The organism is Paenibacillus etheri, from assembly GCF_001012825.1.
In the GTDB taxonomy this organism is placed as follows: domain Bacteria; phylum Bacillota; class Bacilli; order Paenibacillales; family Paenibacillaceae; genus Paenibacillus_AQ; species Paenibacillus_AQ etheri.
The window spans coordinates 57,672-173,014 of record NZ_LCZJ02000018.1; the positions used below are offsets into that span (position 1 = coordinate 57,672).

107 protein-coding genes, 2 pseudogenes and 1 other annotated feature (1 of these 110 only partly in view) are annotated in these 115,343 nt (G+C 44.6%); of the genes and pseudogenes, 88 read left to right on the top strand and 21 right to left on the bottom strand.

Going from position 1 to position 115,343, the window contains the following annotated elements; genetic code table 11:
* Window positions 1–210 precede the first annotated feature (210 nt).
* The 11 genes from adhE (at window position 211) to UQ64_RS05795 (ending at window position 16,754) form a co-directional block, all read left to right on the top strand.
* Window positions 211–2,832, top strand: a complete 2,622-nt coding sequence (adhE, locus tag UQ64_RS05745; protein ID WP_060622544.1) for a bifunctional acetaldehyde-CoA/alcohol dehydrogenase — start codon at window positions 211–213, stop codon at window positions 2,830–2,832.
* A gap of 252 nt (window positions 2,833–3,084) precedes the next feature.
* On the top strand, window positions 3,085–5,346 hold the full coding sequence (pflB, locus tag UQ64_RS05750) for a formate C-acetyltransferase (RefSeq protein WP_060622545.1): 2,262 nt from the start codon (window positions 3,085–3,087) through the stop codon (window positions 5,344–5,346).
* A gap of 217 nt (window positions 5,347–5,563) precedes the next feature.
* The gene (gene pflA, locus UQ64_RS05755; RefSeq protein ID WP_060622546.1) at window positions 5,564–6,301 is read left to right on the top strand and encodes a pyruvate formate-lyase-activating protein; all 738 of its coding nucleotides are present in this window, start codon (window positions 5,564–5,566) and stop codon (window positions 6,299–6,301) included.
* Between the two features lie 426 nt (window positions 6,302–6,727).
* A complete protein-coding gene (locus UQ64_RS05760) occupies window positions 6,728–8,137 on the top strand; it encodes an extracellular solute-binding protein (RefSeq protein WP_060622547.1) in 1,410 nt (469 codons plus the stop codon).
* Window positions 8,138–8,264: 127 nt separating this feature from the next.
* Window positions 8,265–9,149: a carbohydrate ABC transporter permease gene (locus tag UQ64_RS05765; protein ID WP_060622548.1), complete on the top strand. Its 885-nt coding sequence runs from the start codon at window positions 8,265–8,267 to the stop codon at window positions 9,147–9,149.
* On the top strand, window positions 9,149–9,979 hold the full coding sequence (locus UQ64_RS05770) for a carbohydrate ABC transporter permease (protein WP_042129876.1): 831 nt from the start codon (window positions 9,149–9,151) through the stop codon (window positions 9,977–9,979). Before UQ64_RS05765 ends, UQ64_RS05770 begins: the two co-directional genes overlap by 1 nt.
* 28 nt (window positions 9,980–10,007) lie before the next feature.
* Complete coding sequence (locus UQ64_RS05775; RefSeq protein WP_060622549.1) at window positions 10,008–11,864, top strand: cache domain-containing sensor histidine kinase; 1,857 nt, start codon at window positions 10,008–10,010, stop codon at window positions 11,862–11,864.
* A complete protein-coding gene (locus UQ64_RS05780; protein WP_060622550.1) occupies window positions 11,839–12,630 on the top strand; it encodes a response regulator transcription factor in 792 nt (263 codons plus the stop codon). The genes UQ64_RS05775 and UQ64_RS05780 overlap by 26 nt, the downstream gene beginning before the upstream one ends.
* Window positions 12,631–13,106: 476 nt before the next feature.
* Window positions 13,107–14,084: an ABC transporter permease gene (locus tag UQ64_RS05785; RefSeq protein ID WP_245237866.1), complete on the top strand. Its 978-nt coding sequence runs from the start codon at window positions 13,107–13,109 to the stop codon at window positions 14,082–14,084.
* 15 nt (window positions 14,085–14,099) lie between these two features.
* Window positions 14,100–15,062, top strand: a complete 963-nt coding sequence (locus UQ64_RS05790; RefSeq protein ID WP_245237867.1) for a carbohydrate ABC transporter permease — start codon at window positions 14,100–14,102, stop codon at window positions 15,060–15,062.
* 93 nt (window positions 15,063–15,155) lie between these two features.
* A complete protein-coding gene (locus UQ64_RS05795; protein WP_060622551.1) occupies window positions 15,156–16,754 on the top strand; it encodes an ABC transporter substrate-binding protein in 1,599 nt (532 codons plus the stop codon).
* A gap of 79 nt (window positions 16,755–16,833) precedes the next feature.
* Here the strand turns inward: UQ64_RS05795 and UQ64_RS05800 are convergent, their stop codons facing one another.
* The 3 genes from UQ64_RS05800 to UQ64_RS05810 are packed head-to-tail and all read right to left on the bottom strand — an operon-like array spanning window position 16,834 to window position 21,193.
* Window positions 16,834–18,111 (bottom strand): ABC transporter substrate-binding protein, encoded by a 1,278-nt coding sequence (locus UQ64_RS05800; protein WP_156417462.1) that lies wholly within the window; start codon window positions 18,109–18,111, stop codon window positions 16,834–16,836.
* Between the two features lie 23 nt (window positions 18,112–18,134).
* Entirely contained in the window at window positions 18,135–19,379 is a 1,245-nt protein-coding gene (locus UQ64_RS05805; RefSeq protein WP_060622553.1) for a response regulator, read from the bottom strand.
* A gap of 11 nt (window positions 19,380–19,390) precedes the next feature.
* On the bottom strand, window positions 19,391–21,193 hold the full coding sequence (locus tag UQ64_RS05810; protein WP_209445723.1) for a sensor histidine kinase: 1,803 nt from the start codon (window positions 21,191–21,193) through the stop codon (window positions 19,391–19,393).
* Window positions 21,194–21,511: 318 nt separating this feature from the next.
* Between UQ64_RS05810 and UQ64_RS05815 the strand changes: the two genes are divergently transcribed.
* The 8 genes from UQ64_RS05815 (at window position 21,512) to UQ64_RS05850 (ending at window position 30,736) form a co-directional block, all read left to right on the top strand.
* Window positions 21,512–23,758 (top strand): copper amine oxidase N-terminal domain-containing protein, encoded by a 2,247-nt coding sequence (locus UQ64_RS05815; protein ID WP_060622555.1) that lies wholly within the window; start codon window positions 21,512–21,514, stop codon window positions 23,756–23,758.
* Between the two features lie 229 nt (window positions 23,759–23,987).
* Window positions 23,988–24,449 (top strand): Fur family transcriptional regulator, encoded by a 462-nt coding sequence (locus UQ64_RS05820; RefSeq protein ID WP_042190503.1) that lies wholly within the window; start codon window positions 23,988–23,990, stop codon window positions 24,447–24,449.
* 2 nt (window positions 24,450–24,451) lie between these two features.
* Window positions 24,452–24,715 carry a membrane protein insertion efficiency factor YidD gene (gene yidD, locus UQ64_RS05825; RefSeq protein WP_042190501.1) on the top strand — a complete coding sequence of 88 codons (264 nt, stop codon included), beginning with the start codon at window positions 24,452–24,454 and terminating at the stop codon, window positions 24,713–24,715.
* A 40-nt stretch (window positions 24,716–24,755) separates the two neighbouring features.
* Window positions 24,756–25,016 (top strand) — a binding site (T-box leader).
* Between the two features lie 49 nt (window positions 25,017–25,065).
* On the top strand, window positions 25,066–27,078 hold the full coding sequence (gene metG / locus UQ64_RS05830; RefSeq protein WP_060622556.1) for a methionine--tRNA ligase: 2,013 nt from the start codon (window positions 25,066–25,068) through the stop codon (window positions 27,076–27,078).
* 211 nt (window positions 27,079–27,289) lie between these two features.
* Window positions 27,290–28,285, top strand: coding sequence for a metal ABC transporter solute-binding protein, Zn/Mn family (locus UQ64_RS05835; RefSeq protein ID WP_060622557.1), 996 nt, complete (start codon window positions 27,290–27,292; stop codon window positions 28,283–28,285).
* A 34-nt stretch (window positions 28,286–28,319) separates the two neighbouring features.
* Entirely contained in the window at window positions 28,320–29,069 is a 750-nt protein-coding gene (locus UQ64_RS05840) for a metal ABC transporter ATP-binding protein (RefSeq protein ID WP_042129853.1), read from the top strand.
* 86 nt (window positions 29,070–29,155) lie between these two features.
* Window positions 29,156–29,959: a metal ABC transporter permease gene (locus UQ64_RS05845; RefSeq protein ID WP_060623240.1), complete on the top strand. Its 804-nt coding sequence runs from the start codon at window positions 29,156–29,158 to the stop codon at window positions 29,957–29,959.
* A gap of 63 nt (window positions 29,960–30,022) precedes the next feature.
* Window positions 30,023–30,736, top strand: a complete 714-nt coding sequence (locus UQ64_RS05850) for a cytochrome c biogenesis CcdA family protein (RefSeq protein ID WP_042129852.1) — start codon at window positions 30,023–30,025, stop codon at window positions 30,734–30,736.
* Here UQ64_RS05850 and splB read toward each other — a convergent pair.
* Window positions 30,733–31,803, bottom strand: a complete 1,071-nt coding sequence (splB, locus tag UQ64_RS05855; protein WP_209445740.1) for a spore photoproduct lyase — start codon at window positions 31,801–31,803, stop codon at window positions 30,733–30,735. The genes UQ64_RS05850 and splB overlap by 4 nt on opposite strands.
* Window positions 31,804–32,002: 199 nt before the next feature.
* On the opposite strand from splB, the gene mntR reads away from it, so the two are divergent.
* The 3 genes from mntR (at window position 32,003) to UQ64_RS05870 (ending at window position 35,393) form a co-directional block, all read left to right on the top strand.
* The gene (mntR, locus tag UQ64_RS05860) at window positions 32,003–32,428 is read left to right on the top strand and encodes a transcriptional regulator MntR (protein ID WP_042129847.1); all 426 of its coding nucleotides are present in this window, start codon (window positions 32,003–32,005) and stop codon (window positions 32,426–32,428) included.
* A 302-nt stretch (window positions 32,429–32,730) separates the two neighbouring features.
* Window positions 32,731–34,371, top strand: coding sequence for a family 10 glycosylhydrolase (locus tag UQ64_RS05865; protein ID WP_060622559.1), 1,641 nt, complete (start codon window positions 32,731–32,733; stop codon window positions 34,369–34,371).
* A gap of 92 nt (window positions 34,372–34,463) precedes the next feature.
* Entirely contained in the window at window positions 34,464–35,393 is a 930-nt protein-coding gene (locus tag UQ64_RS05870) for a patatin-like phospholipase family protein (RefSeq protein WP_060622560.1), read from the top strand.
* An 83-nt stretch (window positions 35,394–35,476) separates the two neighbouring features.
* Here the strand turns inward: UQ64_RS05870 and UQ64_RS05875 are convergent, their stop codons facing one another.
* The gene (locus UQ64_RS05875; RefSeq protein WP_060622561.1) at window positions 35,477–35,818 is read right to left on the bottom strand and encodes a hypothetical protein; all 342 of its coding nucleotides are present in this window, start codon (window positions 35,816–35,818) and stop codon (window positions 35,477–35,479) included.
* Window positions 35,819–35,825: 7 nt separating this feature from the next.
* The gene (locus tag UQ64_RS05880; protein WP_156417502.1) at window positions 35,826–36,773 is read right to left on the bottom strand and encodes a DUF1385 domain-containing protein; all 948 of its coding nucleotides are present in this window, start codon (window positions 36,771–36,773) and stop codon (window positions 35,826–35,828) included.
* 207 nt (window positions 36,774–36,980) lie between these two features.
* On the opposite strand from UQ64_RS05880, the gene UQ64_RS05885 reads away from it, so the two are divergent.
* The 4 genes from UQ64_RS05885 (at window position 36,981) to UQ64_RS05900 (ending at window position 40,778) form a co-directional block, all read left to right on the top strand.
* The gene (locus tag UQ64_RS05885) at window positions 36,981–37,472 is read left to right on the top strand and encodes a YqhR family membrane protein (protein WP_060622563.1); all 492 of its coding nucleotides are present in this window, start codon (window positions 36,981–36,983) and stop codon (window positions 37,470–37,472) included.
* A 74-nt stretch (window positions 37,473–37,546) separates the two neighbouring features.
* Window positions 37,547–38,617 (top strand): M24 family metallopeptidase, encoded by a 1,071-nt coding sequence (locus tag UQ64_RS05890; protein ID WP_060622564.1) that lies wholly within the window; start codon window positions 37,547–37,549, stop codon window positions 38,615–38,617.
* A 47-nt stretch (window positions 38,618–38,664) separates the two neighbouring features.
* Window positions 38,665–39,222 carry an elongation factor P gene (gene efp / locus UQ64_RS05895; protein ID WP_042129835.1) on the top strand — a complete coding sequence of 186 codons (558 nt, stop codon included), beginning with the start codon at window positions 38,665–38,667 and terminating at the stop codon, window positions 39,220–39,222.
* 302 nt (window positions 39,223–39,524) lie between these two features.
* Window positions 39,525–40,778, top strand: a complete 1,254-nt coding sequence (locus UQ64_RS05900) for an aspartate kinase (protein WP_060622565.1) — start codon at window positions 39,525–39,527, stop codon at window positions 40,776–40,778.
* 95 nt (window positions 40,779–40,873) lie between these two features.
* Here the strand turns inward: UQ64_RS05900 and UQ64_RS05905 are convergent, their stop codons facing one another.
* On the bottom strand, window positions 40,874–41,740 hold the full coding sequence (locus UQ64_RS05905) for a YitT family protein (RefSeq protein ID WP_082651001.1): 867 nt from the start codon (window positions 41,738–41,740) through the stop codon (window positions 40,874–40,876).
* Between the two features lie 301 nt (window positions 41,741–42,041).
* Between UQ64_RS05905 and UQ64_RS05910 the strand changes: the two genes are divergently transcribed.
* The 28 genes and pseudogenes from UQ64_RS05910 to UQ64_RS29895 all read left to right on the top strand — a co-directional run.
* The gene (locus UQ64_RS05910) at window positions 42,042–42,305 is read left to right on the top strand and encodes a YqhV family protein (protein ID WP_371915730.1); all 264 of its coding nucleotides are present in this window, start codon (window positions 42,042–42,044) and stop codon (window positions 42,303–42,305) included.
* Between the two features lie 82 nt (window positions 42,306–42,387).
* The gene (gene spoIIIAA / locus UQ64_RS05915; protein ID WP_060622566.1) at window positions 42,388–43,389 is read left to right on the top strand and encodes a stage III sporulation protein AA; all 1,002 of its coding nucleotides are present in this window, start codon (window positions 42,388–42,390) and stop codon (window positions 43,387–43,389) included.
* The gene (gene spoIIIAB, locus UQ64_RS05920; RefSeq protein WP_060622567.1) at window positions 43,382–43,900 is read left to right on the top strand and encodes a stage III sporulation protein SpoIIIAB; all 519 of its coding nucleotides are present in this window, start codon (window positions 43,382–43,384) and stop codon (window positions 43,898–43,900) included. The genes spoIIIAA and spoIIIAB overlap by 8 nt, the downstream gene beginning before the upstream one ends.
* Before the next feature lie 13 nt (window positions 43,901–43,913).
* Complete coding sequence (spoIIIAC, locus tag UQ64_RS05925; protein WP_036682849.1) at window positions 43,914–44,117, top strand: stage III sporulation protein AC; 204 nt, start codon at window positions 43,914–43,916, stop codon at window positions 44,115–44,117.
* A 7-nt stretch (window positions 44,118–44,124) separates the two neighbouring features.
* Window positions 44,125–44,514: a stage III sporulation protein AD gene (gene spoIIIAD, locus UQ64_RS05930; RefSeq protein WP_042129828.1), complete on the top strand. Its 390-nt coding sequence runs from the start codon at window positions 44,125–44,127 to the stop codon at window positions 44,512–44,514.
* Window positions 44,515–44,556: 42 nt separating this feature from the next.
* Window positions 44,557–45,798 carry a stage III sporulation protein AE gene (gene spoIIIAE, locus UQ64_RS05935; protein ID WP_060622568.1) on the top strand — a complete coding sequence of 414 codons (1,242 nt, stop codon included), beginning with the start codon at window positions 44,557–44,559 and terminating at the stop codon, window positions 45,796–45,798.
* Between the two features lie 103 nt (window positions 45,799–45,901).
* On the top strand, window positions 45,902–46,663 hold the full coding sequence (gene spoIIIAF, locus UQ64_RS05940) for a stage III sporulation protein AF (protein WP_060622569.1): 762 nt from the start codon (window positions 45,902–45,904) through the stop codon (window positions 46,661–46,663).
* A gap of 40 nt (window positions 46,664–46,703) precedes the next feature.
* The gene (gene spoIIIAG, locus UQ64_RS05945) at window positions 46,704–47,345 is read left to right on the top strand and encodes a stage III sporulation protein AG (protein WP_209445724.1); all 642 of its coding nucleotides are present in this window, start codon (window positions 46,704–46,706) and stop codon (window positions 47,343–47,345) included.
* A 67-nt stretch (window positions 47,346–47,412) separates the two neighbouring features.
* Window positions 47,413–48,357, top strand: coding sequence for a SpoIIIAH-like family protein (locus UQ64_RS05950; protein WP_060622571.1), 945 nt, complete (start codon window positions 47,413–47,415; stop codon window positions 48,355–48,357).
* 147 nt (window positions 48,358–48,504) lie between these two features.
* Window positions 48,505–49,014 (top strand): acetyl-CoA carboxylase biotin carboxyl carrier protein, encoded by a 510-nt coding sequence (accB, locus tag UQ64_RS05955; RefSeq protein ID WP_060622572.1) that lies wholly within the window; start codon window positions 48,505–48,507, stop codon window positions 49,012–49,014.
* Window positions 49,015–49,068: 54 nt separating this feature from the next.
* Entirely contained in the window at window positions 49,069–50,412 is a 1,344-nt protein-coding gene (accC, locus tag UQ64_RS05960; protein ID WP_060622573.1) for an acetyl-CoA carboxylase biotin carboxylase subunit, read from the top strand.
* Window positions 50,413–50,526: 114 nt separating this feature from the next.
* Window positions 50,527–50,943, top strand: a complete 417-nt coding sequence (locus tag UQ64_RS05965) for an Asp23/Gls24 family envelope stress response protein (protein WP_042132343.1) — start codon at window positions 50,527–50,529, stop codon at window positions 50,941–50,943.
* Between the two features lie 74 nt (window positions 50,944–51,017).
* On the top strand, window positions 51,018–51,557 hold the full coding sequence (gene amaP / locus UQ64_RS05970) for an alkaline shock response membrane anchor protein AmaP (RefSeq protein ID WP_060622574.1): 540 nt from the start codon (window positions 51,018–51,020) through the stop codon (window positions 51,555–51,557).
* A 15-nt stretch (window positions 51,558–51,572) separates the two neighbouring features.
* Window positions 51,573–51,806 carry a DUF2273 domain-containing protein gene (locus UQ64_RS05975; RefSeq protein WP_060622575.1) on the top strand — a complete coding sequence of 78 codons (234 nt, stop codon included), beginning with the start codon at window positions 51,573–51,575 and terminating at the stop codon, window positions 51,804–51,806.
* Between the two features lie 401 nt (window positions 51,807–52,207).
* Entirely contained in the window at window positions 52,208–52,660 is a 453-nt protein-coding gene (gene nusB, locus UQ64_RS05980) for a transcription antitermination factor NusB (RefSeq protein WP_042190451.1), read from the top strand.
* 144 nt (window positions 52,661–52,804) lie between these two features.
* On the top strand, window positions 52,805–53,662 hold the full coding sequence (gene folD, locus UQ64_RS05985; protein ID WP_042129810.1) for a bifunctional methylenetetrahydrofolate dehydrogenase/methenyltetrahydrofolate cyclohydrolase FolD: 858 nt from the start codon (window positions 52,805–52,807) through the stop codon (window positions 53,660–53,662).
* Between the two features lie 11 nt (window positions 53,663–53,673).
* A complete protein-coding gene (gene xseA / locus UQ64_RS05990) occupies window positions 53,674–55,053 on the top strand; it encodes an exodeoxyribonuclease VII large subunit (protein WP_060622576.1) in 1,380 nt (459 codons plus the stop codon).
* Entirely contained in the window at window positions 55,031–55,288 is a 258-nt protein-coding gene (gene xseB, locus UQ64_RS05995; RefSeq protein WP_042129807.1) for an exodeoxyribonuclease VII small subunit, read from the top strand. Before xseA ends, xseB begins: the two co-directional genes overlap by 23 nt.
* A complete protein-coding gene (locus UQ64_RS06000; protein ID WP_060622577.1) occupies window positions 55,275–56,222 on the top strand; it encodes a polyprenyl synthetase family protein in 948 nt (315 codons plus the stop codon). Before xseB ends, UQ64_RS06000 begins: the two co-directional genes overlap by 14 nt.
* A 99-nt stretch (window positions 56,223–56,321) precedes the next feature.
* Window positions 56,322–58,226, top strand: a complete 1,905-nt coding sequence (gene dxs, locus UQ64_RS06005) for a 1-deoxy-D-xylulose-5-phosphate synthase (protein ID WP_060622578.1) — start codon at window positions 56,322–56,324, stop codon at window positions 58,224–58,226.
* 46 nt (window positions 58,227–58,272) lie between these two features.
* A complete protein-coding gene (locus UQ64_RS06010) occupies window positions 58,273–59,175 on the top strand; it encodes a TlyA family RNA methyltransferase (protein ID WP_060622579.1) in 903 nt (300 codons plus the stop codon).
* A 219-nt stretch (window positions 59,176–59,394) separates the two neighbouring features.
* Entirely contained in the window at window positions 59,395–59,760 is a 366-nt protein-coding gene (locus UQ64_RS06015; protein WP_231573852.1) for a hypothetical protein, read from the top strand.
* Window positions 59,761–59,848: 88 nt separating this feature from the next.
* Window positions 59,849–60,298 (top strand): transcriptional regulator AhrC/ArgR, encoded by a 450-nt coding sequence (ahrC, locus tag UQ64_RS06020; RefSeq protein ID WP_060622580.1) that lies wholly within the window; start codon window positions 59,849–59,851, stop codon window positions 60,296–60,298.
* Window positions 60,299–60,364: 66 nt separating this feature from the next.
* On the top strand, window positions 60,365–62,092 hold the full coding sequence (gene recN / locus UQ64_RS06025) for a DNA repair protein RecN (protein WP_060622581.1): 1,728 nt from the start codon (window positions 60,365–60,367) through the stop codon (window positions 62,090–62,092).
* A 138-nt stretch (window positions 62,093–62,230) separates the two neighbouring features.
* Entirely contained in the window at window positions 62,231–63,343 is a 1,113-nt protein-coding gene (gene spoIVB, locus UQ64_RS06030) for a SpoIVB peptidase (RefSeq protein ID WP_082651002.1), read from the top strand.
* A 199-nt stretch (window positions 63,344–63,542) separates the two neighbouring features.
* A complete protein-coding gene (gene spo0A, locus UQ64_RS06035; protein ID WP_060622583.1) occupies window positions 63,543–64,358 on the top strand; it encodes a sporulation transcription factor Spo0A in 816 nt (271 codons plus the stop codon).
* Between the two features lie 217 nt (window positions 64,359–64,575).
* A complete protein-coding gene (locus tag UQ64_RS29890; protein ID WP_245237903.1) occupies window positions 64,576–64,857 on the top strand; it encodes a site-specific integrase in 282 nt (93 codons plus the stop codon).
* A 403-nt stretch (window positions 64,858–65,260) separates the two neighbouring features.
* Window positions 65,261–65,449, top strand: a pseudogene (locus tag UQ64_RS29895) (GMP synthase (glutamine-hydrolyzing)); the annotation flags it as partial.
* A gap of 74 nt (window positions 65,450–65,523) precedes the next feature.
* Here UQ64_RS29895 and UQ64_RS06040 read toward each other — a convergent pair.
* Entirely contained in the window at window positions 65,524–66,798 is a 1,275-nt protein-coding gene (locus UQ64_RS06040; RefSeq protein WP_060622584.1) for a stalk domain-containing protein, read from the bottom strand.
* A 445-nt stretch (window positions 66,799–67,243) separates the two neighbouring features.
* Between UQ64_RS06040 and UQ64_RS32780 the strand changes: the two are divergent.
* Window positions 67,244–67,393 (top strand): annotated as a pseudogene (locus UQ64_RS32780) (IS3 family transposase); the annotation flags it as partial.
* Window positions 67,394–67,534: 141 nt separating this feature from the next.
* Here UQ64_RS32780 and UQ64_RS06045 read toward each other — a convergent pair.
* Window positions 67,535–69,277 carry an ABC-F family ATP-binding cassette domain-containing protein gene (locus tag UQ64_RS06045; RefSeq protein WP_060622585.1) on the bottom strand — a complete coding sequence of 581 codons (1,743 nt, stop codon included), beginning with the start codon at window positions 69,275–69,277 and terminating at the stop codon, window positions 67,535–67,537.
* A gap of 499 nt (window positions 69,278–69,776) precedes the next feature.
* Between UQ64_RS06045 and UQ64_RS06050 the strand changes: the two genes are divergently transcribed.
* From UQ64_RS06050 to UQ64_RS06060, 3 genes are all read left to right on the top strand, one after another.
* Window positions 69,777–70,553: an RNA ligase family protein gene (locus UQ64_RS06050; RefSeq protein ID WP_060622586.1), complete on the top strand. Its 777-nt coding sequence runs from the start codon at window positions 69,777–69,779 to the stop codon at window positions 70,551–70,553.
* Between the two features lie 39 nt (window positions 70,554–70,592).
* Complete coding sequence (locus tag UQ64_RS06055) at window positions 70,593–70,904, top strand: cyclic-phosphate processing receiver domain-containing protein (protein ID WP_060622587.1); 312 nt, start codon at window positions 70,593–70,595, stop codon at window positions 70,902–70,904.
* A 180-nt stretch (window positions 70,905–71,084) separates the two neighbouring features.
* Window positions 71,085–71,480 carry a DUF488 domain-containing protein gene (locus UQ64_RS06060; RefSeq protein WP_060622588.1) on the top strand — a complete coding sequence of 132 codons (396 nt, stop codon included), beginning with the start codon at window positions 71,085–71,087 and terminating at the stop codon, window positions 71,478–71,480.
* Window positions 71,481–71,756: 276 nt separating this feature from the next.
* On the opposite strand, the gene UQ64_RS06065 is transcribed toward UQ64_RS06060, so the two are convergent.
* Window positions 71,757–72,176 (bottom strand): hemerythrin domain-containing protein, encoded by a 420-nt coding sequence (locus UQ64_RS06065; protein WP_060622589.1) that lies wholly within the window; start codon window positions 72,174–72,176, stop codon window positions 71,757–71,759.
* A 389-nt stretch (window positions 72,177–72,565) separates the two neighbouring features.
* On the opposite strand from UQ64_RS06065, the gene UQ64_RS06070 reads away from it, so the two are divergent.
* The 11 genes from UQ64_RS06070 to moaA all read left to right on the top strand — a co-directional run bounded on the left by UQ64_RS06070 (window position 72,566) and on the right by moaA (window position 85,916).
* Complete coding sequence (locus tag UQ64_RS06070) at window positions 72,566–76,240, top strand: nitrate reductase subunit alpha (RefSeq protein ID WP_060622590.1); 3,675 nt, start codon at window positions 72,566–72,568, stop codon at window positions 76,238–76,240.
* Window positions 76,230–77,801 carry a nitrate reductase subunit beta gene (gene narH, locus UQ64_RS06075; protein WP_060622591.1) on the top strand — a complete coding sequence of 524 codons (1,572 nt, stop codon included), beginning with the start codon at window positions 76,230–76,232 and terminating at the stop codon, window positions 77,799–77,801. The genes UQ64_RS06070 and narH overlap by 11 nt, the downstream gene beginning before the upstream one ends.
* Window positions 77,794–78,360, top strand: a complete 567-nt coding sequence (gene narJ, locus UQ64_RS06080; protein ID WP_060622592.1) for a nitrate reductase molybdenum cofactor assembly chaperone — start codon at window positions 77,794–77,796, stop codon at window positions 78,358–78,360. Before narH ends, narJ begins: the two co-directional genes overlap by 8 nt.
* The gene (gene narI / locus UQ64_RS06085; protein WP_060622593.1) at window positions 78,357–79,043 is read left to right on the top strand and encodes a respiratory nitrate reductase subunit gamma; all 687 of its coding nucleotides are present in this window, start codon (window positions 78,357–78,359) and stop codon (window positions 79,041–79,043) included. Before narJ ends, narI begins: the two co-directional genes overlap by 4 nt.
* Window positions 79,044–79,094: 51 nt before the next feature.
* On the top strand, window positions 79,095–79,553 hold the full coding sequence (locus UQ64_RS06090; RefSeq protein ID WP_060622594.1) for a GAF domain-containing protein: 459 nt from the start codon (window positions 79,095–79,097) through the stop codon (window positions 79,551–79,553).
* Entirely contained in the window at window positions 79,553–80,617 is a 1,065-nt protein-coding gene (locus tag UQ64_RS06095; protein WP_060622595.1) for a sensor histidine kinase, read from the top strand. The genes UQ64_RS06090 and UQ64_RS06095 overlap by 1 nt, the downstream gene beginning before the upstream one ends.
* Window positions 80,618–80,624: 7 nt before the next feature.
* Window positions 80,625–81,272 (top strand): response regulator transcription factor, encoded by a 648-nt coding sequence (locus UQ64_RS06100; RefSeq protein WP_060622596.1) that lies wholly within the window; start codon window positions 80,625–80,627, stop codon window positions 81,270–81,272.
* A gap of 23 nt (window positions 81,273–81,295) precedes the next feature.
* The gene (locus UQ64_RS06105) at window positions 81,296–81,829 is read left to right on the top strand and encodes a hemerythrin domain-containing protein (RefSeq protein ID WP_060622597.1); all 534 of its coding nucleotides are present in this window, start codon (window positions 81,296–81,298) and stop codon (window positions 81,827–81,829) included.
* A gap of 261 nt (window positions 81,830–82,090) precedes the next feature.
* A complete protein-coding gene (locus UQ64_RS06110) occupies window positions 82,091–83,581 on the top strand; it encodes an MFS transporter (protein WP_060622598.1) in 1,491 nt (496 codons plus the stop codon).
* Window positions 83,582–83,623: 42 nt separating this feature from the next.
* Entirely contained in the window at window positions 83,624–84,874 is a 1,251-nt protein-coding gene (locus UQ64_RS06115; RefSeq protein WP_060622599.1) for a molybdopterin molybdotransferase MoeA, read from the top strand.
* A gap of 25 nt (window positions 84,875–84,899) precedes the next feature.
* Complete coding sequence (moaA, locus tag UQ64_RS06120; protein WP_060622600.1) at window positions 84,900–85,916, top strand: GTP 3',8-cyclase MoaA; 1,017 nt, start codon at window positions 84,900–84,902, stop codon at window positions 85,914–85,916.
* A 190-nt stretch (window positions 85,917–86,106) separates the two neighbouring features.
* Here the strand turns inward: moaA and UQ64_RS06125 are convergent, their stop codons facing one another.
* Window positions 86,107–86,820: a YwiC-like family protein gene (locus UQ64_RS06125; protein ID WP_245237868.1), complete on the bottom strand. Its 714-nt coding sequence runs from the start codon at window positions 86,818–86,820 to the stop codon at window positions 86,107–86,109.
* Window positions 86,821–86,955: 135 nt separating this feature from the next.
* Here UQ64_RS06125 and mobB point away from each other — a divergent pair, with 135 nt between their 5' ends.
* The 3 genes from mobB (at window position 86,956) to UQ64_RS06140 (ending at window position 88,645) form a co-directional block, all read left to right on the top strand.
* Entirely contained in the window at window positions 86,956–87,627 is a 672-nt protein-coding gene (gene mobB, locus UQ64_RS06130) for a molybdopterin-guanine dinucleotide biosynthesis protein B (RefSeq protein WP_245237904.1), read from the top strand.
* Complete coding sequence (mobA, locus tag UQ64_RS06135; protein ID WP_156417465.1) at window positions 87,569–88,183, top strand: molybdenum cofactor guanylyltransferase; 615 nt, start codon at window positions 87,569–87,571, stop codon at window positions 88,181–88,183. Before mobB ends, mobA begins: the two co-directional genes overlap by 59 nt.
* Before the next feature lie 171 nt (window positions 88,184–88,354).
* Complete coding sequence (locus tag UQ64_RS06140) at window positions 88,355–88,645, top strand: MazG nucleotide pyrophosphohydrolase domain-containing protein (protein ID WP_060622604.1); 291 nt, start codon at window positions 88,355–88,357, stop codon at window positions 88,643–88,645.
* A 60-nt stretch (window positions 88,646–88,705) separates the two neighbouring features.
* Here UQ64_RS06140 and UQ64_RS06145 read toward each other — a convergent pair whose 3' ends face one another.
* Window positions 88,706–89,455, bottom strand: coding sequence for an SDR family NAD(P)-dependent oxidoreductase (locus UQ64_RS06145; RefSeq protein WP_060622605.1), 750 nt, complete (start codon window positions 89,453–89,455; stop codon window positions 88,706–88,708).
* Between the two features lie 163 nt (window positions 89,456–89,618).
* On the opposite strand from UQ64_RS06145, the gene UQ64_RS06150 reads away from it, so the two are divergent.
* The 4 genes from UQ64_RS06150 to UQ64_RS06165 all read left to right on the top strand — a co-directional run bounded on the left by UQ64_RS06150 (window position 89,619) and on the right by UQ64_RS06165 (window position 98,602).
* Window positions 89,619–90,530 (top strand): LysR family transcriptional regulator, encoded by a 912-nt coding sequence (locus tag UQ64_RS06150; protein ID WP_060622606.1) that lies wholly within the window; start codon window positions 89,619–89,621, stop codon window positions 90,528–90,530.
* A 117-nt stretch (window positions 90,531–90,647) separates the two neighbouring features.
* Window positions 90,648–97,067, top strand: a complete 6,420-nt coding sequence (locus tag UQ64_RS06155) for a phosphodiester glycosidase family protein (protein WP_060622607.1) — start codon at window positions 90,648–90,650, stop codon at window positions 97,065–97,067.
* 447 nt (window positions 97,068–97,514) lie between these two features.
* On the top strand, window positions 97,515–98,174 hold the full coding sequence (locus UQ64_RS06160; protein ID WP_042190416.1) for a helix-turn-helix domain-containing protein: 660 nt from the start codon (window positions 97,515–97,517) through the stop codon (window positions 98,172–98,174).
* Window positions 98,175–98,293: 119 nt separating this feature from the next.
* Window positions 98,294–98,602 carry a hypothetical protein gene (locus UQ64_RS06165; RefSeq protein WP_060622608.1) on the top strand — a complete coding sequence of 103 codons (309 nt, stop codon included), beginning with the start codon at window positions 98,294–98,296 and terminating at the stop codon, window positions 98,600–98,602.
* 186 nt (window positions 98,603–98,788) lie between these two features.
* On the opposite strand, the gene UQ64_RS29905 is transcribed toward UQ64_RS06165, so the two are convergent.
* The 5 genes from UQ64_RS29905 to UQ64_RS06180 all read right to left on the bottom strand — a co-directional run bounded on the left by UQ64_RS29905 (window position 98,789) and on the right by UQ64_RS06180 (window position 100,820).
* Window positions 98,789–98,959 (bottom strand): sporulation inhibitor A family protein, encoded by a 171-nt coding sequence (locus UQ64_RS29905; protein WP_082651005.1) that lies wholly within the window; start codon window positions 98,957–98,959, stop codon window positions 98,789–98,791.
* Between the two features lie 217 nt (window positions 98,960–99,176).
* Complete coding sequence (locus UQ64_RS06170; protein WP_060622609.1) at window positions 99,177–99,509, bottom strand: LytTR family DNA-binding domain-containing protein; 333 nt, start codon at window positions 99,507–99,509, stop codon at window positions 99,177–99,179.
* A gap of 21 nt (window positions 99,510–99,530) precedes the next feature.
* Window positions 99,531–99,650, bottom strand: coding sequence for a cyclic lactone autoinducer peptide (locus tag UQ64_RS30685; protein WP_156417466.1), 120 nt, complete (start codon window positions 99,648–99,650; stop codon window positions 99,531–99,533).
* Complete coding sequence (locus UQ64_RS06175; RefSeq protein WP_060622610.1) at window positions 99,647–100,174, bottom strand: accessory gene regulator ArgB-like protein; 528 nt, start codon at window positions 100,172–100,174, stop codon at window positions 99,647–99,649. The genes UQ64_RS30685 and UQ64_RS06175 overlap by 4 nt, the downstream gene beginning before the upstream one ends.
* Complete coding sequence (locus tag UQ64_RS06180; RefSeq protein WP_060622611.1) at window positions 100,155–100,820, bottom strand: hypothetical protein; 666 nt, start codon at window positions 100,818–100,820, stop codon at window positions 100,155–100,157. The genes UQ64_RS06175 and UQ64_RS06180 overlap by 20 nt, the downstream gene beginning before the upstream one ends.
* A gap of 137 nt (window positions 100,821–100,957) precedes the next feature.
* Between UQ64_RS06180 and UQ64_RS06185 the strand changes: the two genes are divergently transcribed.
* The gene (locus UQ64_RS06185) at window positions 100,958–101,476 is read left to right on the top strand and encodes a DinB family protein (RefSeq protein WP_060622612.1); all 519 of its coding nucleotides are present in this window, start codon (window positions 100,958–100,960) and stop codon (window positions 101,474–101,476) included.
* 138 nt (window positions 101,477–101,614) lie between these two features.
* Here the strand turns inward: UQ64_RS06185 and UQ64_RS06190 are convergent, their stop codons facing one another.
* Complete coding sequence (locus tag UQ64_RS06190) at window positions 101,615–102,184, bottom strand: thymidine kinase (RefSeq protein WP_060622613.1); 570 nt, start codon at window positions 102,182–102,184, stop codon at window positions 101,615–101,617.
* A 159-nt stretch (window positions 102,185–102,343) separates the two neighbouring features.
* On the opposite strand from UQ64_RS06190, the gene UQ64_RS06195 reads away from it, so the two are divergent.
* The 3 genes from UQ64_RS06195 to UQ64_RS06205 are packed head-to-tail and all read left to right on the top strand — an operon-like array spanning window position 102,344 to window position 106,144.
* On the top strand, window positions 102,344–102,553 hold the full coding sequence (locus UQ64_RS06195) for a hypothetical protein (protein WP_060622614.1): 210 nt from the start codon (window positions 102,344–102,346) through the stop codon (window positions 102,551–102,553).
* A gap of 17 nt (window positions 102,554–102,570) precedes the next feature.
* A complete protein-coding gene (locus UQ64_RS06200) occupies window positions 102,571–104,304 on the top strand; it encodes an ABC transporter ATP-binding protein (protein WP_060622615.1) in 1,734 nt (577 codons plus the stop codon).
* On the top strand, window positions 104,285–106,144 hold the full coding sequence (locus UQ64_RS06205) for an ABC transporter ATP-binding protein (RefSeq protein ID WP_060622616.1): 1,860 nt from the start codon (window positions 104,285–104,287) through the stop codon (window positions 106,142–106,144). The genes UQ64_RS06200 and UQ64_RS06205 overlap by 20 nt, the downstream gene beginning before the upstream one ends.
* 208 nt (window positions 106,145–106,352) lie before the next feature.
* On the opposite strand, the gene UQ64_RS06210 is transcribed toward UQ64_RS06205, so the two are convergent.
* Window positions 106,353–106,658 carry a DUF2627 domain-containing protein gene (locus tag UQ64_RS06210; protein WP_060622617.1) on the bottom strand — a complete coding sequence of 102 codons (306 nt, stop codon included), beginning with the start codon at window positions 106,656–106,658 and terminating at the stop codon, window positions 106,353–106,355.
* A 168-nt stretch (window positions 106,659–106,826) separates the two neighbouring features.
* On the opposite strand from UQ64_RS06210, the gene lpdA reads away from it, so the two are divergent.
* The 5 genes from lpdA (at window position 106,827) to lipB (ending at window position 112,635) form a co-directional block, all read left to right on the top strand.
* Window positions 106,827–108,248 carry a dihydrolipoyl dehydrogenase gene (gene lpdA / locus UQ64_RS06215; RefSeq protein WP_060622618.1) on the top strand — a complete coding sequence of 474 codons (1,422 nt, stop codon included), beginning with the start codon at window positions 106,827–106,829 and terminating at the stop codon, window positions 108,246–108,248.
* Between the two features lie 130 nt (window positions 108,249–108,378).
* Window positions 108,379–109,410, top strand: a complete 1,032-nt coding sequence (locus tag UQ64_RS06220; protein WP_042190387.1) for a thiamine pyrophosphate-dependent dehydrogenase E1 component subunit alpha — start codon at window positions 108,379–108,381, stop codon at window positions 109,408–109,410.
* 3 nt (window positions 109,411–109,413) lie between these two features.
* Complete coding sequence (locus UQ64_RS06225; RefSeq protein ID WP_060622619.1) at window positions 109,414–110,400, top strand: alpha-ketoacid dehydrogenase subunit beta; 987 nt, start codon at window positions 109,414–109,416, stop codon at window positions 110,398–110,400.
* Window positions 110,401–110,490: 90 nt separating this feature from the next.
* On the top strand, window positions 110,491–111,861 hold the full coding sequence (locus UQ64_RS06230) for a dihydrolipoamide acetyltransferase family protein (protein WP_060622620.1): 1,371 nt from the start codon (window positions 110,491–110,493) through the stop codon (window positions 111,859–111,861).
* 54 nt (window positions 111,862–111,915) lie between these two features.
* The gene (gene lipB, locus UQ64_RS06235) at window positions 111,916–112,635 is read left to right on the top strand and encodes a lipoyl(octanoyl) transferase LipB (protein WP_060622621.1); all 720 of its coding nucleotides are present in this window, start codon (window positions 111,916–111,918) and stop codon (window positions 112,633–112,635) included.
* A 72-nt stretch (window positions 112,636–112,707) separates the two neighbouring features.
* Here lipB and prli42 read toward each other — a convergent pair whose 3' ends face one another.
* Window positions 112,708–112,809: a stressosome-associated protein Prli42 gene (gene prli42 / locus UQ64_RS30690; RefSeq protein ID WP_094872112.1), complete on the bottom strand. Its 102-nt coding sequence runs from the start codon at window positions 112,807–112,809 to the stop codon at window positions 112,708–112,710.
* A 94-nt stretch (window positions 112,810–112,903) separates the two neighbouring features.
* On the opposite strand from prli42, the gene UQ64_RS06240 reads away from it, so the two are divergent.
* Window positions 112,904–114,031, top strand: a complete 1,128-nt coding sequence (locus UQ64_RS06240; RefSeq protein WP_060622622.1) for a tripeptidase T — start codon at window positions 112,904–112,906, stop codon at window positions 114,029–114,031.
* Between the two features lie 360 nt (window positions 114,032–114,391).
* On the opposite strand, the gene UQ64_RS30695 is transcribed toward UQ64_RS06240, so the two are convergent.
* A complete protein-coding gene (locus UQ64_RS30695) occupies window positions 114,392–114,565 on the bottom strand; it encodes a hypothetical protein (protein WP_156417467.1) in 174 nt (57 codons plus the stop codon).
* A gap of 77 nt (window positions 114,566–114,642) precedes the next feature.
* Between UQ64_RS30695 and UQ64_RS06245 the strand changes: the two genes are divergently transcribed.
* Entirely contained in the window at window positions 114,643–115,215 is a 573-nt protein-coding gene (locus UQ64_RS06245) for an NUDIX hydrolase (RefSeq protein WP_060622623.1), read from the top strand.
* Window positions 115,206–115,343: the beginning of an endonuclease Q family protein gene (locus UQ64_RS06250; protein ID WP_060622624.1), read on the top strand. It continues 1,062 nt past the right edge of the window; only the first 138 of its 1,200 coding nucleotides appear in the window; it begins with the start codon at window positions 115,206–115,208; its stop codon lies beyond the right edge, outside the window. Before UQ64_RS06245 ends, UQ64_RS06250 begins: the two co-directional genes overlap by 10 nt.

Consider the following 115,343-nt stretch of genomic DNA (forward strand, 5'->3'; position numbering starts at 1 on the left):
TTGCTTTTTTAAGTATAATTCTAAGGTTTTAAGGATTTTATAACACATAATATGGTAAAAAATCTATAATATGATCGAATGAAAGCGCTTTGAAAACAAATCAAAAAAACTTTATACTTTGTGAAAGATTTCACTATACAAGTTTGGAATCATGTGATAAGATAAATGTGTAGAGAAAAACAACTAAAAATTGACAGGAGGACGAGGGAGATGGCAGTTAAGAACGAAGTCGCCGCCCAAGTTAAACAAGTTACCGCTGAAGAGTATATTCAGAATTTAGTGGATAAAGCAAAAAAAGCGCATGAGGCGTTCATGGCGCTAGACCAAGAGCAAGTTAACACAATCGTTCATGCAATGGCGTTGGCTGGACTCGACAAACATATGTATCTCGCAAAATTGGCCGTAGAAGAAACTGGACGCGGCGTATATGAAGACAAAATTACGAAGAACATCTTCTCAACTGAATATATCTGGCACGGAATTAAATACGATAAAACAGTAGGCGTTATTGAAGACAATACTTATGAAAGTTTCCAAAAAATTGCTGAACCCGTCGGAATTGTTATGGGTATCACACCGGTAACCAACCCTACATCCACCACGATGTTTAAAGCGTTGATTTCGATTAAGACACGGAACCCTATTATATTCGGTTTCCACCCATCTGCGCAAGAGTGTAGTGCTGCAGCTGCAAGAATTCTTCATGATGCTGCCGTGAAAGCTGGCGCTCCTGAGAACTGTATCCAATGGATTGAAATGCCAACAATGGACAAGACAAATGCATTGATGAACAACCCAGACGTTGCTCTTATCTTGGCAACTGGTGGTTCTGCAATGGTAAAAGCAGCTTACAGCTGTGGTAAACCAGCACTTGGCGTAGGCCCTGGTAACGTACCTGCTTTCATTGAAAAGAGCGCAGATATTGATCAAGCCGTAACGGACATCATTCTTTCTAAAACATTTGATAATGGTATGATCTGTGCTTCCGAGCAAGCTGTTATTATCGAAGAACCAATCTTCGATCAAGTGAAGAAAAAAATGATTGCTAATGGCTGCTACTTTGTGAATAAAGAAGAAGCTGCCAAACTGACTAGTGGAGCAATGAACGTAGATAAATGTGCGGTTAATCCAGCGATCGTAGGTCAATCCGCAGTGAAAATTGCTGAAATGTGTGGTATTCAAGTCCCTGCCGGCACTAAGATTCTGGTAGCAGAGCTTGAAGGTGTAGGCACTAAATATCCACTATCCGCTGAAAAATTAAGCCCGGTTCTTGCTTGTTACAAAGTTAAAAATGCAGATCAAGGTATCGAACGCGCAGCTCAAATTGTTGAATTTGGCGGTATGGGACATAGCTCGGCTATCCACTCCAACAACGAAGAAGTAATTATGAAGTTCTCTAACCGTCTGCAAACAGGACGTATTCTCGTTAACTCGCCTTCCACACATGGTGCAATCGGCGATATCTATAACACTAATATCCCTTCGTTGACTCTGGGCTGCGGATCTTATGGTCGTAACTCCGTGTCGCAAAACGTTACAGCAATCAATTTGATCAACGTGAAAAGGGTGAATCGTCGTACCGTGAATATGCAATGGTTTAAAGTACCTGACAAGATCTATTTCGAAAAAGGCGCTACTCAGTACCTGACCAAAATGCCTGATATCACACGTGTCGCAATTATCACTGACCCAATGATGGTTAAGCTTGGATATGTTGAAAGAGTTGAACATTACCTGCGTCAACGTCAAACTCCTGTCGCTATCGAAGTGTTCTCGGAAGTTGAACCAGATCCATCGACAACTACAGTTGAAAAAGGTACTGCAATGATGAACAGATTCCAACCGGACTGCATCATCGCACTTGGGGGCGGTTCCCCAATGGATGCTGCAAAAGGAATGTGGTTATTCTATGAACATCCAGACGCAGACTTTAATGGTCTGAAACAAAAATTCATGGATATCCGTAAACGGGTATACAAATTCCCTAAACTTGGTAACAAAGCTAAGTTTGTAGCGATTCCAACTACTTCGGGTACAGGTTCGGAAGTAACATCTTTCGCAGTTATTACCGATAAAACAACTGAACAGCACACTAAATATCCTTTGGCTGACTACGAGTTAACTCCAGATGTAGCTATCATTGATCCAGAGTTCGTATACAGCTTGCCAAAAACTGCGGTTGCTGATACAGGTATGGACGTATTGACACATGCTATCGAAGCTTATGTATCTGTAATGGCAAGTGACTATACTGATGGTCTAGCTATTAAAGCCATCCAACTGGTATTCCAATACCTTGAAAAATCGGCGCTGGAAGGCGACAGAGTAGCACGTGAGAAAATGCATAACGCATCAACACTTGCTGGTATGGCCTTTGCCAATGCATTCTTGGGGATTAACCACAGTTTGGCGCATAAATGGGGCGGACAGTACCACACTGCTCATGGTCGTACTAACGCGATCCTTATGCCACACGTTATCCGCTACAATGCTAAAAAACCTACGAAGTTCGCTTCGTTCCCTAAATATTCGCACTTCGTAGCTGACGAGCGTTATGCTGAAATTGCCCGTATTCTGGGATTGCCAGCTCGCACAACTGAAGAAGGTGTAACTAGCCTGATCAATGCTATTCGCGATATGAATAAAAAATTGGGCATCGAAGAATCGTTCCAACAACTGGGCTTTGATCCTAAGGACTTCGAATCCCACGTAGATTACTTGGCTGACCGTGCGTTTGAAGATCAATGTACAACTGCCAATCCTAAGCTGCCACTGGTATCTGAACTTGCTGATGTATACCGTAATGCGTTCTACGGAAGATTTGATAATTAATAAATGGTTAAATAGAGAATAGGATAGTAGTGGACTTAGATAAAGGTGACAAATATCACTCGAAAGGTGATATTTGTCACAGTGTTTTTATAGAAAATAAACTAGAATGTTTATATAAACAACGGTCCCACATATGAAGTGTTGATTGTGAAATTTGGAACAACCACATCTTTTGGGGATCACGAGACACGGGATCAACCTTCAAGCCCGCGATCTCTACAAATATAATAAATATAGATGGAGGGATTTAGCATGTCGGTGATTGAAAAAGAAGTAAATGAAGTGAAATCCGGTTGGAGAAGTTTTGCAAAAGGTAAATGGTCCAAGAAAGTTGACGTTAACAACTTTATCGCAAGTAACATTAAGCCTTATGAAGGTAACGAAGAGTTCCTCGTAGGTCCTACTAGTAACACAACTGAACTATGGAAGATTATTTCTCAACTGAGCAAGGAAGAAAGAGAAAGAGGCGGCGTATGGGATGTTTCCCTAGATACTGTCTCCACAATCACTTCACATGCTCCAGGCTACATTGACAAGGACAAGGAACAGATTGTAGGCGTGCAGACTGACGCTCCTTTCAGACGTTCCATTCAGCCATTCGGCGGGATCAAGATGATGGTCGATGCTACGAAGGCTTATGGCTTCGAGCTTCCACAAAACATCGTTGACATGTTCACGAACATTCGCAAAACGCATAACCAAGGCGTATTTGATGCATATACACCAGACATGAGAGCAGTACGTAAATCCGGCGTTATCACAGGTCTTCCTGATGCTTACGGCCGCGGACGTATTATCGGCGACTACCGCCGCATTGCTCTGTACGGTATTGATTTCTTGATTAAAGACAAAAAGCAACAACTAACTGAACTTGAAGTTGATTCCATGACAGAAGAAGTAATTCGTTTGCGTGAAGAGCTGTCCGAGCAAATTCGTGCACTGGGCGAATTGAAAGAAATGGCAGCAGCTCACGGTATGGATATTTCCAAACCAGCGACGAACTTCAAGGAAGCTACTCAATGGGTATACTTTGGATATCTGGCAGCAGTTAAAGAACAAAATGGTGCGGCGATGTCCTTGGGACGTGTTTCTTCCTTCCTAGACATCTATGCAGAACGCGATATTGAAGAAGGTACTTTGAATGAAGAACAAGTACAAGAAATTGTCGATCATTTCGTAATGAAACTGCGTATCGTTAAATTCTTGCGTACACCTGACTATAATGACCTGTTCTCCGGCGACCCTACTTGGGTAACTGAATCCATCGGTGGTATGGCTGAAGATGGAACCACTCGTGTTACCAAGAACAGCTTCCGTTTCCTGAACACCCTGTACAACTTGGGTCCAGCTCCGGAACCAAACTTAACTGTTCTGTGGTCCGAAAGATTGCCTGAAGGCTTCAAAAAATATTGTGCTAAGGTTTCTATCGAAACTAGTGCAATTCAGTATGAAAATGACGATCTAATGCGTCCATACTGGGGTGACGATTATGCTATTGCTTGCTGCGTATCTCCAATGCGTATCGGTAAACAAATGCAGTTCTTCGGCGCTCGTGCCAACCTGGCAAAAGCTTTGCTGTACGCTATTAATGGTGGTAAAGACGAAAAATCTGGAGCACAAGTTGGACCGGAATTCCCAGCGATCACTTCTGAATATCTGGATTATGACGAAGTAATGAAACGCTTCAAACCGATGATGGAGTGGTTGGCTAAGACTTACGTTAACACTTTGAACATCATTCACTATATGCATGACAAATATTCTTACGAACGTATCGAAATGGCACTGCATGATCGCGACATTCTGCGTACGATGGCTTGCGGTATCGCTGGTCTGTCCGTTGCAGCTGACTCGCTGAGTGCTATTAAATACGCGAAGGTTAAACCTATCCGTAACGAACAAGGTATTGCAATTGACTTCGAAACCGAAGGCGAATTCCCTTGCTACGGTAACAATGACGATGCTGTAGACAGCATCGCAGTAGAATTGGTTGAAACCTTCATGACAATGATCCGTAAAAACAAAACTTATCGTGATGCTGTGCCAACTCAATCGGTATTGACCATTACTTCGAATGTAGTGTACGGTAAGAAGACAGGTACAACACCTGACGGACGTAAAAAAGGCGAACCTTTTGCACCAGGTGCTAACCCAATGCACGGACGCGACAAGAAAGGTGCTCTGGCTTCACTGAACTCTGTAGCCAAACTGCCTTACTCCGATGCACAAGATGGTATCTCCAATACGTTCTCCATCGTACCTAAGGCACTGGGTAAAGACGATGAATCCTGTAAGTCTAACCTGGTACACATGATGGACGGATACTTCCATAACAACGCTCAGCACTTGAACGTTAACGTATTTAACCGTGAACAGCTGATGGACGCGATGGATCACCCAGAGAACTATCCACAATTGACTATCCGCGTATCCGGTTATGCAGTTAACTTCATCAAGCTGACTCGCGAACAGCAAATGGACGTAATTAACCGTACGTTCCATGGTTCGATGTAATTCGTTCCTATTTATAAAGATCTTTGATTTAAATTCTACATTGAAATAGTTGCAAGGAAGATACCGCCCTTGTCTCAAGGGCGGTAATATCTTGTTTGAGAATGGTTAAAATTTTAAATTTCACAGCCGCGATTAAGGGGAAAGACAGTCTCAAGGACAGGGAACTTCTTCGTGAAAGAGGGACTGTTAGTCTGTCGTGGCGAAAGGATGACATCCTATGATTAAAGGTCGCATACACTCTTTGGAAACCTTTGGGACCGTTGACGGACCTGGTATTCGTTTTGTCTTATTCATGCAGGGCTGCTTGTTGAAATGCCAATATTGTCATAATCCTGATACTTGGGCTTTAGATGAAGGCAAAGAAATGAGTCTGGAAGAAGTGCTTTCCGAGATCGAGCCTTATTTGAACTACTATCGTTCTTCTGGAGGCGGACTGACTGTATCCGGTGGAGAACCTACTTTGCAGGCACAATTTGTAAAACAGTTATTTACGGAAGTTAAGAAACGTTGGAATTTGCACACTACACTAGATAGTAATGGTTATAACGAAGGTGACAAGATTAATGACTTATTGGATGTTACGGACTTGGTAATGCTTGACTTGAAGCATATTGATGAAGAAGCACACATTAAGTTAACTGGCAAATCTAATGACCGGACCTTGAAGCTTGCACGCTGGCTATCGGATCATAACCGTAAGATGTGGATTAGACATGTATACGTTCCAGGAATTCACGACCGTGAAGAGGATCTTATTAATTTAGGTCGTTATATTGGAACCTTAAATGGCGTTGAGAAGTTTGAAATCCTGCCTTATCATCAAATGGGTATCTATAAATGGGAAATGCTTGGCAAGGTTTATGAATTGGATGGTGTGCCATCCCCTACGGATGAAGAAGTTCAGCGGGCATACCGCTTGGTCGAAGAAGGTCGTAAGCAGACAGCACTGGTATAAATTGATACCTACATTAAGTAAAGCCGTTCCTTCAGTGAATTACTACTGAAGGAACGGCTTTTTTTGTTAAAAGAGGGATGTCTGGTATCTTGAAAAGGGGTAATTTTGTATTAGCCCTTATAAAAAATGATATAGTTACAGCTATTAATTAAAGAGTTTGTAAATGTATGATGATAGATAATATATCATTATTTAAATTTAATATTATTAATTTTTGAATTAATATGCGCTTAAATCACATATATTAACGAATGATCGTAATCATTACTATAATTAGGTTATGTTACATAACATATTGTGTAGTTGATTCCGCTTTCATTAGAGGTTTTTATCCCTATAGTGGATGAATCTTAACCTTACGAGAATGCAATCTGTTTTCTATAATAAGAAGTGTAAAGCACAACATTATATGGGGGGTCACAAGAAATGAAAAAAGGTATGACTTTGCTATTGTCCCTGATTTTTGTATCATCAGCTTTACTGGCAGGTTGCGGAAGCAACAACAATGCGTCTTCTAACAAAGGAGATGGAAACGCTACCGCGACGAATGCAGCGGATGCTACAAATGCTCCAGCAACAGAAGAACCGGTAAGTAGCGAACCGTTCGAAATGACGATTCGGCACACTCAAATCGGTGCAGACAAACAGAAACGTCTAGCTATTCTGCAAGAAGTAGTTAAAAAGGTAGAAGGCGATGTACCGGGTCTGACCTTTAAACTTGATGGAGTAGATTCAGACGTAAACCGTAAAGAAAAATTACGTGGTGAAATGGCTGCAGGCAATCCACCAGAGATCTTCGATCTGTTCGGAAGCCCTGACTCTAAGATCTATGCTAAAGAAGGTAAATTACTAGACCTGACTCCAATCCTAGAGGAACTTGGAATTAAGGATAAATTCTCAAATTTAGATCCTTTCACTTATGAAGGAAAAATTTACGGATTGCCAATCGGTGGATCTGGTGAAGGATTCTTCTACAACAAAGAATACTACAATAGCAAGGGTTGGAAAGCTCCAACAACATTTGCTGAACTGGAACAACAATTAGCTGACATCAAGGCTGACGGAAAAGTACCTTTGGCTGGTGCGTCTAAGGCTGGTTGGGTACCACTTATGCTAGCTAACCATTTGTGGTCACGTTATGCAGGTCCAGATGTAACTGCTAAATTTGCAACAGGCGAAGCTAAATGGACTGATCCAAACGTTGTAAAAGGCTTTGCAAAGTACAAAGAATGGGTTGACAAAGGATACTTCAAAAAAGGCGAACTTGGTTTCGAGTATGCTGAATATACAACACAATTCACTAGTAGTGAAGCAATCCTGCTTTATGATGGTACTTGGAAATCCTCCGTATTCAAAGCCGGACAATCTGGCGAAGGTTTGATCGGTAAAGTTGGATTCTTCAATATTCCTCCAGTTGATGGTGGCGCAGGCGACCAAACTGCATTGATGCGCGATGTAAACAATGGCTACGGTTTCTCTGCTTCTGCTGAGAAAGATCCTCGTCAATTGGCTGCTGTGAAATCTTTCATCAAAAACTTGTTTAATGAAGAAATGCAATTACGTGGTCTTGTTGAAGATGGCGTACTGCCAGCAATGAAAATTGATCAAAACGTGCTGAATGAAAATATTACGGATGATCTGATGAGCGAAATCGTAGGTGTACTTAATAACTCACAATCTTCGTTCCCAGCATTTGACTCACTTGTTCAAGCTGATGTAACTACAGAAATCAGTAACATTCAAATTCAAAAGCTAATTGGTGGTCAGACAACTCCAGAGAAAATGGGTGAAGCTTTACAGAAGGTACAAGAAGAAGCAAACGCAGCAGTTGAATAAGTAGCTGCAAATTGAATGTACCCTGGTGCCAGAACCAGGGTACATTTTTAAACTCAAAGAATTTATGTGTTTGCACAGATCTAAAACATTCATTGTTCGCCAGATGTCAAAGCAACCGGAGGTAGTCATGAATAAAGCACTAAGAAATCCATTGGTATTTTTCCTTTTTATTCTTCCAGCACTGATCCTGTTCACGATGTTCTTCATCTATCCCATCTTTAGTTCTATCTATTACAGCTTTACTAGCTGGAATGGTGTATCTGACACAGTCAAGTCTGCCGGAATCAGTAATTTTGAGAAGGCATTAGGAGATGAACGATTCTGGATATCTGTCAAAAATAACGGTTTCTTCATTCTTTTCTCCTGTTTTGTACAGGTGCCGTTAATCATATTGTTCTCGTTATTGATATCAAATGTAAAGAAGCTAAAAGGCTTATATAAGACAGCGGTCTTCATGCCTTCCATTATGTCTACAGCAGTTATCGGTATTCTATGGGGCTTCATTTATGAGCCCAACATTGGACTTTTAAATAAGGTTCTTGGCTTAATTGGTATTGATCCACTTTACTGGCTGTCGGATGAAAGATTCGCAATGTTATCCATCCTGATCACGAATGCTTGGCAATGGACCGGATTCTATATTGTAATGGTACTTGCAGCTATTCTGTCGATACCAGGTGAATTGGATGAAGCTGCTGCTATTGATGGTGCAACTGGATTCCAACGTGCTACACGCATCACACTTCCGCTGATCGTTCCAATCATTTCTGTTGTAATCATGTTATCTATTGCAGGGGCAATGAAAGCGGCGGATATCGTCATTGTAATGACTAAGGGTGGACCTGCTGGTTCAACCGATGTAATGGCAACCTACATGATTAAATATGCAATTACTAACTTTAAATACGGGTACGGTAATGCCATCGCAGTCCTGATCTTTGTATTTACACTGGTGGTTACAGCCGTTTATCAGCTGCTGATAGCCCGACGCACAGAAAGGATTGAATACTGATGCCACGCGCCCTGAAAAAAAGTCTGCCACATGTCGCACTTTTGTCCTATCTACTAGTTATTCTATTTCCTTTCCTGTTCGTGTTATTCTCCTCTGTGAAAAAGGATAACAATGCAATAGCGCTTAACCCTTTTGGGATTCCGAAGGAGTTTGTCTTCAATAACTATGTTGAAGCTTGGGTAAATGCCAAGATCAGCACCTACTTTTTTAACAGTTTGTACATTTCCATATTGGCTTCTGTAGTATCTATCATTCTAGCGTCTATGTTCGCTTTTGCAGTTACTCGGATGCGCCAAGGCAAATGGAATACGATTTTGTTCACCCTGGTTATGGTGGGAATGCTCATTCCAAACAACGCATTGATGCTTCCTATTTATACGATTGTACGTAAGATGGGGATTTTGAATACGCACTGGGCGTTGATTATCCCTTATATCGCGAATGCAATTCCATTTACGATTATAATATTGGCTGCATTTATGCGCTCGTTGCCTAGAGAAATTGAAGAGGCGGCGGTCATGGATGGGTTGAAGGCACCAGGTATCTTTGCTAAAATTATTGTACCTCTAACCGTACCTGCCATGGTTACCGTATTCATTGTTAATTTCCTGGGCAATTGGAACGAATTCTTGCTGGCAAACTACTTCCTATCGAATGACGAACTACGTACGCTCCCAGTGGGTATGGTTCAATTCCGTGATCAATATCAGATGAACTATGCACAAATGTCAGCGGGTATCGTCTTCAGTGTACTTCCAGTAATTGTTATTTATGCGATTTTACAGGAGAAAATTATTGAAGGCGTAACAGCGGGCGGCGTAAAAGGATAACTTTTTTCTCAGTCAGGAGCACTAGCCGATGAATTTGCGCTATAAATTATTTACGGCATTTTTGGGCCTGATAATCATTCCCTTATTTATTCTAGGCATGCTTATGTTTTTCGTGACTTATAACTCTATTGAGAAGAAGTACAGTCAACAGTCGGAATACTCCCTCAAAGCAATTAGTTACAGTATTTCAAATGTGTTAAAAGATATGGATAACGTTACAGACAACGGAATTGCTACCTCGGTTTTTCATATGGCCCTTAGCGCAGAAGATCCTTCTAATCAAGATTTGACTGATGCTGAGCAACTCAATTTGAATGCAAGCCAGCGCAATTTCCGTAGTCTGTTGTTTAACCATCCATCGATCAGCTATGCTTTTTTGTACAATTTTAACGGTAGAGGTAACTCTGAAATCGTGTCGCTTTTTAATAAGGAAAATTTCCGAACGCTACCCTATGATACTTTTAAAAAAAGTGATTTGTACCAGGAAGTAATGGATTTGAATGGCGTGCCAAAATGGCTGGCTCCTCATGAGTATCCCGAACTTACGGGAACTGAACCTGTGTTTACACAAATTCGACTCGTGAAGGAACTGAGCTTCTTTCAGAACATAGGTATCCTTGTTGTACAGATCAAAAATTGGGAGCTCGAATCGATATTTCGCAATTTAAAAATTGGGGATAGCAATCAGGATGTTTCGTTTATGCTTGTAAATGATGACGGAATGATTCTATTCGACCCAGATCAAAAGCTGGATGGACAGGATATTCAGTCATTCGCGAATAAAGAGATTACCTTTAAAAAAGGGTTTCAGAGTTTTAAAACGGAGTACAATGGGGAGAAAAGTATTCTCTCCATGTATCATTTGAAAGATTATCCTTGGAGTCTAGTGTCTGTAACTTCATGGAACTCTTTGTCTCGAGAAGTTACAGTATTTGCACGCTGGTTTGTTGGGGTTATTTTCCTTTGCTTTTTGGCAGCGGTGATCTTCAATCTATTCTTTATGAATCGCATTACAGGTGCAATAGCCGTAATTGTTCGTTTTATGCGACGTGTTGAGGATGGAGATCTGACTACGCGGGTAGAAGTGAAGGGGAATGATGAGTTAACGCTCCTTGGTAAGGGCTTTAATGATCTTATGGATAAAATTAATCGATTGTTTAACAGAATCCAAGTCGAACAGCGTCGCAAGAATCAAGCCGAGATGCGTGTTCTACAGGCACAGATCAAACCGCATTTTTTATTCAATACGTTAGAGTCGATTAATGTTCTGGCTATACAGAATGAAGGCAAGAAAGTCAGTGAGATGGTCTACAGACTGGCAAGTATTTTACGTATTAGCATACAGGATCGAGAAGAAATAACACTGGATGAAGAGATTAAACATCTGCGCAATTATTTAGACATTCAAAAATTCAGATTTGAGGATTTATTTGAATACGATATTGATATCCCGCAAGAATTGATGAGTTGCGGCATTCTAAAGCTTACTTTGCAACCGCTTGTAGAGAATAGCATTCAGCATGGATTTGAGGGTATTGATTACAAAGGTCAAGTTTCTGTGAAGGTTTGGGAGAAGCAAGGGGACTTAATTTTACAAATTGAAGATAACGGTATAGGTATTACACCATCTCAGTTGTCCATTTTCCAATATATTGTGAATGATCCTGTGGAGCAAGAGGTTAACATTGAACGGGAAAATCGGATGAATCTCGAACGTAGAGGTCTTGGCATTCGCAGTGTAGCGGATCGCATCCGTATTGAATACGGTGACAGGTACGGAATATTTATTTGTTCCAGTCCAGGTTATGGTACTATAATTCAATGTGTCATACCTAAATACGAGCAGGGGGAAGATCATTATGCTAAAGGTATTATTGGTAGATGACGAAGCCCCAATTCTTAACAACCTGAACAGAGTATTGCCATGGCAGGAGATGGGGATGGAGGTCGTCGGTATGGCGCGAAGTGGTATGGACGCCTTGCGCATTGCTGAAGAGGAGCAACCCGATCTTGTGTTAAGTGATATTCGTATGCCAGTGATGGACGGGTTAACTTTTGTAGGAAAGTTGCGAGAAATGGGATTGGATAGTGAGGTACTGCTGCTTACCGGGTATCAGGAATTTGACTACGCACGGGAAGCGATCCGGCTTGGGGTAAAAGAATACATTTGTAAGCCGATTCATTATGAAGAACTTGGAAATAAGATACGTGAGATCGGAGCCAATATCCGTAGTAAACAGTTTAAAAATAAACTGTATAATAGCATCCCTTTATTTCAAGAAATTCCTGAAGCAGACAATGGTAAAAAAACACCGGATCAGCTTATGAACTTAGCCGCTCAGTACATCTCTGAGCATCTTCATTCAGATATCGGGATTGAGGAAGTGGCGAATAAGATCGGGATTAGCGGCAGTTACTTCTGCCTCTTGTTTAAAAACCGGTTTGCAATGACTTTTGTGGAGTACGTGACACAACAGCGAATTGAAGCTGCCAAGTTTATGCTTACTAACAGCGATAAGAGTATTACGGTGATTGGTTCCGGAGTGGGTTATCAGGAACGACGTTATTTCACGAAGGTATTTCAGAAGCAGACGGGGATGTCTCCTAAGGAGTATCGTGACCGAAACGCGGTGAGGTCGGCGTCACTCTGAGGATATTTGGACTTCCGGTCGCTGTTATCATGGTATTTCTTGATTAGAAACCGCTGCTCGCGGTTGAAATCCAATGATAGCATATGCTTCCGAGGTAGCTTTCCAAGGAAAGCTTTTAGGCGAACGCTCCGCCCCTACAGTTCCAAATTTCCTCTCCGATCCTTCCCCCTCACCACACTTCGTAGTGGGTATGGAGTCGTCCCACTCCTGCGGTTGTGGGGACTCCTTAGGGGAAAGAAGGGATTATCGACCAGCCTGCGGCTGTGATAAATTAAATGATTTTAAACAGTAGAGATGATTATCCTTAGTTATTAAGGATAATCATCTCTTTTTTTATAGAAATATAATATGCTCCCTATACTCCCGAAATTTATCATATGTTTTAATTAGAGTGTAAGAAGGATGTGCAAGACGATAGCCGAGCGAGAGTGATAAAGGCTCTAAATTGGGATGATGGGGAAATGGGGGAACTGAACATGAGTGTGACGAATCCTACCGTCAGCTTGTCAGAAGTAAAGAAAAGAGGCAGGGGGAGAGTGCCGAATTTTCTGAGAGTGATGAAGAAATATTGGGTGTTCTATTTGATGATGCTCCCAGCCATTATTATTCTGATCATCAATAACTACATACCGATGTTAGGGACGGTAATTGCTTTTAAGGATATCAATTACCAGAAAGGGATTCTAGGCAGTGATTGGGTCGGGTTCTCGAACTTCAAATATTTATTCTCGACAGAGACGGCCTGGATCATTACTAGAAATACCCTATTGTACAACACTGCGTTTATTGTGCTTACACTCATTTTTTCACTGGCTTTTGCGATAATGTTTAACGAAATGCGCAGCAGATGGCTATCGAAATTTCATCAGAGTGCGATGTTTCTCCCGTATTTTCTCTCATGGGTCGTCGTTAGTTATTTAGTATACGGCTTTCTGAGTGCAGAGCATGGGTTCATGAACAAGACACTGCTCCCGTTCTTTGGGGTAGATCCAATTGAATGGTATTCGCAGTCGCAATATTGGCCGGGGATTCTAGTGATAGTAAAGCTGTGGAAAGAGATTGGCTATACGACGGTCATTTACATGGCTGCGATCATCGGTATAGATCATGAATATTATGAGGCTGCGTTGATTGATGGAGCTTCTAAATGGAAACAGATTCGCAAAATCACGCTGCCACTGATTAGTCCGGTTATTATCGTAATGACGCTACTGCAGATTGGTAGGATTTTTAACGCAGACTTTGGATTGTTCTTTCAGGTTACTAGAAACGCAGGCGCATTATACTCCACTACGCAAGTTATCGACACCTATGTGTATCAGACCTTCCTGGCGATTGGTGATATTGGGATGTCCTCTGCCGCGGGTCTCGTTCAATCTGTTGTAGGATTCCTACTGATCTTCTTAGCGAATCTAGCTGTACGACGAATAAGTAAAGATGATGCGTTATTTTAGAGGGAGGTGGGAGTGTTGAGCCAGACAGAAACTGCAATAAGGCCGTCGGGTCGTACAGGAAAGAGAACAAAACGGCAAAGACAACCCAATGAAATTTCTAATATTTCCAATTTGCTGATTAATATATTCTTCTGGATTTATACAGCGATTTGTGTGGTCCCGCTGATCCTCGTGATTATCGTATCGTTCTCGGATGAACAATCGGTTGTGCAGCACGGCTACAGCTTTTTCCCGAACAAGTGGGATATCTCGTCATATGAATTTCTGTTAAAAGATTATTGGCAAATTATAGATGCAGCTGCGGTTTCCTTATTTGTGACGGTGGTTGGAACGATTCTGAGTCTCGTAATTATGGCAATGTATGCCTACCCTATCTCACGTGGGGATTTTCCACATCGTAATTTCTTTTCGTTCTTTATGTTTTTTACACTTTTGTTTAATGGAGGCCTAGTACCTTGGTATCTAGTTTATACTCAAATGATGCATTTGAAGGATACGCTATGGATTCTAATTATGCCACTGCTGGTTTCAGCATTCTTTGTAATCATTTTACGAACCTTTTTTGCGAACACAATCCCTCCAGCACTGGTTGAGTCTGCTAAAATCGACGGGGCACCGGAGTTTCGGATCTTCGTTCAAATCATTCTGCCTTTGTCGTTACCGGTGCTAGCTACAGTAGGATTATTTCAGACCTTGGCGTATTGGAATGACTGGTATCTCAGCTTGATCTTCATTTCACCCGAAGGGCATGTCAATCTACAGTATTTAATGTATAAGACGATGTTGAACGTTCAATTCCTTACTGCAAGCCCTCAAGCGATGGCTGCCTTAGCTGCGCAAGGTGTAGAAATCAATCTGCCGACCGAGACGGTAAGGATGGCAATGGCTGTTATTGGGATCGGTCCTATCGTATTCGTTTACTCCTTCTTCCAAAAGTATTTTATCAAAGGGCTTACGGTTGGTGCTGTTAAAGGCTAATGAGGATTGGAATGGCTTAATTCGGCGCTCTATGCAAGTGTGTGAACGTCCGATTCAGCATATATAAATATTTTGAGGGAGGTTATGGTGTACATGAAGGCTATTCGAACAAGCGCACTATTAACGCTGATGCTTATGGTGGTACTCAGTCTTAGCTTAGCTGGATGTGGAGGGAATAACGGGAATAATGAAGGGGCCTCACCGGCACCAAGTGAAAATGCAACCGCTACCAATGCTGCGGCAACAGATGAACCTGCTGCAGATCCTACAGCTGAACCGGAAAAGAAATTAGATCCTTATACTGTTAAGTTAATTTATGTCGGTGCTGTTCAAAAGGATGAGCAGGTTGTTGAGGATGCTATCAATAAGCTTCTGGAACCTAAAATTAATGCCAAATTGGATATCGCACCGATCGACTGGGGTCCATGGGACAATGATGTCAATCTGAAGATTGCCAGTCAGGAGAAATTCGATATTATTTTTACAGCACAATGGAAAAACTATGTAACCAATTCAGCTAAAGGTGCTTACCTCCCACTTAATGATGATAACGGCAAGTACGGTAATCTATTGAACGAATATGGCCAAGGGATTCTTAAAAATCTCGACCCGCAATTCTTAAAAGGTTCTGCGATCAATGGAGTGAATTATGCCGTTCCTACGAATAAGGAGCTAGCAGCACAAGGCGGGATCGTTTATCGCTCCGATATTGCTGATGAACTAGGCATTGATATGTCGAATGTGAAGACCATTCAAGATTTGGATGCCGTTCTCAAAGTCGTAAAGGAGAAGAGACCTGACCTAACTCCACTATACTTCAAGCAAGGAGAGACTTTTAACTCTCAGTATATGGCGCAGTACGATACGCTTGGTGATGCTTCAATTCCAGGCGTTCTGCTTAAGGATTCAGCGGATACTAAAATTCAATCCATGATTGAGCTGGACCGTTATAAAGAAATCATCAAACTTACTCGTGAATATATGAAGAAAGGTTACATTAACAAAGATGCGGCCGTGGCTACAAATTCTACGCAAGATGCAATGAAGGCCGGAAATGTCTTTATGACAGTACAATCACTTAAACCTGGTAAAGATAGTGAATTGGCTAATGCTACAGGTTTGGTCGGAAAACTGAAACAAATTGCTTTTAACGAACCGACGATTTCTACTAGTGATGCAGCAGGATCAATGTTAGCGGTCTCTGCTTCCTCTGGTGATCCAGCTCGTGCCATGATGGTCTTAGATCTTTTGCACACGGATAAAGAAATCAATAATCTGCTCGTATTTGGTGTGAAAGGTGTCCATTATGATGTCGTTAGTGGCGATACAATTAAAGCTACTGATAAAACTGGTGACTATAATACCGCTGCTGCCTGGATGCTTGGAAGCCAATTCCTGAATCCTGTATGGGAAAGTGAAGCTCCAGACAAATGGGAGCAATTCAAGGCCTTCAACTCCAAAGGTAAAGCTTCTGTTGCGCTCGGTTTTAACTTCGACGCATCCTCAATGAAGACTGAAATCGCGGCTTGTAAAGCTGTAATGGATGAATACGACATCAGCTTGGATACAGGTTCTGTTGATCCTGACACTGTCCTGACTAAGTACGCCGACAAGCTGAAGAAAGCTGGACTTGATAAGATTATTGCAGAAAAACAAAAACAGTTAGGTGCTTTCTTAGCTGCTCAAAAATAAAATATAAACGAATCCAAAAGGCTATCCCCGGCATGATTACTACGCTGGGATAGCCTTTATTGTACGATTGATGAATAGGTTAGCGGAAAGAAGTATCTATTGTTTGTGCCACTTGAATGGCAAGTGACCAAGCCTGTTCGGGATCTAGCTTACCTTGCTCAGCTTTGGTCAAATACTCAAGCATATTTGTTTCTACATCAGCGTGGTGAGGACCGTAGTAAGTAGGAATTACTTCTTGTGCTGCTGTAGAGAGGACACGTCCAACCTCTGAGTTAGGAAAATAGGGATCATACAGGTTATGGATCTCTGGATCGTCATAAATTTTGGGGGTAGAGGGAAATGTACCTTGTGTCTTAAATGAAATTAATTGCTGTGCAGGCTCGGTTAACCATTTGATAAGCGCGAATGACTCCTCAGGATGACTGCCTGTTCTAGGCAAAGTAAGGATGGAACCTCCCCGATTAGCGCTATTACCTGGGATGGTTGTTACGTTCCATAATCCGCTGGCTGTTGGAGCACTGCTCTTGATATGATCAATCATCCAAGCTGGACAGAGCATAACTGCAAAATCTCCGTTTAGCAGACCTGCACCCCAGCGCTGTGTATCTACGGCAATACCGGCGGATAGATTCAGCTTCAGGGCTTGTATTGAGAAGTCCCAGGCCCCTTTTACTGCAGGATTATTTTCTATGATCAGTTCTTGTGTAGTGGGGCTGTAATATTGAAGCTTGGACTGGCGTAAAAGGGTTAGATAAAGATTCTCTAAGTCATTGACAAAGGCTTTGCCTGTTGCCTCATGGACTCTAGTACCTGCCTTGAGGAATTGATCCCAAGTTTGGATTCGCTTTGCTACTTCCTCTGGTTTGGTAGGGAGTCCAGATAATGCGAAAATGTCAGTCCGGTACAACATTGCGTAGGGACCAATATCAGTCGGTAATCCGAAGATAAAATCATTACCGAGCACCTCCTGCCACTTCCAGCTCAGAAATTGATCCTTCAGACCATTCGCTCCAAATGTAGTAAGGTTATAAAAATAACCGGGGAACTGCTTGAGACGATCCAAATAGCTAATATCAATGGCTGCCACATCAGGGGAGCTATATCCTGCTGCGAATGAAGTCTGCAGCTTGGCGGGAAGCTGTGTGAAGGTAGAGGTCTGAATATGAATTTCTAGCTCGGGATGCTGCGTTTGATATTGATCTATAAGTGGCTCAAGACCCGATCCTGCGGTAAGCCAGATGTTCAGCTGGATCGGGTCTTGCAGGTCGATATCTTCCTTGGAAGGAGAGATCTGGCAACCGCTTGTATGAAGAAGCAATCCAAAGCTTAACAGGACAGTCATCAACTTAGCGTTCACATGCAAGAGAACACACCTCGACTTTATTTGTTGTGCTTCTGAAATTCCTGAGGAGTCATACCCATGTATTTCTTAAATATGAGGCTGAAGTATGCAGGATCCTTAAAGCCGACTAATTCGCTAACTTCGTAAACCTTGAGCGTAACATTATTTAGCAGCTCTATTGCTTTTTGAATACGAAGCTTGGTAAGGAAACTGGAAAAGCATTCTCCTACATCGTCTTTGAACAGACGGCCCAGATACGTTGGGTTCATGTATAATTCATCTGCGATCATTTTGAGTGAGAGGTTCTCTTGGAGTCGCGAATTCATTGCCTCAATCATCATAGAGATTACCCTGCGTGTAGCCTTCACCTGTAGTTGTTCTGTAAGCTGTGGGGAAGCTGAGCACATGGATATATTACTATAATAGATAACCGATCGGGTGATATCCTTTTTGATCTGTTGACATGCCTGTAGACTCTCATGATAAGCTGTTGCGAGAGCTCCAAGGTCATAGTGAGGATTGGAGACACCTGCGCTGAAAGGCGATTTCAAGATGCTAGACAGCTTACTCATCATCTCCTGAGTCAACGCCTCATCAATTTTTTTAGATTGTTCATGGGGGTAGAATAACATGATTATTGCTTCTTGCTCCTCTTGAATGCCGACAACGTGAGCGTATAGCGCAAAGCACTCTTCTAATATATTGATTACGGCTGCATACATCGCTTGTTCGGACCAGTACTGCGGCATAACATCACCTAGGTGATTTACAGTTACGACGACAAAGGAATGAAAGGGCGGTATGAGCTGTTCTTCAAAATAGGGCAATGGAATGCCATAAAGTAGATCTGAAAGACGTTTCTCCCGCAGATTCTTTTCTCGTAGGTGTGAAACTTGCTTGTGTTGCTTTTTCAATTCCAGGCGTTCGTACACACTTGTTACGACTTCGAGGATGTTTTCTACTGAATTTGGCTTGACCAGATATTCTCGTACACCGTACCGAATGGCTTGGCTGGCATAGGAGAAATCCTGATAACCTGTGAGCAGTACCGTTTCAGTGTCAGGATAACATTCATGAATATGCTTAGAGAGCTCGAGTCCATCCATGCCGGGCATTCGTATATCTGATATTACGAGATCGACTGCCTGCTCTTTTAACAGTTGTACAGCTGCTAATCCATTCTCTACTGAACCAATGATGCTAAAATTCTGGTTCGCATTTCCCAGCATTTCTGACAGAGAACGTCGAACAAAACTTTCGTCGTCAACAATTAACACATTCATCACTTCGCCCCCTACCCTTGGTCGAACTGTAATGGAACAGTGACTCTTACTAGTAAGCCTCCGAGCTCGCTTGTGGATAAATGAAGGCCAAATCCATGTCCATAGATTAATTCTATACGATGATTCAGATTGGAGAGACCGATACCGGTGTGAAGCAGCTTCTCCGGAGTGACCTCACCACTGATTAAGGCCTCTGCCATTCTTGCCTCACTCATGCTTTCTCCATTATCTTCTACAGTTAGCACAAGTGAGGTGCCTTCACTATAAGCTCGAATACGTATTAGCCATACTTCGCGAAGCGTAGGCTCAAGTCCATGTGTGATAGCATTCTCTACAAGGGGCTGAAGGGTTAGCTTCATAAGCTGCCGGTTCATGACCTCCGGATTCACGTGCAGATCAATCTGTAGTTTTTCCTCGTAGCGTAGTTTTTGCAGATAGATAAACCTTTCTAATTGTTGTAAATCCTCCTCAACCGTAACAAATTCCGATCCTCGATCAATGCTGTAACGGAGCAAATCGCTTAGTGCGAGCACCATTTGTGACTCTTCCCGCAGGCGCTTATTAGCAAGTGACCAATAGATGGTATTCAAAGTATTGTAGAGAAAATGAGGGCGGAACTGCGCTTTAAGCGCTACGATCTGAGCTTGTTTTTCACTGATTTGTTTGCTTGAGAGGTCAGCGATTGTATGGTCCAGGTTTTGAAGCATGGAGTTATAGCTTGAGTATAGAATAGCCATTTCCTTGTTCATGGTTGTTTTTACAAATGGTAGTGTGGTTCCACGTTCAACGTTGCTTAGCTTGGTTGCAAGGTTACGAAGCGGCTTGGATAGTGTCCATGAGAAAAAGAAGGTAAACAATAACGCTGCGGCCATCCCAAACAAGCCAATTAGAATAATATTTCTGCGAATGCCATTTAAATCTTTAACAGCTTCTTTAGAATCAATGTAAGCAAAAATGCTCCACTCGCTGTAAGGTGAATAGGCGTAAGATACGTACATATTGCGGGAGTTTATGGTATGTGGGATAATCCGTGCCTTATGGTTGCTGAATTGATTTAGAAGTCTATCATCCATATACAGCCCAATCTCATCTGGATCGGTGGAATAAACAATGGTGTTGAAGGAATCAACAATTTGGATTTTCTCATTCTTACCAAGATGAAATTGGCTGACAGCGTTATGGATAACCTCCACAGGAAGGACAAGAAATAACGTTCCTAATCGATCTAGAGCATTCCAATCATTAATTTGCCTAGCTCCCATGACCACAGGGATGGTACCGTTCTGCCATACATCTACACCAAACCAGAGCATACGTCCGTTATTCTGGGCTATAGCTGGAAACCAATAGGCGCCGCGGATTTCCCTCTCGCTGTCCCAGATTACTTTTAAGGAACTGCTATTGGTATATACCTGATTATCTGAAAGTCCGAGCAGCTTGAACTGGATATCATAGTTGATGGAACGTGTCTGTTGATCTATGTAGCGGGTGATATCCATAGCGTCAGTATGAGGTGTGCGGGATTCTGCTAAGTCTCCTAGTGTTTCTTGAATCAAGGGACTGAACATGATGGTAGATGAGAGTTTGTCGTTATCTTGAAGAATAGCGTCCATTTTACCTTGAAGCTGTTTGACGGATTCCAGAATATATTGATTCGATCGGTTAAGAACAGCTTGGGATGACGAACGGTAGGACAAAAAAATCGTAAAAGCTACGATAGTGAAGATGATTAGTGAGAAACCCATGATTAATTGAACGAGGATGGAGATTTTCTTGGACATGTCATCACCCGCATGAAAAAGATATTCTTCCATACATTGTAACAAAAGCAAATGAAAGCGAATATACCTTACCGCAAAATACACATATTTATATGGATAATCTCATTTTTTTCGGGTCGCCGTTGAAAGGTTGGTTTCGGTTATTTTAATACTGGGTTAATCTTTCTTTACTTAAAAATGAAACTTTTTGCGGTAATATGCGTCTAATACTATGTTTTGTTATAACGAACGTGGCAAAAAGCAATTCTTCCGCTTCGCTGAGAGCGGTTGCGTTTTTGCGGGGATATAAGAGGAGTATGAAAAAGACAGAGACCTACTTATATTTACAAATAGGAGCAGAGGAGTCATATCATGGATTTAAAGAAATTAACGTTAGTTGCTGTTTTGGCCATTTCTCAGGCCGCCTCGGCAGTGCCGGCTTTTGCCGAAGCTGTCAATAATACCTCCGGTAATACCAATGCAGTAGGAGCAGCTGCTACATCTGTAACGGATGTAATGCCAGAAGCTACTGACCCATTGCCACCATTACAAACTGAGGTACCAGGGGGAGTCGTATCACCTACACCAACTCCAACCCCAATTCCTGGGGCAACAACTGAACCGACGACTGAACCTGCGACAACAACGGAACCTACATCAACAACCGAACCAACGGCTACACCGATCCCTACTGCTACACCTGAAACCACTACACAGCCTATACCAACGGATGGTGTTCGTGCTGCGGCCAGTAATCAGCTTGTACTTATGATGAACAGCAACAAAATGTACCAAAACGGCGTTGAATATTTGGCTAATCAGCCAATGGCCGTGAAGAATGGGGTCTCATACGTTTCGATCCGAGCTATGGTGGAACGCGTAGGTGTGAAATACATTTACGATTATAAAACGAAAGAGACCATTGTTACCAAAGGAAGCGACGTAATGCGCTTTAAGACGGACAGTAAGATCTATTCCGTTAATGGTAAAAATGTGACAATGAAAGGCCCGGCTTATCAATTCAAGGGTACATTCATGGTTCCTTTGACGTCCATCACTGGAGCGTTAGGCATTCCTTATACCGTTGATAATGTGCAAAAACGAGTGATTCTTACGCTGAACACGAAACCTAAAGCTTCTTTTACAGTGCCAACTGAAATTTATGCTGGTGATCCTGTGAATTTCGTGACTTCCAGCTCTTCACCGAATGGTACGGCCATTGTCGATCAACGCTGGGAAGGAAATAAGCAAGATATCTATGATACACCAGGATTTTATGTAGTATCCTATTCCGTAATGGATGCGAATGGACAGTGGAGTGATCCTTACTCTGTGACCATCAATGTACTAAAACCAAATACACCGCCAGTCGCTAATTTCACAACAGAAAAAGATTCTTACAAGATGGGTGAAATGATCACATATTCGGATCTAAGCAGCGACCCAGACGGTGATCCAATTGAAGTGACTTGGACGAACAAAGCAGAAGCGTTCTTCACTCCAGGTCCAGCAACAGTAGCCATTCAAGTAAAAGATTCACATGGCGCAATCAGCACTTTTGAGAAGACCATTAATATTTCAGATGAAGTCTTGTACAGTAAAGAAGATTTCTATAGATTATTCGGTGCTCCAGGTAGTGTATTTAACATCGACGGATCAATGGTTCCAACTTGGCAGAAGGTAGCCTATAATCTTTCTTCTGAGCCTTATAACCTTATTCGCAGTAACAGCCCAGAAACAGTGAATACGGAAGGGATCACGTATAAAGAAACATCATTCGGCGGAACTCGCTTCTTGGTCCACCATAAGAATAATATGAATATCAAAACGAAGGTGTATGTGATTGCTAAGAATAACAATCTGTACCCTACGACAATTACAACAGAGTATGTAGGCTTTGGCGGTCCAAGTTCATTTCCAGAAGGAACTGGTAAAATGTCTGTGGAACGTTACTGGAAGTCTATGATTACTAGGGAGCATTATAAGACAACAGTCCTACAACCAGGGGAAAGCGTCTCGATTCTTACGGATCTAAACAAAATTGCAATGAAACCAGGCGAGATTGTATCCCTCCAAGCAGATTTATTTAGCGATTATCCTATTGAATATAATGTCATGCTGATCGATGCGAATAAAGATCCTCTAACTACTCTTCCTACACTTCCAATATTGGATCGTGATGGGGTGCATAACCGAGGAACTTATGCTGATTCTACACGTATCATCACGGTTACCGACGAAGTAGGAACAACTCCTGCGAGACTTCTTCTCGGTGACAATTTGAGTGATTTAAATTTGACCGGTGTAGACCCAATGAACGGTACTGATGCATCCAATGCAGGTAATTTCGGCGTGTTATACAAAATCAAATTCGATCGTGTTGCACCTAATTCATTGATTACGTTTAATCCACGTGGCGGTAATTACATGGGACCTGTCATGGTTAATGGTCAAATTGTACACATGCCGACATCGGGAAGTCTCTCATCGGCTGATATGAACAGCGTGATTTATCGTACTGGTGATTTTGGCGGCTCCGTGGAGATTTTGTTCACAGCAGCTTCTGGTAGTAACTTGCCGGTGAATTTCCTAGTTACACCACTGCCAGCGAAGAAATAACAAAATAGGTCCATCCTTTAAGTTATTTGGGATTCACCTGAAATATAAGTCCGGTTGAATATTCCGCAAAGGAATACTCAGCCGGACTTTTTGTATTTAAATGTATGAATTTTACTCTGGTGAACACTCATACGCTTGGTTGTTTCATTGACGGGGCATTTATTTTGGGGCATTATTAAGAGAGTGAAGTATAAATGAAATGAACTGAAATGTTATGGGAGATGAGCGTATGCTGTCGACAGAACAAATATTAGAGGTCATGTCGGGGCAAGGTCTGCGAATCACCGACCAACGCAAAACGCTTGCCAAGTTATTCGGCGAGAATAAGGGTTATTTGTCAGCGAAGGATGTCTATGAGCATATGGGCCGCAAGTATAGCGGACTTAGCTTTGATACCGTGTACCGCAATCTGCGTGTAATGGAAGAGCTTGGTGTACTTGAACAAATCGTCTTTGAGGACGGAGTGAAATTCAAGGGAAGCTGTAATCATCAGGATCACCATCATCATATGATCTGCCTTCAATGCGAGAAAACCTACCCGATTAATTTCTGCCCGATGAATTTAACGGATACACCTGATCAATTCCGGGTAGTCAAGCATAAATTTGAGGTGTTCGGTTATTGCAAAGAATGTGAAGAGAACCGGGAAGAAGAACTAGTCGCAGCAGCTAATCGCAAAAAAGGGGTCTAAGGATGGCGACCCTTCGAAGAACGATTCAGGCCCCCATTCGGGTGTACCGCAAGTACATTTCCCCGATTAAGCCTGCCACTTGTCGCTTCTATCCAACCTGCTCTGCCTATGCGCTGGAAGCTATTGAAGTCCATGGTCCACTTAAAGGTTCATGGCTTGCTGCCAAGCGGATCGCTAGATGTCATCCCTTCAATCCAGGGGGACTTGATCCGGTACCGCCTCTTGAGGAACACCCCACGAAGAAGGATTCTGCTCGTGCGACTTGACATAAGCCCTTACCATTGGGTATATTCACAGGTAATAGTATGAATTCCGAGGAACGGATAAGTAAATCGGTACGTCCATTACAGAGAGCCGGTATGTGCTGAAAGCCGGTATGGAGCGTTAGATTGAATATGGTCCGGGAGGAACTGTGTTCGAGCGGGAACTGCAAGTGAGGTTCACGTAAGATAACAGCGTGTTCCAGCGTTAATGGACAGTTCCCGGGAGGGAACTGGCGAAGCCTGTTCTCTGTGAAGAGACAGGAAATTTGGGTGGTATCGCGTGAGTTATACTCTCGCCCCATTATAGGGGCGGGAGTTTTTTGTCTTTTTATGAAAGAAAGGATGATTAATCAATGAACGAGAAGAAAACTTTTTACTTAACTACACCTATCTACTATCCGAGTGATAAGCTGCATATCGGACATGCTTACTCTACTGTAGCAGGAGATGCAATGGCCCGCTACAAACGTCTACGCGGCTATGATGTACGTTATCTTACAGGTACAGACGAGCATGGTCAAAAGATTGAACGGAAGGCAGAGGAAGCAGGTAAAACCCCTCAGCAGTTCGTAGATGACATCGTTGTTGGCATTAAGGAATTATGGCGCAAGCTAGACATCTCCAATGATGACTTCATCCGTACTACGGAAGAACGTCATAAAAAGGTTGTTCAGGATATTTTTGATCGACTGCTCAAGCAAGGTGACATCTATAAAGGCGAATACGAAGGCTGGTACAGTATTCCGGATGAAACCTTTTATACAGAAACGCAATTGGTTGATATCGTTCGAGATGATAATGGCGTAATCATTGGTGCAAAAAGCCCTGATAGCGGTCATCCCGTTGAGCTGGTGAAGGAAGCGAGTTATTTCTTCCGGATGAGTAAGTATGCAGATCGATTGCTGCAATTTTATGAGGAGAATCCGGAATTTATTTTGCCTGAATCCCGTAAGAACGAAATGATCAATAACTTTATCAAGCCTGGTCTGGAGGATCTTGCGGTTTCCCGTACGACTTTCGATTGGGGTGTTAAGGTTAAAGGCGACGAAAAGCATGTAGTGTACGTATGGATTGATGCGTTGACAAACTACATTACTGCTTTGGGTTACGGTTCTGAGGATCGCAGTCTGTACGATAATTTCTGGCCTGCAGATGTACATATTGTGGGCAAAGAAATCGTCCGTTTCCATACCATTTACTGGCCAATCATTCTAATGGCGCTGGGTGAGCCTCTTCCGAAAAAGGTGTTTGCGCATGGCTGGCTGCTTATGAAGGATGGCAAAATGTCGAAATCCAAAGGGAACGTAGTTGATCCGGTTACACTGATTGATCGTTACGGCCTGGATGCACTTCGTTATTATCTGCTACGGGAAGTACCGTTTGGTTCGGATGGTACGTTCACACCTGAAAGCTTTGTAGATCGGGTTAACTATGATCTTGCTAATGACCTTGGTAACTTGTTGAACCGGACAGGTGCGATGGTGGAGAAGTATTTCGGTGGAGAGCTTCCAGCGTATGAAGGAAATGTAACAGCATTTGATGGTGAGCTTCAAGCTGCGGCAGAGAACACTTATGCCAAAGTAGAAGAAGCGATGGAAAAAATGGAGTTCTCCGTAGCGCTAACAGCGATCGGGACCTTTATCAGCCGGACCAATAAATATATTGATGAGACACAGCCTTGGTTGCTTGCTAAGGATGAGAGCAGAACAGCTGAGCTCGCTTCTGTGATGAGACATCTTGTGGAAGGTCTTCGCACCGCTTCCATTCTGCTGCAGCCGTTCTTGACACAAACCCCAGCGAAGATTTGGGAACAGCTTGGCATCGAAACAGGTGAGCTGACATCTTGGGATAGTGGTAAGACTTTCGGTCTGATCCCGGCAGGAACAAAGCTGGTTAAAGGCAATCCAATCTTTCCGCGTCTGGATGTGGAGCAAGAGGTGGCTTATATCGCCGAAGCTATGGGCGCTGGCAAACCGACTGCTGAACCGACAGAAGCAGCACCTGCCGCTCCTGCGGCATCTGAGCCTGAGGAAGAGCATAAAGAAGAGATCGGCATCGACGATTTCGCCAAGGCTGAGCTTCGGGTAGCTCAGGTCATTGCGGCAGAGCCTGTGAAGAAAGCCGACAAGCTGTTGAAGCTGCAGCTGGATCTAGGTTATGAGCAGCGTCAAGTTGTTTCTGGTATCGCGAAGTTTTATACACCGGAAGAGCTGGTAGGACAAAAAGTGATTTGTATTGTGAACCTGAAGCCCGTGAAACTGCGCGGAGAATTGTCCCAAGGGATGATTCTAGCTGCTTCTAAAGGTGATCAGTTAACCATCGCCACAGTTCCAGACAGCATGCCAAATGGAGCTATCGTGAAGTAAGACTTGTTATGTAGAACATATAAATGAAAATTTATATTAAGAAAGGGAATGCTCCTTCAGCCGGACAGGCTGTGGGAACATTCCTTTTTTCAACATACAAGCAGGGATAAAGTTCAGAATTATCTTATCAGGATTTATGGTTGACTTATCGTAATGATTACTATTATACTTCTAATAGTAAAGATTACGATTTGAGAGGGAGATCAATTTAATGGTTGCTATGAAGTCACGAATAAGTCTGCTCATTCTTGCCCTGGTGCTTGTATTTACACTTACTGCATGTGGACCTAAGAGCAGTGGAAGTATAGTTGAAGGGAAAGTAAATGTTGTAACTACTTTTTATCCTATTTATGAGTTTACTCGGGAAATTGGTGGAGATGATATAAATGCCATTAATTTGCTTCCGGTAGGCGTAGAGCCACATGATTGGACACCGCGCAGTCAGGATATAGTTAACACCTCTAAAGCGCAATTGTTCCTGTACAATGGAGCAGGGCTTGAGGGTTGGGTTCCTAATTTTCTAAAAGGGCTTGATAGTAGCAGTAAGGTAGAAGCCGTTGAAGTAAGTAAAGGTATTGATTTAATAATGACCGATGAAGATGACGGACATGATCACGGGGGAAGCAGTGAAGAGGACCATCACGAGGATGATGCTGATCATAATAGCCATTCCGGGGATAGTCTTCATACGGACCCACATACCTGGGTAAGTCCGAAATCAGCGATTATTATGGCTCGTAATATTAAAGACAGCCTGCTGTCCGTAGACCCGGAGCATAAAGATGGGTATGAAGAACGTTACAATAAACTTGCTGAACGTCTACAGGCTTTGGATAGTAAATTTGAGCAGGAGCTTACAAAACTGCCAAACCATGAAATTGTAGTTTCACACCAGGCATTCTCATACCTCGCTCGTGATTATGGGCTTGATCAGCATGCGATTATGGGATTATCACCTGACGCCGAGCCAAGAGGTCAAGATTTGGTGAATCTGGCGAAGTTGGTCAAAGACGAAGGCATCAAGTACATCTTTTTTGAAGAGCTTGTCTCCGATAAACTGGCTAAGACGTTAGCAGCTGAAGCCGGCGTGTCTACTATGGTTCTTAATCCAGTAGAAGGTCTTACTGCGGAGCAAGAAAAGAACGGGGATAACTACTTCACGTTGATGGAGAAAAATTTGCAAAATCTGATTATGGCTTTACAATAATAAGGAAAGTATAAGGAAAAGGCGGTGCTTAAGCATGCAATCGGTATCCTTGGACTGCCATCAGCATATCATCGATATACAGGATCTTTCTTTTTCATATGGTGAACAGAAGGTGATCTCGAATCTTAACTATAGTGTAAGAGAACGGGACTTCCTTGGTATCATTGGTTCTAATGGCGCTGGTAAAACAACACTGATGAAGATGATCGTCGGTTTGCTTCCGGCTAGCAGTGGTGAAATCAAATTATTCGGAACGCCTGTCCGTAAGTTTAAAGACTGGGAGCGGATTGGTTATGTTCCGCAGAAGAATGCCTTCAACCCACTGTTTCCAGCAACGGTGCGTGAAGTAGTGCTATCTGGTTTGTACAACAACAAGAATCTTATTCGAAGAGTATCTAAGGCTCAGCATCGTCAGTGCGAAGATGCGCTGGAAGTGATGCGGATACAGGATATTGCGGAGAAAAGAGTAGGTCAGCTGTCAGGCGGTCAGCAGCAGCGTGTATTTCTCGCACGAGCGCTGATCAACCATCCGGATCTGCTGATTTTGGATGAGCCTACTGTCGGTATTGATGCTGAATCACAAGCAGGATTCTTTGATTTAATTACACATATGCATGCCCATCATCATATGACATTTCTAATGGTGTCGCATGATATCGACATGATTAAGAATTACTTAGGTAATGAACCTGTGCAAACGAACGGTAAGATTAACTTTTTCTCCCGACACTCTCATGATTTGCAGAATTGCACGGAAGAGAACCTGCAGCACACGCTCTCTTAGGTCATAGTCAAAGGGGGTTTGGGAGGGATCGAAAAAGATTTTAATAATTAAAAATGTTTCAATTGTTCTACGGAGGAGAGTTAAAGTTGGAAATTCTATTTAGCGATTTTTTTCAGCGAGCGCTTGCGGGCGGTCTTCTGATTGGCATTACAGCGCCGCTTATAGGCGTTTTTCTTGTGCTCAGACGTTTATCTATGATTGGGGACACGCTGGCTCACGTTACGATAGCTGGTGTGGCCCTTGGTTTTTTAACAGGATTCTACCCGCTGGGAGCAGGTCTTATTTTTGCAGTGGTGGCCTCCTTTGCGATAGAGAAGCTTCGCAAGGCTTATAAGAGTTATGCAGAGCTCTCGATCGCGATAATTATGTCGGGCGGTGTGGCTTTAGCTTCACTCTTTTTTACCTTAGGAAAAGGTTATAATGCAGATGTTATGAGTTATTTGTTCGGTAGCATTTATACGCTAGACAATACCGATTTAGTCGTAGTAGGGATCGTAACGATAGCAGTTGTAGTAGTGGTTACGATGTTCTTTAAGGAATTCTTTTTGCTTAGCTTTGAAGAGGATGCAGCGAGTGTCAGTGGACTTCCAGTGAAGTTGCTTAACATGTTGATTACCATTCTGACGGCGCTTGTAATCAGCACAGCGATCAAAATTGTCGGATCATTGCTGGTATCTGCTCTACTAACCATTCCGGTTGCTATCAGCTTATTGTTGTCTCGAAGCTTTAAATCCTCGGTCATTCTATCCGTCATCATTTCGGAAATTGCTGTTGTAGGCGGACTAGTAGTTGCAGGAGTTTGGAATCTGGCCCCTGGTGCTACCATTGTGCTTTTACTCATATCACTATTAGTATTGACTTTGATCGGTAAAAAGGGTTTGCCAGCATAAACAGCGAATAAAATATAGGGTATGCCCTGAAGTGACTCGAATGCTGGAAGGAGAGCCGCTACCTTGTCTAATATCAATGCAGGAATAGCTTTAGCAGCAGGGGTAGCATCGTTTATATCACCTTGCTGTTTACCGCTTTATCCCTCTTATTTATCGTATATTACCGGATTATCCGTTCAGCAATTGAAGTCAGGCAGCAATACCAAAGAGGTCCGTATACGCACAATAACCCATACATTGGCATTTATTTTAGGTTTTTCAGCGGTTTTTTACACACTGGGATTTGGTGCAGGACTATTCGGACAATTCTTTAATGGACAGCGTGATTTAATCCGGCAATTATCGGCGATTCTGATTATTGTGATGGGATTATTTTTGCTTGGGATCTTTCAGCCGCAATTTCTACTTCGTGAACGCAAGCTTGATTTAAAATGGAAGCCGGCGGGTTATGTCGGATCGTTTATTTTTGGGATCGGTTTTTCAGCGGGCTGGTCTCCATGTATTGGACCGATTCTGACCGCGATTATCGCACTTTCTGCAAGCGAGCCTGGCACGTGGTTCACGTTAATTACGGCTTATAGCATCGGGTTCGCATTGCCCTTCTTTGTCTTAGCCTTCTTTCTTGGAGGAGCAAGACGTATCCTTAAATATTCAAATGTGCTGATGAAGATTGGTGGCGTTCTCATGGTATTTATGGGCGTTCTGCTCTTTACAGATCAAATGTTTCGGATCACAGTGTGGCTGCAGGGAATTACACCTGATTGGCTCATTTTTTAGGTGAAATAATCAATCCCTGCTTCTGGAAAATGTTCGAATATCCGCTCTGTGATAAACTCTCGCAGGGCGGTTTGTTGTTCATCGGGATAGACATATTTATTTTGTCCCCAGCGGCCCCATTTCTTCTTACGCTTCTCCATATCCATCTCTAGCTTGGATTTGGGATAGCGCTTTTCTATTACCGTCTTAGCGGTTTTGGTGAATCGATGCTGAATCATTTCAAAGGTTAATCCTTTTCCAACTTCAGGGGGGAGGGTCTGGGCTAACTTAGCCAGTAGCTCAGCGTAGCCTTCTTGCCAGCCGTCATACCAAATAATTGGAGCAATGATGAAGCCAAGTGGATAACCCGCCCGTGCTACCTTACCAGCGGCTTCAATACGTTCCTCGAAGCGGGAGGTGGCAGGCTCAAAGTTCTTGATTACATAATCTGCATTCACGCTAAAGCGAACTCTGGTATGTCCGTTATGCTCCAAAGCAAGCAGTGGTTCAACATGTTGGTATTTGGTCACAAAGCGCAGACGGCCAAGGGGCTCTTTTGCCATAAATGTAATTAGCTCTGCCAGAGAGCCGGTGATATGTTCCAGTCCAACCGGATCTGAAGTACAGGCTGCTTCAAAAGTCGTGATTTCTGGACTGCGCTCCTCGATATATTTTTTGGCAGCATCTATAATTTCACCTGTGTTTACGTATACGCGAATGTAGGGCTTTGCCCCTAAGGTGGTCTGTAAATAGCAATAATGGCAGTGCCCCATACAACCGGTAGCGATGGGAATGGCATAGTCAGCTGATGGTTTGGATGGGTCAAATTTTAAAGTTTTGCGTAGGCCGACAACAAGCGTTCTTTTGGCAATTTTATATTGCTCGACCTCAGTTTCGCCAGGGAAATTCATAATACGATTATGTGATGTGGTCATCCGATAGGGGATATCGTTAGCTTTTACCCATTCCATAATTTTTTCACCTTTAGGGTAATTTAAAGCATTAGGCTCGAAGAAAACAAGCTCTGGAAGAAAAAGTGCAGTAGGTTTTCTGGGTCTTTTTACAGTAGTGGACTCTGGCGTCACTATAGTCATACTTTCACGCTCCTTTTGAATGACGAGTATATTTATTATGTCTAACTCATCCCTAATAGAAGCATGGCAAACATGTGCAACTCATCTGTAAGTTCCTTTGAAGGACTTGCCAAGGGGCGTTAGAAACATGTATCATTGTTAGAGCAAGGTTTGGCCCGGCGCCATGCTCATTATAGAAAAGAGGTAAAGTTTAATGCCAACACCCAGCATGGAGGATTATTTGGAGCGCATATACAAGCTCATAGATGAGAAAGGTTATGCGCGGGTCTCGGATATTGCCGAGGGACTGGAAGTACACCCCTCCTCTGTGACCAAGATGATCCAAAAACTGGATAAGGACGAATATCTCATCTATGAGAAATATCGTGGGCTTGTCCTAACCAACAAAGGGAAAAAAGTAGGGAAACGGCTAGTTGATCGTCATCAACTACTGGAGGAATTCCTTGGATTGATCGGAGTACAGCAGGAATACATTTATAATGATGTTGAAGGAATCGAGCATCACTTAAGTTGGGATTCGATTACGCGTATTGAAACATTGGTAGAATATTTCCGCCGCGACGAAGAACGTATTCAGACTTTATATGCGATTCACAACGAACTGACAAGCGATTCTTGAAATGTTTTTCCCGAAACGGATACTGCCCTAAAAGTTATGCGCACCAAGGCTTTCGTGAGCATAATCAGTGGATAGTATAACCGTTTCTATTTTGTTTAGTGCAACCTTTTCCAGTTTTTAGCGTCAAAACGGATACAGTCCTTTTAGAAATATAAGAGAGTATGAGTTTTATTCGATACTCCTTATATTTTTTGCAGAGACAGATACCCTCTTTTTAGAAGGAGGCATTCTCTCATTTGCAGGAAGGACTTATCCGTTTTTTCTTTTTTTAGATACATATTTTTAAGATTTGGGGAGGAATTATGAATTATCGTAAATGGATGTTGAGTTTGTTAGTACTTATGTTGTTTCTGCCTTTATGGTCTCCTGGTGCGCGCGCGGCAGCGGTGCAAATTACCATTGAACTGGATGGAGAGGCGCTAGTTAGTGACGTGCCCCCGTATATCACAACTTCCAATGTAACGATGGTGCCAATTAGCGTGATCAGTAAAGGATTAAATGCCGGCGTAGTATGGAATCAGAATAGTAAGACTGTAACCATCACCCAAGGAGATACGGTACTCAAGCTGACCAGTGGCCAGAAAAATGCATGGGTAAACGATGCTTCGGTAGCGCTGGATACATCCGTGCAGATTAAGCAGGGGCGGGTAATGGTCCCGATTCGTTTCGTAAGTGAGAACTTGGGTCTGCAGGTGTTATGGGATCAGGTTAATAAGCATATTTCCTTGTTCTCCAACACTGAACCGCCACAATCTGTTGATCCAGAAACACCAACGACACCAACGACACCAACAGTACCAACGGTGCCAACGATACCTACTATTCCTGGTGGATCGACTAGTAAGGAAATGAAGGGGGCTTGGATCTCCACTGTATTCAATCTGGACTGGCCTTCAGTGTCATCGGCGGGAAATGAAGCGAAACAAAAGCAGGAGTTTGATAACCTGTTAGACAAGCTAAAGGCCGTTGGCTTTAATGCTGTATTTGTTCAGGTTAGACCTTCGGCAGACAGTCTGTACCCATCGGCATTAGTTCCTTGGTCTAAGGTATTGACGGGTACACAAGGGAAGAATCCGGGATATGATCCTCTAAGCTATATGGTCAGCGCTGCGCATTCCCGTGGCATGCAGTTTCATGCTTGGTTCAACCCATTCCGTGCAACGACTGATGCTTCCACCTCAGCTTTAGCGAGTAACCATGTGGCAAAAGCACATCCAGAATGGATTGTGAATGCCGATGGTAAGAAATACATTAATCCAGGTATTCCGGAGGCTCGTCAACATATCATCGACACGGTGATGGAAGTGGTTAAAGGTTACGATGTTGATGGCGTCCATTTGGATGATTATTTTTATCCTTCAAATGTTACTTTTGCCGATGATGCTGCTTATTCTACCTATAATACGAAAAAGCTTTCTAAAGCTGATTGGCGCCGAGATAATATTAATGAATTTGTCCGTCAGCTGGGAGAACAGATTCATAAAGTGAAGCCGAAGGCTTCTTATGGAATCAGTCCTTTTGGAGTATGGCGAAATATTAAAAATGATAGTACAGGTTCGGACACTAGTGCAGGGGTATCTGCTTATGACAGCATGTATGCCGATGTTCGGACATGGATTAAGCAGGGCTGGATTGATTATGTCGCTCCACAAATTTATTGGAGTTTGTCCTTTAGCACAGCTCGTTATGACAAGTTAGTAGATTGGTGGGTAAAAGAAGTCGAGAATACGAATGTTAAACTCTACATCGGGCTAGCTGGTTATAAGGTCGGAGCAAGTGATCAAAAGGCTGAATGGCAAAGTGGAGATCAAATTATTAATCAGCTCAAATATAATGAGAAGTACGAAGAGGTTGCAGGTAGTATTATGTTCAGAGCGAATGACGTCGTAGTCCGCAATCCGTTCGGATTGTCGAGCTTATTGACCTTTTATTTTAAGTCCTAAGTAGGATAGCTGTTATTCATAAGGAGTCATGAATCTTCCCCTGTGCTCATAGATAAGCAATAGAATCTATGGGAAACGGGGGATTTCTGTGTATGGAGATTAACGCAGTATTTGAAGGAGGAGGCGTAAAGGGGATTTCGCTCGCGGGTGCAGTTGAAGCTACAGAAAGAGCTGGGTGGACTTTTAAAAGGGTAGCAGGAACCTCCTCAGGTTCGATTGTAGCCACTTTACTAGCTGCGGGCTATGAAGGGGAGGAAATGTGTCGGATAATCCAAGGAACATCCTTTTCATCGTTTCTGAAGCGAGGCCCCATTTATAATACGGCTATCGTTGGCCCTGCGCTGCGAGTGCTTTTGAAGAAAGGATTATATTCTGGAGAAGCGTTGGAGTCCTGGGTAAGAGCATTATTACTCAAAAAGGGAATCGTCACCTTCCGTGATCTGCCTGCTGGTAAATTATCTATCATCGCATCCGATATCACAAATGGAAGGGTATTGGTCTTGCCAGATGGATTGGAGCAATATGGGATCTCTCCGGGGCATTTTGAAGTGGCCAAAGCAGTGCGAATGAGCTGCAGCATTCCTTATTTTTTTGATCCTGTCATGCTAAGACTAAATGGGCAAGCAGCAAGAGGGAAATCCTTTACCGAGCAGTTTGTGTATGTTGTGGATGGTGGACTCTTGAGTAATTTCCCTTTGTGGCTATTTGACGGCAAGAATAATGGAAGTAAACAACTAGGAAGCAGAATTCCTACGGTAGGTTATCAAACGGTAGGTAAGACCGATCCACAGCCGCATAATATTAGAGGGCCGTTCAGCATGCTTCAGGCTATGGTAACTACCATGCTCTCTGCTCATGATGAGCGGTATATTGAAGGGGATAAACTTGTTCGCACGGTAAAAATTCCAACGCTGGGGATTGGGACGACTCAGTTTGAAATTACAAAAGCGCAGAGCGATGAATTGTATGCTGCCGGACTGATAGCAGGGGAGAATTTCTTTAAAGAGTGGCGACCAAGATAACGAGCGGGGCATCATCATATCAGAAAAAAAGCATCCCGCACGTTACTTATAACGTGGAGATGCTTTTTGGATTTCTTATGAAATTAGTGATACTTTGGAACCTGATCGTCATTCTTCCCTTTACTTCCTTCGATCACTTGGAATGGATAGCTTTTACGTTTACCTGGTGTAGCTTGAGTCTTGCGAATTCCTGCTACCTTTGACATGGTCTTCTGGGAAGGCTTCACTTTTACCTTAGATCCACTGCTGCTGCGAGCATATTTTCCTGGCCCCATTCTTTTGTAAGCATAATAAATAATCGCTAACAGTACTAAGGGAAGAATCAGCTTCGACAGCGTAAAGAAAGGCTGAGTCAAAACTCCAATCACAAAACCGAATATCGCAAGTGTAACCGTAATCCAAAAAATTAAAGCATGCCTGATCATAGATCACTCATCCTTTCGCAGGATCCAATATGCCGCCTGACACACTTGCCTCCGAATATCCTCTTGCTTCAATCGCAGCATCAAGCTCACGCATACGGTTGAAAGAGGCAATAGATACTTCTACCTGATCGTCTTTTGGCTCTTTGGTTGTAAGGAGTTGCAGCCACAATCCAGGATAACCCAAATATTTAAGGCCTGGTACTTCTCTTACCGCATTGGTTCCTTTCAGAACTTCAAACGATACGCCAATTACGACTGGCAACAAGATAATCCGCTGGATCACACGTTCCCAAAGATTATCCCAAGGTACTACAGAGTAAATGATCACTCCGAGGATAATTGTCAGCATCATAAAGCTACTTCCGCAGCGGTAATGCAGACGGCTGTATTTCTGAACGTTCTGAACAGTCAGTTCTTCGCCTGCTTCAAAAGCGCTGATGACTTTATGTTCAGCACCGTGATACTGGAACAGTCGCTTGATCACAGGTGTTTGTGATATCGCCCATAAATAGACCAGCAAGAGAACCATTTTGATGCCGCCTTCTATGAGGTTGTGCAGTACGTAGTTATCAAATACATTCTTAAATAAAAAATCCTCTACAAATACCGGTACAAGCGTAAAAATGAGCTTTCCGAACAAGAAGGAGAGAATACCCATTACTGCTACGCCAAAAATCATTCCTAAGCTCCAGCCCTCATCCTTTTTCTTCGGCTTCGCTTTTTCCTTCTCCAGATCTTCCGGTTCCAATTCATCTTCAGCGTAGGATTCGGCTGAATAGTTCAAGTGCTTAGAGCCTTTAGCGCTGGCATCTATAATACTGACAAGGCCGCGAAGCAGCGGAATCTTGCGCAGTTTCGTGACCCAGCTCTTATCTCTTTTGGGTACCTCTAAAAATGTGATTTCCTGATTCTTGCGTCGTACGGCTGTTACATTGATATGCTTACCGCCGAACATGACACCTTCAATGACGGCTTGGCCGCCGTAACTGGGAGTTTCCTGGGACAACCAATTCACCTTCTCGTATTTAATATGATTTATATACTACATTGTAACTAATTTTTGATGACATTACTAGTTGGATCGCCTTTTGCTGTACATACTATCTTCTAGAGAGAGCGAGAGATAAATCGGTATTGAAAATAAAGAAAGCGAGGCAATTTCATGAGCAAATCTCATCAACAACAATCGGGGCATACAAATATTTGGCTTTTTGCACTCGAATTGGGTTTTTTTTCAGGATTGATTTGGGGAGGTCTTCATTGGCATGCTTATTGGTTCAGTTTTACTGAAGTCAGCCCTGGCTTTATCGCAGAACCTTTTTTCAGACATGATTTTTTGACAACAGCGTTTGGACATTTCGTGGGATATATGATGTTTATTGTATTTTCGGTCATCGCCTCTATGCTGTATGTACTGTTTCTCCGCAAGCTGAAGGGACCTTGGCCAGGGCTGGTTTATGGCGTTTTATGGTGGTCGGTTATATTTATTCCTGGCTCTCAGTTGTTTCTTATGCAACCCCCATTCAAGCTGTCGTGGAACACGGTCATTAGTGAGTTCTGCATTTTTTTACTATGGGGAATGTTCATTGGATATACAGCAGCGATGGAGTATACGGACGAACGGAAGCGTGAGCAAAGTACAGCGCTTGCCTAACGGTGCGAAAAAACTTCTCAAGGGGATATCCCTATGTTAAAATACAATGTGGCTATTTCGAGAGGAGAATGAAAATGGGTAACAAGCGTGTCTCCAAGCTACGTAAGGTTTTGCAGGATCAAGGATTGGAAGCAATGTTGATAACTAGCGGTTATAATCGCCGCTATTTAAGTGGATTTACCGGATCGTCCGGTTATGTACTGGTGACAAGTGATGATTGTTATCTGCTGACTGACTTCAGGTATATGACACAGGCCGCGGACCAAGCAGTGGGGGTTAAAGTTGTAGAACATGCAACGAAGTTCATTGATACAGTACGCGAGCTTCTGCCTTCTGGTAAAGAAGTACGTATCGGTTTCGAACAGGATGATGTTTCATTCAGCGCGTACACCTCATATGCAGAAGCACTTAAGCCGGCAGTGTTAGTTCCAGTTTCCAAAGCCGTGGAAGACCTTCGTATGTTCAAGGATGAGGAAGAGCTTGCCGTTATGCAACGTGCAGCAGATCTGGCCGATGCTACATTCAGTCATATTCTGAACGTGATCAAACCGGGCATGACAGAGCGCGATGTTGATTTGGAAATGGAATTTTATATGCGTACCCATGGTGCAACTTCTTCATCGTTTGATACGATCGTTGCTTCAGGCGAACGTTCGTCCATGCCACACGGAGTAGCAAGCAGCCGAGTAATTCAAGGTAATGAGTTTATTACCCTTGATTTCGGTGCATTACTTGATGGCTATTGCTCAGATGTGACAAGAACCATCGCACTCGGAGCACCGGATCCGAAGCTGAAAGAGATCTATGATATTGTGCTGGAAGCTCAGCTACATACGTTAGCACATATCAAACCGGGCATGACCGGACGGGAATGCGATGCCTTGGCACGTGATATCATTGCCAGCTACGGATATGGTGAACAATTTGGACACAGCACGGGTCATGGACTTGGAATGGAAGTTCATGAGTGGCCGCGTTTGTCCAAGCTTAGTGACGATATTATGCAGCCGGGGATGGTCGTAACTGTGGAACCTGGTATCTATTTGCCGGGAATTGGCGGAGTACGTATTGAAGACGACATTGTGATCACGGAGAGCGGAATATCGTTGCTGACCCATTCGTCTAAAGAATATACAGTACTATAAGTAAGCGGAATGTATTAGATTAATTATGAATTTTGGAGGGATTTTTAGTGATTTCAGTAAATGATTTTAAAACAGGTTTGACCGTAGAGGTAGAAGGAGATATTTTTACCGTTATTGATTTCCAACACGTTAAGCCAGGTAAAGGCGCAGCATTTGTTCGCTCCAAGCTTAAGAACTTGCGTAACGGTAACACGGTAGAGCGTACATTCCGTGCAGGTGAAACGATTGGCCGTGCGATTATCGAAAACCGTGGTGTACAATATCTGTATGCAAGTGGATCGGACCATGTATTCATGGATAACGAAACTTATGACCAATTCGAATTGTCCGAAAAGCAATTGGAATGGGAATTGAATTTCCTTAAAGAGAACATGACTGTAAACATCGTTAGCTACAAAGGCGAAATTCTCGGGATCAACCTTCCTACCAGCGTAGAGTTGAAAGTTGTTGAAACTGAGCCTGGCGTTAAAGGTAACACGGCTCAAGGTGCTACGAAATCGGCCAAGCTTGAAACCGGTCATAGTGTTCAAGTTCCGTTGTTTATCAACGAAGAAGACATCTTGCTCATTGATACCCGTGAAGGTAAATATATCTCGCGCGCGTAGGCAGTAGAACAATAACCTAGATATTACCAGAGTAACCTCCCCGTTTATACGGTGGAGGTTTTTTTATGCAAAGGAATGGATAAAGCGGTGATGAAAACCTTACATTAAAATACTGGAAGTTGAGTAAAATAAGCACAGCTGAAGGGTAGATGCTGACCGTATCTTTTTTTTCGCAGCGGGGAAATTCAATAAATTTTTTATGAAACCATTAACGCAAGGCACTGTTTTCGTATTATACTGATTTAAAGCGGGAAACCGATTAGAAGTAACTACATAGACCGATATGGGGAGTGAATGGGACTTTGTCACTTTATGTTATGAAATTCGGAGGCAGCTCCGTCGGCGACACCGAACGAATGAAACGCGTCGCCAAGCGCATCGCAGACAAGCAAGATGAGGGACATCGCTGCGTTGTGGTTGTATCTGCAATGGGGGATACAACAGATGATTTGATCGATACGGCGAAGCAATTAAACGGGCAGCCGCCCGCACGTGAAATGGATATGTTAATGACGACAGGTGAACAAATCTCCGTCGCTCTATTGTCCATTGCCCTACATGGGATCGGGCGGAATGCAGTTTCTTATACAGGATGGCAGGCTGGATTCCGAACAGACGAAACTCACGGCAGAGCTCGTATCAATGAAATTGACCCGCGTCGTGTATTAGCGTCTTTGGAGCGTGAACAAATCGTGATCGTTGCAGGCTTTCAGGGAATGACAGTGGACGGTGAGATCACCACATTAGGCCGCGGTGGTTCGGACACAACAGCCGTAGCTTTGGCTGCTGCTATTCAAGCAGATGTATGCGAGATCTATACCGATGTAGATGGTATCTATTCCACAGATCCACGTATCGTGAAGACGGCACGTAAGCTGAAAGAAATCTCTTACGATGAAATGCTAGAGCTTGCCAATCTGGGAGCAGCTGTACTACATCCACGTGCAGTAGAGTACGCTAAGCGTCATCAAGTTAAGCTGGTCGTTAGATCGAGCTTTAATCATAATGAAGGTACTGTTGTGAAGGAGGAAACAAGCATGGAGCAGGGAATCGTAGTTAGTGGTATTGCATTTGATAAGAATGTAGCACGTGTCAGTATTCTTGGAGTTCCTGATGTACCAGGTGTACTCGCTCAGGTCTTCGGCAAGCTTGCTGAAGAGGGCGTTAACGTAGATATCATCGTTCAAAGTGGTGTACAGAATGAGCAGGCTGACTTCTCATTTACAGTTTCTCTTGATGAGCTGGATCGGGCGAAGGAAGTTATCAAAGAAATTCATAAAACTTTGCCTTACCGTGAAGTTACCTCCGAGGATAACCTGGTGAAGGTATCCATCGTTGGTGCTGGTATGGTCAGCCATCCAGGGGTAGCGGCTCAAATGTTTGATGTACTCTCGCAAGAGGGTGTAAGCATCAAGATGGTCAGCACTTCTGAGATCAAAGTATCTTGCGTCATTGAATCAGGCAATTTGCCATCAATCATACAGGCGCTTCATACCACCTATAATCTCGATACAACAGAACAGGCTTTCGTCGGAGGTCCTAAGGATCGCCGATAAGAACTGCTAAGTAAACAAAAAGGGATGCTCTACAGCCATGGCTGCGGGGCATCTCTTTTTGCTTATATAACTGCATGGGAGGTAAGTCCCTGAATTTATCCTAATCGTTTGAACCGGCCCTGAATCTCTACAGTTTCCACAACATTGACGAAGGAGCTTGGGTCTGCCTCAAGAATAGTTCTCCGCAGATTTGCAAGTTCATACCGAGTCGTTACCGTCATTAGCATGGTATTTCCCTCATGACTATATCCACCCTCTGCATTGACGACAGTGATGCCATGAGGTAACTCTCTGAGACGGGTTAGCATCATCTCCCGTTCTTTGGTAACGATGAAGCAGGTCAGCTTCACATGGCGAATATGGATCATATCGACTACTCTACTCTTTACAAAAATACAGAGCATAGCGTACAAGGCGGAGTCCCAGCTTTTAAAGAAGCCTAGACTCAGAATAACTAATCCATCCATTAAGAACATGATATTCCCCATTGGAATATCCCGTTTACGTGAAATAATCGAGCCTAATATATCGAATCCCCCGGATGAGCCTCCTGTACGGAGAGAAAAACCAACGCCGCCAGCAATAATTACCCCGCCGAAAATACTTGCAAGAATCGGGTCCTTGGTCAATTGCACCTCAGGAATAATGGTTATGAACCAGGTGGTAGCCACGACGGAAAGCAAGCTTAGTAAGATGTATTTTTTCCCCAATGCAATAAATCCCCAGACAATTAAAGGAAGGTTTATTACAAAATAAAGCTTAGAGATGTACTTCGGATCCGTTAAATAACCGACGACCGAAGCCACCCCTGCTACCCCACCGCTTAAAAGCTGATGAGGAATTAGAAACAATCGCATTCCACTTGCAACTAAAAAGGCCGAAAAAATAATGATAGCTACTTCCTTGAGTGGTCTGACTACGGTCCGCATGTTTTGCGGTAACCCGTAACTTCGAACTTGCATGACATAAATCCCCTCTTTTTCTTATGTCTTTATAGTCTGCTCTTTTTGAAAATATAAACCCACTATATTTCCAATTAACAAGGATACCACAGATGGAAGTGTTCGTAAAAAATAATTTTATCGTACTGATTATATTTATTTATATAGAGGTGTACTATGAACTCTTTCACAGTAGGACTTGTAATTCTGTCATTTCTTCTTGTCTAAAGTGAGTAATTATCGCATATCCATAGATAAGAGAAAGACAAACAAGCTCTAGATATTCTTAGTGTGAATTAGTAAAAGTTAGGAGTTGAGTGAATTGGACAAGTATGTAAGCTGGATGGCGACTCTTCGGCTGTTCTCGGGTAGTGCGGAGATTATAGCTGCGCTGATTATGCTGCGGTTGAATCAGGTAGATAAGGCGCTCGCAGTTAATTCTGGACTAGCTTTAGTAGGCCCAACGATCTTGATATTGACGACAGCGATCGGACTTACAGGGATGGCCCAGCAGTTGTCCTGGAGCAAACTGGGCTGGGTCGGCTGCGGTGTAGCCTTTCTCTTAATCGGGATTCTAAAAAAATGATAGATGATAGGCATATTGAGCGCGTACAAGCATAAATATGGAATAAAGCAATTAGATAGAGGACAACTTGGGGGTACTTTGTATGGCAGATGATTGGCTACAATTGTTTCCTGAAAAAGTAAGAGCACTATTAAAGTGCCTTCCCCTTCCACTACTTGGAATGGTGGAAGAGATTCGAGTCCGTGAAGGTCGTCCGCTGGAGATTAACTATTCAGGTAAATATCACTTTCTTAGAGCAAATGGCAGCTTAACGCAAAGGCCGGAAGAAGCCTATAGGCCGGATCGGGAGGACAGTCATAGACTGCTAGATCTGATCAGCAACCATTCACTATATACGATGGAAGAAGAGCTTAGAAAGGGATTTATTACGATTCCTGGCGGCCATCGAATAGGACTTGCTGGTCGGACGGTGCTGAGTGGTGGTGGTGTGGAGCATCTGCGCGACATTACAAGCTTCAATGTTCGCATAGCCCGTGAGGTTCCCGGTGTTGCGGATAAGGTGCTACCTTATCTGCTGGATAAGGGGAGGCAGCGAATGATGCACACCTTGATCCTCTCGCCCCCACAGCACGGGAAGACAACACTTCTTCGAGATATCGCAAGACAAATCTCCTTAGGAGATTTGGGGAAACGTGAAGGCGGAAGACCCGGCTTGAAGGTGGGGATTGTCGATGAACGTTCTGAGATTGCCGGAAGCAGACGCGGAATTCCCGCCTTTGATGTTGGTCCGCGCACCGATATCCTCGACGGTTGTCCCAAAGCAGAAGGCATGATGATGATGATTCGTTCCTTGTCACCTGATGTATTGATCGCGGATGAGATTGGACGTCCTGAAGACGCCGAAGCAGTCACTGAAGCGCTGCATGCTGGAATATCAGTCATTGCTTCGGCTCACGGTAAAGAGGTAATAGAACTGGCTCGTAGGCCGGGGCTAGGCGGGCTATTGGAACAAAAGATGTTCGAGAGATACGTCATTCTGCATCGCTCAGAAGCAGGACTCTCCTTTCGAATTCTGGATGGACAGAAACGCGGATTGCTTCTTATCTCTCCCGGGGATCGATTAGGTGGTGATTTACATGCTTAAGCTATTCGGTGCCGTACTGATTGTGCTGGCTGGCACGCTGGCAGGGCTCCAATTTGCAAAACAATATGCAGACAGACCAAGACATATCAGAGGCTTAATAGCAGCGCTGCAGCGACTGGAAACAGAAATTATGTACGGCTTTACCCCATTGCCTGAAGCTATGCGGCGTATTGGAATTCAGTCTAAGGAACCGCTCAAAACGTTGTTTGTTAAAACAGCTGAGGAAATGAGCCCACCCCATGACCGAAGTGCCCAGGATGCCATCCAGAGGGCTATGGAGGCGCATTGGAAGTCTACCGCATTAAAGGGGACAGAAAAAGAGATTCTCCGCCAGCTCAGTTGTACTCTCGGCACAAGCGATAGGTCGAATCAGAGCACTCATATCGCGTTAGCATTGCAGCAATTGAAGCAGGAGGAGTCGGTGGCCAGAGAGGATCAAGGCAAATATGAAAAATTGAGTAAAAGCCTGGGTCTGCTGCTTGGAGCATTGATCGTCATTTTGATCTTTTAGCGAGGTGCCAGGAATGAATATTGAAGTCAATGCGATTTTTCAAATTGCCGGCATTGGCATAATTATCGCCATGATACACACGGTGCTTAAACAGATGGGGAAAGAAGATTTCGCACATTGGGTTACCGTGATCGGGTTCGTCGTCGTACTGTTTATGGTTATTCGAATGCTGGACGGACTGTTGCAGGAAATAAAAACGATCTTTCTTTTTCAATAGGCGTGCTATGGAGATCATTCAAGTTGTTGGAATAGGGCTGATATCGACCATATTGATTCTCGTGCTGAAGGAACAAAAACCGATGTTCGCCTTTCTCCTCGCTACTGCCACTGGGATTCTGATCTTTCTGTTTCTAATCGGCAAGATTGGAATGATTCTTTCCACACTGGAGCGGGTGGCAGAGTCATCGGGGATGGAAATGATCTATTTAAAGACCGTGTTCAAAATCATCGGAATTTCATATATCGCTGAATTTGGAGCACAGATCGTGCGTGATGCAGGACAGGAATCGATTGCTTCCAAAATAGAGCTCGCCGGAAAAGTCCTGATTATGGTACTAGCTGTACCCATTATCAGCATCATTATTGAAACGGTCATGAAGCTGCTACCTGCTTAAAGCAATGGAAGTAAGCTAAGCAACGATTAGGGAGGAGAAGTTATGCAAGTGCGCAGTGTTTTTCGTCCTCCAAAGTTAAAAATAATACTGCTGCTGCTCCCGTGCTTCTTCATTCTATGGTTTGCAGGTACAGCTCGGGTGGCCATAGCTTCTCCAGCAACTCCAGCACCTGGATCGGGGAACTCCTCCCCAGTAGACCAGTGGGTCAAGGGTCAGGTGAACAATCTGCCTACAGATAAGGTGGAGTCGTACTGGGATCAACTGATGAAGGATTACGGAGGTTTTTTTCCAGACGGAGCAACACCTTCGCTTATGGACATGCTGCTTCCAGGGGATAAGGGACTCAGCTTGCAAGGTGTGTTATCTGGACTTCTTGGCTTTATGTGGCATGAGGTGCTGTACAACGGAAGGCTGCTGGTCACGATTGTCATGGTCAGTGTGCTCAGCATGATACTGGAGACGCTACAAACCGCTTTTGAGCGAAAAACGGTCAGCAAGGTGGCTTATACGCTCTGTTATATGGTAGTGCTTGTTATTGCCGTGAACAGTTTCAATATCGCTATAGGTTATGCGAAGGATGCTATCGACCGGATGATTGATTTTATGATGGCTATGATTCCACTGCTGTTCGCGTTACTAGCATCCATGGGGAACATCTTTACCGTCTCGGTCACACATCCGCTAATTGTTTTTATGATTCATACAGTTGGCACCCTGATTCACACCATTGTCTTTCCACTATTATTCTTCTCGGCCGTGCTGCATCTCGTAAGTGCATTGTCGGAGAAATACAAGCTAACCCAGCTGGCGAATCTGCTAAGAAATATCGGGGCTGGATTGCTAGGCGTGCTGCTCACTGTGTTCCTCGGTGTGATATCAGTTCGGGGGATTACGAGTTCAGTGACAGATGGTGTAACGATCCGGGCCGCTAAATATATCACAGGCAACTTTGTTCCGGTCATCGGAAAGATGTTCGCAGATGCTACAGACACAGTGATCTCAGCTTCACTTCTGGTGAAGAACGCCATAGGGCTATCCGGTGTCATTATCATTTTGTTCTTATGTGCTTTTCCAGCGATCAAAATCCTGGTGCTTGCTCTGATCTACAATGTAGCTGCTGCTGTAATGCAGCCGTTAGGCGAGACGCCGATTGTGGTCTGCCTCCAGACGATAGGAAAAAGCATGGTGTACGTATTCGCAGCTTTGGCGGCTGTATCGTTAATGTTTTTTATGGCCGTCACGATCATGCTAACCGCGGGCAATTTAACCGTCATGATGAGGTGAGCTTGATGGCTATGCTAACAAAACTTAGCGGGTGCTTACGAAGCTAGTTTTGTACGAAGAAATCTCTGAAGGCTATGCTAACAAAACTTTTAGGAGGGAAACGATGAGCTGGTTGGGCGATTGGCTACGAGAGATCATACTTGTCGTGCTGCTAGCATCTTTCGTTGAATTACTGCTCCCAAGTAAATCGATGGAGCGTTATGCGAGGCTGGTGCTGAGCCTCCTGATCCTGCTTACCATGCTTAGCCCAATCGTTTCTCTCCTTAAAGGTGACGCAATAGCCGAACTTAGTTTAGCCATGGGGCGGCAGGAAAAAGAGGGAGGCTTGTTCACAGGAGGGGGAAGTGGGGATCCTTCTTTGGAAAAGATTCTGGCAGATGGGCAAAAGCTTGCACAAGGGCGTCAGGATCAAAGTCTTAAGCTGGCGGCAGAAGAGGTTGCTGAGCAAATGCGGGAGCAGATCATTAGCGAGACCGGCAAACGCGGGGTTAATGTCACTGTAACGCTGGGCATGGGGAAATCCGGCGGCTCTGGTAACGAAGACATTCCAGTTATCTCCGCAGTGAAGGTCTCAATGTCCCTAACAACAGCTAATCCCACAGGGGTTTCCGGAACATCCAGCTCAGTGGCTGCCCCGCCGATTGCAATCGCTCCGATAGAGCCTGTAGAAGTGAAAATCGGTGCGAACCCAGAGAATGGATCAGCATCTGCAGATGAACCCAAAGCAGTGAACGGAAATGTAACAGAAGACAACACATCAACAAATGAAACGGAATCCATCGTAAAACTATTGGAACAAAAATGGGATTTGGATCCTGAAGTAATCCAGGTGGATGGCGGCGGTGTGAATAACGTCAAGTTATGAGTCTGCAGCTTCAAAACTATTATTTTTAGGAGGGATGGGAGTGGCCAATTGGCTGAAAAAGCTGGAGCAGTGGGCTGGGGGCGGGGCTGGCAGTCCGAAGAGAAGCCATACTTTCCGCTGGCTAATCATCTTGGGTCTGCTGGGCGCAGCAATTATGCTGTTTAATTCCTTCGTCAATGTGAAGAAGATTGATAACGAAAATACGGGGCGTGAGCCGCCGCTGAATCAGTCCTCCCAAACGGCGCTGGTGCAGAGTGATCCTGGAGCAACCAATTCGTTCGACAGCATTGAACTGGCGATGGAAAACAGAATGAAGGAGATTTTGGAGAAAATCGTTGGCGTCGGCACAGTCGATATCATGGTTACCGTGGAGTCAACAGAAGAGATTGTCGTGGTGCGTAATATGAACGACTCCCAGCAGCTTAGTGAAGAGACGGATGCCAGTGGTGGTAAACGTCACACGACACAATATACAAGGGATGGCGAAATCGTAACTTACTCGCAATCGGGCGATGAGACACCTATTGTGACGAAGCGGATTAAGCCTCAGGTTCGTGGCGTACTGGTAGTTGCCAAAGGGGCAGAGAACAAGGTTGTTCGTGGACTCATAGAGCAGGCTATCGAAAAAGGCTTGTATGTTCCGATTCAGCGCATTTCAGTAGTACCACGAAAACAAGAGTAGCAGGAGAAAGTCAATAAGTGAGTGCTTCCGAAGCAGCCACTAGATTAAATTTTAGGAGGAATAAGGAATGAACGGCAAAAGACAAACAATATGGTTGGTATCTATGCTCAGTTTGATGGTTGTACTCTCGGCATACTATTTATTTACTGAAGATTCAGGGGCATCGGTTCCAAAAGACACAGCAGGAACTATGCAGGTCGACTCCTTGAAAAAAGACACAGCAAGCGCAGCATTGCCAACGGTTGGCGACAAAGGTATCGTTGTGAACGAAGTGGTCAATCAAGGAGAAGTTGTTGCGGATGGAGGCGTCGTAGATAATGCTAGCGACACCACTGCCACTGATGATAGCGCAGCTGCCGCAACTACTGATGACAGTGCAACTACAGCGGTTAAGGATGATAGCAGTAAAGCTGCAGCAGACAGTGGTAACTCAGAGAAAGCTTCGACGGACACTGCTGCGAAAGACTCCAGTAAAACTTCTGATACAGCAGCTAAGGATTCCGCTACTAAAGAAACTGCGGCCAAAGATACAACAGCCAAAGATACAGCAGCCAAAGATACAGCAGCCAAAGATACAGCAGCTAATACAACATCCAAAACCCCTGCTAAGAACGATAAAGAAATCCTGGATGAAGTAGCTTCACAAAGTGTATCGGCGAGCAGCATGTTCAATAACTACCTGTATGAACGTGAGCAAAAGAATCTAAAGAGCCAACAAGACTTACTCGCTTTGATTAATGACATGGAGAAGACGCCTGCTGATAACGCAGTTGCTCAAGAGCAACTCCTTAACCTTGAAGAAAAAGAATCCAAAATTACGGGTATCGAAGAACAGCTTCAACAAAAATATGGAGAAGCCATTGTGAAGGAAGAAGCTGGAGACAGCTATAAAGTAGTCGTGCTCAGTGATAAGCTGGATGTGAAACAAGCGGTTAGCATCGTTGATCTTGTAATGAAAGAACTGAGTGTGTCACAGGATAAAGTTAGTGTTCAATACGTTTCCGAGAAATAATAAGACATGAAATTATAGGGAAAATGACGAAAGAGCTCGGGTTCTCCCGGGCTCTTTCCATTTCTAGTGTTTATGATATAATACATAAAGTTATCTTGTCCGCTTAAGAAGTGGCTTCGAGAGAAAGCTGAAGGAGTGAACTAATGTATGTTCAAGTTGAGCGAAATTAAGGAATTAATTAAATTGCTGGACCAGACCTCCTCTGTGCATGAGTTGGAGATCGAAAGCGAAGGAATGAAGCTTGCAATTCGCAAACCGGATCGCCCTGAAGCTGATGGAACAGCAGTACAGGCGACTCCTTATAATGCCTATCCCTTTACGCCTGCCCCGCAGCCGCAGAGCGTGCAGCAAGTGTCCTATCCAGTAATCAGTGAGGTTCCTCCAGCGCAGCAGCCACAAGCCGCCGCAGAAGGCAAACTACATAAAATTGTATCTCCAATGGTGGGAACGTTTTATAGTGCCGCTTCTCCGGAATTGCCATCGTTCGTTAATGTTGGAGACCGTGTTGGTGAGAAAACAACGGTATGCATTATCGAAGCGATGAAGCTGATGAATGAGCTGGAAGCGGAGATTAAAGGTGAAATCGTGTCAGTACTAGCCGAGAATGGTCAGCTTGTAGAATACGGTCAACCGTTATTCCTAGTTAAACCGGAATAAATACCGCAGATTACTTATGGAGCGGAAGCTTCGCAAAACTTTGGGAGGAAACGCATGAACATTCAAAAAGTGTTGATTGCCAACCGCGGCGAAATCGCGGTCCGCATTATTAGGGCCTGCCGAGAACTGGGCATTTCCACCGTCGCGGTCTATTCGGAACCCGACCGGGATTCACTGCATGTCCGGTTGGCTGATGAAGCTTACTGCATCGGTCCGATGCCGTCCAAGGACAGCTATCTGAACTTTACAAATATTATGAGTGTAGCTACCTTAACAGAATGTGACGCCATCCATCCTGGTTATGGATTTTTAGCTGAAAATGCAGATTTTGCAGAGATTTGTGAATCTTGCAATATAATCTTCATTGGGCCATCTCCAGATGCAATCAACCGTATGGGTGATAAAGCTGTGGCGAAGGAAACCATGAAGCTGGCTGGAGTTCCGATCATCCCGGGCTCAGATGGCCTTGTAGGTGATGTTGAGGAAGCCGTCATGCTGGGCCGCGATATCGGATACCCGATCATCGTTAAAGCTACCGCAGGTGGCGGGGGTAAGGGCATTCGGATTGCTGAGGACGAGGAATCATTGGTGAAGCAGATCACTGCTGCACAACAGGAAGCGCAGAAGGCGTTCGGTAACGCTGGTGTATATCTGGAAAAGTACCTTACAGGTATGAAACACGTAGAAATTCAAATTATTGCAGATAAGCATGGTAATGTAGTGCATTTAGGTGAACGCGACTGTTCCGTACAGCGTCGTCGTCAGAAGCTGATTGAAGAGGCGCCTTGTTCTGTGCTCACACCGGATATCCGTGAAGCGATGGGTAATGCTGCAGTTCGCGCAGCTCTCGCCGTTAACTATTCGGGAGCGGGAACGCTTGAATTTCTGCTTGGACCGGATGGACAGTTCTACTTCATGGAAATGAATACTCGTATCCAGGTGGAGCATCCGGTAACAGAAATGGTTACAGGTGTGGATTTGATCAAGGAAATGATCTCTGTTGCAGAAGGAAACCCTTTGTCTTTTACACAGGAAGATATCGAAATTAATGGTTGGTCGATTGAATGCCGTATCAATGCGGAAGATCCAGAGCGTAATTTTATGCCTTCACCAGGTAAAATCGGCTTTTATTTGCCGCCTGGAGGTCTCGGTGTTCGTGTAGACAGCGCAGCGTACCCTGGTTATACGATTTCCCCTTTCTATGATTCTATGATTGCAAAGCTGATTGTATGGGCACCTACACGTCAGGAAGCGATTGCAAAGATGAAGCGCGCCTTGGCTGAATTTGCGGTGGAGGGAATCCATACTACGATCCCTTTCCATCAGAAACTGCTGGAGCATCCTGTATTTCTGGATGGCAATTTTGACATCAAGTTTCTGGAAGAGTATGAAATTTAGGACGACTTCGCTTTGTTTGTCATAAAGTTCGTCAAATGATATAGTATGTTTAATAAGAGACGTGCTTTACGCTTGAATTTATGAGAATCTTTGTTGAAAGGTGTGAAGTCTAAAATGAGTACATTGCCGACAGAATACGAACGGACAGAAATCGGTGAGATCCAGATTGCTCCTGAAGTGATCGAGGTGATTGCAGGTTTAGCGACCGTTGAGGTTAAAGGTGTAGCTGGCATGAGCGGTGGTTTCGCCGGTGGTATTGTTGAGCTTCTCGGACGTAAGAACTTGTCCAAAGGAGTTAAAGTAGAGGTTGGACAACGCGAAGCTGCGGTGGATGTTTCTGTAATCATTGAATATGGTAACCGTCTTCCTGAAGTGGCTGCTGAAATTCAGCGCAATGTTAAGCGTTCTATCGAGACTATGACTGGTCTAACTGTTGTGGAAGTGAATGTGCATATACATGATGTACAATTCAAGAACAACAACACTGTAGACAAGAACGAGGAAGCTGAAACAGTTCTTCGCGTGAAATAACAGTCGTCGTTCTTCCATAAACCCCCGACAGTAAAGTCGAGGGTTTACTCTAATTTAAGGAGGTTATGAGACTCGTGGCAAAAATTTTGGACAGACTTTTGCTGTTTGTCTACAGCTTAAGTATCGGAATATTATCTGTTATTGCCATCCTCCTCTTAAGCGGTGCAATTCCCAAAACTTTGGAGATTGAGAATGGACCAGCAGCTTATATTACTTCAATTATAGTAGCAGTTGTCTTGTTCCTTCTGAGCATCCGATTTTTCTACATCTCTCTGCGTCGTGATCGCGCTTCTTTACCTTCTGTTGATCAACGTACAGAGTATGGGGATATCCAGATTTCAGTGGAGACCATTGAGAATCTGAGTCTGAAGGCTGCCGGTAAAGTGAAAGGAATCAGAGATCTCAAATCGCGTATTCGCGTTTCTCAGGCTGGCCTTGAAATTACAATTCGCGCAGTAGTGGATGGTGAACATTCATTGCCGCTACTAACCACAGAAGTGCAACGTCAGGTGCATGATTTTGTGCAGGAGACAACCGGTATTCCGGTTGCGGATGTGTCTGTATATATTGCTAACCTCACGCAGTCTCCAAGCTTCAAAAGTCGAGTGGAATAGAGGTGGATTTCCCTTATGTCTTGGAAAGAAGTATGGGAAAGTCACGGGGGTAGAATCGCCGGAGTGACTTTCGGCATTGGTCTAGGTTTGATATATTTAATTTGCGGTTTTTGGGATATGTTGTTCTTTGCACTGGTAGTGTTCATCGGTTATACGTTCGGCAAAAGAAAGGATAACGCAGAAGCTCCCATGTTTCAGTGGCAGGAGCTGATTACGCGTCTATCCGGACGCTGGCGTCCTTTCAAGTGAACCGCGATAGTCTTTTTCCCGGAGCAGGAAGCCGTAAGTTTGTGTTGTCCAATGCCCCTGGAAGAAAGGCTTTGCGGTTTTTTTAAAATATTAGGAAGTATAAGTTTTTCACCTATACTTTATGTCTAATATTTCTCGATTAAACGCTTAGCGTCCTTATGAGGACGCCGAAGGCGTTTATGCTTGAATTTAGAAAGTTATCTTTAACGGACATCGGACAATAATCCTCTAAGGATTAGGGATAGAATTCGAAGCATTTGGGCTTAAAATAATTATAGGCGATGCAATTAAAAGTCTGAATTATTACCACACTAGAGGTGTGAAGTTATATTTATGGTTGCCCGACGTTATAGAAGTTTAAGTAAAGATGTTAATGCGATATAAGATTTTAGGAGGAACACATGAAAAGACGTATAGCGAGAGAGATTATTGTCCAAAGCCTGTATCAGATGGAAATGAACGATGTAGAAAGCGCGGAAGCTGTAGAAATGCTGCTGGAGGAAGCTTCAGAGGAGAATGAAACCGAACGTGTAATTACGGACGAGATTCAGCTCAAGCACTATGTGGTGGAGCATGTAAACGGTGTGTGGGAGCACAAGGTTGCAATTGACGATATGCTTGAGCATTACTTGAAGGGCTGGCAAATGAGCCGTCTGTCACGTGTGGATCGTCAGATTTTACGTCTTGCAGCGTATGAAATGGTGTTCGCGAATGATGTTCCGGCTAAGGTTGCTGTGAATGAGGCTATAGACTTGGCTAAGCATTTTGGAACGGACGATTCCGGTAAGTTTGTAAACGGTGTGCTTGGTAAGATGATCCAGGAGATAGATACAATTAAAGCTGACCATTCTTAATTTTAAAAAAAAATAAGAAAGCATAAGCTTTGTACCTATTCTTTATGTCTTATATTTCTCGCTTAAACGATACCGTCCTTACAAGGACGCCAAAGGCGTTTATGCTTGTACAATAGTAAAGTATATAAAAGGGGAGAGACTATCATGACAGCAGCAATCATCAGTGGTAAACAAGTATCTGAGGAAATTCGTATTGGTATTGCCCAGGAGGTTGCTGAACTGGCGAAACGTGGGGTGAAGCCCGGTCTGGCAGTAATTCTAGTAGGTGAAGATCCAGGTTCACAGGTTTATGTGCGCAACAAGGAGAAATCTTGTATCAGCCTTGGTTTCCATTCGGAAGTTCATAAACTGGATGAGTCTACTACGCAAGAAGAATTGCTGGCTCTCGTAGCGCAGCTTAATGGACGCGATGATATTGATGGGATTCTAGTTCAACTTCCGTTACCTAAGCATATTGAGGAAAAAGCTGTTATAGATGCGATCTCCGTGGAGAAAGACGTTGACGGCTTCCACCCTGTAAATGTAGGTAACCTAGTGATTGGTGCTGACAGTCTGCTTCCTTGTACACCTGCAGGTGTAATTGAACTAATCAAACGTACAGGAACAGGAATGGCTGGTAAACATGCTGTGGTCATTGGCCGCAGTAATATTGTAGGTAAGCCAGTATCCTTGTTACTGCAACGTGAGAATGCTACTGTGACGATGTGCCACTCCCGTACAGCTAATATGCAAGAGATTAGCCGTCAAGCGGATATTCTAGTTGTTGCGATTGGACGCGCGAATTTCATTGACGCTTCGTACGTGAAACCGGGTGCTGTTGTCATTGATGTGGGGATGAACCGTTTGGATAACGGTAAGCTTGCAGGTGACGTTGATTATGATAGTGCAAAAGAAGTTGCCGGATACATCACACCTGTTCCGGGTGGGGTTGGACCGATGACTATTACAATGCTGATGAGCAACACGCTGATTGCGGCTAAACGCCGTCACGGCCTGGAATAGGGGTAGGATTCATGGCGGCAGAGCGGCAGGTCTATTCGATAAAAGAACTCAACCGTTACATCCGCATGAAGCTAGACTCGGATACTTTACTTTCGGATGTATGGATTCGCGGAGAGATTTCCAACTTCACGCATCACGGTAGCGGTCATATGTATTTCACGCTAAAGGATGAGAGCAGCCGGATCAAGGCGATTATGTTTGCTTCTCATAACCAGCGCCTACCCTTTATTCCGAAGGAAGGTGCTCGGGTAATTGCTAGAGGTAATGTGACCGTATATGAACGGGACGGGCAGTACCAGTTCTATGCCACACATATGCAGCCTGATGGAATTGGTAGTCTTTATTTAGCCTATGAACAGCTGAAGAGCAAGCTTGAGCAAGAGGGGCTGTTTGCAGAAGCGCGTAAACGCCCTTTGCCTCGCTTTCCAAAGTGCATCGGCGTGATTACTTCACCAACGGGGGCAGCTGTACGGGATATCGTGATTACACTCCAGCGGCGGTTTCCACAGGTGGGTATTGTAATCTATCCTGTGCTGGTGCAAGGCAAAGGCGCCGCGCCTTCGATCGTGAAGGCGATTGGCGCGCTGAACCGCATGGGGGAGGCCGACGTGCTTATCGTCGGCCGCGGCGGCGGTTCGCTCGAGGAGCTGTGGGCGTTCAACGAGGAGGAAGTCGCGCGAGCGATATCGGCATCGAGGATTCCGGTCATCTCGGCCGTTGGCCACGAGACCGATTTCACGATTGCCGATTTCGCTGCCGACCTCCGCGCGGCTACGCCCACAGCGGCCGCGGAGCTGGCCGTGCCACACGCCGGCGAGCTTGCTGCGCAGCTTCGCCAGCAACAGCAGCGGCTGCGCCAAGCGCTGCAAAGACGCGCCCAGCGTGGACGCGAGCGTCACGCGGGGCTGGAACGCTCGCTGGCGCTGGCAGGCCCGCGCCGCTCGCTGATGCAGCACACGCAGCGGCTGGACCAGCTGCGTGAGCGGCTCCAGCGCTCAGCGGATGCACGGCTCAGCCGTTCCCGCGAGCGTAAAGCTGTGCTGCATCATAGTCTGCAGCGGTTCCATCCGCACGGCAGTGTTGCTGCTGCGCGGCAGCGCACCGAGAGCATGCGCCGTGAGCTGATGGGTGCCATGCAGGCCCGCTTGCAGGAGAAGCGAGCTCGCTATGTAGCGGAGATTCGTCATCTGGATGCACTGAGCCCTCTTAAAGTCATGTCGAGAGGCTACAGCTTAGTCTATGACGAAGCAGAAGAACATTTAATCAAATCGCTGACCGAAGTACAGCTTGGCGATCTTGTAGTGATAAAGATGAATGACGGACAGCTGAACTGCCAGGTATGGGGAATGAAGGAGGATGGCAAAGACGATGACGAAGGAAGCGGAACTTGATTTTGAAGGCGCCATGGACCGGCTGGAGGAAATCGTACGTGAGCTTGAACACGGCGACGTTCCCCTGGAGAAGGCCATCGATTTATTTCAGCAAGGCATGAAGTTATCTCAGCTTTGCGGCAGCAAGCTTGAGCAGGTAGAGCGTAAGATTGAAATGATTACCTTAGAGGACGGAGAACTGCGTAAGAAGCCGTTTGGTGCACGTCTGGAAGGGGACGCCGATGACTCGCTTTGAGCATGAGCCTGAGAAAAACTCTGAAGGAGAAACACTGCGTCAGTCACTGGAGGATTACATCGCGTTCTTAGGCGATCTGGTCTCACATGAACTAGAGGTTATTCTCCCGACGCAATGGATGGTTCCAGAGAATTTGCAGCAAGCAATGAAGTATTCACTTATGGCTGGGGGCAAGCGCCTCCGGCCACTACTGGTGATTATTGCGTGTGAAGCACTGGGAGGAAGTCGAGAGGCTGCCTTGCCTGTCGCTGCTGCAATTGAGATGGTACATACCTACTCGTTAATTCATGATGATTTGCCTGCTATGGATAATGATGATTATCGGCGAGGGAAGCTAACGAATCATAAAGTCTTTGGAGAAGCGACCGCTATTCTTGCGGGTGATGCCCTTCTGACCCATGCTTTCTACAGTGTGGTACAAGCTTCGCGTAAATTTGGCGTCCCTGCGGAAAGTGTACTATCCATCGTGGAGGATTTGGCGGAAATGGCAGGTCCTCGTGGGATGGTTGGCGGTCAGATTGCAGATATGGAAGGTGAGCAAGGTCTAACCGATCTTGAACAGCTGAAGTACATTCATCTGCATAAGACAGGGGATTTGATAATCTTCTCACTGCTCGCCGGCGGCCGAATTGCAGGTGCTAACGAGCATCAACTTGAGGCCTTGCATAAATTTGGAACAGCCATTGGGCTCGCTTTTCAAATCCAGGATGACATTCTAGATTTGGTTGGTGACGAAGGTAAACTTGGCAAAAAAACAGGCAGTGATGTCAAGCAACATAAGGTAACCTATCCTTATTTTATTGGCCTTGAAGCCTCGCGTGAAGAAGTGAAGCAGCTTACAGAAACAGCCCGTAATGCTGTGCTGAACGGCGGCTTTCACGACAACCAGCGAATGCTGGAAATTGCAGATTATTTAATGGCACGTGATCACTAATTATGAACTTTCGAAACGGCTGTATTTCGACAGCCGTTTCGTTTGTGTTATAATGGGTTTTATATAATTTACAACATCTAGGAAAGCGGGGAACTATACGTGCTGCTTCCACAAATAAATGATCCTGAGCAACTGAAATCACTATCAATCGATGAATTAACTACCCTTGCGGAGGAAATCCGTCGATTTCTGATTGAGAAGCTTACAGCGACTGGTGGGCACCTTGGATCCAATCTTGGAGTCGTGGAGCTCACTTTGGCTTTGCATTATTGCTATAACAGTCCTCGGGACAAAATGATTTACGACGTTGGGCACCAGGCCTATGTCCATAAGATACTAACCGGTCGCCAAGATCGCTTCGATACCCTGCGTAAATATCAGGGCTTGTGCGGATTCGTTAAGCGCTCCGAAAGTGAGCATGATGTGTGGGAAGCTGGACACAGCAGCACCTCATTATCGGCAGCAATGGGAATGGCGATGGCACGCGATCTCAAGGGTGAAGACAACAAAGTAATTGCCGTGATTGGTGACGGTGCTCTTACTGGCGGAATGGCGTTTGAAGCACTTAACCATATTGGTCATGAGAAGCGTAAGTTGATGGTTATTTTGAACGATAATGAAATGTCCATAGCTCCTAACGTAGGGGCAATGCACAATTACTTAAGCAAAATTCGTTCAGATCGCCACTATTTGCGTGCCAAAGACGAAGTTGAAGGACTGCTTAAGAAGATCCCTGCCATCGGAGGACGATTAGCGAAGACTGCTGAGCAGTTAAAGAATAGTCTCAAATATATGATGGTACCTGGAGTATTATTTGAAGAGCTCGGTTTTACGTATCTCGGTCCGGTAGATGGACATGATCTGGAGAAGATGATTGACACCTTCCACCAAGCCGATAACGTGGCTGGACCTGTGCTCGTGCATGTACTGACGACTAAAGGTAAAGGCTACAAACCGGCTGAGACCGATTTCTATAAATCACATGCCATTTCTCCATACAAAATTGAGTCGGGCCAGGCGCTTAAAGCTGTGGGACCTCCAATGTACACTGAAGTATTTGGCGAGACGCTGATCGAACTGGGTCGGGAAGATTCCCGTCTGATTGCAGTTACACCTGCGATGCCAGGAGGCTCGGGCTTATTTCCTTTTGCTAAGGAGTTTCCGGATCGTATGATTGATGTCGGGATTGCCGAGCAACATGCGGCTACGCTTTGTGCAGCTTTGGCTATGGAAGGGATGAAGCCGGTATACGCGGTGTATTCTACCTTCATGCAGCGTGCCTATGATCAGATCGTCCATGATATTTGCCGTCATAACGCGAATGTTATGTTCGCCATTGATCGCGCTGGGTTTGTGGGTGCGGACGGAGAGACCCATCAGGGTGTCTACGATGTTGCTTTTATGCGCCATATTCCGAATATGGTGATGATGATGCCAAAAGACGAAAACGAGCTGCGTCATATGATGAAGACGGCGCTTGAATATAATGACGGTCCGATTGCTTACCGCTATCCGCGTATTAACGGTACGGGTGTGGCAATGGATCCTGAGCTGCATTCCATTCTAATCGGATCATGGGAACGACTGCGTACAGGCGAAGGTTATGCTGTTGTAGCCTGCGGACCTATGGTTCAAGTGGCTGAAGAAGCTGCTGATTTATTGAAGCGGGAAGGGATTCAGGTAGGCGTAGTGAATGCGCGGTTCCTGAAGCCTCTCGACAACTCCATGCTGCTTGATTTGGCTCACGCAGGAACCAATATGGTTGTTATTGAAGAGGCTTGCCAAGCGGGAAGTCTCGGCAGTTCGGTATTAGAATTCTACGCAGAGAATGAAATTTATGACGCTCGTGTACATCTGATGGGTGTACCTGATATCTTTGTGGAGCACGGCTCCATTAAAGAACAGCGCCAGGAAACAGGTCTTACTGTAGAAGCGCTATGTGCACGTATCAAGTCCATGATGGCTTTGAGTGCCTATAATTACAAAACAACTTCGTCTTCCTAAGTGGAAGCCGGAAATTAGCAACCCTTTGAACGATCGGGAGATGACCATGGAACACCGTAAAGAACGGATAGATGTACTGCTTGTTGAGCAAGGTTTTTATGAAAGCCGTGAGAAGGCTAAAGCAGCCATTATGGCAGGGCTGGTGCTCGCGGATGAGGAACGCATTGAAAAGGCTGGTATGAAGGTGTCACGGGAGGCTACCCTTAAGGTTAAAGGCTCTGTGCATCCTTATGTCAGTCGTGGGGGCCTAAAGCTGGAGAAGGCTCTTCGCCAATTTAATATTGATCTTATAGGGCGGACCATGCTAGACATTGGTGCTTCTACTGGAGGCTTCACGGATTGTGCGCTTCAGAATGGAGTAAAACATGTGTATGCGATTGATGTTGGCTATAATCAGCTGGATTGGTCGCTGCGTAATGATGAACGCGTTAGTGTCATGGAACGAACGAATTTCCGATATATGACGCCTCCAGATTTAGCGGGTCCGATGCCAGATTTTGCGAGTATTGATGTTTCTTTCATCTCCTTAAAAATAATCCTTCCACCACTCAAAGCTTTGCTAAAGCGCCCGGCGGATATTGCTGCGCTGATCAAGCCACAGTTTGAGGCAGGAAGGGAGAAGGTTGGAAAATCAGGTGTGATTCGTGATTCTGCTGTTCATAAAGAGGTATTAATTAATGTACTGACCATGGCGGCAGAGCTGGGTTACCAGCTGCAGGGATTAACTTTTTCACCGATTACAGGTGGGGAAGGCAATATTGAGTTTCTTGCTCACTGGAGACTAACGCCAGAATTGGCGGAGGCTGAAGGAAGTTTATTACAGCCTTCAGATGCTGTATCATCAGTCATCCCAGTCGAGGATTTCCCATCCCTAGCGGATGATGTGATTAAGCAGGCTACGGGTACTTTTAATGTGAATTCGACTCATGGAAACTCATCGCGCCGGTGAGTTTCTTTTTCCATATGGAAAATAACAATTATTCGGAAAGCTTTTAAAAAGACTGCGCAGAAGAAGGAATTAGTATGGCTTCACGCGAATAAATCACCGAGGTGATTGATAGTGGCGGGTAGCTCTGACAAGGTCGTCATGGCGTTTATTGGAGTAGCATTATCGATTTTTATAATTTATCGGATATATATATGGCTGCAAAGTTCTCCGCGTTCTTTCATGAAGGATCAGATCCCGTTTAATAAAGTGATTATTCCTCACCCATCTATAGACATACTAGAGGATGAAGGGTATGAGGTCGTTGGAGGGAAGCTCAAAATCCCGTTGTCCTTCAACGTAAACGGGGCGCAGATGTATAGCCGGTTATTTATAGATTATGTGGCGACTAAGGAAGAAGGATCAATATATTTGGTTATCCTTTCTAGACCACGCAAACCTTTGGATTTCACAGGCAGCGGCTTACGAGATACATTGCTTCCGTATTTACTGATATATCCGGAATGTAGCGGAGTTTTGTATGTTAATGTTGCTGCGGGATCTATTCAAGTGATTAAGCTCGGCAGGGATGACGGAGAATCAAACTGAGTCCATATTTAACTAGGTGTATGCTTCCGAGGTAGTTTTGCCGAAGCTTTTCAGGAAGCATTGCTTACAAAACTTTTAGGAGGCAACAATGAAGGGACAACGACATATTAAGATACGCGAGATTATTACGCATAAGGATATCGAGACACAGGACGAGCTGGTTGAAGCCTTGCGTGAATCGGGTTTCCAGGTTACTCAGGCTACAGTATCTCGAGATATTAAAGAACTATTGCTCATTAAAGTTCCTATGGATGATGGAAGATACAAATATTCGCTTCCAACCGACCAACGGTACAATCCAATACAGAAGTTGAAGCGTGTTCTGGTGGATAATTTTGTGCAAATCGATTCATCGGCTAATCTTGTGGTGATGAAATGCTTACCGGGGACGGCTAACTCAGTCGCAGCTCTGATTGATAATATTGACTGGCCACAAATTATGGGGACCATCTCTGGTGATGATACCATTCTTATTATTTGCCGCCAGCCTGAGGACAGTAAGACCGTAATTTCACAAATCATGGGTTACATTTCTTAAAATATTGTAAGAAGTATTAATTTCATTCTCTCAAATTCTTATCATCTTTTCGGAGGTGCTCTATTAGTGTTAGAAACCTTGTCTATCCGCAATCTAGCCGTCGTTGAGGCGGTAGATGTGCATTTTTATCCTGGCTTCCATGTGCTTACAGGGGAGACTGGGGCAGGTAAATCCATTATAATTGATGCGCTTGGACTGATTGTCGGAGGCCGCGGCTCCGCGGATTCCATTCGTTACGGTTGTGAAAAAGCAGAGATGGAAGCGCTCTTCAGCCTCTCAAGCGGTCATCCCGTCTGGGATACTTTAGAGCGTCTTGGCATTGAGGCCCAGCGTGAGGAGCATCTTATAATTCGCCGTGAGCTCACCTCTCAGGGTAAAAGTACATCACGTGTAAACGGACAGATGGTCAATCTTACTATGCTTCGTGAAATTGGTGAACAGCTGGTGAACATTCATGGACAGCACGAACACCAGAACTTATTGAAGGCAGAGCGACATTTGGGACTGCTGGATACATACGGAGAACCTATAATCGGACCGCTTAAAGCGGTATATCAGGAAAAGTATTCAGCCTTTGCGAAAGTGGAGAAAGAGCTTCGAGAGCTGCAGGAATCCAGCCAGAAGGCTTATCAAATGCTGGATTTATACCGCTTTCAGTTAGAAGAAATTTCATCTGCCGCATTAAAACCGGGAGAAGATGAATTACTTGCTGAAGAACGGGTCAAACTATCCCACAGTGAGAAAATGATGGATTCCGTATCCGGTGCTTATGAGCTTCTCTACGATAGACAAGGCTTAGAATCCATCGGTAATGTCATTTCCAGACTCGAGGATGCGGTTCGTTACGATGAAAAGGGTCTTAAATCCGTGCTTGAGCAGCTGCAGTCCTCTTATTATCAGTTGGAGGATGCTGCATTTCAGCTTCGTGATTACCGAGAAGAGATCGAGTTCAACCCGCAGCGACTCGAAGAAATCGAGAATCGTCTTGATTTAATCACGGGACTCCGCCGTAAATACGGAGATAGTGTAGAACAGATTCTGGCTTATTATGAACAAATCCATCGGGAAACCGATCTGCTTGAGAATAAAGATGAATATCTGGAGAAACTGACGACCAAACGAGATGCATTGTTATCTGTATTGATGGAAGCAGCTACTGAATTAAGTGAAGCACGGAAGATTTGTGCATCTGATTTGGCCACGCAAGTGGAGAGTGAGCTTAAAGATCTTCAGATGGAAAGAACCTCACTACAAGTTAAATTGGATACGCTGGAGGACCCACGTGGCGTTGAATATAAGGGTCGGCGTATTCGTCTCACAAGACAAGGGATCGACAGTGCGGAGTTTATGATTTCCCCTAACCCTGGCGAACCGTTAAGACCTCTTGGCAAAATCGCCTCGGGTGGTGAGTTGTCGCGTATTATGCTGGCAATGAAGAGTATTTTTGCGCGTCATGATGCAATTCCAGTTCTGATTTTTGATGAAGTGGACACTGGTGTCAGCGGCAGAGCTGCCCAGTCCATCGCGGATAAACTGTATAAGCTGTCTTCCACTTGTCAGGTGTTCTCCATTACTCACTTGCCGCAGGTGGCTTGTATGGCTGACCATCAGTACTTAATCCGGAAAAAGGTTGAGGATGGAAGAACCATGACGGAAGTGGAATCCCTAACGAACGATGGACGTGTAATGGAGCTGGCCCGAATGCTGGGCGGGGTGGAAATTACCGAAAAAACATTGCACCACTCGCAGGAAATGCTTAATTTGGCCGAGGCAAGTAAGGCTGCAACAAGCTAAGCGGAACAATGATTGACAGTAATAAAAGCCTGGGGGCAAGGTTATCTTATAGGTACGCAATTGGCGACCACCTTTTTCGTCAAGCGAAAGAAGCAAAAGGGAGCGTGACAGCCATTGAAGCCTAACCTCAGGAAGTTAATGCCAGGCCTTTTATTTGCCTTCTTTCTTAGTTTATCGGGCATAACGGGAACCCACCAAAGTTTTGCCGCACCACTGAACAGTGAACCTGCCAAGGTGATTGCGCAAGGAATGAAACCGGAACTGAAGGTGATCCCGGGAGGTCAAACGATCGGAGTAAAGGTGAAATCAGCAGGCGTTCTGGTTGTAGGACATCATCTGATTGAAGTATCCGAGAAATCCAAGCTTTCCCCAGGTGAGATCAGCGGTTTGGTGCCAGGTGATTTGATGATCTCCATTGATGGAGAGAAGTTGGACGAGTTGTCTAAGGTAGCCAAGCTTGTGGATCGTGCTGGAAAAGCGAATAATTCTCTGACGATTGTCTTTAAACGCGCTGGTAAAGAGCATACAGCCAAGCTAAAACCCGCGTATGATATTAATGACAAAGTCTGGAGGTTAGGCCTGTACATTCGAGATTCTGCAGCGGGTGTCGGCACGTTAACTTTTTATGCCCCGAAACAGGGGGTTTATGGAGCTTTAGGGCATGTGATTACGGACATGAATACAGGAACTCCAATCGTTGTTGGCAGCGGTCATATTGTCCAATCCAGTGTAACTTCGATTTCTAAAAGCCAGGATGGCGATCCGGGTGAGAAACGAGCTCATTTCTTGAAAGAAAGCCAAGTGCTTGGTAATGTGGAGAGTAACACGGATTTTGGTATCTTTGGTAAAATGAATCATAATCCCGAGCATAGTCTTTATAAAGAACCTATTCCTGTGGCAATGAGTAATCAAGTCAAGGAAGGTCCTGCTGAAATTCTTACCGTTGTAGATGGGCAGCAGGTGGAACGATTTAAGGTTGAGATCATTCATGTGGCACACCAGCAGACACCAGCGACAAAGGGTATGGTCATTCGTATCACAGATCCGCGACTGATCGATAAGACAGGTGGTATCGTTCAAGGGATGAGCGGAAGTCCAATCGTGCAGAATGGACGGCTCATCGGTGCAGTAACGCATGTATTCGTAAATGATCCTAAGTCCGGTTATGGTTGCTTCATCGAATGGATGCTTAAGGATTCTGGTGTAACTCTACAGGAGAATAGGTATCCATTAAATCTTAAGGCGGTTTAGCCTTAAGATTTTTTTGTCGAAGGATTACGAAGATCATCGAACTTTGAAATAAAATATTTAATTATAATCCATGCCAGAAAAAAAATAAAGAAAAATAATTTTCGACAGAAGGGAATTCAATGTCCATGTCGAAAATGTTATAAGACAAGAAAAAAATGTTATTTTCGAATAGCAGATATAATTAAGGAGGAAGTAGCCAGTGCAGAATATTGAAGTGTTGTTGGCCGATGATAACAGGGAATTTACGAATTTGCTTTCCGAATACATTTCTGAACAAGAAGATATGACGGTAACGGGTATCGCCTACAATGGTGAAGAGGTGCTTCAAATGCTAAGCGAAGCACGTAAAGTTCCCGATGTCCTTATTCTTGATATCATCATGCCACATTTAGACGGTCTAGGTGTCTTGGAACGTCTGCGTGATATGGATCTGAATCCTCAACCGAAGATCATCATGCTGACCGCTTTTGGTCAGGAGAACATCACTCAAAGAGCTGTACAGCTTGGTGCATCCTATTATATTTTGAAACCGTTCGATATGGAGGTCCTGGCAAATCGTGTACGTCAACTTGTCGGAGTCCAAGGCAGCATGAGCTCATCCTCTAACATGTACAACTATTCGTCGATGTCCAGATCGAATGTAGTGCCGCTTACGAAGGGCAAGAATCTTGATGCTAATATTACCTCAATCATCCATGAAATCGGTGTTCCAGCACATATCAAGGGCTATCAGTACCTGCGCGAAGCGATCACGATGGTATATAACAATATCGAGATTCTTGGTGCGATTACAAAAACGCTCTATCCAGCTATAGCAGAGAAATTCAAGACCACGCCTTCACGCGTAGAACGCGCGATTCGCCATGCGATTGAAGTGGCTTGGACCCGTGGCAACATCGACTCCATCAGCCATCTATTCGGCTATACGATTAATATCTCCAAATCCAAGCCTACTAACTCGGAATTTATTGCCATGGTAGCTGACAAGCTGCGGATTGAGCATAAGGTTAGTTGAAAGGGTTAGGGGCAGTGCGTGGTAAGGGATTGTGGGTTGCTGGAAGTGACTTACTCTAAAACAATTTTGCCTATAAATATCTGAAATCAGGGATTCTATACCGATAAACTTCTATGTATCATACCAACTAATACCGTTATTTATTGGGTTTGCCAAAATCCAATGAAGGGCGGTATTTTTTATTATGACAGACATTGAATTTCAGTTAGACAACTTTATGCTTTATTGTTCCTCCAAAAACTTATCTCGAAAGACGCTTGCTAGCTACGAGCAGACATTAAAGCTTTTTATGCTGTATCTAAAAAGTGAATTTCAAATCGAAGAAGTCAAGAAAATTCAAACGGGACATATGAGACACTACATCAAGTATTTAAGGGAGAGGGGTAAATACACAGTAGTTACCACTTCTAATTTAAATCATAACAACCATCCAGAAAGTAGAAAAGACTATAACTCAGAAATATCAACGTCTAGATATTCAAGGACTAGCCACTCGTAAGAGTGGTTTTTTTATAGGTACACTGGGGGGTGGTTTATATCTAAACAGGGTTACCTTTATACGGTTAGGGGCATAGCACATCCAGCCAGCGATCCATGAGTGAAATTTAACGATACGATAGAATGATCTAGTTGATCTAACGGGATAAAGAACAGTCACCCAACCTCTATAAATATATAGTAGCGTGTGGGTGACTATTATCGGTACACATAGCGACTCCCTTTTTTACCTGTTGAACTGGAATGGCATGAATAGATCGAAAGTATTAGCCAGTGAATAGGGTGGCAACGTTGTAGTAAGTTATACCTCTTTTTTGTAATCTCTAGTTGAAATCACTGGTTTCACCCGCTACAATTGATATACAAAGATAACGCAATAATTGAATAGTAATTCACTCTATTAACGTACGTATTCCTACACCGTAGGTATTCGTGCAGTAACTTCCATCGATGGTATGACTGCAGACTGGGCACGTATTCCGTGGGATGTGCTTGAGAAGATTTCTGTACGTATCGTTAACGAAGTAGAGAACGTAAACCGCATCGTCTACGATGTAACCTCGAAACCACCTGCAACGATTGAGTGGGAATAGACTGATAATTAAACGAATGCCCTCTTTTATTGCCTATTTGGCAATGAAGGAGGGCACTTTTTTATGTCTAACGATTATTGTTTTTTTGCAGAGCTTGTTATCATCAGGGTTGTTTTGTTCTTATCCCATTGCATATCAGCCCCAAGCAATGAGGTAAGATTGCGAGCTATAATGTATGATACCCCTGAAAATGTATAACAATTTGCTATTGTTTTTCCATCTATTGTTGGTAGTTTTTTGATGCTGTCATAGCCTGTATCTACTCCTAGCAATTTGCTGACAGATCGCAGTGGAACGAACACGGCGCTATCAAATAATCTTCCGGGTTCCGCGGTTTTTCCATTCACTTTGATTTGAACGACTTTAGCTGCTGCAAAGCTTTTCTCATTTGGGATTTTGGTTTGGATGCCATAGTAGACTACTGGTTTTTCAATTAATTCAGGTGCATTCGCCAGGTATACCCTAACCTCATGTTTGCCAGTCATAGTACCTAAAGTAGCCATAACTGAAGCATTTCCTAATCCGATTGTCTGAAGACTCCCCCGACCTAAGGTCGCAATAACCTGTGGATCCGTCGTTTCCCAAGAAGCTTGCTCGGTTACATATGCAGTGTCCCCATTATCGAAGATAGCTAGCGCATTTAATTCATAGCCGTTATTTACAATTAGTTTGAATGGATCAGAGGATGGCGAGATCGTTCCGCGAACGATTTCAATTCTTTTGGGAGTGGGAGCACCAACAAGAAGCTGCTTAGAGATTGTGCCATAGCTATGAACGGAGGCTCCCGTGGTATCTTGTAGCATAGTTCCCTCAGATACAATATTGATTAGTGTATTCTGGATCTTGACCTCATTTTTAACCGTTAGGGAAAAAGAGATAAACGCTTCATCAGCCGTTGAGTCGATCATTTTGCTATTTAGAGCTGACATAGACAGAACTACTTCCTTCCTGCCATCGGCAGGGTTGAAATCTTCAGGATATGGATTATCGATATGATAATCAGCAGTCTCAAAAGTTTTGGAAGGAATGAAAAAGTTATCATCTCTCCATATGTATTTCCCAAGAGCTTTATCGAATCGAATGTTATCCTCTGATGAAAATACATTTTCGTCATAGCTTACAGCAATCTTAGCAGAACGAAGCCCTTTGTGATCGGAGGGAATATTCGAAATCTTGACGCTCACCATGACACTCTGGCCTGGGAGTAGGCTCGAATAATTGCTTATAACATCAACGGATAACTTCTTTGATATTGATGCTGATGTTGATGCTGTTACTATACCTGTAAAGCTGGCAATCGACACGAGCAAAGTAAGCAGCGCTGCGGTTGTTTTTCTTAGAATACACATCTAATAAACCTCCATCCATATAATAACAGCCGATATATATATATCGGCTGCCTGGAGGGATTTGTAAATGCGCTAATTTCCAACTATAATCGCAAACAAGAAGATAAACATGTCGAAGCCCCAATGGCATAAGCCAGAAACAAGAAGATTTCTCTCAGACTTATACCAAGCGTAAGTGAAAGGGACAAGCACCGAAAACAATGGATAAACTTGAACGTAATAAGCTGATTAGAGATATTGACCGTACAGGCAATAAGCGAGATTATACTATTCTTATGACCCTACTCATGACTGGTATCAGGGTGTCAGAATTAGTGGTATGAGACCGCTCAGACGTTGATGTAAGCGACCGTAAAGGCTCGTTGCTAGTTCGTTCTGGTAATGGCAATAAAGAACGTACACTACCACTCAACGTTGAAGCTAGACGAAACGTTTTTGGGGTACTTACAAGTCAGAAAGCTATTATCTTACAAAGTATGACACCTATGATGATGTCCTCACAGAGGTTAGTAAATATATTCACTACTACAATAATTACCGCTACACAGAGTGTTTGGATGGCTTGTCACCTAACGAATACCGACGAGCTGCATAACGAAGATACCTCAGCTCTGGCAATACGAACTGAGGTATCTAAACTAACTATTTTTGTTTTTTACACTGTCCACTTGACAGGGAGCACTTCATTCATCAGTGTCTTTTTTGTTTATACTTTTCCACCAGAGGATTGTAATTTTTAAAGCAGCTTAATCAGCTCTTCGAGCTCATCAACCATACCTTTTGCAAGTTCAAAATTATTGTCTTTTAAAGCCAATTCTATTTTCGTTTCAACTGCTTTTTTATTTTGTTCATTTTCTAAATAGTCTTTATCAAAATGACTGGCATAAATCATCTTTCTGAATTTTCGCATACTCATTTTTCTAATCGTCTTATCGTCAATGATTAATACATAATCCATACCATTTACTACAGAATAGAAATCATGAGAAATCATGAGAATCGCACCTTTATAGTCTTCAATGGCTTTCTCCAGTGCGATTTGTGTATAGGTGTCTAAATGGCTTGTCGGTTCATCAAGAAGCAATAAGTTTGCTTTGCTAGCAGAAACTTTAGCCAATTGCAGTATATTTTTTTCTCCACCAGATAAAGATTCTATCTTTTGATTAAGAATTTCTCCTTCAAAGCCATAGTTTGAAAGATGTGCTCTAATCTCGTCATAAGTTGCAAACCCAGCATCGATGAAGTCTTCTAGTAGGGTATTAGAATCCTTAAGCACTTCGTCTTGAAGCTGAGAAAGATAAGCCACTTTAATATCAGCATTTATTTCAATTGAATCATGATTATTTTTAAAGATATCTCGGAGTAAAGTCGTTTTCCCGGTACCGTTTGGACCGATAAGGGCTACTTTATCTGTAGGTTTCATCTCAAAGCTAACATTTTCTAAAATCAACTCATCAAAGGAAACACTATAATTATCCACATTTAAAACAATGATGTCTTCTTCAATTTCATTGTCCACACTAAAACTGATTTTCGGTTGCTTAATATCAACGAATGGCGCTTTAATTTTTCGCGCTTCCAATCTTTCTTGAAACTTAACCCTAGCTTTTAACGCTCTCCCTCTAGATGCTTCTGAATTATAGGTTGCGATCGCTCTAAGATTATCAATAATGTTATCGTATCTCTCAATTTCTTCTTGTTCAGCGACTGCGATTTCTTGTAACTCAATTTTCGTCTGAAGTAATGAGAAGTTATACTCAATATATCGCCCATCGAACTCTTGGATCTCCATGTTTTCAAGGTGTATAATTTTGTTAAAACAATGATTCAATAGATAACGGTTATGCGTAACAACTAGCAATATTCCTTTGTGAGCATTAATAAGATTTTTAAGTGCATTTAGGTTTTCAAAATCTAAAAATACATCGGGCTCATCCATAATCATTAAGTCTGGACTAGTCAGCATTTCCTTCATCACTTGAATAAGCTTGAATTCCCCACCACTTAGGTCGGATACCCTAGCATCTTTTAGCTTCAAAAGGTTGGCTAAATTTAGTTTCTTATTAATATTGCTTTCAAAATCATTTCCATCCATTAAATCAAAGGCATCTAGAGCTAATTGATACTTTTCAAGTAATGAATCAATATCTGATGATGTTTCCATTTCAGTGAGAATAGCTGTTATTTCATTTTGTATCTTAATAAATTCTTCTCCTATATATTCAAAAACGGTTGTTTCTTTAGAGTTGTCTAGTTGCGAAAACTGACTTACATACCCAATTTTGCAGGTTGGGTCAATTTCTAGCTTGCCTTCGAACAAATATTTTTCTGGATCCATCAGTATATCGATCAGTGTACTTTTACCACTGCCACTTGTTCCTATAAAAGCGCAATGTTGTGCTTCTTCAAGCGTAAATGAAATGTTTTTATATAGTTCTTTTTGCGGGAATGCGAAGGATAAGTTATCAACTTTTATCATAGTATTACCTTTCTTTATAACTAAATTAGTGAATATGAATTGAAGGATTGAAGATCATAGATTTTGAGTTTACCGTTGATAGAGTAACATTGTTTACAACTAACATCAATCATTTCGAATTAAAGGTGTCAAAATCATCTGATAATACATTATTCACAGACCAATAAATTTTAGTCGTAAAACCTATAAATACCTAATGGGATGGGAAAAGTATATGGTTTGAATTATAGTTAAATCCTTACGTCTCTAGGCGGCATCATCGACTCCATGAGCCATGATAAAGAAGTGTTTATTATGACTGATTTTGAATGGCGGATTTTTAATTTAAAAGTTAATTCATATATTGTGGGTTAGCTTCTTTGTTCTTTAATCCATTTCAGACTCAAAAATTTCTTACTATCATATTTGTTATGGTAAAATATTCATAGACTATCTTTGGTTTATGTTTATAAGAACAGAGTCTTATAAAGTGATGAATTTGAAAGTGGGAGAATAGTTTATGGATTTAAAGAAAATTAATTCTTTAACAAAGTACCCAAGCATTCTTACATATCATCAATTAGGTGAACGAGGTCGGTTAAATGATGTTTTAACGGAGTCAAGAGGCTTCGCAGAATTAGACGATGTTTTTGTTTACGAAAAAGTAGATGGTGAAAATTCAAGGATCATTTTATTAAAAAATGATGATAACGAAGTTGATTATCTAATTGGTTCCAGAGAAGAATTGTTATATGCAAAAGGAGACAGAATCGGTAATCCTTATGGGAACATTGCGGAATTTCTTAAACCGTTAGCAGAAAAAGTAATTGCTGATATCTTCCCTAAGGGTGACTGGGCATTAACCGTAATTTATCAGGAATCTTATGGAGGGAAAACTAAAGCATCCAAGAACTATTCTGAAAGAAAAACTCAAGGTTATCGTGTATTTGATGTGTTCTCCTTGGATAAGGATGAATTATATAGACTTCTTGAGTTATCGCAGGAGAAAATTGCGGTGTGGCGTGATCACGGAAATCAACCATTTTATGATGAAATTGAGAAGAAAAAATTTATTGAAAGCATGGATTTGCAGTCCGCACCACTTCTTGAAACCATAAAGGGTTCCGACTTTCCAACTTCTCTTGAGAGTACATATTCTTATTTAAAAAGATTCGAAAATACTCAAGTAGGAATCGACTCAACAGGCAAATCAGAAGGAATCATTGTTAGAACAACTGATCGTAAACAAATTAGAAAAATACGGTTTGAAGATTATGAAAGATTGTTTAGAAAGTAATAGGGAAAATAAACTTTTTGTCAAAAATTGAGGTTCGATATGATAAATGTTTATCTTGATGACTTACGAGACTGTCCAGAAGGGTTTACCTTGGCAAGAACATTTGAAGACGCTGTTAAACTTTTCGAAAATAATGAAGTAAATATCCGTACTCTTGATCATGATTTAGGTGAAGACGCCGAGGGATTTGAACTAAAGAATGGGTATGATTTTGTGAAATGCTTTTGTGAGCATGGTTTAAGGGCGAATAAGATTTATCATCATACTGATAATCCTGTAGGTAGAAGAAATATGTACGAGACCTTATTGGCTGCTCAACGCAGAGGTTTTATAAATGAAAATAGGATTTAATCGGCAATCATCTTGTTACGGTACCGTGTTCTTTCCAGGCTGACTGTCCTTGGTAGGGAAATTTGTTCCATGGTATATTCAGTGTACTAAGAAATCGCTCTTTTGGAATAGCAGTCCGCACGTTCGATACAGCAATTGGACAACGGTCCGTTCCAGTAAAGATACCAGGAGGGATACTAAATGTTGGAGCATTCCTGCCGGAAGTCAGTTGAGCACCCGTACTCTATATGTCTGAAGCGGATTTATGAGCCGGCGGCTCCGGAGGACGGGTACCGGATACTGGTAGACAGGCTGTGGGCGCGCGGAATATCGAAACAGCAGGCATCAATAGACGAATGGATGAAGGAGATTGCTCCAAGCCCGGAGCTGCGCAAATGGTTCGGCCACATGCCGGAGCGTTTTGCGGCTTTCAGTGACCGTTATATTCGGGAACTGGAGGAAGATCCGGCGCGCGGGAGACTTGCAGCGACAATCAGTGAACGGGTGTTCAAACAGGATGTTACGCTGGTTTATGCTGCGAAGGACCCAATACATAATCATGCGAACGTATTATATAAATGGCTGCTTTCCCGTTAAAAAGCACACAGACCTCCCCCAAATCGTTAAGGATATGGAAGGCGGCCCGTGTGCTTTTTTTTAAAAAAAATTAAATGCTGGGTGAATAGATTCACAAATCTAATTGTTGTTCAATTGGAGTGCCGGTCCGAAAAACTCGTAATGAATCTGCTCTTCTTTCATCCCGAGCCTAGGCAGTTCGCCAATCATCGCTTCCATTGTTGGGCGAATACATGCTGCAAGAATTACTGATTAACAAAGCTGATTTGCGTGCCATCCTGCAAGCTAGAAATGAGGTCACGCCTCCTCAAACAGAAGACGTTCTTCATCCCGGCTATGAATCGCGTTCACAACCAGCAGCGCGTGGAACTGGTGAAGCACCTCCGGCGTGAGGCCTTCTTCCGCCAGCAATGCTTTGACATCTTTTACTATAATCCGCAATAATTCATGATCACGTGTAAGCCGGAGAACTGTGTCTTGCAGGTTAGGATTCTTCCCGGCCATTTCCTGGTAGAACCCGTCTTCCTCCGCGTCAGCATGGCTGATAATCCGTGTCTCCCAGTACTCAATTAGATGTTCGGCAGCCTGACGCGCCACTTCGAATTCCTTGGCTTCCAGCAGTTCTTCCACTTCTTCGGTCTTGGCTACAGCGCCGGAGAGCCCGCCTTGATGTATGGCATGGTGGGCATGCAACTGGCGTAGTGAGGGTCCTGGCATGTTGCTCCATCCTCCCGTTTTTCGAAAATATAAGATTTTATATGTTTCACATGATAAATGATCCTTCTAATTTCTCGCTGAAACGGTACCGTCCTCCAAAAAGGACGGTAAAGCCGTTTCCACTTGCCAGTATAGCACACGAATTTACAGTGGAATTCCCGCTAAGGAGTTCCCCGGACCATAAAGAGGGAAGTCCCTTATGGAATTCCCTGCCTGCAAGATACCTGGCAAGAACACAGCTTTTCTCCTTAGTGGGAAAGGCTTTTTTCTTTTTATTCAGATCAAGGGAATTCCCGAGGTTCAATAGGTGTTTCCCTAATGGGAAGCACGGCCGGGTAGATCCATAATGGTATTAATTGAATAAATTTTGAAAGGAGTGTTCTTGATCGATGAAGAAGAAATTCGGCCTTAACTTTTTTAAACCGGTTGAAAGCTATTCCGGAAACTGGTCCATTCTTGAAGAGAAAAACAGAGATTGGGAGAATATGTACCGCCAGCGCTGGTCTCACGATAAAGTAGTGCGCACCACTCACGGAGTCAACTGTACAGGCTCCTGCAGCTGGAAGGTGTTTGTGAAGAACGGAATCATCACTTGGGAGAACCAGCAGATCGACTATCCTTCCTGCGGGCCGGATATGCCGGAGTTTGAACCGCGCGGTTGTCCCCGCGGAGCTACCTTCTCGTGGTACGAATATAGTCCATTGCGCGTGAAATACCCGTACATTAGAGGGAAACTGTGGCGGCTGTGGCAAACGGCGTTGAAGGAGCATGACAATTACATCGATGCCTGGGCCAGTATTGTTGAAGACCCCGAGAAGGCTAGCCAGTACAAGAAGGCGCGTGGTAAAGGTGGACATATACGTGTGGCCTGGGACGACGCGCTGCGGCTGATCTCGGCCCAGCTGATCTACACGATCCGGAAATACGGTCCCGACCGCATCGCCGGCTTCACACCGATTCCGGCCATGTCCATGGTCAGCTACGCATCCGGGGCTCGGTTCATATCACTATTAGGCGGTCAAATGCTCAGTTTCTATGACTGGTATGCCGATCTTCCTCCGGCTTCGCCGCAAATTTGGGGCGAGCAGACGGATGTTCCAGAATCTTCGGATTGGTACAACGCCGGTTACCTGATGATGTGGGGCTCTAACGTACCGCTAACACGGACACCGGATGCCCACTTTATGACTGAAGTACGCTATAAGGGAACCAAAGTTGTGTCGGTCGCACCGGATCTCGCAGAGAATGTTAAATTCGCCGACAACTGGCTGGCCCCGAATCCAGGGTCGGACGCAGCGCTTGCCCAGGCCATGACGCATGTCATCCTGCAAGAGTTCTACCAGGAACGTCAGGAGCCGATGTTCCTGAATTATGCGAAGCAATATACAGATATGCCGTTCCTGATTCTGCTTGACCCCCATGAGGATGCCCTTAAAGGCGGACGTTTCCTGCGGGCGAGTGATCTTGGAGATAACTCCCAGCACTCAGACTGGAAACCGGTAATCTTCGACGAGGCAGCTGGTGAGATGATGGTTCCGAACGGTACCATGGGGCAGCGCTGGGAGGAAGGCAAGAAGTGGAATCTGATCCTCGAGCGGGAAGACGGCAGTAAAGTGGAACCTGCCCTGACTATCGAAGGCCACGGGGAAGAGTGGACGGAAATCGTGTTCCCGTACTTCGATAATGCCGGCAACGGCACCTTCAGACGGGTGATTCCAGCCCGCAAAATACGGCTCGCCGACGGTACAGAACGTTTTGCCGCCACAGTATATGATCTGATGATGAGCCAGTATGGCGTCGCACGTATAGAAAGTCCTTTTAACGCCAAGGGGTACGAGGATCAATCCTCTTATTACACCCCGGCATGGCAGGAGAAGATTACGACGGTGAAGGCGAGTGTCGTCGTTCAGATTGCCCGCGAATTTGCCCAGAATGCGATTGATACGGGTGGACGCTCTATGATCATCATGGGCGCAGGGATTAACCACTGGTTCAACAGTGATACCATCTATCGTTCCATTCTGAATCTAGTGGTGCTGACCGCTTCCCAAGGTGTCAACGGCGGCGGCTGGGCGCATTACGTTGGCCAGGAGAAATGCCGTCCGATCGAAGGCTGGTCAACGGTTGCTTTTGCCAAGGACTGGCAAGGTCCGGCACGTCAGCAGAACGCGACTTCGTTCTTCTACTTCGCAACAGAGCAATGGCGTTATGAGGAGAGCGGCACGGATTCACTGAAATCGCCGACTGGAGGGGATGTAGCTTACCAGCATCCGGCTGACTATAACGTATTGGCTGCCCGTCTCGGATGGCTGCCATCCTTCCCGCAATTCAACAAGAACAGTCTTCTGTTCGCCGAGGAAGCTGCGCAGCAAGGCAAGAAGACTAACAGCGAGATTATCAGTCACACCGTTGAAGAGATCAAATCACGGAAAACACGTTTTGCCGTGGAAGATCCGGGTGCACCGGAAAACTTCCCCCGTTCATTGTTTATCTGGCGCTCGAACCTGATTTCAAGCTCTGCCAAAGGGCAGGAATACTTCATGAAGCATTTGCTCGGAGCTTCCGACGGTCTGCTGGCCGAGCCGAATGAAGAACAGAAACCGGAAGAGATTATCTGGCGTGAGGATGTCGAAGGTAAGCTCGATCTGATGGTTGCTCTGGATTTCCGGATGACCACAACACCGCTCTATGCAGATATCGTGCTGCCGGCCGCAACCTGGTACGAGAAAACAGATCTGTCGTCAACTGACATGCATCCATTTGTTCACCCGTTCAATCCGGCGGTTAATCCGCTGTGGGAATCCCGGTCGGACTGGGATATTTACCGCCAGCTGGCAGAGGTATTCTCCGAGATGGCGAAGTCGCATCTGCCCGGCGTCTATAAGGATGTTGTGATGTCACCGCTGGGACACGACTCAGTCAGCGAAATTTCGCAGCCGATGGGTCTGGTCAAAGACTGGGCCAAGGGCGAAGTCCCGGCCATCCCGGGTAAAACCATGCCGAACTTCACGATTGTGGAGCGGGATTACACCCAGATTCATGACAAATACACTTCACTCGGACCGAATCTGGCAACCGGCAAAGCAGGCGCGCATGGCATCAGCTTCTCTGTCGCTGAAGAATACGAGGAACTCAAGAAGATCAGCGGCGTGCATTACGATGAATCGATCAAGAACGGGCTGCCGAAGCTGCTAACCGCCCGTCAGGCCGCAGATACCATTCTTCATCTGTCTTCAGCCACCAACGGCCGCGTATCCCAGAAGGCTTATGCTGCAGCGGAGAAGGATTCAGGTGTAGAGCTGAGGGATATCTCGGCAGACCGGGCAGCCGAAAAAATTACGTTCCAGAGCATTACCGCACAGCCTCGCGAAGTCATTCCGACCCCGGTATTCAGCGGTTCGAACAAGCAGGGACGGCGTTATTCCCCGTTCACCACGAATATTGAACGTCTCGTTCCGTTCCGGACGCTGACGGGAAGACAGCATTTCTACATTGACCATGAAATCTTCCAGCAGTTCGGCGAAGCGCTTCCGGTCTACAAGCCGACGCTGCCTCCGATGGTCTTCGGACCGCGTGACAAGGAAGTGAAGGGTGGACAGGATTCTCTGGTTCTGAGATATCTGACACCGCACGGGAAATGGAATATCCACTCGACCTATCAGGATAACCAGCACATGCTGACGTTGTTTCGGGGCGGTCCAACCGTGTGGATCAATAATGAGGATGCTGCGGCACATCACATTGCGGATAATGACTGGCTCGAAGTCTACAACCGTAACGGTGTCGTAACTGCACGCGCGGTGGTCAGTCACCGGATGCCGAGAGGCACCATGTTTATGTACCATGCCCAGGACAAGCACATTCAAGTACCGGGTTCCGAAATTACGGATACGCGCGGCGGAAGCCACAATGCGCCTACCCGTATTCATCTGAAGCCTACCCAGATGGTCGGCGGATACGCACAGCTCAGCTACGGTTTTAACTACTATGGTCCGATCGGCAACCAGCGTGATGTCTACGTAGCCGTCCGCAAAATGAAGGAGGTCAACTGGCTTGAAAATTAAAGCGCAAGTTGCAATGGTAATGAATCTGGATAAATGCATCGGCTGCCATACCTGCAGCGTGACCTGCAAGACGACCTGGACGAACCGCAAGGGTGCGGAATATATGTGGTTCAATAACGTGGAAACGAAGCCCGGAATCGGTTATCCGAAACGCTGGGAAGACCAGGAGCTCTACAAAGGCGGCTGGCAGCTCCGCAAGGGGAAGCTGGAGCTGAAATCCGGTAATAAGCTGTCCAAGATTGCGCTCGGCAAAATCTTCTACAACCCCGACATGCCGGAGATGAAGGATTATTATGAGCCGTGGACTTATAACTACGAGCATCTGACGAATGCGGGGGAACAAAAGCATTCCCCGGTGGCGCGGGCTCATTCTGCTGTAACAGGCGAGAAAATGGATCTGGAATGGGGACCGAACTGGGAGGATGATCTGGCGGGAGCGCATGTAACCGGCCCGCTTGACCCGAATATCCAGAAGATCGAGGAAGAAATTAAATTCAACTTCGAGAAATCGTTCATGATCTATTTGCCGCGACTCTGTGAGCACTGCCTGAATCCAAGCTGTGTCGCCTCCTGCCCTTCAGGTGCCATGTACAAACGGGATGAAGACGGGATTGTTCTGGTCGACCAGGAAGCCTGCCGCGGCTGGAGATATTGCATGACTGGCTGTCCGTATAAAAAAGTGTATTTCAACTGGCAGACCAACAAAGCGGAGAAGTGTACCTTCTGTTTCCCGCGTGTGGAAGCAGGTCTGCCTACGGTATGCTCCGAGACCTGTACAGGCAGGATCCGCTATCTCGGGGTTCTGCTGTATGATGCCGACAAGGTTCTTGATGCCGCATCTACCCCAGACGAGAAAGATTTGTACAAAGCACAATGTGATCTGTTCATGAATCCGCATGATCCGGAAGTCATTGCCCAGGCGAGAAAAGACGGTATCTCTGAGGATTGGCTGGAGGCAGCCCAGAACTCACCGGTCTATAAGCTGGCGATTGAGCACAAGCTGGCCTTCCCGCTTCACCCGGAATACCGCACACTGCCAATGGTGTGGTATGTGCCGCCGCTTAGCCCGATCATGAATTATTTTGAAGGTAAAGATTCGCTGAAGAATCCCGATATGATTTTCCCGGCCATCGAAGAGATGCGCACACCGATCCAGTATCTGGCGAACATGCTGACCGCAGGCGATACGCAGACCGTCAAAGAAGCCCTGCAGCGGATGGCCATGATGCGCTCCTACATGCGCGCTAAATCCTCAGGCCAAGGGTTCGACACTGGCCGTCTTGAACGTGTCGATATGACCGCACAGCAGACAGAGGAAATGTACCGGCTGCTCGCGATTGCCAACTATGAAGACCGTTTCGTGATCCCAACCTCCCACAAGGAGCAGCACATGAACCCTTATCGTGCCCAGGGCTCGGCTGGTTATGGAAACGGGATGGGCGATATGGGCTCCGGCTCCGGCTGTGACGGCTGCGGACCTGCCAGCTCTGCCGGCGACACGATGAAGACCGGCAAGGAAATGTATGAAGAGAATTTCTACGGGGGGATTTGGCGTGATTGATCTGATTAAACTGCATGATTACAAGGAATCCTTCGGTTATTTCGCCCTGCAGCTCATGTACCCGGAGAAGCTGGACTTTCATCCGGCTTTTCTGGAAGAGGCGTTTGACAGCACACATCCGGGTTATGCCCATGTGCATACCTATTGGAAGCAAATGCAGAGCTTCAGCCTGGATGAGATTCAGGAGAGGTATGCCGCTACATTTGATTTTCAGAAGGACTGCGCCCTGTATATGACCTATTTCAAATTTGAGGAGGCCAAGGAACGGGGGCAAATGCTCGCCAAGTTGAAGCTTCTGTACGAAATGTTCAATCTGGAAATGCCGGAGGGAGAACTACCTGATTATTTGCCGCTTATGTGTGAATTTCTATATGCCGCGCAGTGGCTGGAAGTCCCGGGAGCGCCGGAGAATTTCCGGATGCTGATAGCGATTCTTGAAGATGGTACGTATCATCTGGTCAAGGCTCTGGAACGAAACGAAAGTCCCTATTTCCATCTGGTCAAGGGATTGCGCGAAACATTCAAAGCTTGTGCTGAACAGGAGGCCCTGAATCAATGAATATGTTGGGTCAGTTTTTATGGGTCATTTTCCCCTACATGTGTATGGTGGTCTTTATCGGCGGTCATATTTTCCGTTACCGTAAGGATCAGTTTAACTGGACGGCCAAATCGAGTGAATTTATTGAAAAAAAACAACTCAAATTCGGCAGCATTCTGTTCCATCTCGGAATTATGCCGGTTATCCTGGGCCATATTGGCGGTCTCGCTGTTCCGAAATCATGGCTCGAGGCCATCGGCATAAGTGATCATCTCTACCACATCGGCGCGGTATACATCGGGGGAATCTTCGGTGCAGCCACACTGCTCGGGATGCTGATTCTGACTTCTCGGCGCTTTACGCTTAAGAATGTCCGCCGGCTCAGCAGTGCATCGGACCTGATCGTCAACTCACTCCTTCTGTTTATCGTGTTTATGGGGATGTACTCTACCATAGTAACGAATGCCGTACAGCCTGAGTTTGACTACCGCGATACAATTTCTGTCTGGTTCCGCAGCCTGTTCATGTTCCGTCCGGACCCGTCACTGATGAGTGATGTGCCGTTTTCCTTCAAGCTTCACATCCTTTCAGGGTTTGCGATCTTTGCCTTTTGGCCGTTCACCCGGCTGGTCCATGTATGGAGTGTTCCGTTGAATTATATAGGCAGAAGTTATATCCTATACAGAAGAAATAAATCGAATTAACGGAAAGAGCCGGGTGAATTTCTTTCCCTGTTCAAATGAGGAGAGAAAACGATGATAAATAAGGTGGATTACCAAATCGAGCTTGACCAGATCCGCGTAGCTCTAGGATATGACTTCATGTCGCTGGCTCTTGCTGAACCGGCGGAATATGACTATGTCATCCGGTGGAAATACGCCTCAGGGAACACAAATGACCGTTACAAACGGATTGTACTTCAATCTGGCAGAGGGATTGCAGGCATCGTGTTCAAGACCGGCAAACCGTTCTTAATCCCTTCTGTGCAGAAAGATGTGAAGCCTGATACCTTGTTTAATTATCCCATTACTAAGATGGAGAATTTGAACAGCATTGGTGCTGTACCGGTGTGGAATGATGCCCGCGTCGCAGGCGTGCTTCTGGGCGGTTTCAGGGGTGAACGGCAGGTAACCGCTGAAATGCTGAGAGACCTGGACAGGGCAGCACGTAAGGGGATTGGAGACTTGAACGGGAAGGAATTGTTGCTCAGTTGATGACACCCGGAATGGATCTGCGGAGCCTGCTCATGACGAAGCTGTTTGAGAACAGCTCGGAGGCGATGTTCTTTTTTGACCGGCAAGGGAAAGCCCTGGCGCTGAATCCGGCTGCCGAGAACATCGTTGACCAGGATATCCTGAAGCAGTTGTATCAGGGAAATCCGGAGGCACTATGCGGGACCTGCCGGGGATACACTAGTGAGACGGAGCTCCGCACATGTCTTAATTGTTACTTTCATACACCGGACTCAGAGGAGTTTACCTCTTATCAAGTCTATCTGGAGACGAAAGATAAGGGGATTGTCCCGTATGCCGCTACCTTTCACACGATAGATGACGAGAATGGTATCAGAGTGTTTATGCTCAGGGATCTAAGCAGACAGTTCACGACACAAGAGAAGTTCTACCAGAACAAGATGATGAAGCATATCATTGAGGCGCAGGAGAATGAACGTAAGCGGATATCCCGTGAACTGCATGACAGCGTTGCCCAAGAGCTGATGAGTGCCGTGATTGATCTGCGGGTGCTCAAATATATGACAGCCGATGAACAGCTGCTCAAGAAGGTGAAGCAGACCGAAGTATCCATGACAAGGCTACTGAATGATATCCGCAACCTTTCAGTGGAGCTCAGGCCGGCTGCACTTGATGATTTCGGGCTGGAGGCAGCATTCCGGTCACACTTTAAGCGGATGGAACAAAGCTATGGCCTAATAATTGAATATGAGTCCCGGCTTTTAGATAAACGGTATGAGAGTGAGATTGAGACCGTCATGTACCGTGTGTGCCAGGAAGCTGTGTTGAACGCCCTGAAGTATGCCCAGGTAGACAGCGTCAAAGTATCTCTTACAGAGAATGACGGTGTGCTGCGGCTTCTGATTAAGGATGAGGGAACAGGCTTCATTCAGGGAGGCGAACCCAATGGAACCGGACTTGGCCTTTTTGGCATGCAGGAACGGGCGGAGCTGGTGGGCGGCACCTTCACCGTAGATTCAGGAATAGGCAGGGGTACAACAATTCTTTTGCAGGTACCAGTAGGATTATCCCGAGGAAAGGAATGAGCTTCTGATGAAGATCGTCATTGCAGACGACCATGCGATCGTACGGAGCGGGTTCTCCATGATTCTCAATTTTCAGGATGATATAGAAGTGATCGGAGCGGCGGCAGACGGGAGGGAAGCTTATATACTGGTTGCCAAATTCCGGCCGGATATTCTGATTATGGATTTAAGCATGCCTCCGGGCGAAAGTGGGCTGGTGGCAACCGGGAAGATTAAAGAGGATTATCCCGATACCAAAATCCTGATTCTGACGATGCATGACGATGATGAATACCTCTTTCATGTATTGAAGAATGGGGCCTCCGGTTATGTTCTCAAAAGCGCCCCAGACGAGGAGCTTTTGCTGGCCATTCGGACCATTTATGAAGGTGGCACCTATATCCATCCTAAGATGGCGACCTCGCTGGTCCGTGAATTTATTAAGCAGGACAAATCCGCCGGCACAGAGGATCTGTTTGAGCTGTTGTCCAAACGGGAACTGGAGATCCTGCCGCTTATCGCCAAGGGATACGGGAACAAGGAAATCGCAGAGAAGCTGTTTATTTCAGTAAAAACGGTGGAAGCCCACAAAGCGAAAATTATGGAGAAGTTAAACCTTAAAAGCAGACCGGAGCTGGTCGAGTATGCTTTAAGGAAAAAAATGCTGGATTTCTGACCGGCAAATGGAGGTATAGCAGGATGCCGGAATATACAGGGCTCAAGTTTACGATGCCCGCCATGCGTATTCTTGAGAATGAACACCGCTATTTATCTTTTCTGCTGGAAGAGTGGCATGCTCTCGTACTCTGGTTTGAACAGGAGCAGCTCGCTCTGGAAGAAGCCAGAACACAGCTTCATAAGCTGCGTAAGGCAATTCTGGAGTTTACTGATCCGCTGAAGAAGCACACTGAGAAGGAAGAAACACATTTCTTTCCGCTGCTGGGCACTTATATCGGCTTTGAACAAGGACCGCTGGTCGGCATCCAGGAGGAGCACCGCGAGATTGACGGATATATAAGGCATTTCCTGCATCACACAGAGGGCAATATAAATATAGATCTGCTGCCGCTTGAGGATATCCGTGCAGCTGTTAAGGATGCAGGGGAGGCTTTTGAAGTTCTGATGGTACATTTTCTCAAAGAAGAGACTGTCATTTACCCGATGGCCGAGCATCAGCTGAGTCCGAAAGACAAAGAACGGTTAAGCCAACAACTGAATACGCTCATTACGTGACAATGAACAGGCTGCTCCTACTTGGGGCAGCCTTTTTTGGTCTTTTTAAGAGAGTAGATAAGGTATTATGTTTCGTTTGTGACAGGAGTGAATAAGTTCTGGAGCAAGGCTCCGCTATGTGGGTTTATTTTATTTTCAGGGTTTCCCCTGTCAGGGAAAGGGGACTCCCCTATATCTGAGCCGTGGGACCGGCGGATACAATGAGTACAGGAAGTATTGGTATGAATAATCAAGAGAATAAACGGCGAAAAGGTGAGTCGAATGATTAAAAAAATGCAATTGCCGCTACAAACATTAAACTTGATTACTGGATTCATGGTGTGGGTGATCATCTCTTCCCTGATGCCCTTTATTTCCGAGGATATCAGCATTCCTCCGGGGCGGCTGGCGATGGTCACGGCTATTCCGGTGGTGCTCGGCTCTATTCTAAGGATTCCTTTAGGCTATTATGCAAACATTCTGGGAGCACGCATTATTTTTATGTGCAGCTTTATCCTGCTTTTGTTTCCGGTCTACTTCATCAGTGAAGCCTCCTCGGTTACTCATTTAATTATCGGAGGTTTGTTCCTAGGAATCGGCGGAGCCGTATTTTCGGTAGGTGTGACCTCTCTGCCGAAGTATTACCCCAAAGATAAGCATGGTCTGGTCAACGGAATCTACGGGATCGGGAATATCGGAACTGCTGTCACTACCTTCTCGGCTCCGATTGTGGCCGCACAGATTGGCTGGGCACCTGCGGTTAAAATGTATCTGATCCTGTTACTGGTATTTATCGCATTAAATTTCTTCTTCGGCGATCGTCATGAGCCTAAACTCAAAACACCGATTATTGAACAGATCAAGGGCGTGTCTAAAAATGAAAAGCTCTGGCTGTTCTCCTTGTTCTACTTTATTACCTTTGGTTCCTTCGTTGCCTTCACTATTTATCTGCCGAACTTTCTAGTTTCGAATTTCGGTCTGGAAAAAGTGGATGCCGGGATGCGCACAGCCGGCTTCATTGCCGTTGCGACCTTCTTCCGTCCGATAGGCGGCTGGCTTGCCGACAAGTTCCAGCCTTTGTTTCTGCTCACCGGCACATTCAGTATTTATACGGTTGCAGCTATCATCCTGGCATTTATGCCTGACATGGGCTTATATACAGTGGGTTGCCTTGCTATTGCGTTCAGTGCGGGAATCGGTAACGGAGTCATATTCAAATTAGTCCCGCTGTACTTTAATAAGCAGGCGGGTGTCGCCAACGGGATCGTATCGATGATGGGCGGCCTGGGCGGCTTTTTCCCTCCTATTATGCTGTCGGTGATTTATTCGGCTACAGGGCAATATTCCATCGGGTTCATGCTGCTCTCTCAGGTAGCGCTGGCCAGTCTGGTACTGGTAGTGTGGCTCTATTTTCAGGACCGGCTTGCGCTTACCTCTGAAGTGTTCAATTCTACCGGACAGGGGATTCTGGTTACGGATGTCTCCGGTCTCATCAAGACCGTCAATCCGGCATTCACGAAGCTCACCGGCTATACCGAAGACGAAGTTCTCGGCAGACAGCCCAGCATTCTGAAGTCAGGTCGCCAATCCAAGGAGTTCTACCGCTTAATGTGGAGCGAGGTCAGGGAGAAGGGGATGTGGCAGGGTGAGATCTGGAACAAGCGCAAGAGCGGGGAAGAGTATTTGCAGTGGCTGAATATCAGCGCTGTGAAGGATGAGACCGGCGAAGATGTCCGGTATGTAGGCACATTCAGCGATATTACGGAGAAATAACCGGATGAACCGTTTTTTAGTCCGGCACTAAGTTAGGAGCAGATGAAGGTGGAAAAGACCAGAACTCCGGTTACCGTGGCAGAAGCTGTATTCCGGGTAACTGAAAGAGCATGCCGCATAGGTACAGAAAGGGTTCCACTTGCTGAAAGCTATGGACGGATCCTGGCGGAACCGCTGACGGCAACCCATGATGTTCCGCATTTTACCCGATCACCCTATGACGGATATGCAATCGCTTCGGCAGATTCTGCCGGTGCTTCCGGTAACAACAGGATCAGCTTTACTGTAGTAGATCATATCGGCGCAGGGGCAGTATCTCAGGTTGTAATAGGACCATGCGAAGCCGTTCGTCTGATGACGGGAGCGGCGCTGCCTCCAGGAGCGGATGCTGTAGTAATGTTTGAACAGGCTACAGCAGCAGGTCATACGTTTACAATCCGTAAAGCTTTTGAACCACAGGAGAATCTGTCCCTGCAGGGTGAAGATATGCGGTCAGGGGAAATGATCGTTCCGGCCGGCAGCTTCATTCATCCCGGTATTGTAGCACTGCTGGCTACATTCGGTTGCGGGTATGTTCAGGTCGGTAAGCGGCCGGTTGTAGGGATATTGTCTACAGGAACCGAACTGCTGGAGGTGACAGCACAGCTTGCCCCCGGCAAAATCCGCAACAGTAACGGACCGATGATTGCTGCCCAGCTCGCCCGGATGGGTATCCCTTACCGGCTGTATGATACAGCCGCAGACCAACTGGAAGCATGTCTGCTGACGGTACGGAAGGCGCTGACAGAAACAGACTGCTTGATTACAACGGGCGGTGTATCTGTCGGTGACTATGACTACCTGCCGGAAATTTATAAGCGGCTCGGGGCTGATGTGCTGTTTAACAAGGTGGCGATGCGTCCGGGCAGTGTGACCACAGTCGCGGTTACTGGGGATACCTATTTGTTCGGATTATCAGGCAATCCTTCTGCGTGCTTCACGGGATTTGAGCTGTTTGTTAGACCCGCCCTGCTCAAAATGATGGGGGCTGATAAAATTTATCTGCCGCGCACGACGGCGGTACTGGCGGAGGATTTCCCGAAGGCCAATCCATTCACCCGGTTTATCCGGGCTGTTCATGACCGCAGCTCGGTGCGTCCTGCCGGCTTCAATAAATCTAATGCCGTATCTTCTATCGCACGCGGGAATTCGCTGATTGTGCTGCCGGGCGGGACAAGAGGTTATGCCGCAGGTGATCTTGTTGATGTACTGCTGCTGGGTGTTGAAGAAGGTACGGATGAATGGGTACTGTAAGCCTACCGGAAGGGAGATAAGAGTCATGAATGCACATCCACTACAGGATCAACTGCGACGGCCTATCCATGATTTGCGGATTTCGGTAACAGACCGGTGCAATTTCCGCTGTTCCTACTGCATGCCGAAGGAAGTGTTCGGTGATGATTATGCATTCCTCCCCGCAAGCGAGCTACTAACCTTTGAAGAAATCTGCCGGCTGACGAAGCTGTTCGTATCCCTTGGAGTAAGCAAAATCCGGTTGACCGGAGGCGAGCCGCTCATGCGGCGGGATCTGCCTGAGCTTGTTGCGGGAATCCGCGCCATCAGTGGCGTAAAAGATATGGGACTGACGACGAACGGGGTACTGCTTGGTGGGCAGGCAGCGCCACTGTATGCTGCGGGGCTCCGCAGACTGAACGTCAGCCTGGATGCCCTGGAGCCTGAGGGGTTTGGAAGAATGAATGGACGGGGCTTTAAGTCTGGATTAATTCTGCAACATATTGATCATGCCGTTGAATCCGGGTTTGAGGTCAAAGTAAACATGGTGGTACAAAGAGGTGTGAACGAATCGGAGATTGTACCGATGGCAGCCTATTTCAAGGATAAGAATATAACGCTGCGGTTCATCGAGTTTATGGATGCCGGCAATGATAACGGCTGGAGCTATGAGAAGGTCGTAACTAAACGGGAAATACTGGAACGCCTACAAAACTCATTTGAATTGGAAGCACAGAACCACAATTATTTTGGCGAGGTAGCCAAAAGGTACCGGTACAAGGGCACCTACACAGAGGTAGGTTTTATAACTTCCGTATCCGAATCATTCTGCTCCTCCTGTACACGGGCCCGGTTGTCTTCGGACGGCAAATTGTACACTTGCCTATTTGCATCAGACGGTTTTGATCTCAGGGGAATGCTTCGCAGCGGTGCGAGTGACAAAAGCTTGTTGCTAGCCATTAGGGACGTATGGGAGCAGCGGACAGACCGTTACTCCGATGAGCGGACAGAACAAACCGTGAAGAACAGAACAAAGATCGGCATGTCCTATATTGGAGGCTGAAGGGCAGAATGCAATTTCAGCTGTTGATCGAGCCGGATTGCAGATCATTTTTGGCTGAGCAATGTATCCTTATTGTGCCTCAGGATCGAGCAATCCGGAAATGATCGCAGAATAGACTAACGCAGCAACAAGGAAGCTCCTCTACCCGGATTAACGGCAGAAGAGCTTTCTGGTTTTTTACAGCTATATCCTAGAAGTACAACACAAGCACAGACACATATAACATAAGGGAGAAGCCGATTTCGATGAGTCCGGTACGTTTTGCAGTGATTGCCGTCCTTGGGAGGATGGCTGCCCGCAGAAGCAGGATGAGCAGCGGAACAATCAGAGACGGAAACAGGAACAGCCCGGCTGCTGCAACCAGCAGGTGATACAGCACAGATCCGTAATAGAAATGGATATTTTTGCGTTCACGGATGATAGTTTTGACATACAATGCGGTTCCAACAAAGTACAGCACAGCCAGCAGGAACAGCTCGGCCGCTGTCCGCCAGCTCTCCCCCTGACCGACATAAAAGACCGGATAAATGATCAGGCAAAATGCCAAAATGGCCGAGATGTCATTGAGCAGGGCACGTTCATTTTTAGCTTTTGCATAATAGAGATTTACAGCGAATAAAGGCACGAGCGGCAGAACAAACCATAATAGTGCAGGTTCGGTTATCACTAGATGGACGATTATAGGCAGCAGCAGAATTCCATATACCTTCAAAGGCTTTTCATAGCGCTCAAATTTCCCTGTCTTTACCCCCTGCAGTAAAGGAAAGCTGAACAAATAGATCAGAAGCCAGCAAATAAACAGCGGAATATGTATAGGTTGCCAGCTGGATGCTGCTACCCCGAACAGAAAGGGAAGGACGAGCATCGCCCAGGCACCGTGCTGGTTAGGGATATACTTCTTCATACTATACATGACCTCCTACCCTGAAATATCATGGCATGTGAGGATGCCATACTCTTTAAATATACGTTTTTCCTGAGGGGACCCGGGTGATTTGAAGCACTAATCATTTCAAGAAAAGGAGTAAACATCGTGACTATGGAATCTCATCATACAGTAGTACATGGCCCGGTTCCTGTATTACAAATCGTCGGATTTAAGAATAGCGGGAAGACAACACTTGCTTGTCGTTTAATTCGCGCTCTATCCACTCAAGGTATACGTGTCGGGTCTGCTAAACACGATGCTCACCATTTTCAATTAGATGATCCAGGTACAGACAGCAGCAAGCATTTACTGCACGGGGCGGTTGAAACTGTACTGACATCGTCAGAGGCTACAAGAATAATGCGGAAGTCTGAGACTTCCTTGGAAGAAATCGTACAGTCTATGTATGGTAAGGTTGATCTGCTGATCGTTGAAGGGTTCAAGTCTGCGGAATACCCCAAAATCGCCATGATCCGCAATGTAGATGAAATGATAACCCTACGAAATCGAGTAACGAATATTTGTCTATGGTTAAGCTGGGAGGAGGATGCGAATATGGACAGTGTAACGTCTCCGATAAGCAAGAATTCTACCCCTGTACTGTCTCTCCGGGATCAAGCTCTTATTGATCAGGAGGTCCTCTCCCTGGCTTTATCGCTGCTTCAATCTAATCCGGGAATCCCTGATCTGGAAGAAGGAAGTTCCCTTACAGGAGGTGCAAATCTTGTTGACAGGAGTCATATTAGCAGGTGGACAAAATTCCCGGATGAAGGGTCAGAATAAAGCGCTTCTGACCTATAACGGGGAGCATTTTATTGTTAGACAGGTGAAGGAAATGCGTACTATTTGCTCCAAGATCATTGTTGTTACGAACGATGCATCCCCGTATGAGGATTGCCTTCCATCCGGTCTAAGTTATATACCAGACATCTATCTAGGGCATGGACCCTTAAGCGGGTTTCATGCCGCTTTTGCCAAGGTGGAGACGGATTATGCTTGGGTTGTCGGATGCGATAGTCCTAATATTTCTGCGCCCGCAGCTTCGTGGATGCTCACCCGGTTCAAGAAAGGCGACTATGCTGCTGTTCTTCCCATCATTAACGGAAAGCATCAGATGCTCCATGGGGTATATCGGCCGCACCTGATCTTGCCAATTATCATTGAAAGACTGGAAATGCTACAATACCGGCTATCAGGATTATTAGATTCGATGCATTGGTTAGGGGTGAATAAGGATGATCTCCTTGGTGCTGGTATACATGAGGATTTCACTGCAGATGTAGATACACCTGAGCAATATAAGGATTTGCTCCACATATCGAATCGTCGCCTTAGGTAAACCGGATCAATACAGTTACAACCTTCCAAGTCACTCAGGGTACTATGCATATAAATTAACTGATAAATTAGTACTGCTCAAATTGCCTTGTAGTATAATAATAATCAATTCAAGTCATCTAAACCTAAGTCACTAACATAGAAATTTACCCAAAAAGCGAGGCGTAAGGAAATGAATGCATCAGAGTTTCAACAGTATGTGAAGAAGTTCAGTGAAACCAAAGGTTTTGACACGAGCTCCATTGAGCAGAGAATGCTGTACTTAATGACTGAAGTAGGAGAGTTGTCCAAAGAGGTACTTTCCGTATCTTTCGACCCTGATGCGGAGAAGAAAGAAAACTTGGGATACGAGATGTACGATGTGGTGTGGAATATCTTTGATCTGGCCAATAAGCTGGATATTGATCTGGATCAGGCATTTAAACGTAAGTTGGAAATAAATGAACTTAGAACATGGGAGTAGCATAAAAAAATCCAAGGACGTCCCACTCGGGAAGCCTTGGATTTTTTTACATCAATCATTTTATTTAAATGAAGCATAACCTTCATCAGCCATTACAACACTACCGTTAATTGCACTAGCCTCTGGTAAGGAGAGCAAGTATACAGTGTCTGCAACTTGTTCAGGCAATGTTAGTTTGTTACCCATTACTTTGCTCTTCATCTGGTCGACCATTCCTTGATCTTTATATCCTTGGATGATTGGTGTATCTACAGCCCCAGGAGCAACGGCGAGTACGCGGATGCCATGAACGGACATTTCAAGTGCTGCGGATTTGGTCATCATAATAACCGCACCTTTGGAAGCATGGTATGCGAATGTACCTGGGGAAGCAAGGAATCCAAATACAGAAGCTGTATTGATGATGACCCCTTTGATGCCGAGTTCACGCATTTTTTTACCAGCAGCGATAATCCCATGGGCAACACCATGCTGATTGACATTAATAACACTATGATAATCTTTAAGATCTTGGTCTAGTACAGGAGTGACACGTCCGATCCCGGCATTGTTGAACATGACGTCAATTCTTCCATAAGTGACAACGGTCTTCTCAACCAATGCCTCTACCTCTTCATATTTGGAAACATCGGTTTTGACGAAAATAGCTTCGCCACCATCCTTGATAATCTGTGCGACCGTTTCTTCACCTAATTGTTGATTAAAATCGGCAACGACCACTTGGTCACCTTTACTTGCGAATTTAATAGCGGTTTGTTTCCCGATTCCACTGGCTCCACCAGTAATTACGGCTACTCTTTTGTCTGTCATTTGAGACTCCTCCTCGAGAAATATAGTTATACTAGAAATATAGGTTCATATAGTGAAAAGGTTATTTACTAACTTATTTACATTGTAACATCTGCCCGAATTAATTAAAATTTAAGTAAATTTAATAGGTATTAAGTAAATATTAACTTAGGGAGTGATTCAAATGAATTTAGAGCAATGCGAGAATATCGTTGAAGTCGCAAAGATTGGTTCACTAACCAAAGCCGCTCAGAATCGTCATATCACCCTGTCTGCCATAAGTCAGTCCATAACATTGCTAGAAGCGGAGCTTGGAGTTACTTTGTTCATTCGTTCGCGAGGCCAACGAGCAGTTCCCACAGCAGAGGGACATGCCATTATAAGCAAAGCAAATGAAGTTCTAATGAAAGTTAATGAATTAAAAGCTGAAGCCCAAATCTATAGCGATACGTTAAGTGGTCATTTGAAGATTGCTACGATTCCGGGACCCATGCATCTAATAGTGAAGGTCATATCCGGTTTTAAGGTGGATTTTCCAAACGTGAAAATAGAGATTTTTGAAAAGGGACCTAAAGAAATTCTGGATAATGTACTTCAGGATGAAATGGATATCGGACTGATGGTCTCACCAGAGGGCTTATCAGAGAAACATAAAGGAGTCGTATTTGAGGAATTAATGGAAGGGAAAATTGTTGTAGGTGTACATCCAAATTCACCGTTAGCTTTAAATACAATGATTACACCTGAACAGTTAGTGGGGCAGACGTTGGTTTTATACGATGATCATTACATACAGGATTTTGTGGAGCGTTATTTACTGAGAGTTGGGCCGATGAATATTCTTTTTATAAGTAATAACACCCGTGCCATTGAGAATGCAGTTGCGGCAGGACTCGCAATAACGATTGGTATGGATTATTCTTTTCTAAAAACATTTGAGGATTCTCAGAAGATCATGAAGACGATTGAGCTAAGATCCCCAGATCACCATAGTCCAGGTTCTATTGTTTCAGCTTCTAAACAAGGATCGAAAACGGTCCGAAGATTTATCAACAGGCTTAAACATGAATTTGATGAAATGATAAGAAGAAGTTAACAGTATGCCTTGGTAAATTTTATCTAACCTTTACGCTTCCTAGTTAATATAAACCCTATGATGTTGTCCAAGCTCAGATCGTTATTAGGACAGCCAAGTGGGGAGGATGTCAACACAGTGAAAAGGTATCTAAGGCAAATTAATGTGGCAGTTATTTTTGTTTTGTTGATTTCGTTGTTGCAGCCGGGAGCATTTGTTCGCGCTTCCATTTCTGATTTACCAGCAACAGATTACGGAACCGTTATGGATGTACGCCAAACAGAGCTTGCACCTGGTGCGATGTATACCTGGATGGATCTCCAGAATGAACGTGGTTTACAAAAGATACATGCAGTGGAGTTCAACCCGCGACAAGGAAATTTGGAGCTGCGGGCAGGCACGAAGGATGGAAAGGTATACGGTATGAAGGGCGTTACCGAAATGGCCACGTATGCGGATTCGCCTGGAAACCGAGTGATCGCAGGGATTAACGGTGATTTCTATGAAATCTCCGGTTTTGCCACGGGTGTTCCTAATGGATTGTTTATGGATGATGGTGTGATCCTGAACAGTTCGATCTCAGCTTTTACTTTCGGTTTAAAAGAAGATGGCAGCTCGATTTATGGGGTGCCGAAGCTGACTAAAAACGTAACGATTAATGGAAAAACAACTAATCTAACTAGCATCAACCGTTATCGAAATACGAATGAGCTGGTTCTTTATACGGAAGATTATAATACAACTACAAAGTCGACCAATGAGGGTGACGAGGTTGTTCTAGATATTGTCGAGGGAGAAGTGAAGAGCGGCCAGACCTTGAAGCTGAAGGTATCTGAGATCCGCAACAATCAAGGCAACACACCGCTTACCCAAGGAAAAGTGGTTTTGTCTGCTATTGGGACGTCTCGTGCTGTTATGCAAGGGTTATCGGTTGGTGATGACGTAACTGCAAGCTTTGCACTCAGTGGAGAATGGAATGATGTTAAGGTAGCTATTGGTGGCGAAGGACCGTTGGTTAAAGACGGAGTGGTTCAACAAGGTGTTGGACCTACAGGGATTCATCCACGTACAGCCATTGGTACAAAAGCGGACGGAAGTCTCGTTCTATTCGAAGTGGATGGAAGATCTCCGGGCTTCAGTGAAGGTGTGGATACCGATGAGCTTGGCAACATTCTGAAGGATATGGGTGTTGTGAACGCCATGAATCTGGATGGTGGCGGTTCCTCTACTTTTGTGGCTAGAATGCCAGGTACATCTGGTGTCCGAATGATGAATCAGGGATCCGATGGATACGAACGTAAAACCGGCAATGGTTTGCTGGTTGTCAATACAGCCCCTGAGCAATCTTCAGCTTCTAAGCTGGTTGTGCAGCCCAATGCGGAACGTATTTTACAAGGCTCCAGCTTTATGTTCAAAGCGGCAGGAGTGGACGAGAACGGCCATCCGGTGCCTTATTCGGGTACGCTGAATTGGCAGGTGGACGCTAACCTTGGTACTATCGACGCGAACGGAGACTTCACAGCAGGAACCACTGCCGGCACAGGCAAAGTAACTGTAGAGGATGGGGCAGTCAAAGGCAGTGGAGAAATTGAAGTTGTGGATAAGCTCACAGAGCTTAGGTTTCCTGATGAGATTAAAACTTATTCTTCAGGTGCGGCTCAGCAATTAACTGTGAAGGCGCTACGTAATGGACAGGTGATTCAAGCCGACAACCATAGCTTCGAATGGCGAGTGGACGGCGAGATCGGAACCGTGGATGAGAAGGGTATGTTTCAAGCGACTATTGAGAACGGGAAGAACGGAAAGATTTATGCTAAGTACGGGGACGTTGAGACCTCTTTTGAAGTAAATGTGGGGTTGCCGCCTGTAATGCTGGAGGATTTTGAGAATGGTATTGATAAATATATAGCCTCTAGTGCAGCAGCTAACAGTGTGGCGATTAAAGAAGTGACGGATCAGGATTTTGTTCGCAATGGGGATAAAGCCTTGAAGCTGGAATATGATTTTGTTAATAAAACAGGCACATCGGGTGCTTATTTAGCCGCAAGCTCAACTGCCAATCGGATTCAGATTCCGGGGTATCCTGAGAAGATCAGTATGTGGATTTACGGAGATGGCAAAAAGCACTGGCTGCGGGGACAGATTCGTGATGGCAATAATGCGGCAGTGCCTGTGGATTTTACCGATCAGGTGAATGGTGTGAACTGGATGGGGTGGAAATACGTCGAAGTATCCGTGCCTAAGGGGAAAACCATACCACTAACGATGGATATGCCTGTTCGCTATATGGAGACAAGCAATCTTAACAAGAGTGCGGGAGCTATTTATATTGATGATATTCGTGTCATTTATGGCCCGACAGAGGAGGATAGAACACCTCCTATTCTTAAAGATGCCTATCCTGGTGTGAACGAAATTGTTAAAACAGCTACGCCAACCCTTTCCGTCAATGGTGAGGATGATGGTTATGATCCAGTGGTGCATCAGGGAACGACCTTAATCGATCCGGACAAAACACGAGTGTATGTGGACGATCAATTAGTAGAGCATGGCTTTTATCCTCCAAAGGGTCAGATCACTTATAAACCAAAGGTTCCACTTACAGAAGGCCGTCATAAAGTAAAAGTTGCCATTCGGGATTTGAGTGGTAACCAGACGATAAAAGAATGGTATTTTACAGTGAATTTGGGTTCTCCATTCTATGTGTACAAAACACCAGAAGTAGTATATGCCGGCAACACGTACACTTTGGACGTAACGGCAGAGAAGGCGAGCAAGCTGAAGGAAGGAAATCTTACGTTTGCGTTTAATCCTGCTGCCATTAAAGATTTGCAGGTGATTCGGGGGATTGAGGTATCAGAAGCACAAATGGAGTCGATCATTGATCCAGTATTGGGCACTGTGCGTCTTAACCTAACGAATATCAATACCTCCAATCTCGGAGATACGGATCTAATCGGGCAAATTAAATATACGGTTCGCAATCATTATGTGGGTCCCTTTACGCAGGAGCAGCTGGCTGGGGATACAAGCAAACCTTTTATAATTGAAAATACATCCGGATCTGTAACTTCTACAGAAGGCGCCGGAGTTCCAATTTCTTTTATGGGAGCTGCTGTTGAATCAGTTGTGAAGTCACAGTTGATGCTTACTTGGAACCATTATGAACTAGCGAAGGGCTTTGATGCATCTTTTACGGTACAAGATCTGAATGGAAGTGTTGTTGAAGGAGCAAAGCTGCTGTTCGATGGAGTGGAAGTACAAGGTGCTATTTCAGGGGCAAGTGGAACACTTACTACTGACTTCGTCACTTCAGCAGAAGGAACCTTTAAATTGCAGGCGGTAAAAGGAAATGCCTATAGCCCTGTAATGACGTTCAAGGTTGCTCAGTATGACGGTACTGCTGCCCCGCGGAATGTTAATGTTACGATGGGTCAAGATGCAGCAACTTCTCGTCAATTTAATTGGCAGACAGAACCGTTGACCATGGACACTGTAGTAGAACTTGTGAAAAAAGCGGATTTTACAAGCTTTCAAGCCGCGAATGTAATAAAAATTACCGGCAGCAGTTCAATATACAACACCAACAATGACGGAACGATGCGAGTTCATAAAGCGGAAGCCACCGCGCTTACCCCCGGAACGGAATATGTCTATCGTGTGGGTGATGGGGAGTCAAATGTAAGTGAGCAAGGGTCTTTTGTTACAAGTGCTGGTGAGGACACTTCTACAAAGTTCCTGTTTATTGGAGATTCCCAAGCAGATTCTAAGGCTGGTTTTGGTCTTTGGGGCAATACGATTGAAGCAGCTTTTGCTTATATGCCAGATGCGGAAATGCTGGTTCATGCTGGAGATATGGTGGATAAAGGCTTTGAACAAGAGCAGTGGAACTGGTGGTTCGATGCAGCACAAAAGCAGCTGAAGAATACCACACTTGTTCCGATCATTGGGAACCATGAAGTGATGGGTACCAATGGAGATGGGGATTATCTGGCGCAATTCAATAATCCGCAAAATGGTGCAGCGAGCGTGAAAGGTACAAATTATTCTTTTGATATTAAAGATACGCACTTTGTGGTTATGAATACCGAGCATTCAGGTAGTCCTTTCGCAGAACAGACAGAGTGGCTGGATGAGGATCTTTCCGCTACACATAAAAAGTGGAAGGTGATTATCTTCCATCAAGGACCGTACGGCAGCATCTATTCGAATGAGCAGGTGCAGGCGAAGTGGGTTCCGGTATTTGATAAGTACAATGTAGATCTGGTGATGAACGGTCATGATCATATTTATTTGCGAACTTTTCCGATGAAGGATGGTAAGCAGGTTGCAGAAGGCGAAGGCACTCGATATGTTATCGGCGGTTCCTCGGGCCCTAAGTTCTATGCGCTGACACCACGTTTCTGGCAGGAAAAAATATATGACGAAGATGAGCAAATCTATACCGCTGTTGAGATTGAAGAGAACGAGATTACGGTTACCGCAAGAACGGTAGATGGTGTTGAGATTGACCGTTTAGTGATCGGCAAATTTGTTCCGGAATCCATTACTCTTGATCAAACAACTGATGAGCTTGAGCCTGGGGCTAGCCTGCAATTGCAAGCTAAGGTGGGGCCGGATGAGGCTAATCATCTGACAAAGATATGGTCCATCGTTTCTGACGCGACAGAATCAGTAATTACTGTAGATGAAAATGGCTTGGTTAATGCGGTAAAACCAGGGACAGCTAAGGTAAGAGTCACAGTGGCAGGTTACCCGAATATTTTTGCGGAAAGTACGATAACTGTAGATGCGCTGCAAGCGATTAAGCTTCAGGGCAAAAGACATCTTAAACCGGAAGAAGTCGACCAGACAGTCACAGAAGCTGTCTATGCATCCGGTAAACGTATCGCAATATTAGATGGACTTCATTATTCCAGCTCGAATGAGCACATTGCTACAATTAATGAACAGGGTTTGGTTCAAGCTCATCAGAAAGGCTCCACTGTGATCTCGGTAACCTATAGGGAGTTCGCCTCGGAGTATAACCTTGTCGTAACAAATGGTGAGGCTCCTATTCTTACAGAAATAACGATGGATGGGTCGGATTCGCTGGAACAAGGAAGTAAAGGCTCCGTTGTTGTTCAGGCGGTATATAGTGACGGCAGCAAGCAAGAATTGTTCGAGGGAGTAAACTTTGATACATCCGATCATTCCATTGCAATGATTAGCGAGGCTGGAGAACTTCATGCTTTGAGTGTTGGTACAACAAAAGTCAGCGCTATTTATAATGGTTTGTGCACTGATTATGTTTTGACAGTGACTGAGGGCTGGCCAAGTACGACGCCGTCCCCAAGTCCACAGCCAACACCAACGCCAGGTGGCTGGGTGCCGGGGCCTTCGTTGACACCAACGCCAATCGCTACTCCAACACCAACTCCGTCGGCACCTGCCCAGGCGGGTGTAGTAACCATAACAGCCTCACAACTGTCAGAGAACAAGAATGCTCGAGGTGAAGTTGTGGTTTCTGTTGACGGAGCGGTTACGGAATTGCTTTTGCCAGGCAACGCGGTTGAACTGCTTGGACGTGCTCCACTCAAAGTGGTCATGGAGGATTTATCAGTTACAATACCTACGGAGGTGCTGGCTGAATTAAGTAAGCTTGTCTCAACTGAAGTCATTGCAAAGAGTAAGATTTCACTACGGTTGAACACTGTAGTTAGTAATACAGCAGTGAATCTGTTGGATCGTGCAGGTACACTGGCTGGAGCACAATTGAGAGCGAAAAGTGATCTGCGAGAATGGTCGCTCAGCATCATCACAGAAAATAGCCAGTCCTTCTCGTTAAGACAGTTTGCAGAGCCAATCACGATTTCATTTAAGGTCAGTGCGAATGTAGATCGAAGCTTGCTTGGTATTTATTTTATGGATGAGGCTGGCAAGTTGGAGTATATAAGCAGTACATGGATGGATGGTTATCTATCTGCTACCGTCAGTCATTTTAGTAAATACGTTGTATTAGAATATGACAAAACATTCAATGATCTGAAGTCGGATCACTGGGCTTACCTTGCTGTGAAGCAGCTTGCGGCAAAACAGCTTATACAAGGTGTATCAGCGGATCGATTTGATCCAAACCGTGCGGTTACGCGTGCTGAGTTTACAGCTATGTTAGTACGCGCACTTGGCTTGAACGGTCAAGCAGAAGTTGTGTTCGCTGATGTACCAGCTGACAAATGGTTTGCAGAAGCTGTGGGGTTGGCAAAACAAGCTAGAATTGTTAACGGTCAGACCGCTTTACAGTTTGAGCCGGATGCCAAAATCTCTCGTCAAGAGATGGCTGCGATGCTGGCACGTGCATATGCCTACGCCAAGAATAGTGTATCTGTAGCTAGTCGTAACATTTCGGCGTTTAACGATATTGGTCTTGCTCCAGAGTGGGCTCAAGAGGCAATCAGCGAAGCGTACAGACTTGGTTTGATGCAAGGACGTGCTAAAGGGCAATTTGCACCGAACCAGAATGGAACACGTGCCGAAAGTGTAAAGATGATCCTCAACCTGCTAAGTGTTATGGAGTAATGATTATGGCCAGTCTCAGGTTGTTGGGGACTGGCTGTTTTTTGACTAATTGGTTTAGCTGAATTTAGGATCGATACGGACTGTATTGCAGCTATTTCAGTTTTTTGGTCCATTATTCGGACTCCATTTGATCTTATTGTCATACTTTTGCACGTATTCACAGTATATTTTAATGAATAGCTGCATTTGAGTCTGATAGCTGAGTGAAATGGCAGAAAACAGCTTAATATGAACTCCTTGTCCGATACGCAGGAATTTCAAATCAATGATCACAATCCAAATGCTGGAGTAATAGCGCTATCCTCCTCCAGCCTTTTGTAAATATAGGATTATATTGGGTCTATAGTGTTGTGAATTACCCTTCAGAGACAAGTAATTACTAGTATTAATTGTTATAAGCCAACACAAATTGTTATGTTGTGTTATGATAGTAGGGAGGTGACTCCCATGAATGATTTTGAGAACTATCCCGATGAGCTGGGTAATTTCATTCGGCACATCAGAAAGACGAGAGGGTTAACCTTAAGAGGACTGGAAGAAAAGAGCGGCATAAGTTACTCACAGCTTAGCAAGATCGAACGTGGAGAGAGCATCCCGCTAAAAGACAATCTGGACAAGATCATTGAAGCACTTGGAACAGATCTGAAGAATCGGATGTATCATTTGGCAGACTATATGCCAGATATTGAATATATCAAGACCTTAAAGCATGGTTATGAACTGCCACAGCTTAAACAGTCTCAGGATTACATTTATGAGACGGCATTTAACAAGCTTAAGGAATTCAGGGCAAAGGAAGGTAAAGAAACATCTTACGTTTCCTTTGATTCTAATGAAGTCATAGTTTATGAAACGGAATATGGGGCAGGAATGGTAATAGAGAAGATTGAGAAATACAATCTTACCGACGTCCTGAACGATAAGTTTGAGGGTTGCCTCGACTCCTTAAGAAAGAGCCCTCGGAAAGGGCGTCAAGCCTTTCTATTTGGCGAGTGGTTACGGGAGTGCGTTTATGAGCTGAAGGAAGAAGAACAGGATCAGGTCATACAAGCGCTCAAAGAATTTACGCAGTTTAAAGTACAACAGATAAAGGGTGCTTATAAATAATGTATGTTTCATAAATGATCTCAAAAATGAATAATGTTGCCCTTTCTTGCAGCCATCTATTCATCTTGATCCATAAACTAACAACTAAAAATGGTTTGACAGAAAAGGGGATATTAATAATGAAAATTAACATGAAGTTTACCAGCAAGGGAAAAGTCGCTATAGAGAATTTTAATAACGAGGAATTGCTGGAGATCTTCGCACGATACATCAAGACATTATCCAAAAAGTATGATATCGAAGTTGATGTTCCTCTTGATGAGAATCAAAATATTGTTGGTGATGGCGCTGTAATCGCGACTGCACAAAATGTGAAATGCGATGTTGAAACATTTTTCAAAGAGCTGGGTAGAGATATCAAAGTTCCTCTGAAGAAAAGACTTGGCGGGAAATTGGAAAATGTATTTAAAACGGAAATTACGGAGTAGGAGATTACTCTATTTCAGGGAATAGTACTTGCTACAAACAAAGAAGGTAGGGCCATTAGGAGGCTCTACCTTCTTTATGTTGATGAAGTTAACATGAAGTTAATCTAGAGAACACTCGCTGTAACACATGGGAAGTTATATAATTGCGTCATAATAAGCAAATTAATTTTGTTTAGGAGGATGTTATTATTTTTCAGATTGTATGAGATCTCTACTGTCTAAAATCTCTCTAACAATCTCTATAAAATCTGGTAAAGCTTGTGCTTCAACCGCTAGCGCGTAGATGTTAAGTAATTCTTCATCAGATACCGATTCAAGAGATGAGGGGCGTGGTGAGGGATGAAAATAGTAATTCATATGGTTCCTCCATTATACATTTGTATTTATTACACATTTATATATATGGTATCATTTGGAATACAATCCGTCTCCTGTCATTCATCCTACGAATTTATCTTTACATCTTAGGGGAATTATGGCATAATGGATAATTTTGTGTGATAATAGATTGGATTATTTTAAGTTTTAAAAAAACAAAACAATCCCGACATGTACTATACATGTCGGGATTGTTTTAATCAGAGTCTTTCTTATGAGTAGATAAGTACTTCTTTAGGCGAGGTTCATTGGATTCCGAAACGGTAGTGAACTGCTTACCTTGATTAAAGCATACAATCTTGCGTCCGGGATCATAGCCTTCTATGTTGTTGATATTAACGACGTTGCTGCGGTCAAGACGTTTAAATCCCTTACCCTCATACGCTACGGAAAGATCGGAAAGCGTGGTGGGGAGAATAAATTCGCCTTCTTTCGTATGGACGAATATTGTATTCTTGTAATTCGAGAAATACAATATTTCTTCCTCCAGAATATCACAGGAGGAACCGTCTTTTTGTAAGACACGCATTTTTTCCCCATCCTTGTTTAATTACTTGCGCAGTTCTTTTGGAACTTCAGGACTGTAAAGTGCTGGTTTTAGAATTGTTGCAAAAACAACAGCAGAAATACCTAATAGGTTAGAAGCATAACGAGCTAAATTTTTCTTCATTTGATTGGCCTCCTTTGTAATGGAATTATAACTGTAAAGGATTGAACTAAAAATGCCAATCCAATGACAGACGAATGAATCCAAAAATTCAATGAAACCAGAATTATGGAAATGATCTTTAAACCCAAATACCATTCTTTGGGGATTTGCGCATTAGCATCAGGATTTGGAGCACATAGAATCATTACAAGCAAAGAAAAAAGATTAATCCAAATGAACTGGTTATGTATTAGATAAGTGATATGAGGGATCAGTGAACATATAAAGATAGATACAATATTGCAGGCCCTTGCGGTTTTTAGATGCACACCACCAGAAGACATTCTTAGGAGTATGAAGCTAAATAAGGCTAAGAATGTTTCCTTTAGCTGTCCTGTGAGCCCGCCAATGCATAACGAGGTTATAATGATTAATAAAGTATTCAGAATAATGCTAAGGGCATAATGCATGATTTCAATGGGATGTGTTTGCTCTGGATTACTTTTCTTAATGACCTCAACAATTTTAAGAGTTAAATGATTCATAATTATTTCTATCCTTTTTGTAGGAGAAATAAAGATATCCCCATAATATTATTCCATAGAAAAATGGGATCAAGAAAAAGAAAAAGGATTCAAGAAAGTAGCTGATTGAAGTAATGACAATTAGTGTAGGAAGATTAAGAGCGAATAGTATTTTTTCGCTAGTCGTTGGTTTAATTTTTACATCGGGTTTATCAGGTACAAAGTCAAATCCAATTCGTTTATGACCCACATACATACCAATGAGAATCGCGGTTAATGCTGATAAGATCTGCATTGTAATAATGTTTATTGTAATCGGTTCCGAAGTATTTAGAGACATGTTGATTACAGAGTCTAATAGATACATAAGACTGGGTTGAATCACAAAGTATGTTTGATAGACCATCCCGGTTAATATAGAAGCGTAGAAGGGATGAATCCGGAATAACAGCCACATAAAACAAAGCATTAACGCATATTGTGTGAGAATATCTAATTGAAATAACTCATAGTTGATTCTAATTGAATAAGAAAAAAAGCCCATAATAAAACTAGCAAACATCATCTCTTTATGATAAATGTCAATTTTAAAGATTTTGAAAGCCAGAAAGAACATTGCATATGTCTCTAGTCCTGAAAATATTATAAACAGAATAAAATCTATCATGCCGACACTCCCGATGTCTTCTAGTATAACTAACCCTATTATTGCAAGTATCGTATAAAATGAGCTAAAATACAACAACTACAGTATAATTTTTCTTCTATTTTTTCAAAAAAATTCAAAATGAAGGGGGTTTAGACATGGATCGACGTCCAGAAAGCAGTGAGTATCTTGAAGAATTATCAAAATATGTTGATTTAGTGCCAGCTGAAGGAGACATCATTACTATTTTTAAAGAGCAGACGGATGAGATTTGCACTTTTATTTCGAATCTTACGGAAGAACAAGGAGAGCATCGTTACGCTCCCGACAAATGGAGTATTAAGCAAATGGTTGGCCATCTAGCGGATACAGGAAGAATTATGTCTTATCGTTTGTTGCGCGTTGCAAGAGGAGATACGACTCCGCTGGCGGGCTTTGATGAAAAGGACTACGTACTTACCGCAAATTTTGAAGCGCACACTCTAGAAAAACTACTGGCTCATTACAAGCTTGTCCGAGAGTCAACGCAAGTCCTTTTGGATACTTTGCCGGAAGACGCATGGACTCGTAAGGGAACGGTTAACGATGGAACCATCTCGGCGAGAGCAGTGGCCTGCGTTATGATTGGGCATGATCTTCATCATTTGAATATTCTTAAAGAAAGATATCTGGTTTAATCGAGTTTTATTTTAAAAAAAGCATTCCTGAGGCCATCGCGGCTTCGGAATGCTTTTTTAGCTAAAGGTATATATTTTGGGCCCCCCGCAAAGTACCTGAGTAAGCATCGAAGCAAAGCCTCACTTTGTGGGGATATTTTACAATGGAGGATTCTTGTGACATTTACGGCACACTGGATAGTAGGCTTCATTGCCGCCAATTTGGATTTGCTTGCCGCTGTATACAGGCTTACCATTTTCTACTCTTAGAGCCATCGTTGCTTTACGCTCGCAGAACCAGCAAATGGTCTTCATTTCCTCGATTTTATCAGCGTAAATCAGCATGTACTTGCTACCTTCAAATAGCTGGTTCTGAAAATCATTTTTAAGTCCAAACGCCATAACGGGAATCCCCAGTTCATCCACAATTCGTACAAGCTGTAGAATGCAGTCCTTGCTTAGAAATTGACATTCATCAATGAGTACACAGTGGGGCTTAGGCTGGTTACTGCTGACGATATTATAAATATCGGTATTCTCTTCGACGGGTATGGCCTGTTTCCGCAGCCCAATACGGGAGGAGATAAAGCCAACTTCGTCCCGATCGTCTATGGATGGAGTGAAAATGAGCACCGATTTCCCTTGCTCTTCATAATTATGCGCAACCTTGAGTATCTCAATAGATTTACCGCTGTTCATTGCTCCGTATTTGAAAAACAATTGTGCCACTTCCATCTATCCTTTCGTATAAGCCAATAATCTAATGTTAAAAATGCGACCTTAATTAGAGTATCATATTCGTGTCAGCTGTATCCAGTGAAAACATTGCGCTAGAATTGAATGTGGTATGATAAAGGGAATCAAGTGATTGGAAAGGAAGTAATAAGTGTGACTGAAAAAATAGACGAATACAAGGAACGGTTAGCCCTGATTCAGCAGAATGGAAATCTGTCTATCGAGGCTGAGACTTTGCTGGAAGAGATGATGGCAGATTTGGTGGAAATGAATCGAAGCAATAAAGCGCTGCGGCGGGCGATAATGAAAACTGGGCAGGCCTCCACGATGTCGACTCGTTTAAGGGATGCACTGTACGAATAGAAAAAGAGGGTATGCCAATGGGTTTGATTTTCTCTTTTCTCAAAAAATATAAGGTCGCTGCAATAGCTGCCCTAGTGATGATGTTTATTGAACTAGCAGTGGAATTGTCTCAGCCCTTGCTAATTTCCAAAATTATTGACCAAGGCATTAAAGAACAGAATGCCTCTGTAGTATGGCTATGGGGCGGTGTACTGGTCGGCAGCGCGGTAGTCGCGTTTATAGCCGGGGTACTAAGTTCCTTTTTTGCTGCTCATGCCAGTCAGAGTTTTGCGTTCGATCTCAGAGATAAGTTATATGAGAAGGTACAGTCCTTTACATATGAAGTATTCAATCGATTTGCTACCTCGTCGCTCATCACGCGACTGACCGGCGATGTATCGCAGCTGCAGGACACGATCTTTATGAGCCTTCGCTTTATGACACGGGTGCCACTGGTTGTGGTAGGCAGTGTGATTATGGCATTGGTCGTTCATGTGAAGCTGGGATTATTTCTCACTGTATCTCTTCCTTTGTTGCTTCTCTTCCTTTACTTTATCATGAGAAAGGCTTCTTTGTTATTTCGTAACGTACAAAATAGGCTAGACGGTGTGAATGGTGTAATTCAGGAGAATCTTACGGGAATTCGCTTAATTCGTGTGTTCGTGCGTATGGGGCATGAGATTGGACGTTTCACGGTATTTAGCGGGAATTTGATGAAATCTACGATATCTGCGCTTCGTTTGACAGAGACAACGATGCCATTTGTTATGCTTATTGTGAATGCAGCAATTATGTTGATTCTATGGTTTGGACGGATTGAGATTGCAAACGGGGATGCTACCTTAGGAGAAACCGTTGCGGTTATTAATTACTCTTTACGAACCATTGGAGCGTTATCAGCTATATCTGGATTAGTAGTTACAATTTCTCGGGCACGCGCCTCCTCACAGCGTATTACAGAAGTGATGTCAGCAACTGAAGGATCTCTTAAAGGTGAGGTTGCTACAGGCGAGCCTATACAGGGACATGTTCAATTTGAAGGCATCAGCTTCAAGTATCCTGAGAGTGATATTTCGGTGCTAGAGGATATTACTTTTGAAGTTGCTGCTGGTGAGCGAGTAGCGATTATGGGAGCCACCGGATCAGGAAAGTCTTCACTTGTCGGTCTAATTCCACGTTTATATGAAGAGACAGACGGTATCATTCGCATAGATGGAGAAAAGAGTACAGATATCGATATTTCAAAGTTGCGGCGATCGATTGGTTACGTTCCACAAGAAGTACAGCTCTTCAGCGGATCGATTCGCGATAATATCGCTTGGGGCAATGAACATGCTACCCAGGAACAAATCGAACACGCAGCGGCTGCTGCTCAAATTCACGGAACAGTGACGGATCTGCCCAATGGTTATAACACGATGCTTGGTCAGCGAGGGGTAAATCTGTCTGGTGGGCAAAAGCAGCGGTTGACCATTGCTCGGGCGCTTGTGAGGAAACCTGCTATTTTGATCCTCGATGACAGTACGAGTGCGCTTGATGCTGTGACAGAAGGACTTTTACTGGAGGCGCTAAAAGAGATTCAATGTACAACCTTCCTGATTACTCAGAAGATCAGTTCCACTGCATCTGCCGATTTGATTCTGCTGTTGGACGAAGGGCGTTTAATCGGTAAGGGAACACATGAGGAGCTTATGACAAGCTCTACGCTGTACCGCAAGATTTATGAATCACAGGTAGAGGAGGCGAAGCAGCATGTTCAAAGCAATTCTTGAACCCTTTCGTCACCCAAAACCCGTCATTGAGCTTGGAGCAGGAAGAAGCCTTGGTTCAGCTGCTGGAGGGAAGCCAAAAGCAAAGGCGAAGGATTGGGGCGGAACGCTCATGCGGATTTGGAGCTACCTTGCCGAGCGTAAAGCTAAGCTTTTTCTCGTTCTGTTAATGGTAGTCTTCAGCTCGGCTTTAGCGCTGCTCGGACCTTATATGATTGGTAAAGCCGTGGATGATTATCTGGAAGGCACTGGCGGACGATCGTGGACGATTTTTCTGGTTAGCCTAGCTAGTGTATACCTCTTCTATTCTTTAACTTCTTGGTTGCAAAATATATGGATGATCGAAATCGCTCAGGAGACTGTATTTCGGATGCGGACGGAGTTATTTTCCCATCTACATCGGTTGCCAATCTCATTTTTTAACCGCAGACAGCAGGGCGAAATTATGAGTCGTCTTACCAATGATATTGAGAACGTTAGCTCTACGCTGAATAGCTCAGCCATTCAGATCTTTTCCAGTGTTTTGACGTTGCTCGGAACGGTGGGAGTAATGCTGTGGCTCAGTCCTCTTCTTACGCTTCTCACGTTCCTGGTTGTCCCTTTGATGTTATTTGGCATGCGCTGGATTACTCGTCGTACGGGTCCGCTTTTTAAGGAACGTCAACGTAATGTGGGTGAGTTAAACGGTTATATAGAAGAGACGTTGTCTGGTCAACGGATTATCAAGGCTTTTTCACAAGAGGAACGGGTCATCACTGGTTTTCATGAACGCAACGAGCGAATTATGCTCTCTGGATATTGGGCACAGTCCATTTCTGGCTTCATTCCTAAGCTAATGAATGGACTTAATAATTTGAGCTTTGCTATTGTGGCTGGAGTTGGCGGTTTGCTAGCGATTCGGGGAGCGATTACGGTCGGTGTGATTATCGTATTTGTAGAATACACGCGTCAATTTACTCGCCCTCTTAATGACTTAGCGAATCAATGGAATACGCTACTGTCAGCGGTTGCGGGAGCCGAAAGAGTGTTTGAAGTGCTGGACGAAGAGACGGAAGCTAAAGATGAAGGTGCAGCTACTTCGCTAGTTAAAGTTGAGGGTGCAGTGAGGTTCGAAAATGTATCCTTTTCATACGATGGAGGTTCTAACACGCTGCACAATATTAGCTTTGAAGCGAAGCCTGGCGAGATGATCGCTTTGGTGGGACCTACGGGTGCCGGCAAAACAACACTAATAGGGCTGTTATCCCGTTTCTATGATCCTAATAAGGGTAAAATTACGCTGGATGGCATTGATGTCACTTCGATTCGGCGTGAAAGCCTGAGGAGTCATATGGCGTTTGTATTACAGGATTCCTTCTTGTTCAAGGGCAGCATCCGGGAAAATATTCGTTACGGGAGGCTGGATGCTTCCGATGAAGAGGTTGAAGCGGCGGCCAAGCTGGCTAACGCTCATTCTTTTATTATCCGAATGCCGGAGGGTTATGATCGAATGCTCTCAGCAGATGGTAGCGGCATAAGCCAAGGTCAGAAGCAATTGCTATCCATTGCAAGAGCTATTCTTGCCAACCCTTCTATGCTTGTCCTTGATGAAGCCACTAGCAGTATCGATACCGTGACTGAAATCAAGATTCAGGAGGGACTTCAGGCGTTGATGAAGGGACGGACTAGCTTCGTAATTGCCCATAGACTGGGTACCATTCGCGCAGCTGATCGAATTCTTGTTCTTCAAGGGGGCAGATTACTGCAGCAGGGCTCCCATGAGGAGTTGTTGAAGCAAGGTGGCTTGTACAGCGAGTTGGTGCAGGGCGGCCGTAAAGAAGCGCTTGAGAAAGCCGGGCTTTAAGCTGTGCATAAAAAGGCGAGAGTTTTCAAGGAAGCACAAGTTGCCTCTGTGAAATCTCTCGCCTTTATTGTTTTTGTGTGAGTCTCTCATCATGTATTATGAAGTGAGTCGTCGAATGGTTTGATTGCATAGTGTGCAATAGATTTCGATTTAACCTTCTATGAGATGAATTCTATTGTACAAAGTACAATGAGGGGGATTTTGCTGCTTAGGAGATCGTTTCTTGCGCTGCTGCTTGTTTCGCTTTTTGTTTCTCCTTAAACCGAGGGCCAACATAATTACGTTTGCGATCTCTAGTTAGAATCCAGCCGCCAAGGAAAGTCATACCTGCAGCAAAGAGTAGAAACCCTCCACCGAAATGCAGCCAAGCGAAATCTGGAACAACGGAGTCATCGCCATGCATAGAGATATAATCAAAAATGTCGTCCTTCATCATTAAGAAGCCCTTCATTGCTATTAAACCGGGAAACACAAGAATAAGGATGGCAATGAAGCGTGAAATTAACAGTTTCATAAGTGTCTCCTACCCCTCTTAGCCCATTAGATTCAACCATATGATAACGCTTTAGTAAGAAAAAGTCCATTTGGATATGACGTTTATAAGTTTTGTAATACTCTAAAAAGAGAGTACAATATACAATGTAAAATGAACTTACGTGTAATGAACTGGAGGATACATATCATGACAATTTCATGTGACGTGGCCATTCTTGGCGGAGGAACCGGGGGATATGTGGCAGCCATTCGCGCTGCACAGCTTGGAAAGTACGTCGTCGTCATCGAAATGGACAAACTGGGAGGAACCTGCCTGCACCGTGGCTGCATTCCTAGCAAATCGTTGCTCCGAAGCGCAGAAGTATATGCTGAAATCAATGAGAGCGAAAGCTACGGCATTGAGACAAGTGGTGTACAGCTTGTATTCCCAAAAGTACAAAAGCGCAAGGAAGCGGTAGTTGAACAACTTCATCAGGGCGTACAATATTTGATGCGCAAAAATAAAATACAAGTTCTAAAAGGCAAGGGGCGCGTAACGGGTCCCTCTATTTTTTCCCCGCGTAGCGGTGCTGTAGCTGTAGAACTAGAAGACGGTGAAATGGAAACAGTAGTCTCTAACCATCTTATTATTGCTACAGGATCTCGTCCGCGTGTATTACCTGGTCTGGAACCAGACGGGAAAATTATTCTTAGCAGTGATGAAGCACTCACGCTCGACGAGTTACCCTCTTCTATTATTATTGTTGGAGGCGGAGTAATTGGGGTGGAATGGGCTTCTATGCTGGTTGATTTCGGAGTGCAAGTTACAGTAGTTGAAGCTGCAGGTCAGTTACTGCCGCAAGAGGATGAAGAGGTAGCTAAAGAACTGCAACGCTTATTGAAAAAACGTGGTGTTAAAGTACTGACTGAAACTATAGTGGATGCTGCAACCTGTAAGATAACGGAGAATGGAATTTCGATTGATGCCCGTAAGGGAGAGCAAACCCAAAGTTTATCCGCAGAAAAGCTGCTTGTATCCGTAGGTAGAGTAGCGAATATTGAGAATATTGGTCTGGAAAATACAGATATTCGTTTTGATAAAGGAATTATCGCTGTAAATGCTAGTATGCAGACGGCTGAGCCACATATTTATGCGATTGGCGACTGTATCGGTGGGCTACAATTAGCTCATGCAGCCAGCCATGAAGGCATTATGGCGGTTAATCATCTCTCCGGTGAGAAACTCCATCCTTATCACACACATCTTGTACCGCGTTGTGTCTATACACGTCCTGAAGTGGCGAGTGTGGGTCACACTGAGAAGGAAGCTAAAGCATTGGGACATGATGTAGTGACTGGTAAATTCCCTTTCTCGGCCATTGGTAAGGCGATTGTATACGGCCAGAAGGACGGGTTTGTTAAAGTTGTAGCGGACCGAAGCAGCGGAGATATTCTCGGTGTGCAGATGATAGGCCCGCATGTTACGGATCTTATCGGGGAAGCTGCGTTGGCTCAACTGCTGGATGCAACACCTTGGGAGGTTGGCGAGGCTATTCATGCTCACCCTACACTTTCGGAGATCATTGGAGAAGCAATGTTAGCTGTAGATAGAAGATCTATCGGGATTTAGCTTTTCTTTTTGGGTGGAAAGGGATTATAATAAACGCAAGCCAAGTCTTAGTACCAGGTTTTAAGATCAGGATACAATTGGTCTTAAATCCTGTAAGACTCAGGCTTTATGAATAAGGAGGTATCTCTTTATGGAATCCCAAGATACTGTAGAAACGATTAACAGACATAAGCAGCTTGGACTAAGTGACGGCCAGGTCATCGATATGTACAGATATATGCTGCTCGCACGTAAATACGACGAGCGCAGTCTGCTGCTTCAGCGCGCTGGCAAGATTAACTTTCATGTCTCCGGCATTGGCCAGGAGGCGGGTCAGGTGGCAGCAGCATTTGCGCTGGACCGGCAGAATGATTATTTTTTACCTTATTACCGTGATTATGCTTTCGTACTCTCTGTAGGTATGACCACTCGTGAATTGATGCTGTCTGTGTTCGCAAAGGCAGAAGATCCAAACAGCGGTGGGCGGCAAATGCCAGGTCACTTTGGTAGTAAGCGTCTGCGTATTGTGACAGGCTCAAGTCCTGTAACCACGCAGGTCCCTCATGCAGTTGGTTTTGCTTTGGCAGCCAAAATGCAGAAGAAGAAATTCGTCTCATTTGTAACCTTTGGGGAAGGCTCCAGCAACCAAGGCGATTTTCATGAAGCTTGTAACTTTGCCGGAGTGAATAAGCTACCGGTTATTATTATGTGTCAGAATAATCAGTACGCCATCTCTATTCCTGCTCACAAACAGCTTGGCGGGAAGGTCAGCGACCGTGCCCTGGGTTATGGATTTCCAGGTGTGCGTGTAGATGGCAATGATCCGCTGGAAGTTTATCGTGTCGTTAAGGAAGCTCGGGAAAGAGCGCTTGCGGGGGAAGGCCCTACGCTAATCGAAGCTATGATGTACCGTTTGTCTCCACACTCCACCTCGGATAATGATTTGGCTTATCGAACCAAAGAAGAGGTTGATGAGAACTGGAAGAAGGACGGCGTAGCAGGATTCCGAAATTACCTGATTGGTCTGGGACTTTGGAGTGACGAGCAAGAACAAGATCTTATTGCTGAGTGCAATCTTGAGCTTAAAGCGGCTATCGAATATGCTGACAACGCTCCGTTCCCGAAACCGGAAGATACACTGCTGCATGTATACAGTGATTCCGACTTGAAAGGAGGAGCATAAACCATGGCTATAATGGAATATATCGATGCCATTCGGCTCGCGATGAAGGAAGAAATGGAACGCGATAAATCCGTGTTCGTGCTTGGTGAGGACGTGGGTCTAAAAGGCGGCGTATTTACCACAACTAAAGGTCTGCAAGAACAGTTTGGGGAAGAGCGTGTACTGGATACACCGTTAGCGGAATCAGCTATAGCTGGTGTGGCAATTGGTGCAGCCATGTATGGGATGAAGCCCATTGCTGAAATGCAGTACTCTGATTTTATGCTTCCCGCAACGAATCAAATCATTAGCGAAGCGGCCAAGATCCGCTATCGTTCAAATAACGATTGGAACTGTCCGGTTGTCATACGTGCGCCTATCGGCGGCGGTGTATTCGGCGGTCTGTACCATTCCCAGTGTCCGGAATCGATTTTCTTCGGTACACCAGGATTGAAGATTGTCGCACCTTACTCTGCTTACGATGCTAAAGGGCTATTGAAGGCAGCCGTCCGTGATCCTGATCCGGTTCTATTCTTCGAGAATAAGAAGTGCTACAAGCTGATCAAGGAAGAAGTGCCAGAAGGCGATTACACGGTTCCTATTGGCGAAGCCAATCTGCTGCGTCAGGGAACAGATATTACGGTTATTGGTTACAGTTTGCCATTGCATTTTGCGATGCAAGCAGCAGAAGAATTAGAGCGCGAAGAAGGCATTACCGCTCATATTCTGGATCTGCGGACCTTGCAGCCTCTTGATCGGGATGCGATCATAGCTGCTGCTCGTCAGACAGGGAAGGTTCTGATTGTGCATGAGGACAATAAAACGGGTGGTATTGGCGGTGAAGTGGCGGCGATTATCGCTGAGCATTGTTTGTTCGAACTAGACGCGCCGATCTTCCGTCTATGTGGTCCCGATGTCCCGGCTATGCCAATTAGCCCACCAATGGAGAAGTTCTTCATGCTTAGCAAAGAAAAAGTGAAGGCGGAAATGCTTCGACTGGCGCAATATTAAAATAGTTGAGTGGACGCGAAGCTTCGTAAAACTTAAAGATTAAGCTTACGAAGTGAGTTTTACTTCGTAAAACTTTTAAGGAGTGAAAAGATGTCTGACAACCAAAAGTTGACTGACGTGATCATGCCGCAGCTGGCGGAATCGCTAGTATCGGCAACGATCGGCAAATGGCTGAAGAAACCGGGCGATCCGGTAGAGCAATATGAACCATTATGTGAGCTTATTACAGATAAAGTAAACGCTGAATTACCTTCAACTATAGATGGAGTTATGGGAGAGCTATTGGCAGAAGAAGGTCAGGTTGTCAATGTCGGCGAAGTCATTTGTCGAATTGCAGTGCCCGTAACTGGATCTGCTGCTGCAAATGTGACTAACACTAGCACAGCTACTTCTAATTCCTCTAACGATGTTTCAGGACAAAAGGCTGCTTTAACTGCTAGCGATTCGATGCGTGCACGATATTCTCCCGCGGTACAGACTTTGGCGGCTGAGCATAACATCGATCTAACTTTAGTTACTGGTACTGGTATGGGTGGCCGGATTACTCGTAAAGATGTGCTAACCTTCCTCGAAGGTGGTGGAGCTACTTCCGCAGCTTCGACTGCTGCTCGTCAGCCTGCCCCAGCTGTGTCACAACCGCCTGTACCACAGTTCGTTCAAGCAGAAGAGAAGAAAGCGGAAGAGCCTCTTCGTCATTCTGGTCTACATCTGAGCGAATCGCCGCGTATCCCAACAATTGAAGTAGAGCGTGGCCGAGGCAGCAGTTCTGAATACCTGATTGATGTAACGCCAATCCGGAATACAATTGCTACAAGAATGCGCCAAAGTGTCTCGGAGATTCCGCATGCTTGGACCATGATTGAGGTAGACGTGACTAATCTGGTCGCACTGCGCAATAAACATAAGGAAGAGTTTAAACGTAAAGAAGGTATCAATCTAACCTATCTGGCTTTTATGATGAAGGCCGTTGTAAGTGCGATTAAGGATTACCCGATTATGAACTCTGTTTGGGCTGTAGACAAAATCATTGTCAAACGTGATATCAATATCTCGTTAGCGGTAGGTACAGAAGATTCGGTTATCACTCCTGTGATTAAGAAGGCTGATCAGAAAAACGTCGCCGGGTTAGCTCGTGAGATTGATGAATTGGCCCAAAAAACCCGCGAAGGCAAACTGAGTCTGGAAGATTTGCAGGGCGGGACTTTCACTGTAAATAATACCGGCTCATTTGGCTCCATTCTTTCTTATCCAATCATTAACTATCCGCAGGCAGCGATTTTAACGTTTGAATCGATTGTGAAAAGACCTGTGGTCATTAACGATATGATAGGTGTGCGATCAATGGCTAATATTTGTCTGTCACTGGATCATCGGATTCTGGATGGAGTGATTTGCGGTCGTTTCTTGCAACGCGTCAAGGATAATATTGAAGGATATACTCCGGATACGAAACTCTACTAAATAATGACGAGCTAAACTGTGCAGGCATGAGACTGAAAAAGGGGACCTGACGGTATGAATAATTCGGATATTCGTAAGCTGCAGATTTCATATGACCCCATTATGGAGTATGGAAAGGCTTGGGATCTGCAAAAGGAAAGTGTGCACGCCATTGATGCTGGTGAGCAACCGGAACGACTGATTCTTTTGCAGCATCCCCCTACCTATACAATTGGTTCACAGAATCATCCCGAACATCTTCTTCTAGATCAAGAGCAGCTCAAAGAAAAAGGAATCGCGCTGTTTGAAATCGACCGGGGAGGAGATATTACATATCATGGGCCGGGTCAGCTTGTAGGTTATCCGATCCTTATGCTCGGTGAAGAGGGTAAGGTAGATTTACACGGATACTTGCGCAGTCTGGAGGCAGTGATTATTGATTATTTGGCCTCCTACGGAATTGTAGGGGAACGGAAGCCGGAGTACACAGGGGTATGGGTTGGCGACGAGAAGATCTGTGCCATTGGCGTCAAATTTAACAAAAGCAAATTCCGAAGAGGATTCGTTACCAGCCATGGCTTTGCTTTTAACATTACAGAAGGGATATCTGGACATGGCTTTCAAGGAATTATTCCATGTGGTATCACCGAATATGGAGTGACTTCCTTAGAAGAGTGTGCAGGCCGTCATTTTGAACTTCAAGATGTGGCCAAAGAATTGGTCCCGTATTTCCTAAGACACTTTCCATATGAAGAGCAGGATGAGTTCTTCGACACTATGGCTAAAGCTGATTAGTGAACAAACAGGCAAGCCAAATAGCGGCAAGGGAATCCCTAGCCGCTATTATCAATGTTCCTTGTGTAGATATTAACCTGCAAGGAAAGGCTCGATAACCATAAAGAGCGTAGAGGCAATCATGGCGAACAACATGACGTAGATGAAGATTTTGAACCACTTATTACGTTGCATGAGTAACTCCTTTAGATTTAGTTTAAGTTAATAGCATGTAGATGGTCTTTCTGTACAACCATTGTAACGTATTCACGAAAGAGAGGGAAGTCCAGTGATTTCACAAGACAGATTGATTCAAGAATTTATGGAACTTGTCCAAGTTGATAGTGAAACAAGAAATGAACGGCAAATTGCCGATGTGCTCAAGAGCAAATTTAACGCTCTGGGATTAGAAGTTACCGAAGATGATTCCCAAGAAAGAACTGGACATGGAGCGGGTAATCTGTTCATTACCTGGCCGGCTGAGAATGGTGGAGCTGCACCAAAGCTACTGTTCACATGCCACATGGATACGGTTGTTCCCGGACAAAATATCAAGCCTTCGCTTGGCGCGGATGGATGGATTACAAGTGACGGCACTACAATCCTTGGAGCAGATGACAAAGCTGGATTAGCTGCACTGTTTGAAGCGATTAGAGTGATTCAAGAGCAAAAATTGCCACATGGTCAGATTCAGTTCGTAATTACTGCGGGTGAAGAATCTGGATTGCTAGGTGCACGTTCGATGGATCCGAGCAATTTGGATGCAGACTTCGGTTTTGCACTCGATTCCAATGGTGAAGTCGGAGCGATCGCAGTTGCGGCACCTACACAAGCTAAAATTACGATGCAAATCTTCGGAAAATCTGCTCATGCAGGTGTTAATCCAGAAGACGGCATCAGTGCGATTCAAGTAGCCAGCAAAGCGATTGCTGCGATGAAGCTTGGTCGAATCGATAACGAAACGACTGCAAATATCGGTAAATTCGCTGGTGGTGGTCCTACGAATGTGGTGTGCGATCACGTTCAATTGGATGCAGAAGCACGTAGTATCGTGCAGGAAAAGGTTGGCAATCAAATCGCTTCGATGCGTGAAGCACTGGAGACCACTGTCCGCGAATACGGTGCAGAATGCGAATTCCGCAGTGAAATTATTTATCCAGCTTTCAGCTTTAATGAAAATGATCCAGTGGTACAGCTTGCACAACGGGCTATCACTTCTATGGGACTTACACCGCGACTGTTCCACTCTGGTGGAGGAAGTGACGCTAACGTTTTTAATGGTCTAGATGTTCCGACCGTTAATCTCGCTGTAGGTTACGAGCATATCCATACTACTAAGGAACGAATTAAAGCTGAGGACATTGTTAAAGTGGCTGAGCTTGTAGTGAATATTGTTAAAGAGAGCGTAAAGGGCTAACTGTAACCTCTCTTATATTTTGGGTTGTTCAAATAGTTGATTATTCGATGAATGCGGCAGTCCTATGGTTGAAAAAGACAGCAGAGCAGCGATCCTCCCGAAACTGGAGAATCGCTGCTCTGCATTTTTGATACTGGGCATCTAGTTATCCTCGCCAATAGTGCCTATGAGGTCCGCTAGCTTATCAAAATGAGGATAAAACTGGGTTTAAGGTCCAATATATCCAATTGGTATTTCGTAAGTGCAATCGCGATCTATTCAAACGAAGTCCGAGGTGCCCCAGCAGCCATCTCTAGGCTTATAGGGCACCCCTATATTCGGATGCGCATGTATGATTAAATCCTAAGGGGAACAATGAATTTATCCTGCTTTGGTTGGAATGATCTTGGATTGATCCTTTAGGGAGAGAATGTATGTGAGAGGCATATCGCGTCCATACTGCTCTATCCACCTACTTAAAATGGCCTTGATTTCCTCCGGTTTTCCTACCATTGTGACTGCGGATGAGCTTGTACGGCTGAAGATTTCATTCATCTGAAATTCCTTCTTTCCCTTTAAGTTTGCTATAATACACCGTATGCAGAACAGAGATAAAGGAGACCAGAAATTTTATGGGAGACCAACATTTACACAGCAAGCCAGAGCTTGACGAAGTAACGCTGTCTACACAGCCTATATTTTATGGGAAAATCATCTCTTTGCAAGTGGACACAGTAAGACTGCCCGATGGTAATACCGCGACACGTGAAGTCGTGAAGCATCCCGGCGCCGTAGCAGTGCTTGCTCTGAACAACAACAAAATGCTCGTTGTGGAGCAATACCGTCAGCCCATGCAACGCACAGAGGTGGAGATTCCGGCTGGAAAGCTGGATAAAGGCGAAGATCCTTTAGTTGCGGCTGGTCGTGAGCTACAGGAAGAGACTGGATTTCATAGTGGAGATCTGAAATTACTTAAATCCTTCTATACTTCTCCCGGCTTCGCCGATGAGATTATACATTTGTATGTGACTACTAACGCTCAACCGGGGGACATGTCACTGGACGAGGACGAATTCTTAGAGGTTTCAGAGCTTACCTTGGAGGAAGCCTATCAATATATAGCTGACGGACGCATTGCGGACGCGAAGACGATGATGGCGGTGTACGCTTGGCATTTATACACGCTGACAGGCCAATGGAACTAACTCCTGAACTGAAAAGCTTCTATTGCGATTTGCATGTTCATATTGGACGAACATCGGAAGGACAAGCGGTCAAAATCAGCGGCAGCCGCGAGCTCACCTTTGCTGGAATCGCCAAAGAAGCTGCAGAG

Coding starts and splice junctions, on each gene's coding strand:
- UQ64_RS06000 (WP_060622577.1), top strand. CDS start 55,275: ATGACTCGCTTTGAGCATGAGCCTGAGAAAAACTCTGAAGGAGAAACA.
- UQ64_RS05870 (WP_060622560.1), top strand. CDS start 34,464: ATGGAGATTAACGCAGTATTTGAAGGAGGAGGCGTAAAGGGGATTTCG.
- UQ64_RS05950 (WP_060622571.1), top strand. CDS start 47,413: ATGAACGGCAAAAGACAAACAATATGGTTGGTATCTATGCTCAGTTTG.
- UQ64_RS06150 (WP_060622606.1), top strand. CDS start 89,619: ATGAATTTAGAGCAATGCGAGAATATCGTTGAAGTCGCAAAGATTGGT.
- spoIIIAE (WP_060622568.1), top strand. CDS start 44,557: ATGCAAGTGCGCAGTGTTTTTCGTCCTCCAAAGTTAAAAATAATACTG.
- UQ64_RS06170 (WP_060622609.1), bottom strand. CDS start 99,509: ATGCGTGTCTTACAAAAAGACGGTTCCTCCTGTGATATTCTGGAGGAA.
- UQ64_RS06200 (WP_060622615.1), top strand. CDS start 102,571: ATGGGTTTGATTTTCTCTTTTCTCAAAAAATATAAGGTCGCTGCAATA.
- UQ64_RS05885 (WP_060622563.1), top strand. CDS start 36,981: ATGAGCAAATCTCATCAACAACAATCGGGGCATACAAATATTTGGCTT.
- UQ64_RS05875 (WP_060622561.1), bottom strand. CDS start 35,818: ATGATCAGGCATGCTTTAATTTTTTGGATTACGGTTACACTTGCGATA.
- lpdA (WP_060622618.1), top strand. CDS start 106,827: ATGACAATTTCATGTGACGTGGCCATTCTTGGCGGAGGAACCGGGGGA.
- UQ64_RS06210 (WP_060622617.1), bottom strand. CDS start 106,658: ATGAAACTGTTAATTTCACGCTTCATTGCCATCCTTATTCTTGTGTTT.
- UQ64_RS06040 (WP_060622584.1), bottom strand. CDS start 66,798: ATGTGTATTCTAAGAAAAACAACCGCAGCGCTGCTTACTTTGCTCGTG.
- yidD (WP_042190501.1), top strand. CDS start 24,452: ATGGCGACCCTTCGAAGAACGATTCAGGCCCCCATTCGGGTGTACCGC.
- pflB (WP_060622545.1), top strand. CDS start 3,085: ATGTCGGTGATTGAAAAAGAAGTAAATGAAGTGAAATCCGGTTGGAGA.
- UQ64_RS05835 (WP_060622557.1), top strand. CDS start 27,290: ATGGTTGCTATGAAGTCACGAATAAGTCTGCTCATTCTTGCCCTGGTG.
- UQ64_RS05820 (WP_042190503.1), top strand. CDS start 23,988: ATGCTGTCGACAGAACAAATATTAGAGGTCATGTCGGGGCAAGGTCTG.
- UQ64_RS29905 (WP_082651005.1), bottom strand. CDS start 98,959: ATGAATTACTATTTTCATCCCTCACCACGCCCCTCATCTCTTGAATCG.
- UQ64_RS06205 (WP_060622616.1), top strand. CDS start 104,285: ATGTTCAAAGCAATTCTTGAACCCTTTCGTCACCCAAAACCCGTCATT.
- accB (WP_060622572.1), top strand. CDS start 48,505: ATGTTCAAGTTGAGCGAAATTAAGGAATTAATTAAATTGCTGGACCAG.
- UQ64_RS06220 (WP_042190387.1), top strand. CDS start 108,379: ATGGAATCCCAAGATACTGTAGAAACGATTAACAGACATAAGCAGCTT.
- spoIIIAF (WP_060622569.1), top strand. CDS start 45,902: ATGAGCTGGTTGGGCGATTGGCTACGAGAGATCATACTTGTCGTGCTG.
- UQ64_RS05805 (WP_060622553.1), bottom strand. CDS start 19,379: ATGAATGTGTTAATTGTTGACGACGAAAGTTTTGTTCGACGTTCTCTG.
- spoIIIAA (WP_060622566.1), top strand. CDS start 42,388: ATGGCAGATGATTGGCTACAATTGTTTCCTGAAAAAGTAAGAGCACTA.
- UQ64_RS06060 (WP_060622588.1), top strand. CDS start 71,085: ATGTTGGAGCATTCCTGCCGGAAGTCAGTTGAGCACCCGTACTCTATA.
- UQ64_RS06010 (WP_060622579.1), top strand. CDS start 58,273: ATGGAACACCGTAAAGAACGGATAGATGTACTGCTTGTTGAGCAAGGT.
- UQ64_RS06065 (WP_060622589.1), bottom strand. CDS start 72,176: ATGCCAGGACCCTCACTACGCCAGTTGCATGCCCACCATGCCATACAT.
- UQ64_RS06105 (WP_060622597.1), top strand. CDS start 81,296: ATGCCGGAATATACAGGGCTCAAGTTTACGATGCCCGCCATGCGTATT.
- UQ64_RS06125 (WP_245237868.1), bottom strand. CDS start 86,820: ATGAAGAAGTATATCCCTAACCAGCACGGTGCCTGGGCGATGCTCGTC.
- xseA (WP_060622576.1), top strand. CDS start 53,674: ATGGCGGCAGAGCGGCAGGTCTATTCGATAAAAGAACTCAACCGTTAC.
- UQ64_RS06090 (WP_060622594.1), top strand. CDS start 79,095: ATGATAAATAAGGTGGATTACCAAATCGAGCTTGACCAGATCCGCGTA.
- UQ64_RS06100 (WP_060622596.1), top strand. CDS start 80,625: ATGAAGATCGTCATTGCAGACGACCATGCGATCGTACGGAGCGGGTTC.
- UQ64_RS05770 (WP_042129876.1), top strand. CDS start 9,149: ATGCCACGCGCCCTGAAAAAAAGTCTGCCACATGTCGCACTTTTGTCC.
- UQ64_RS05890 (WP_060622564.1), top strand. CDS start 37,547: ATGGGTAACAAGCGTGTCTCCAAGCTACGTAAGGTTTTGCAGGATCAA.
- mobB (WP_245237904.1), top strand. CDS start 86,956: ATGGAATCTCATCATACAGTAGTACATGGCCCGGTTCCTGTATTACAA.
- xseB (WP_042129807.1), top strand. CDS start 55,031: ATGACGAAGGAAGCGGAACTTGATTTTGAAGGCGCCATGGACCGGCTG.
- moaA (WP_060622600.1), top strand. CDS start 84,900: ATGAATGCACATCCACTACAGGATCAACTGCGACGGCCTATCCATGAT.
- UQ64_RS06050 (WP_060622586.1), top strand. CDS start 69,777: ATGGATTTAAAGAAAATTAATTCTTTAACAAAGTACCCAAGCATTCTT.
- UQ64_RS05795 (WP_060622551.1), top strand. CDS start 15,156: ATGAAGGCTATTCGAACAAGCGCACTATTAACGCTGATGCTTATGGTG.
- spoIIIAB (WP_060622567.1), top strand. CDS start 43,382: ATGCTTAAGCTATTCGGTGCCGTACTGATTGTGCTGGCTGGCACGCTG.
- accC (WP_060622573.1), top strand. CDS start 49,069: ATGAACATTCAAAAAGTGTTGATTGCCAACCGCGGCGAAATCGCGGTC.
- spoIVB (WP_082651002.1), top strand. CDS start 62,231: ATGCCAGGCCTTTTATTTGCCTTCTTTCTTAGTTTATCGGGCATAACG.
- UQ64_RS05815 (WP_060622555.1), top strand. CDS start 21,512: ATGGATTTAAAGAAATTAACGTTAGTTGCTGTTTTGGCCATTTCTCAG.
- UQ64_RS05905 (WP_082651001.1), bottom strand. CDS start 41,740: ATGCAAGTTCGAAGTTACGGGTTACCGCAAAACATGCGGACCGTAGTC.
- UQ64_RS05865 (WP_060622559.1), top strand. CDS start 32,731: ATGAATTATCGTAAATGGATGTTGAGTTTGTTAGTACTTATGTTGTTT.
- UQ64_RS05840 (WP_042129853.1), top strand. CDS start 28,320: ATGCAATCGGTATCCTTGGACTGCCATCAGCATATCATCGATATACAG.
- UQ64_RS06160 (WP_042190416.1), top strand. CDS start 97,515: ATGAATGATTTTGAGAACTATCCCGATGAGCTGGGTAATTTCATTCGG.
- UQ64_RS05810 (WP_209445723.1), bottom strand. CDS start 21,193: ATGGAAGAATATCTTTTTCATGCGGGTGATGACATGTCCAAGAAAATC.
- UQ64_RS06185 (WP_060622612.1), top strand. CDS start 100,958: ATGGATCGACGTCCAGAAAGCAGTGAGTATCTTGAAGAATTATCAAAA.
- UQ64_RS06140 (WP_060622604.1), top strand. CDS start 88,355: ATGAATGCATCAGAGTTTCAACAGTATGTGAAGAAGTTCAGTGAAACC.
- UQ64_RS30695 (WP_156417467.1), bottom strand. CDS start 114,565: ATGAATGAAATCTTCAGCCGTACAAGCTCATCCGCAGTCACAATGGTA.
- UQ64_RS06245 (WP_060622623.1), top strand. CDS start 114,643: ATGGGAGACCAACATTTACACAGCAAGCCAGAGCTTGACGAAGTAACG.
- spoIIIAC (WP_036682849.1), top strand. CDS start 43,914: ATGAATATTGAAGTCAATGCGATTTTTCAAATTGCCGGCATTGGCATA.
- adhE (WP_060622544.1), top strand. CDS start 211: ATGGCAGTTAAGAACGAAGTCGCCGCCCAAGTTAAACAAGTTACCGCT.
- mntR (WP_042129847.1), top strand. CDS start 32,003: ATGCCAACACCCAGCATGGAGGATTATTTGGAGCGCATATACAAGCTC.
- UQ64_RS06225 (WP_060622619.1), top strand. CDS start 109,414: ATGGCTATAATGGAATATATCGATGCCATTCGGCTCGCGATGAAGGAA.
- UQ64_RS06015 (WP_231573852.1), top strand. CDS start 59,395: ATGAAGGATCAGATCCCGTTTAATAAAGTGATTATTCCTCACCCATCT.
- UQ64_RS05785 (WP_245237866.1), top strand. CDS start 13,107: ATGAGTGTGACGAATCCTACCGTCAGCTTGTCAGAAGTAAAGAAAAGA.
- metG (WP_060622556.1), top strand. CDS start 25,066: ATGAACGAGAAGAAAACTTTTTACTTAACTACACCTATCTACTATCCG.
- UQ64_RS05760 (WP_060622547.1), top strand. CDS start 6,728: ATGAAAAAAGGTATGACTTTGCTATTGTCCCTGATTTTTGTATCATCA.
- UQ64_RS05880 (WP_156417502.1), bottom strand. CDS start 36,773: ATGTTCGGCGGTAAGCATATCAATGTAACAGCCGTACGACGCAAGAAT.
- UQ64_RS06115 (WP_060622599.1), top strand. CDS start 83,624: ATGAAGGTGGAAAAGACCAGAACTCCGGTTACCGTGGCAGAAGCTGTA.
- lipB (WP_060622621.1), top strand. CDS start 111,916: ATGAATAATTCGGATATTCGTAAGCTGCAGATTTCATATGACCCCATT.
- UQ64_RS30685 (WP_156417466.1), bottom strand. CDS start 99,650: ATGAAGAAAAATTTAGCTCGTTATGCTTCTAACCTATTAGGTATTTCT.
- UQ64_RS06175 (WP_060622610.1), bottom strand. CDS start 100,174: ATGAATCATTTAACTCTTAAAATTGTTGAGGTCATTAAGAAAAGTAAT.
- UQ64_RS05765 (WP_060622548.1), top strand. CDS start 8,265: ATGAATAAAGCACTAAGAAATCCATTGGTATTTTTCCTTTTTATTCTT.
- UQ64_RS06145 (WP_060622605.1), bottom strand. CDS start 89,455: ATGACAGACAAAAGAGTAGCCGTAATTACTGGTGGAGCCAGTGGAATC.
- UQ64_RS05975 (WP_060622575.1), top strand. CDS start 51,573: ATGTCTTGGAAAGAAGTATGGGAAAGTCACGGGGGTAGAATCGCCGGA.
- UQ64_RS06070 (WP_060622590.1), top strand. CDS start 72,566: ATGAAGAAGAAATTCGGCCTTAACTTTTTTAAACCGGTTGAAAGCTAT.
- UQ64_RS05780 (WP_060622550.1), top strand. CDS start 11,839: ATGCTAAAGGTATTATTGGTAGATGACGAAGCCCCAATTCTTAACAAC.
- UQ64_RS29890 (WP_245237903.1), top strand. CDS start 64,576: ATGCTTTATTGTTCCTCCAAAAACTTATCTCGAAAGACGCTTGCTAGC.
- nusB (WP_042190451.1), top strand. CDS start 52,208: ATGAAAAGACGTATAGCGAGAGAGATTATTGTCCAAAGCCTGTATCAG.
- narI (WP_060622593.1), top strand. CDS start 78,357: ATGAATATGTTGGGTCAGTTTTTATGGGTCATTTTCCCCTACATGTGT.
- UQ64_RS05775 (WP_060622549.1), top strand. CDS start 10,008: ATGAATTTGCGCTATAAATTATTTACGGCATTTTTGGGCCTGATAATC.
- UQ64_RS06110 (WP_060622598.1), top strand. CDS start 82,091: ATGATTAAAAAAATGCAATTGCCGCTACAAACATTAAACTTGATTACT.
- spoIIIAD (WP_042129828.1), top strand. CDS start 44,125: ATGGAGATCATTCAAGTTGTTGGAATAGGGCTGATATCGACCATATTG.
- UQ64_RS05965 (WP_042132343.1), top strand. CDS start 50,527: ATGAGTACATTGCCGACAGAATACGAACGGACAGAAATCGGTGAGATC.
- prli42 (WP_094872112.1), bottom strand. CDS start 112,809: ATGCAACGTAATAAGTGGTTCAAAATCTTCATCTACGTCATGTTGTTC.
- pflA (WP_060622546.1), top strand. CDS start 5,564: ATGATTAAAGGTCGCATACACTCTTTGGAAACCTTTGGGACCGTTGAC.
- UQ64_RS06230 (WP_060622620.1), top strand. CDS start 110,491: ATGTCTGACAACCAAAAGTTGACTGACGTGATCATGCCGCAGCTGGCG.
- UQ64_RS06165 (WP_060622608.1), top strand. CDS start 98,294: ATGAAAATTAACATGAAGTTTACCAGCAAGGGAAAAGTCGCTATAGAG.
- UQ64_RS06095 (WP_060622595.1), top strand. CDS start 79,553: ATGACACCCGGAATGGATCTGCGGAGCCTGCTCATGACGAAGCTGTTT.
- ahrC (WP_060622580.1), top strand. CDS start 59,849: ATGAAGGGACAACGACATATTAAGATACGCGAGATTATTACGCATAAG.
- UQ64_RS06055 (WP_060622587.1), top strand. CDS start 70,593: ATGATAAATGTTTATCTTGATGACTTACGAGACTGTCCAGAAGGGTTT.
- UQ64_RS06045 (WP_060622585.1), bottom strand. CDS start 69,277: ATGATAAAAGTTGATAACTTATCCTTCGCATTCCCGCAAAAAGAACTA.
- folD (WP_042129810.1), top strand. CDS start 52,805: ATGACAGCAGCAATCATCAGTGGTAAACAAGTATCTGAGGAAATTCGT.
- UQ64_RS06180 (WP_060622611.1), bottom strand. CDS start 100,820: ATGATAGATTTTATTCTGTTTATAATATTTTCAGGACTAGAGACATAT.